Here is a 113,962-nt window from a genome sequence, read left to right as displayed (position 1 = left end):
GCGCTTGCCGCGGCGATGGCGTTGCACGAACGCGGCGATCTTGAGGGCGCGGAGGCCGGCTACCGCAACGTGCTGGCGCTCGACTATCGCGCGACCGACGTGTTGCCGCTGCTCGCCGGCCTGCTCGGTCGCCTCTCCCGCGCCGAAGACGCGCTCGCCGCCTGGGGCGAATTGCTGGCGATCGAACCCGATCATGCCATCGCGCTGCACGAACAGGGCCTGACGCTGCACTGGCTCGGCCGCACCGAAGCGGCGATCGTCGCGCTCGAACGGGCCTGTGCGCTCGACCCCGACAATCCGATCGCCGCCGGCAACCTCGCTGTCGCGCTGGCCGATGCGGGCCGCACGCTCGACGCGATCCGCCAGTTCCGGCGGGCGCTGACGCTTCAGCCCGGCAACCTGCATCTTCAGCATCAGTTGCGGCGGCTCGGCTCGGCCGCGGTGCCCTTCTGGCACATCCCGATGATGAACGACGCGCCGCGCAACGACGCGTTCGAAGCCGCGCTCAAGGCCGCGCTGACGGTGGCCGGCCCGCAAGCCCGCGTCCTCGACATCGGCGCCGGCAGCGGCCTGCTCTCGCTGATGGCCGCGCGGGCCGGGGCGCGCAACGTGGTGGCGTGCGAGATGGAGCCGATGATCGCCGAAATGGCGCAACAGATCGTCGCCCATAACGGCTATGCCGACCGCATTACCGTGCATGCCAAGCCCTCGACCGACCTCGCCGTCGGCGCCGAACTCGATGCCCCGGCCGACATCCTCGTCTCCGAAATCCTGTCGAGCGACCTGCTGACCGAAAAGGTGCTGGACACGTTCGAGGACGCCCATCGCCGCCTCCTCGCCCCCGACGCCGTGGTGATCCCCCGCGCCGCCACCGCCATGGGCTGCCTCGTCGCCAGCGATTCCCTCGCCGACTATGCCTTTGTCGGACAGGTCTCGGGCTTCGACCTGTCGCCCTTCACCAGCTTCGCGCCACAGCGGTTGCCGGTGCATGGCACGATGACCGCCTGGAACCGCCTGTCCGACGATGTCGAACTGGTCCGCCTCGACCTGACGCAGCACAAGCATGACGCGACGCTCGCCCGGCTCCGCATCCCCGTCACCGCCAGCGGCCGCGCCATCGGCATCGTCCAGTGGATGCACATCGATTTGTGGGACGGCATCGCCTTCGAAAACCACCCGGCCAGCACCACCGACGGCGGCTGGCTGCAACTGCTCCACAGCTTCCCGGCGCCGATCGACGTGGTGGCCGGCGAAACGCTCGACATCGCCGTCGGCCACGACCGGATCACGCTGATCCTGATGCCATTGGCGGACTAGCCAGCCCGCCCCATCTTGACTTATGGCAACCCTGCTGCCATATCGCGGCGCAGCGAGGCGTTATGCAGCGTGATCGGGCCGGGGTTCATCCTGCGGCTCCGGCTCCGCCTCGGTTGATTGCTCGGCTTCCCATATCACGCGGGTCGTCATTTTTGGGTCCCATCAAAGTACTACTTTGATGGGTGCCTGTGACCCCGCCTGCGCGCGCGCATTCCGCATGCGCGCTGGCCGTTCTGCAAAGAGAATTCATGACTCAGTTCAATACCCTCGGCCTGTCCGAGACCACCCTCGCTGCGCTGTCGGCAAAGGGTTATACCAACGCGACCCCGATTCAGGCACAGTCGATCCCGGCGTTGCTCGAAGGGCGCGACCTGCTCGGCATCGCCCAGACCGGCACCGGCAAGACCGCCGCGTTCATGCTCCCCTCGATCGAGCGCCTCGTCGCATCGAACAAGCGGGCGCAGCCGCGCGGCTGCCGCATGCTCGTCCTCGCGCCGACCCGCGAACTGGCCAGCCAGATCGCCCAGAGCGCCCGCGACTATAGCAAGGGCACCAAGCTGTCGGTCGCAACCGTGTTCGGCGGCACCTCGATCCACAAGAACAAGACCGATCTGGCGCGCGGCGTCGACATCATCGTCGCAACCCCGGGCCGCCTCGTCGACCTGATCGAACAGAGCTATGCGATCCTGCTCGGGATCGAGATCCTGGTGCTGGACGAGGCCGACCAGATGATGGACCTCGGCTTCATCCACGCGCTGAAGCGCATCGTCCGCGAGCTGCCCAGCAAGCGCCAGACTTTGTTCTTCTCGGCGACCATGCCCAAGTCGATCCGCGACCTCGCGACCCAGTTCATCAAGGACCCGGTCGAAGTGAAGGTGACCCCGGTCGCCACCACCGCCGAGCGCGTCGAGCAGTTCGTGACCTTCGTCAATCAGGCGGAGAAGCAGTCGCTGCTGACCATCGCGCTGCGTGACGAGAGCATCGACCGCGCACTGATCTTCACCCGCACCAAGCACGGCGCCGACCGCGTCGTGAAGCTGCTGGCCGCCAGCGGCGTCGCGTCGAACGCGATCCACGGCAACAAGAGCCAGCCGCAGCGCGAACGTGCGCTGGGTGAGTTCAAGTCGGGCAAGGTCAAGGTGCTGATCGCCACCGACATCGCGGCGCGCGGCATCGATGTCTCGGGCGTCAGCCACGTGTTCAACTTTGAACTCCCCAACGTCCCGGATCAGTATGTCCACCGCATCGGCCGCACCGCGCGCGCCGGCGCGACCGGCATCGCCATCAGCTACTGCGCCGATGACGAGCGGCCGTATCTCCGCGACATCGAAAAGCTGATCCGCCAAAAAGTCGCGATCCAGCCGCTGCCCGAGGATTTCCTCGCCGAATCGGCCCGTATCAAGTCGAGCCGCGGTCCGATCCCGGTCAGCCGTGACGAGATGAACGGCCGCAACGGACGGACGATGGCCGACCGCAACGCCCATCACCGCGCCGGCCAGCGCGCCGATCGCGGCCCGCGCGGTAATCCTGCCGGTGAGCGTCGCGAGACGCTCGGCACCGCCGCCCCGCGCGCTGCTGAAGGTGCCGGTGCAGGCGACAAGCCGCGCTTCTACGGCCCGCGCAAGAAGAAGTTCACCCCGCGTCCTGCTGGCGCCGGTGGTGGCCAGCGCAGCGGCGGCAATGGCGGCCAGGGTCAGCGCCGGGGCTAAGTAACTCTCCCCCTCCCTGCGTGCAGGGGGGGGAGAAGTCGATTACCGCCGCCCCGGCCCGCGCCCGCGCCGTCGTGCGGCCTCATCGTCGCGCCCGTCGATCAGCCGCTGCGCACGCTCCGCACCCGCCGTCGCGTCATTCCCGCCCCGCCCGATCAGCGGCGCCGCGCGGCGATAGAACGTCAGCGCCTTGTCATACTCCCCGGCCGATTCGGCGCACAGGCCAAGGTCGAAGGTGATCGACGGGTGGTTCGGCGCCTCCACGTCCATCGCCGCCCATGCTGCACATGCGGCGCGCAGATCGCGCTGGGTCCGCTTGACGATATCCTTGAACGGCCGCTCCAGCGGCTTGGGCAGGCCGCGCGTGCTCTCACGGAAGCGAATCGAATAATCCTCCACCGACGGCACGATGTCGCGCCGCACATTTTCGGCGATGTCGATGATCATGCCGCGAATCGCCTCTTCGGTGGTGCGCGACGGGTTCTGTCCGCGGCACCAGCTGGTCTCGTCGCGGCGCGGGCGTGACACACTATAAAGGACGCGCCCGTCCGGCCCGGCGAGGCGCAGGTCGGCGTTCACGTTGATCACGCGGCGGGTACAGTCTTTCTCGACCTCTTCTTCCTTCAGGCATTTGCGGTCGCGCTTGCCCCCCTCGCGCTCGACGCACTCCTTTTCCTTGCGCTTGAACTTCGTTTCCTGAACCCCGGTGACGACATTGCCGTTGAGCAGGCCATCGGCATCGCTGCCGCGCCCGCCGACCAGATCGAAATGCGTCCGCCCCTCAATATCCGGCCGCGCCAGCGCGCGCTCGATCGCCAAGCCCAGCTGCATCCCGTCCTCGCCCGCGATCCGGCCGACGCGCAGCGAATCGAGCATCGCGGCGTCGCGATAGGGCGCGGCGAAGCGGCCGGTCATCCGCGCGCTTTCCGCCAAAGCGGTCGGCGCGGTCATGGTCATGGCTGCGAGCAACACAGCGACACGGGTCGGCGTCCATGGCATGGCATTCCCCCTAAATGCATTTGCGGCCGGCGGTTTCGCACCCGTTCCCACTTTGGGCAACCCCGTTGCGCCACCGCCGCGGTCATCACATGGTCACACAGGTTGCATCCTTTGGCCCCCTTTGCTAGGCGCGCGCCAACCCATCGGGGGTGCCGGACGGCATGCCCCCGAATCCCCATGGGGCCATTTCTGCTAGTCCAAGAGGAAACACGCGTCCGTGGATAATTCCGGCGGTATCCAAGCCAGCTTAAGCGGTCGTTATGCGACCGCGCTGTTCGATCTGGCGCGCGAAGGCGGTTCGATCGCAACGGTCGAATCGAGTCTCGCGACGGTCCGCCAAGCGCTGACCGATTCGGCCGACTTTGCGGCGCTGACCAAGAGCCCGCTGCTCGGTCGCGATCAGGCGGCCCGTGGCGTCACCGCCGCTGCCGGTGCGATGAAGCTCGATCCGCTCACCACCCGTTTCCTTGGCGTGCTGGCGCACAACCGCCGCCTGTCGGCGCTGCCCGGCATGATCCGCGACTTCGGCACGCTGGCCGCGCGCCATCGCGGTGAAGTGACCGCAGCGGTCACCTCGGCCCATCCGCTCGACGCCGCACAGGTGGCAGAACTCAAGACGCAGCTGCGCGCCCGCGTTGGCCGCGACGTCACGGTCGACCTGTCGGTCGATCCCTCGCTCCTTGGCGGGCTGGTCGTGAAGATCGGCTCCCAGATGATCGACAGCTCGATCAAGACCCGTCTCAATTCCCTCGCGCACGCGATGAAAGGCTGAAGGCAAACGCAATGGATATCCGCGCCGCAGAAATCTCGAAGGTCATCAAGGACCAGATCGCCAATTTCGGCACCGAAGCAGAGGTCAGCGAGACCGGCCAGGTGTTGAGCGTGGGTGACGGCATCGCGCGCGTCCACGGCCTCGACAATGTCCAGGCGGGCGAAATGGTCGAATTCGCCAATGGCGTTCAGGGCATGGCGCTGAACCTTGAGGCCGATAACGTCGGTATCGTGATCTTCGGCTCGGACTCCGAGATCAAGGAAGGCGACGTCGTCAAGCGGACCGGCACCATCGTCGACGTTCCGGTCGGCAAGGGTCTGCTCGGCCGCGTGGTCGATGGCCTTGGCAACCCGATCGACGGCAAGGGCCCGATCGTCTCCGACCAGCGTTCGCGCGTCGAAGTGAAGGCGCCGGGCATCATCCCGCGCAAGTCGGTGCATGAGCCGGTGCAGACCGGCCTCAAGGCGATCGACGCGCTCGTCCCGGTTGGCCGTGGCCAGCGCGAGCTGATCATCGGCGACCGTCAGACCGGCAAGTCGGCTGTCGCGATCGACACCTTCATCAACCAGAAGACCGTCAACGCCGGCACCGACGAGGGCAAGAAGCTCTATTGCGTGTACGTCGCCGTCGGCCAGAAGCGCTCGACCGTCGCACAGCTCGTCCGCACGCTCGAAGAAAACGGCGCGATGGAATATTCGATCGTGGTCGCCGCGACCGCATCGGACCCCGCCCCGCTCCAGTTCCTCGCACCGTACACCGGCTGCGCGATGGGCGAATATTTCCGCGACAACGGCATGCACGCCGTGATCGTCTATGACGATCTGTCGAAGCAGGCCGTCGCCTATCGCCAGATGTCGCTGCTGCTGCGCCGCCCGCCGGGTCGTGAAGCCTATCCCGGCGACGTCTTCTATCTGCACAGCCGCCTGCTCGAGCGCGCGGCGAAGCTGAACGAAGACAATGGCTCGGGCTCGCTGACCGCGCTTCCGATCATCGAAACGCAGGCAGGCGACGTGTCGGCGTACATCCCGACCAACGTGATCTCGATCACCGACGGCCAGATCTTCCTTGAAACCGACCTGTTCTTCGCGGGCATCCGCCCGGCGATCAACGTCGGCCTGTCGGTGTCGCGCGTGGGTTCGTCGGCACAGACCAAGGCGATGAAGAAGGTGTCGGGCTCGATCAAGCTCGAGCTGGCCCAGTATCGCGAAATGGCCGCGTTCGCGCAGTTCGGTTCGGACCTCGATGCTTCGACGCAAAAGCTGCTCAACCGCGGCGCGCGCCTGACCGAGCTGCTCAAGCAGCCGCAGTTCTCGCCGCTGCCGTTCGAAGAGCAGACCGTGTCGATCTTCGCTGGCACCAACGGCTATATCGATAGCGTCGCAGTGAACGATGTCGTCCGCTACGAGGCCGCGATGCTCGCCGAGATGCGCAGCAAGCACGCCGACATCCTGGCCGCGATCCGCGACAGCAAGGATCTGAGCGACGACACCAAGGCGAAGCTCAAGGACGCGCTCGCCGCATTCGGCAAGACGTTCGCGTAACATGCGTCGCCCCGGCGAAGGCCGGGGCCGCCATGTTGCTCTCACCGAGAGCGGCCCCGGTCATTGCCGGGGCGACCGATAGGAAAGAAGTATGGCCTCTCTCAAGGCACTCAAAGTCCGGATCAACTCGGTCAAGTCGACCCAGAAGATCACCAAGGCGATGAAGATGGTCGCCGCCGCAAAGCTGCGCCGCGCGCAGGAAGCGGCGGAGGCCGGGCGTCCCTATGCGCAGCGGCTCGAAAGCGTCGTCGCCAGCCTCGCGTCGAAGGTCGCGGGCGGCCCCGGCGTGTCGCCGCTGCTCGCGGGCACCGGCAAGGACCAGGTGCATCTGTTCGTCGTCGCGACCAGCGACAAGGGTCTGGCCGGTGCGTTCAACACCAACATCGCCCGCCTTGCCCGCAAGCGCGCCGGCGAGCTGATCGCGCAGGGCAAGACGGTCAAATTCTACACCATCGGCCGCAAGGGCCGCGCGGTGCTGAACCGGCTCTACCCGAACAGCTTCGTCCACTCGATCGAGCCCGGCGACCTCGGCAAGCTCGGCTTTGCCGACGCCCGCGGCTATGCCGACGACCTGATCGCGCGGTTCGAAGCCGGCGAATATGACGTCGCGCACCTGTTCTATTCGAACTTCAAGTCGGTCCTGACGCAGGAGCCGACCGAGCAGCAGCTGATCCCGGTCAAGATCCCGGAAGTCGCCGTGGTCGAGGAAGGCGCTGCCGTCACCGAGTACGAGCCCGACGAGGAATCGATTCTCGCCGACCTGCTGCCGCGCAACGTCGCGATCCAGCTCTTCCGCGCGATGCGTGAGAATGCTGCGTCGGAACAGGGCAGCAAGATGACCGCGATGGACAACGCCACGCGCAACGCGGGCGACCTGATCAAGCGGCTGTCGATCCAGTATAACCGCGCGCGTCAGGCCGCGATCACGACCGAACTGGTCGAGATCATCTCGGGCGCCGAGGCACTGTAATCGTTATGCGCGCCGCACTCCTTCTCCTCTGCGCGACCGCCGCGCTCGCAGGCTGCAACCAGCAGCCTGCCGAGCAGCCGACGCTTGCGCAGAATGAGGCGGCGGCGCGCGACGCGGCGGCGGATCTCAAGGGATGGGACCGCATGTTCGGCTTCCCGACCGAGACGATCGGCCGCCTCAACCAATATGGCTATCGCATCGGCGGCTATGCCGCGGCTGGCGATGGTTTCGCGGCCAAGGGCGCGGACATTACCCTGTCCCAGTCCGACGCGAAGACGCCGAATACGGGCAACGTCGCCGTCACCGGCCCGGATGCGGAGGCGATCGACAGCATCGCCTTCACCCTGTCGCTGACCGACGATGCCAATGCCGAAACCGCCAAAAAGCGGCTGACCGACATCGTCCGCGCCTTCCTGTTCCAATATGGCATCAAGGACGAAGGCGCGCTCGACGCCATCGCCAAGGAAGCCGATGCGGATGGCAAGATCGGCGACGCGCCGGTCGCCATTGCACTGGCCAAGGGCGATGCCGCCCGCACCCTGACCGTGACTTTCCGCCGCCCCTCCGCTACGGCCCCGGCCGAGGCGATGGACGGCAATTCCCAGCAACCCTGATCGCATTCGCCAAGCAAGGACTTGAAGAACATGGCAACCGCAGCCCCCACCGCAGACAAGCCCGCGCGCAAGCCGCGCGCGCCCAAGGCCGCTACCGGCACCACCGCGACGGCACCCGTCGCCGCGTCCGGCACGGGCCGCATCGCGCAGGTGATCGGCGCGGTCGTCGACGTTGCGTTCGACGGAGAACTGCCCGCCATTCTCTCGGCGCTTGAAACGAGCAACAACGGCCAGCGCCTCGTGCTCGAAGTCGCGCAGCATCTGGGTGAAGGCACCGTCCGCACCATCGCAATGGACGCGACCGAGGGTCTGACCCGCGGCCAGGAAGTCACCGCCACCGGCGCGCAGATCCAGGTTCCGGTCGGTCCGGCAACGCTCGGCCGCATCCTTAACGTCATCGGTGAGCCGATCGACGAGCGCGGCCCGGTCGCCACCGACATGCGCGCGCCGATCCATGCCGAAGCGCCGCTGTTCGTCGACCAGTCGACCGAAAGCTCGATCCTCGTCACCGGCATTAAGGTCATCGACCTGCTCGCGCCTTATGCAAAGGGCGGCAAGATCGGCCTGTTCGGCGGCGCCGGCGTCGGCAAGACGGTTCTTATCCAGGAACTGATCAACAACATCGCGAAGGGCCATGGCGGCACCTCGGTCTTCGCGGGCGTCGGTGAGCGCACGCGTGAGGGTAACGATCTCTATCACGAATTCCTCGACGCCGGCGTGATCGCCAAGGACGCCGACGGCAACGCCCAGTCGGAAGGCTCGAAGGTCGCGCTGGTCTATGGCCAGATGAACGAGCCTCCCGGCGCGCGCGCACGCGTCGCACTGTCGGGCCTGACGATCGCCGAATATTTCCGCGACGTCGAAGGCCAGGACGTGCTGTTCTTCGTCGACAACATCTTCCGCTTCACCCAGGCGGGCGCGGAAGTGTCGGCTCTGCTCGGCCGCATCCCGTCGGCGGTGGGCTATCAGCCGACCCTGTCGACCGACATGGGCGCGCTGCAGGAGCGCATCACCTCGACCAACAAGGGCTCGATCACCTCGGTGCAGGCCGTGTACGTGCCCGCGGACGATTTGACCGATCCGGCGCCTGCAACCTCGTTCGCCCACTTGGACGCGACCACGGTTCTCAACCGTGCGATCTCGGAACTCGGCATCTATCCGGCGGTGGATCCGCTCGATTCGACCAGCCGCGTGCTCGAGCCGCGCGTCGTTGGTCAGGAGCATTACGAGACCGCCCGCGCCGTCCAGTCGACGCTGCAGAAGTACAAGTCGCTGCAGGACATCATCGCCATCCTCGGCATGGACGAACTGTCGGAAGAGGATAAGCTGACCGTCACCCGCGCCCGCAAGATCCAGCGCTTCCTCAGCCAGCCGTTCCACGTCGCCGAAGTCTTCACCGGCATCCCCGGCAAGTTCGTCGCGATCGAAGACACGATCAAGTCGTTCAAGGCCGTGGTCAACGGCGAGTATGACCATCTGCCCGAATCGGCCTTCTACATGGTCGGCGGCATCGACGACGTCGTCGCCAAGGCCGCCAAGATGGCCGCCGAGGCGTAAGCCAGTTTCCCCTCCCGCTTGCGGGAGGGGCTAGGGGAGGGCCTGTCCACACGGGCCGTCCTCGATTGTTACAGGCCCTCCCCCGACCCCTCCCGCAAGCGGGAGGGGGGAGAAATTGAAATGCTGCACTTCGAACTCGTGACCCCCGAAAAGCTGCTCCGCTCGGAGGACGTCCACATGGTCGTCGTTCCCGGCACCGAGGGCGATTTCGGCGTGCTGGAGGGCCATGCGCCATTCATGTCGACGATCCGCGACGGCAATATCGAAATCTATCGCACCGCCGCGAACCAGTCGCCGGAACTGATCCGCGTCGAGGGCGGCTTTGCCGAGGTCAATGAAAAGGGCCTGACGGTCCTCGCCGAAAAGGCCGACTGACCCGTCATCCTTTGCCGGAATCGAACAGGCCGCAGGGGCAACCCTGCGGCCTTTTTCGTGCGCCCTGCGCTGCCATCACCCGCGCAGATACTCCATCGCGCTCGCCCAGCCCTTGGCAGTCCCACGCTCGACCTTCAGCGCGTCGCCGGTGCGGGTGAAGCGCAGCCGTGCGGTCCCCGCCTTGGTCGGCATTTCGAAGGTCACGCTCTGCGCATCGCGCGCGACTTCGGTGAAGCGGCTTGGCGGGATCGCCGGGAGGGTGATGTCCAACACCGCCTTCTCGCCCATTGCATCGAACGCCAGCTCCGCCTTCGCGCCCTTCATCGCCTCGCTCGTCCCTTCCTCGCTGCACGACACGCCCTGCTTGGTCGGGTCGCAGCGCATTTCCAGCCCGTTGCCCCGCCAGGTTCCGCCCAGCCAGTCGAGGTGGCGGTTGGTCACCGCCGCATCGGCGACAACCGGCGCAGGGGCAGTAGCGAGCCCGGTGGGCGCGGCGAGCATCGTGAACAGCGAGACGAGGAAAGTGAGCATCAAGAAACCCCTGTGATCGAACATCACAGCCCCAGTCGCATCCCCATCTGCCGCTAGCCACGGTCAGGATCGGTCAGTGCACCCGGTTGAAGGTCCAGCGCATCGCCTTGCTGCCATCGGCCAGCGAGATTTCGGCGGTCAGCGTGTCGCCCGATCGGCGATAATGGATGCGCTGCGGATAATCGTGTGCAGCGTTGACGAAGGTCACCCCCTCCCCGCCCGTCACCGCGCGGAACGGCACCGGCGGTTTGCCCCCCGGCTGCGGCAGATAGACTGCGGTATCGCCATCCAGCGTGATCCGCAGGAATTCGAACGCGACGGTCTTGCCGCCCTTCACCGTCTGCGACGTGCCGAGCATCATCCCGCCCGCTGCCTTCTGCCAGTCCTCACAAGTCTGCCCGCGCGGGCCGTCCGCGCTGCACCAGCATCCCGCGAGCCATTCGGGCAGGACAGCGCCGCCGTCCGATCCCGCCGCCGTCAGCGGCGTCGCCAGCAGCACCAGCGCCAATGAAATCCGGATCATTTCAATCTCCCCACCGTCCTCCGCCGCAATAGCCGCTGTGCGGCCGGCTGGCTTGAACCGATGCGACATGCGAGGTTCCGTCGATGGACTATCGCGAGACCCCGCCCCCGCCCAGTCTCGACGGCTTCGTCGCCGCGATCTGGACGCTGGACGTCGGCGGCGCGCCCGGCGACTCGGTCGAGCATCAGGCAGTCCCCGATGGCTGTATAGAGCTGATCCGTCGCCACACCGGCCGCTCGCTATGGCGCAGCGAACAGCCGTCGCTGTTCGTCACCGGACTCGCACTACGCCCGGCCGCGCTGCGCTTCAGCGGCGATGCGCGCTTCACCGGCATCCGCCTGTGGCCATGGGGCTGGCATGCGCTGGGCGGCGATCGCTGCGCTGATTTCGCCGATGACTGGCGCGCGGTGGCAGAGGACAGCCCGCTCGCCGCGCTGCTGACGGACGACGGCGCGCAGCTTCCCGGCCTGATCGCCGCCTTTTCCGGGCACGCGCAAAGCCCGATCGACGCGATCCGCCATGTCGACAGCGTCGGCGCGCTGGCACTGGGTAGCGGCCTGGCACCGCGTCGGCTCCAGCGTATCTTCGCGCGCGAGACCGGAATGGCACCGCGCAGCTATCTGCGCCTGCTGCGCTTTCGCGAAGCGGTGGCGGGGGTGCAGAGCGACGCGCCCGGACTCGCCGACACGGCCGCCGCATCGGGCTATGCCGATCAGGCGCACATGACCCGCGAGTTCCGCGCGCTGGGCGGCCTTTCCCCCGGCACCGCGCGCCGCCGCGCCGCCGGGCCATTCGTCCCCGCGCCCGACGAACCGCCCCCCGATGGTTAGGAACTTGTAAAACCTTGGCGGCTATCCCGGTGCGGTCAGCGGATAGTGGGGAGCCGAGGTGAGCGCATTTGGACGTCGTAGCGGACCGGGAGCCGGGCCAGGACGCCCCGCCTTCGGCGTTGCACGCCCGATGCAGGGCGGCGGCGCCACGCGTCCGTCCGAACCACTGGGCGGCGAGCAATTCCCGTCCCTCCATGATGTTCCCCTTCCCGGCGCGTCGCAGATGCCGCCCGAGCCCGCCTCTGCTGGCACGATGGGCGCACAATCGACCGGCGAAGCGATGCAGCGCCTCGCCGATCGTCAGGCAGCGACCGGCGAGCCGAGCAGTTCGCGAATCGAAGGGTTCGAGGCTTCGATCCACCGCATCAAGGAACAGGTGCTCCCGCGCCTGCTCGAGCGCGTCGATCCCGAAGCCGCAGCCACACTATCCAAGGACGAGCTGGCCGAAGAATTCCGCCCGATCATCGGCGAGGTCCTTGCCGAGCTCAAGCTGACGCTTAACCGCCGCGAGCAGTTCGCGCTCGAAAAGGTGCTGGTCGACGAGTTGCTCGGCCTTGGCCCGCTCGAAGAATTACTGAGCGACAGCTCGATCAGCGACATCATGGTCAACGGCCCCGAACAGACCTTTGTCGAGCGCAAGGGCAAGCTCGAACTCGCGAACATCCAGTTCCGCGACGAGGAGCATCTGTTCCAGATCGCCCAGCGCATCTGCAACTCGGTCGGCCGTCGTGTCGACCAGACCACCCCGCTCGCCGACGCCCGCCTCAAGGACGGCAGCCGCGTCAACGTGATCGTGCCGCCGCTGTCGTTGCGCGGCACCGCGATCTCGATTCGTAAATTCTCCGACAAGCCGATCACGCTCGACATGATGGCGGGCTTCGGCTCGATGTCGACCAAGATGGCGACGATGCTGAAGATCGCCGGCGCGTGCCGCTTCAACATCGTCATCTCGGGCGGTACCGGCTCGGGTAAAACGACGATGCTCAACGCATTGTCGAAGATGATCGACCCGGGCGAGCGCGTGCTGACGATCGAGGACGCGGCGGAACTTCGCCTGCAGCAGCCGCACTGGCTCCCGCTCGAAACCCGCCCGCCGAACCTTGAGGGTCAGGGCGAGATCACGATCCGCGATCTGGTCAAGAACGCGCTGCGTATGCGCCCGGATCGCATCATCCTGGGCGAAATTCGCGGCCCCGAGTGTTTCGACCTCTTGTCGGCAATGAACACCGGCCATGACGGGTCGATGTGTACGCTCCACTCCAACTCCCCGCGCGAGTGCCTCGGGCGTATGGAGAACATGGTGTTGATGGGCGACATCAAGATCCCGAAGGAGGCGATCAGCCGCCAGATCGCGGATTCGGTCGACCTGATCGTTCAGGTCAAGCGCCTGCGCGACGGTAGCCGCCGCGTCACCAACATCACCGAAGTGATCGGCATGGAAGGCCCCGTCATCGTGACGCAGGAGCTGTTCAAGTTCGAATATCTCGACGAAAGCGCCGACGGCAAGATCATTGGCGAATATCGCTCGATGGGCCTGCGCCCCTACACGCTCGAAAAGGCGCGCTCGTTCGGCTTCGATCATGCGCTGCTGGAAGCGTGCCTGTAAGCGCGGCACGCCGCTCACTCCCTCAACGGGACATTAACCACGACCGCAACTGCTGGCGCCCACGCGCGCCGCGCCTAGCATGGCGTGCATGGAGTTTCGCGCGCCGATGATCCTGCTCGCCGCCCTGATCGGCCTTGCCGCCCCGGCCGAGCGCGTCGCCGCGGCGCCGGCGGTGATGCACCTTTCTGCGGACAGCGAGGCGCGCTGGGTCAGCTTCGAACTGACCGCGGGCAATCAGATCCGCTTCCGCACCCAGCTCAACGGACGCTGGGTCGATGCCCTGCTCGATACCGGCGTCACCGACACCGCCGTCACCACCCGCTTCGCCCGCGCCGCCGGGCTCAAACCGCTGGTCGCGGGCCGCGCCGATGCGATCGGGGGCAGCGTCGCTTTGTCCTGGACCGGCATCGACCGGGTCGAGGTCGGCGGGCTGGTCCGCACCGGCGGACGGGTTGCGATCATCGATGCAGATCCGCGCGTGACCGGCAGCGCGCCGGTCGACCTGTTCGTCGGCTCAGACCTGCTCGCCGGCCATGCGCTGGAGATCGATTACGACGCTCAGCGCTTCCGCCTGTTGCCGAGCGGCCGCTTGCCCTTCCGCGGCGTGACCCTGCCGCTGCGCCTCGCTGACCGTTCTGGCCTCTATGTCAGTGAACTCGATCTTGGCGACCGCAACCTGCGCCCGGTGATCGTCGATACCGGCGATGGCGGCATGGTCAGCCTGACCCGCAGCGTATGGCGGGCAAGCGCGCCCGGCGCTGTTCGCACGACCACTGCCATCGCCTGGGGCCTGGGCGGCGTCGTGGAGAGCGAAGTCGCGATCCTGCCCGCGCTGCGCATCGGTGGCCTCGCCGCCGAGGTCGAATTGCGCGTGGAGGCAGATACCGGCTTTTCGGCCCGCAAGGGTGCGGCGGGACGCATCGGCGGCGGATTGCTGCGCCGCCACCGCGTGCTGCTCGACCCCCGCGCAGGGCGCATGGTGCTGGCGAGCGGCGCGCGCGCCGACTGGCCGGTGACGCGATCGACCAGCGGGCTGATGGTCGCGCAAGAGGCCGACCGGCTGCGTGTGCTGCACGTCATGCGCGGCAGCCCCGCCGCCACGAGCGGATGGCGCGCAGGCACGCTGATCTGTGCGATTGATGGTGCGCCGGTCGCCACCGCCGCGCGCGATTGGGCCACCGGCACCCCCGGCCGCCGCATCCGCCTGACCCTGTGCGACGGCGCCGAACGCACCCTCACCCTCGCCAGCTTCTACTGAACGGAGAACATCCTCCCCCGCCAGGGGAGGTGTCAGCGCAGCTGACGGAAGGGGAGGAAGCACGACGGCAAGAGGCTCAAGCGCACAGACGTCCTCCCCCTCCGTCGCCTTCGGCGCCACCTCCCCCTTGCGGGGGAAGATCAGCTGCGGATCATCACACGCCCTTCAGCGCCAGCGCCGCCCCCACGATGGCGAGCAGCAGCGCCATGATCTGAATGAAGGTCCACGGCACCCAGCCAACCTTTTCCAGATCGTCCCGCTTCCCCCGCCGCCACTCGGCAACGCCGCTGACGCCGACCAGCGCGACCATCGCGCCTACTCCGATCCATAACGGCCCTTGCATCGCCCCGCGCCCCACTCCAAACCACGCCCCAGAACAGAGAGGAGCCTTCCATGCGCTACACCCTGCCCGCCATCGCTCTATCCGCCGTCGCCCTGACCGCAGCCGCCGCCATCGGCGCGCCCCAGATGGGCAAGCCGAGTGCCGATTTGAAGGCCGCAGTCGCCGCGACCACGCGCACGCCTGCCAATGTCGCCCGCGACAAATACCGCAACCCCGCACAGACGCTCGCCTTTTTCGGGGTAAAGCCGTCGCACACGGTGGTCGAACTCTGGCCGGGCGGCGGCTGGTACACCGAAATCCTCGCGCCCTATGTCAAGAAGGGCGGCGGCACGCTCTACGCCGCCGCACCCTGGCCCAATGGCGTCAAGGGCACCCAGACGCTGCAGGCAAAGGACGCCGCCACTTATGGCGCGATTAAGCTCGCCGCCTTCCCGGCTGCTGACGATCAGCCGACCGTCCCCGCCGGTAGCGCCGATGCCGTCCTCACCTTCCGCAACATCCACAATTGGAAGATGGGCACCACCGACCGCAGCGCCGAAGCATTCAAACAGATCTTCGCGATGCTCAAGCCCGGCGGCACGCTCGGCATCGTCGAGCACCGCCTGCCCGAATCGGCGGATGCGGCGCGTGAGAAGACGAGCGGCTATGTGAAGGTCTCGACCGTCCGCAAGCTGGCTGAGGAAGCCGGCTTCAAATATGTCGGTGCGTCCGAAGTGAACGCCAACCCCAAGGACACGGCGGACTGGCCGCAAGGCGTCTGGACGCTCGCGCCCAACTACCGCCTCAAGGACGTCGATCGCGCCAAGTATGAAGCGATCGGCGAGAGCGACCGCATGACGCTCAAATTCCGCAAGCCGAACCCCAGCGTTCGGGGCGGCTGATCCAGGCAGGGGGCGGCGACCACCGCCCCCTGAACCCTCACTGCTTGTGCACCACCCCGGCGCGCATCACGAAGCCCACCGATTTCAGCAACCGCACATCCTTCAACGGGTCGCCGCTAACCGCGATGATGTCGGCGCTCTTGCCCGGTTCGATGCTTCCCACTTCCTTGGCCAGCCCCAGCAGATCGGCGGCGTTGACCGTCGCCGCCGCAATCGCCTGCATCGGCGTCATGCCATGCTTGACCAGCAACTCGAACTCATCGGCGTTGCGGCCGTGCTTGGACACGCCGGCATCGGTGCCGAACGCGATCTTGACGCCCGCCGGCACCGCCCTTTCCAGCGCATTGCCGGTAATCCCGATGCGCCAGTCGATCTTGGCGCGGACCGCGGGCGGATAGGCGTTCGGGTCCTTGGCGATCCGCTCGAGATAGCCGTTCACGGTCGACAGCGTCGGGACGTAATAGGCACCGCTCTTGCGGAACAGCGCGATCGCCTCATCATCCATCAGCGTGCCGTGCTCGACAGAGTCCGCGCCCATCTTCAGCGCCAGCGTAATGCCATCCGCGCCATGCGCATGCACCGCGACCTTCTTGCCATAGAGGCGCGCAGTCTCGACGATCGCGCGGGCCTCATCGTCGAACATCTGCTTGCCAAGGCCAGCGCCGATCCGGCTGTTGACCCCGCCGGTGGTGGCGATCTTGATGACGTCCGCCCCGCGCGCGACCTGGTTGCGCACCGCCTTGCGGCATTCGTCGGCACCATCGCACAGATTTTCGATGTTCATCGCCGGGTGCAGGTCTTCGACCACCCCCAATCGCCGGTCCATATGCCCCGATGTGGTGGAGATCGAGCGCCCGGCGTCGACGATCCGCGGCCCATCGGCCCAGCCGCGCGCAATCGCCTCACGCAGCGCCAGCGTCGCGCCATCGTCGCCCAGATTGCGCACGGTGGTGAAGCCGGCCATCAGCGTCTTGCGCGCATTCCACTGCGCCTCGAACGCGCCCAGCTCCTTGCTCTCGGTAAAGCCGGCCAGCAGCCCTTCCTGGCCGGCGCGGTCGGACCCCAGATGCACATGACTGTCGATCAGCCCGGGCAGCACCGTCTTGTCCTTGAGGTCAATGACCGGCGCATCGCCCAGCGGCATGACATGGCCGTCATAGACGCCGACGATCACCCCGCCGCGCACCGCGATCGTGCTCGCCCCGCGCGGCGCCTGTCCCGGCCGGTCGAGCAGTGACCCAGCGTGGATGTAGCGATCGACCCGCTCCGGCGATTGCGCCAGCGCAGACCCCGCGAGCAGCCCCGCAACGGTGATGACGATCCAGGATTTCACGGCTTTCCCCCTTCAGATACGCGAAGGGGGCGAGGCTATTGCGCTCAGCCGAGCTTGTCGACCTGATCCTTGAGCGCGGACAGCTGCGCCTTGAGCGCCGCAATTTCCTCGTCCTTGCTCTTTTCCGGGGTGGCCGCAGCGGGCTTGGCCGCGCCTGTGGCACCCGCAGCGCCGGGCTTGAACGCCTCGGCCGCCGCTTCGAACATCTGCAGGTTGCGCTTGGCAATCTCGGCAAAGGGCGAGTTGGCGAACGCGCCCTCGACCGCGGACTTGAACTGCTCCTGATTGCGGCGGAAGCTGTCCATCGATGCTTCGAGATAGCCCGGCACCATCGCCTGCATCGAATCGCCATACAGCGCGATCAGCTGGCGCAGGAAGTTGACCGGCAGCAGCGTCTGGCCGCGCGCTTCCTCTTCCATGATGATCTGCGTCAGCACATTGTGCGTGATGTCCTCGTCGGTCTTGGCATCGACGACCTTGAAATCGCGCCCTTCGCGCGTCATCGCGGCGAGATGGTCGAGCGTGATGTAGGACGAGCTTTCGGTATTGTAGAGCCGCCGGTTCGCGTACTTCTTGATAATGACCGGGCCGTCCGTCTGCGCTGTCTTTTTCATGCTCGCCCCCAAGGGTATTTGACATGGCCCTAACATCTTTCATTGCCGCATCGCAACACGGGCCGCGCCCGCTGCCGCTGTTTCTCGATTTGCTGCGCGAACAGACCGCAGCATCGCCCGATCGGCGGGCGGCTGCGCTGGCGGGGCTGGCGGCCTATCAGGCGGCGCGCAGGCCTCGCCCGCGTCGACCAATGCCGGTGGTCGCGCAGGCCGGGCGCGCGACGCTACGCGATTATGGCGGAACGGGGATTCCGGTGGTGTGCGTGCCGTCGCTGATCAATCCGCCGATGATTCTCGACATGCGCTATCGCCGCTCGCTGCTGCGCTGGCTGTCGCGGCAAGGGGTCCGTCCACTGCTGGTCGACTGGGGCACGCCGACGCCCGCCGAGCGCGGTCAGGACGTGGCGCAGCATGTCGAGGAGATGCTGATCCCGCTGCTGCGCAGCATCGGTGAGCCGGTGGCGCTGGCGGGCTATTGCCTCGGCGGCACCATCGCGGCGGCGGCGGCGCAGGCGGTGCCGGTACGCGGCCTCGCGCTGATCGCCGCGCCGTGGCGGTTCGAGCGCTTCGGCCCGCACGCGCTGGGACAGATCGACTCGATTTGGCAAACGGCGCACGACACCTGCGACACGCTCGGCCTTGTCCCGATGGAGGTGCTGCAAGCCGGCTTCTGGCAGCTCGACCCGGCGCGCACGATCGCCAAGTTCGAAAAGTTCGCGCGGCTCGACCATGCCAGCGCGCCGGCGAAGAATTTCGTGGTGCTCGAGGACTGGGCCAATGCCGGCGCCCCGCTGACCTTCGCCGCCGGACGCCAGATGTTCGACGACTTTTTCACCGCCGACCTCCCCGGACGCGGGCGCTGGAACGTGGCAGGGCAGCACGTCGACCCGCTGACCCTGCCCTGCCCGACGGTCGAGTTCGTCTCGCTCACCGACCGCATCGTCCCCGCCGCCAGCGCGGTCGGGTTCGCCGATCAACGCAAGCTGCGGCTCGGCCATGTCGGCATGGTCGTCGGCTCATCCGCGCGACAGTTTCTGTGGCAACCACTCGCAGACTGGCTAACCGGCCTCCCCACCCCTAGATAGCGCGCAACCAATTCAGGAGCCTCTCGATGACCGAAGTCGTGATCACCGCCGCCAAGCGCACCCCTGTCGGCAGTTTCCTCGGCGCCTTCGCCGCCACCCCCGCGCATGAACTCGGCCGCATCGCGATCGAAGCCGCGCTGGCGCAGGCCGGCGTGAAGGGCGAAGAGGTATCTGAGGTGATCCTGGGTCAGGTGCTCACCGCCGCACAGGGCCAGAACCCCGCGCGCCAGGCATCGATGGCGGCCGGCGTGCCCAAGGAAGTGCCGGCATGGGGCCTCAACCAGGTCTGCGGCTCCGGCCTGCGCGCGGTCGCGCTCGCGGCGCAGGCGGTGCAGACCGGCGACGCGACCATCGTCGTTGCGGGCGGTCAGGAATCGATGTCGCTCGCCGCCCACGCCCAGACGCTGCGTTCGGGTGCGAAGATGGGCGATGTCGCTTTGGTCGACACGATGATCAAGGACGGCCTGACCGACGTCTTCAACGGCTATCACATGGGAATCACCGCGGAAAACCTCGCCGAACAATATCAGGTCAGCCGCGCCGAGCAGGATGAATTCGCCGTCCGCTCGCAGAACCTCGCCGAAGCCGCCCGCGCCGGGGGCCGCTTCAAGGACGAGATCGCACCGGTCACGATCAAGGGCCGCAAGGGCGACACGATCGTCGACCAAGACGAATATATCCGCGCCGGCGCCACGCTGGACGGCATTTCGGGCCTGCGCCCGGCGTTCAAGAAGGACGGCACCGTCACCGCCGCCAACGCATCCGGCCTCAACGACGGCGCTGCCGCACTGGTGGTGATGAGCCGCGAAGAAGCCGAAAAGCGCGGCGCACCGATCCTTGCCACGATCAAGAGCTGGGCCACCGCCGGCGTCGATCCGTCGATCATGGGCATCGGCCCCGTCCCGGCGTCGAAAAAGGCGCTGGAAAAGGCCGGCTGGACCGTCGCCGACCTCGACCTGATCGAGGCGAACGAAGCATTCGCGGCGCAGGCGTTGTGCGTCGGCAAGGAACTCGGCTTCGATCCGGCCAAGGTCAACGTCAATGGCGGCGCCATCGCCATCGGCCACCCGATCGGCGCCAGCGGCGCGCGCGTGCTCACGACTCTGATCTACGAAATGGCGCGCCGCGACGCAAAAAAAGGACTCGCGACGCTGTGCATCGGCGGCGGCATGGGGATCGCGATGTGCATCGAACGGAACGGCTGATTCCCTCGGGTTCGATTCACAAACCCGCGCGTTTGAGATCTGTAATTTTGTGTCGCGCCTTCATCGCTGCGTCGCAGCATTGTGGCAATGTTGCAACACGATGACAGAGAATCTGAACGCGCGGGGACGCTTTTGCTTGCGCTAGGCTGAACAAAGCGGTTTCCTCTGCGACGAACCGGCATTCAGCCGGGTCGAAGGGGAATCAAATGAACATTAGTCGTCTTCTGGCGGCGACCGCGCTTGCGAGCGCGAGTTTTGCCGTTCCGCAGATCGCCTATGCACAGGACACGGCTCAGGCCGACACCTCGCAGGAAGAAACCACCGAGGCTGAAGAGGCTCCAGCAGCCGAGGAAGTCACGGTTACCGGTTCGCGCATTCGCCGCGACACCTTTTCGGCCATTGAGCCGATCACGGTCGTAACCAAGCAGGAAATCACTCAGTCCGGCTTCGCCAGCGCGACCGACGCGCTGCAGAGCGCGGAAGTGACCGCCGGCGCGGGTCAGATCAACAACTTCTACGGTGGCTTCGTCACCGCTGGCGGTACCGGTGCCAACACCCTTGGCCTGCGCAACCTGGGCCCGGCACGCACGCTGGTGCTGCTGAACGGCCGCCGCATCGCACCGGCCGGTACGCGCGGCAACGTGCTTGCTGCCGACCTTAACGTTCTGCCGACCTCGATCGTCGAGCGGATCGAAGTGCTGAAGGCTGGCGCTTCGTCGGTCTACGGTTCGGACGCAATCGCAGGCGTCGTGAACATCATCACCGACAGCAAGATCCGTGGCCTGACGCTCGAAGCGCAGGTGAACGTTCCGGAAGTCGGCGCAGGAATCGATCGTCGCGTTTCGGCGACCTTCGGCTTCGAGAGCGGCCCTCTGAACATCATCGGCTCGGTCGAGTATCGCCAGCGTGACGAGATGACGCTCGCCGACCGTGACTTCACCAAGTGCCCGATCCCCGGTTTCCGCACCGGTCCCGACGCGCCGATCGGTTCGGACGATCCGTTCCCGCTGGGCGATCCGCGCAACTGCTTCACCATCGACAATGGCGGCGTGACGATCAACACGCTCGGCCTGCCGAACCGCTTGGCGGTTGGTCGTACCAGTGGCACGGTCGGCACCTTCAACCGCTTCGTCCCGGCTCCTGGCCAGGGCGGCGGCGCAACCCCGGGTTATCTGGGCGTTGGCACCTATGACCGTGACAGCTTCGATCCGCGCAGTCAGGAAGAAGAGCTGATCACCCCGGTCAAGACCTACACCGGCTTCATCGCCGCTACCTATGACCTTGATGGTCTCGGCAACGCCGAGCTCTATGGTGAACTGCTTGCGACCCGTCGCCAGTCGTCGTCGAAGCTGTATCGCCAGCTGTCGATCGACTATCTGCGCGGCAGCCCGCTGCTCCCGGTCGAGTTCCGCAACGGCACGTTCGCCAACGCGACCAACACGACCAGTGGCCAGCCAATCGCGGCACGCGCGTTCGTTGGGTTCGGCCTGACCGACTCGTCGCAGGAAGTCGATTATGTGCGTGCCGGCCTCGGCATTCGCGGCGACTTCTTCCTGAGCGGCTGGCGCTATGACGTCTATGCTGGCAAGTCGTTTACCGATAGCGTCTATGAGATCGACTCGTTCCTGATCGATCGCATGGCAGCCTCGACCAACGTCGTTCAGAATGTCGACGGGTCGTTCAGTTGCGTCTCGGCGGCTACGTTCGCCAACTGCGTTGCCGCTCCGGCGCTCAGCGCGGCGGTGATCGGCGGCAACCTGCCGCAGGCATGGCGCAACTACATCCTGCAGAACACGATCGGCACGACCAAGTTTCGTGAAGCCACCGCGGTCGCAACGATCGACGGTCCGGTGTTCGCGATGCCGGGCGGCGACGTCCAGCTCGCGCTCGGCGTCGAGTATCGTGAACAGGAAATCGACGATACGCCGGATCCCAACTCGATCAGCGGCAACCTGCTCGGCCTGACCGCTGGCACCCCGACCCGCGGCAAGGACAATGTGAAGGAAGCCTTCGCCGAAGTGTTCGTGCCGATCCTGGCCAACACGCCGTTCTTCCACAATCTCAGCCTCAACGCGTCGGCTCGCTTCACCGACTACGCGTCGTACGGTTCGGACGTGACCTACAAGGTCGCGGGCGAGTGGGAGTTCTTTAAGGGCTTCGGGATCCGCGGTAGCTACGGCACGTCCTATCGTGCTCCGGCGCTTGCTGAGCAGTTCCTGGGCTCGACCAGCGGCTTCCTTGGCGCTGCCAACGATCCTTGCGATGCGGACAACTTCCCGCGCGCGGGCGGTCTGCCGGATCCGGGTTCCTACACCCCGTCGCAGCAGACGCGTGCGGCCAATTGCCGCTCGATCGGCATCGACCCCGAGACGTTCCAGCAGAACAACGGCATCACGTCGTTCACCCGTGGCGGTGCGGAAACCGGTCTGTCGGCTGAAACCTCGACCAACTGGTCGGTCGGTGCCGTTGTTCAGCCGCGCATCTCGGCCACCACGACCCTTGCCCTCGCCGTTGACTATTTCAACATCGAGGTGACCAATGGCGTTTCGTCGCTGAGCGGCGCGACGATCCTCGGCCGCTGCTACAACGAAGTCGACTTTGACCCCACGGGTGGCTTCTGCCGCTTCGTGAGCCGCGACCAGAACCAGGCGCTCACGGTCACCAGCGGCTACGTCAACCTCGCGACTGACGTCGTGAAGGGGTATGAGGCATCGGCACGCTTCGCCACCGACCTGTTCGGCGGCCGCCTGCTGATCAACGCTAACGTGACCAAGTACACCGAACAGTCGGACAAGACCTTCGCTGAGGAGATCCTGCTCGACGCCAACGGCACGCTGAACACGCCGGATTGGGTCGGTTCGGGTGACGTCACCTACCGCAACGGTCCCGTGACCCTGCGTTACGGCCTGACCTGGTTCGATGGCTCGAGCGGTACCGCCGAGTACAACCAGACCAGCCGTACGACCGGTCAGGTTAATCAGGCGAACGTCGACACGCTGAACACCTTCTACCAGATCGAAGTACCGTCGTACTTCCTTCACAATGCATCGGTTCAGTTCAACGTGAACAAGAAGTTCGAGCTGACGATGGGCGTGCGGAACCTGTTCGACACCGAGCCGCCGCAGGTTACTGTGTACTACACGACGATCGGCAACGCGCCGCTCTATTCGGGCTATGATTATACCGGTCGCCAGTTCTTCGTGAACACGACCTTCAAGTTCTAATCATATCGCGAATTTGACCTTTCGGGGCTGCCTGTCTTCGGACAGGCGGCCCCTTTCTTTTGCGCATTAAAAAAGGGCCGGCGGATCGCAATCCGCCGGCCCTTTTCTCGCCTCGCTCCGAAGCGGCTTATTTCACCTTGGTGTACGGCACGAAATCGCCCAGCACGACAAAGCCGCTCCACATCCGCGACGAGCGATCGACCAGGTCGATCTTGTCCACATTGCACAACTGGCTGCCATAGATTTGGGTAACCAGAATCTCGTCGTCGCTCAGCTGGTCCGCGCCGCCACGCGGGCGGTTGACGTACAGCTTCGATCCGCTGCGATAGACGATCGCGGTCTTGTCGATCACCGTGCTCTGGCCGAGCGTCGAGCTCGACAGACACTTCACCGGCTTTCCGGCCACACGGCCCTCGAGCATCTTGGCGAGTTCTGCCTCACCCTTGGGATATGGTTTTTCATCGGCCGTTGCGGCGCCCGGCAGGGCCAGGGCGGCAAGGGCGGCGGCGGCAAAAGCAATACGCATGGCTTTCCACTCCTCTGTTACCCAAGATGGTACGCGTCAGCGCCTTTCGCAACGCTGAACCGAAATCGGACTTTTCCCCAAATCCGGTCGAACCGCGCGCCAAGCCCGGTCAGCAGCTCATATTGCGACAGCCCCGACAGCGCGGACGTCGCGGGCAGGTCATAGGCGAACGCGAGCCAGTCGCCCTCGCCCAAGTCCGGCGCGGCGCTGACATCCACTGCGGTCAGATCCATCGACACGCGCCCGATCACCGGGACCGGAATCCCGCCCGCCATCGCCATCCCCTTGCCCGAGAAACAGCGCAGATAACCGTCTGCATAGCCAAGATTGACGATCGCCACCTCAGTGTCCGCAGGCGCGGTCCAGGTCAGGTTATAGCCGACGCCCTCGCCCGCCGGCACCAGCCGCCGCTGCAGGATCTGCGCCTCGGGCATCACCACCTGCCGCATCCGCCCCGCCAGCGCAGGCACCGGTGCCGCGCCATATAGCGCGATGCCTGGGCGGGTCAGATCGAACGCATAGTCCTCGCCCAGCGCGATGCCCGCCGAATTGGCCAGGCTCATCCGCCGCGCCCCGGTCCGCCCGCGCAACGCAGCAAAGGCGTCGCGCTGCTGCCCGTTGAGCGGCACGTCCTCGTCCGCGCTGGCCAGATGACTCATCAGCGTCTCGACCTGCAGCCCGTCGAGCAGACCCGCCGCGACATCCGCAGGCGCGATGCCCAGCCGGTTCATCCCCGTATCGACCATCACGTCGCACGCCCCGCCCCCGGCCTCCCGCCAGCGCCGCACCTGCTGCATGCTGTTCAGCACCGGCCGGGCATGGGACGCCGCCAGCGCCACGGCCATATCGGCGTCGCGCACGCCATGCAGAACCGACACCGCAACCCCGGCATCCGCCAGCACCAGCGCCTCGCCCCAGGTCGCGACAAAGAAATCGCAACACCCGGCCTCCGCCAAGTGCCGGACCACCTCACGCGCCCCCAGCCCATAGCCATTGGCCTTCACCGCCGCACCGCACGCCGCCGCCCCGCTCATCGCGGCAAGCGTCCGCCAATTGGCGACCAGCGCGTCCCGGTCGAGACGCAGGCGAAGCGGGGAAGCGGTCATGGCGCCCGACTAAGCCGGAGTGTCAGTCGCCGCAATCACTCGTGAACCAGATCGCGTTCCTTGAGGAAGAACAACGTCACCACCAGCGCCATCGCAACCACGATCCAGGTGTACCACAGCCCCGAATAGGGATCGCCGCTTTTGGCCACCATATACTGGCTGATCAGCGGCAGGAATCCGCCGAAATAGCCGGTGCCGATATGATAGGGGATCGACATCGAGCTATAGCGGATGCGCGGCGGAAACAGCTCGGTCAGCAACGCGGCGACCGGGCCATAGGTCGCCCCCGACAATGCCGCCAGCGCGACGATCGCGATCAGGATCAGCACCAGATCGACCGTGCCCGGCGTCACCCGCTCAAGCGAATAGCCCGACTCCGACAGCGCCTTGTCGATATCGACCGAGGTGTTGGACACCACCGGGATGCTGCCGATCGCGACCGATGCCGATGGTGTTACCTCCTGCGTATAAGGAATGCCCTTTTTCGACAGATAATCCATCAGCTGGCCGCACGTCGTCGATTGCTGCGCGGCGAACGGATCATAGGCGCAGTCCGGCCCCGACACGACCACCGGCGAGCGCTTCGCCGCCTCCGCCAGCCCCGGATTGGCGGCATGCCCCATCGCCCAGAATAGCGGGAACAGCAGCAACAGGGTGAAACCATAGCCGATGATGATCGGCTTTTTCCGCCCGATCTTGTCGGAGAGCTTTCCAAACAGGATGAACCAGAACAGCCCAGCCGCCGCGCCGCCAGCTGCGAGCAGCTGCGCCACCACCGGCTCGACCCGCATCGGCCCTTGCAGGAAGGACAGGACCGAGAAGGTCGCGGTGTACCAGATCACGGTCAGCCCCGCCGCGATCCCGAACAATGCGACCAGCAACCGCCGCCAATTGCCGGGATAGGTAAAGCTCTCCTTGAGCGGATTGCGCGCAATCTCGCCCGACGCCTTCATCGCCTTGAACACGGGGCTTTCGTTCAATTTCACCCGCATCCACAGGGAGATCGCGAGCAAGGCGATCGAGAAGATGAACGGCAGGCGCCAGCCCCACTCGTCGAAACTGTCCGCCGGCATCGCAAAGCGCGTCGTCAGCACCACCGCCAGGCTCAGGATGAACCCCGCCGACACGCTCGCTTGAATGAAGCTGGTGTGATAGCCGGCGCGGCCCGGCGGCGAATGCTCCGCGACATAGATCGCCGCCCCGCCATATTCGCCGCCCAGCGCAAGGCCCTGCAGAATGCGCAGCCCGATCACGATCATCGGTGCCGCAACGCCGATACTGGCATAGGACGGTACAAGCCCAACGCCCGCGGTCGCGATGCCCATCAGCGTGATGGTGACGAGGAAGGTGTATTTGCGCCCGAGCTTGTCGCCCAGATAGCCGAACAGCACCGCACCCAGCGGGCGGAACCCGAACCCGACCGCAAAGCCGGCCCAGGCATAGAGCGCCTCCAGCACCGGATTGCCGGTCGCGAAGAAGGTCCGCCCGATGATCCCCGACGCGGCGAGCGTGCCGTAGATGAAGAAGTCATACCATTCGAATACGGTGCCCAGCGACGACGCGGTCACCACCTGCCGCATCTCCGCCTTGCTCGGCTCGCGCACCTGCCCCGGTTCGTCCGCTACGCTCGCCATTCGCAATCCCCCACTTCCCTTGGATGAGAGGTTTAACGGGTTGGTAGGGGTCGGCAAGGGGCAAGCCGTCGCTCCCCTCCACCGCAGGGGAGGAATTGGAAACCGCACCATTCCCCTCTAAAGCCCCCTCATGCTCCGTCTCTCCGGCCTCAACCTCCCGCTGAATCATCCGCCCGAAGCCGTTCCCGCCGCGATCTGCGACCGGCTCGGCATCGCCCGCGCCGACCTGATCGGCTGGACCCTGTTCAAGCGCGGCAACGACGCGCGCCGCCGCAACGCGATTCAGCTCGTCTATACCTTCGACCTCGACCTCGCCGACGAAGCGGCGGTGCTCGCCCACTTCCCCGACGACAAGGATGTCCGCCCCACCCCGGACATGGCCTATCGCCCGCCGGTCACCGCGCCCGCAGGCTGGTCCGGCAAGCGCCCGGTGGTCATCGGCGCGGGGCCGTGCGGCATCTTCGCGGGCCTGATCCTCGCACAGATGGGCTTCCGCCCGATCATCCTCGATCGCGGCAAGGTGGTGCGCCAGCGGACCAAGGACACCTGGGGCCTGTGGCGGCGCAGCGAGTTGAACCCCGACAGCAATGTGCAGTTCGGCGAGGGCGGCGCAGGCACCTTTTCCGACGGTAAGCTCTATTGCCGGGTCAAGGACCCCCGCTTCCTCGGCCGCAAGGTGCTGGAGGAGTTCGTCAAGGCCGGCGCGCCCGACGACATCTTGTGGGAGGCGCATCCGCATATCGGCACCTTCCGCCTCGTCACCATGGTCGAAAGCATGCGTGCGGCGATTGAGGAACTGGGCGGCGAATATCGCTGGCAGACGCGGGTCGATGACATCGAACTGGATGCAAACCGCAACATTCGCGGCCTGCATCTGCACGACGGCAGCTTCATCGAAACCGATCAGGTCGTTCTCGCGGTCGGCCACAGCGCGCGTCCGACGTTCGAGATGCTCCACCGCCGCGGCGTGCATGTCGAGGCCAAGCCCTTCGCGATCGGCGTGCGGATCGAACATCCGCAGGCGTGGATCGACACCGCCCGCTTCGGCAATTGTGCCAAGCACCCCGATCTCGGCCCCGCCGCCTATTCGGTGGTGCATCACGCCTCGAACGGGCGCAGCGTCTACAGCTTCTGCATGTGTCCCGGCGGCCGCGTCGTCGCCGCGACCAGCGAAGAGGGCCGCGTCGTCACCAACGGCATGAGCCAATATTCGCGCGCCGAATTCAACGCCAATTCCGGCCTGGTCGTCGCGATCGATCCGGCGCGCGACTATCCCGACGGCCCGCTGGCCGGCCTCGCACTCCAGCGCCACTTCGAGGATCTGGCGTACATCGCCGGCGGCTCCAACTACAACGCCCCGGTCCAGCGCGTCGGCGACCTGCTCGCCGGCCGCGCCTCGACCGCAGTCGGTGAAGTCGTGCCGAGCTACAAGCCCGGCGTGACCCCCACCGACCTGTCCGCCTGCCTGCCGTCGTTCGCGATCGAAGCGTTCCGCGAGGCACTGCCCATCTTCGGCCGCCGCATCGCCAATTACGATCACCCCGATGCGATCATGACCGGCGTCGAAACGCGCACCTCCAGCCCGATCCGCATCACCCGCAACGGCGACCTGCAGAGCCTCAACACCCCCGGCCTGTTCCCCGCCGGCGAAGGTGCAGGCTATGCCGGCGGCATCCTCTCCGCCGCGATCGACGGGATCAAGGTGGCGGAGGCGGTCGCGGGGCGGTTGGTTGGCGCAACCTAAACCCCGCTTATTGCAACTAATTCGCAGACGCAAAGATTTCTTGACGGCGGGCAATTCGTCGGTTGCCCAGCCTCTATAATGCGCCTAAGGCGCCTCCGTCCCTGCGGCCAATAAGTAGGACCGGCCGCCCAACGCATGTTCAGGGAGGCTCATTTGGCCCGCAAGAAAATCGCCCTTATCGGCGCCGGCAATATCGGCGGCACGCTTGCTCACCTCGCCGCCCTGAAGGGTCTTGGCGACATCGTCCTGTTCGACGTGGTCGAGGGCGTTCCGCAGGGCAAGGCGCTCGACCTTTCGCAGTGCGGCCCGGTCGAGGGCTTTGACGCCACCATCACCGGCAGCAACGACTATGCCGACATTGCGGGCGCGGACGTGATCATCGTCACCGCCGGCGTCGCGCGGAAGCCGGGCATGAGCCGCGACGACCTGCTCGGCATCAATTTGAAGGTCATGAAGGCCGTTGGTGAAGGCATTGCCGCCAACGCCCCCGACGCTTTCGTCATCTGCATCACCAACCCGCTCGACGCGATGGTGTGGGCGCTGCGCGAATTCTCAGGCCTGCCGCACAGCAAGGTTGTCGGCATGGCCGGCGTGCTCGACAGCGCGCGCTTCAGCCACTTCCTCGCCGACGAGTTCAAGGTGTCGGTCAAGGAAGTCACCAGCTTCGTGCTCGGCGGCCATGGCGACACCATGGTCCCGGTGGTCGAATATTCGACCGTCGCCGGCATCCCGATCCCCGACCTGATCAAGATGGGCCGCTCGACCAAGGAGCGCATCGACGCGATCGTTGCGCGCACGCGTTCGGGCGGCGGCGAGATCGTCGGCCTGCTCAAGACCGGTTCGGCCTTCTACGCCCCCGCCACCAGCGGCATCGCGATGGCCGAAGCCTATCTCTACGACCAGAAGCGTCTGCTGCCCTGCGCCGCACACCTGACCGGCCAGTATGGCGTCGATGATCTGTATGTCGGCGTTCCGGTGATCATCGGCGCGAATGGCGTCGAGCAGGTGATCGAGATCGACCTGAATGACGAGGCCAAGGCCAATCTTCAGGTCTCGGTCGACGCGGTCAAGGAACTGCTCGTCGCGTGTAAGGCCATCGACAGCTCGCTCGCCTGATGTCGGCGCTCGCCGCCCTTATCGCAGCATTCGGCATGGCGCAGGCGGCACCCGCCCCTGCGCCATCGCCGCTGTTTGTGGCGTTCAAGGCGGCATGCTTCGATCTGAAGGGCGCGGACGGCAAGTCCGCGTTCGATAAGGTTGCGCCCGCCGCCACGGCTGCGGGCTGGACCGAAGTGGCTGAGGCCGAGGCCGACCCGCGTATCGCGCGCATCACGGCAATGGGCCGCAAGGCGGTTCAGGCCGAGGAGCCCGACGGCACTCAGACCGGCCAGATCTTCCGCCACAGCTTTGACGGCCGCACCGTCTGGCTCGTCACCAGCCGCTTCGTCGCGAAGGAAGGCTATTGGGGCGATGGCTGCCGCGCCTATGACCTCGACGCACCCGCCGCACCGTCGCGCGAAGTGATCGACGGCTGGGTCGGCAAGGCTCCGACCGGCGTTCAGGCCAACGGCACCGCCACCAAAAGGCTGTGGGAACCGTGGCAGACTGGCGTCGCACTCGAAATTACCTATGTCCCGCGCGGTCACCCGCTGGGCACGTCTTACGGCATCCAGGGCCTGGTCCTGGTCTCGCAATCTATCGGAGGGTTCTGAATGTCCATTCTCATCGACCGGAATACCAAGGTCATCACGCAGGGTATGACCGGTGAGACCGGCACCTTCCACACCCAGCAGGCGCTGGCATATGGCACCCAGATGGTCGGCGGCGTCACGCCGGGCAAGGGCGGCACCACGCACATCGGCCTGCCGGTGTTCGACACGGTTGCCGAGGCCAAGAGCAAGACCGGCGCTGACGCATCGGTGATCTACGTCCCGCCGCCCTTCGCCGCGGATTCGATCCTTGAGGCGATCGACGCCGAAATCCCGCTGATCGTGTGCATCACCGAAGGCATTCCGGTGCTCGACATGGTCAAGGTGAAGCGCTCGCTGTCGGGCAGCAAGTCGCGCCTGATCGGCCCGAACTGCCCCGGTCTGCTGACGCCTGGCGAGTGCAAGATCGGCATCATGCCGGGCAACATCTTCTCCAAGGGCAGCGTCGGCGTCGTCTCGCGCTCGGGCACGCTGACCTATGAAGCGGTGTTCCAGACGACCAATGCGGGCCTGGGTCAGACCACCGCAGTCGGCATCGGCGGCGATCCGGTCAACGGCACCAACTTCATCGACGTGCTCGAGCTGTTCCTGGCCGATGATGCGACCGAGAGCATCATCATGATCGGCGAAATCGGCGGCGACGCCGAAGAGCAGGCCGCGCAGTTCCTGATCGACGAAGCCAAGCGTGGCCGCAAGAAGCCGATGGCCGGCTTCATCGCGGGCCGCACCGCCCCTCCGGGCCGTCGCATGGGCCATGCCGGCGCGATCGTGTCGGGCGGCAAGGGCGATGCCGAGAGCAAGATCGCGGCGATGGAGGCAGCGGGCATCCGCGTGTCGCAGTCGCCCAGTCTGCTCGGCGAAACGCTGCTTGAAGCGCTGAAGGGCTGACACACCACTCCCGGCCGGGTGCGCGCGGCGCGCGGCCCGGCCATTCCCCGGGGGTAGAAGGAATTTGATGATGGGCGTTGATGGGTTGGATTTCGCGGAGATCGCTGGTGGCGTGAGCCCCGCCTTCGTCGAGACGATGTACGCGAAGTTCAAGGCCGATCCGTCGGCGGTCGAAGCCGGCTGGCGCGTGTGGTTCGAGGGGCTGGAAACCACCGCGAGCGGCCCGAGCTGGGCCAATCCGCGCTGGCCGCTCAAGGACACCGACGCGCTGACCGCCGCGCTCGACCCGACCCAGATGGAGCCCGCGCCCAAGCCCGCGCGCGGCGGCGCCCCTGCCCCGGCGGCGGCCCCGGCCCCCGCTGCGTCAGGCGCCGACATCGCCCGCGCGGCGAATGATTCGATCCGCGCGATGCTGCTGATCCGCACCTATCGCGTGCGCGGCCATCTCGCCGCCAATCTCGACCCGCTCGGCCTCGCCAAGCAGGAGCTGCCGGCCGATCTGACGCCGGAATATCACGGCTTCACCGACGCCGACATGGACCGCCCGATCTTCCTCGGCGGCAATCTCGGCCTCGAAAAGGCGACGATCCGCGAGCTGATCGCGATCCTGCGCCGCAATTACTGCGGCAATGTCGGCCTCGAATACATGCACATCGCCGATGTCGAGGAGCGCCGCTTCCTGCAGGAGCGGCTTGAGGGCCAGGACAAGGCGATCGAATTCTCGCCCAACGGCAAGAAGGCGATCCTGTCCAAGGTGATCGAAGCCGAGCAGTGGGAGAAATTCCTCGGCAAGAAATATGTCGGGACCAAGCGCTTCGGCCTCGACGGCGGTGAATCGATGATCCCCGCGATGGAGGCGATCATCAAGTACGGCGGCCAGTACGGCGTGCGCGAGATCGTGTACGGCATGGCGCATCGCGGCCGCCTCAACATGCTCGCCAACGTGATGGCCAAGCCCTATCGCGTGATCTTCCACGAATTTGCCGGCGGTTCGGCCAACCCCGACGATATCGGCGGTTCGGGCGACGTGAAGTACCACCTCGGCACCAGCACCGACCGCGAGTTCGACGGCATCAGCGTGCATATGTCGCTGGTCGCCAACCCTAGCCACCTCGAGGCGGTCGACCCGGTCGTGCTCGGCAAGGTCCGCGCGCAGCAGACCAACCGCAACGACCTTGAGAACCACGAGCAGGTGCTGCCCGTGCTGCTGCACGGTGACGCGGCGTTCGCTGGTCAGGGCATCGTGTGGGAGTGCCTCGGCTTCTCAGGGATCCGCGGCTACAACACCGGCGGCTGCATCCACTTCATCATCAACAACCAGATCGGCTTCACCACCAGCCCGCAATTCGCGCGCTCCTCGCCCTATCCATCGGACGTGGCGAAGGGCGTGATGGCGCCGATCTTCCACGTCAACGGCGATGATCCCGAGGCAGTGACCTTCGCGTGCAAGATGGCGATCGAATATCGCCAGAAGTTCAAGCGCGACGTCGTCATCGACATGTGGTGCTATCGCCGCTTCGGCCATAACGAAGGCGACGAGCCCTCGTTCACCCAGCCGCTGATGTACGCCAAGATCAAGGGCCATCCTGGCGTCGCCGACCTCTATGCCAAGCGGCTTGAGGGCGAGGGCGTGATCGATGGCGGCTTCGCGGCCAAGCATATCGCCGACTTCACCGCGCATCTCGAAGACGAGTTCAGCGCGGGCGCGACCTACAAGGCGAACAAGGCCGACTGGTTCGGCGGTCGCTGGTCGGGCCTCAGCGCGCCGGTGGAAACCGAAAGTGCGCGCCGCAATGTCGAAACGGGCATCGACAAGAAGCTGTTCGACAGTCTCGGCCGCACGCTGACCAGCGTTCCCGAGGGGCTGACCCCGCACAAGACGCTGCTGCGCGTGCTGGATGCCAAGGCGAACATGTTCAAGTCGGGCGAGAATTTCGACTGGGCGACCGGTGAGGCTTTGGCCTTCGGCGCGCTGCTGTCGGAAGGCTATGGCGTGCGCCTGTCGGGCCAGGATTCGGGCCGCGGCACGTTCAGCCAGCGTCACGCCGTGTGGGTCGACCAGACCGACGAGCGCAAGTACGTGCCGCTCAACGAAATCCCGCACGGTCGGTTCGAGGTGCTCGACAGCCCGCTCTCAGAATATGGCGTGCTCGGTTTCGAGTACGGCTATGCGCTCGCCGACCCCAAGAGCCTGGTGCTGTGGGAGGCGCAGTTCGGCGACTTCGTCAACGGCGCGCAGATCATGATCGACCAGTTCATCGCGTCGGGCGAGTCCAAGTGGCTGCGCGCCAACGGCCTCGTCATGCTGCTCCCGCACGGCTATGAAGGCCAGGGCCCCGAGCATAGCTCGGCGCGTCCCGAGCGCTTCCTCCAGCTGTGCGCGGGCGACAATATGCAGGTCGCGAACGTCACCACCCCGGCGAACTATTTCCACCTGCTGCGCCGCCAGATGCACCGCAGCTTCCGCAAGCCCCTTGTGGTGATGACCCCCAAGTCGCTGCTGCGCCACAAGATGGCAGTCTCCACCGCCGACCAGTTCCAGGGCGATACGCACTTCATGCGCATCCTGTCGGACCCTTCGGCCCCGGCGGACCGCGATGTGAAGCGCGTGGTGCTGTGCACCGGCAAGGTCGCCTACGACCTGATTGAGGCACGCGATGCTGCGGGTGACCAGAACACTGCGATCATCCGCATTGAACAGCTCTACCCCTTCCCCGGCGAACCGTTGGTCGCGCGCCTCGCGCGCATGCCCAATGTCGAAGAAGTGGTGTGGGCGCAGGAAGAGCCACGCAACAATGGCTACTGGTTCTTCGTTGAGCCCTATATCGAGGCATGCATGGTCGAAGCGGGCATCAAGCCGCAGCGTCCGCGCTATGCCGGTCGCGCCCCGGCGGCATCGCCCGCCACCGGCCTGATGAAGCGTCACCAAGCCGAACAGGGCGCGCTCGTTGCCGACGCGCTCGGCCATAATGTGCGCGAGGAAATCCGCCGCGCACGCACGACCGAAGACTCCAAGACCGCCGGCAAGCCCGGCGCGTAAGAATTCCCCAGGAAGGACACAGCGAGATGGCCACCGAAATCCTCGTCCCCGTGCTGGGCGAATCGATCACTGAAGCGACACTGGGCGAATGGCTCAAGCAGCCGGGCGAGGCGGTTGCCGCCGACGAACCGATCGCCAGCCTTGAGACCGACAAGGTCTCGGTCGAAGTCCCCGCCCCCGTCGCAGGCGTGATGGGCGCGCATGCCGTCGCGGTTGGCGACACCGTCAATGTTGGTGCGCTGATCGGCACGATCGAGGCTGGCGCGGGTGCCGCCGCGGCCCCCGCCGCTGCAGCGCCGGCCCCGGCTCCCGCCGCTGCCGCGCAGCAGGCTCCTGCAGCCCCCGCCGCCGAGCCCGCTGGCGAAGCCGCAGCCGCGTTGTCGCCCGCCGTGCGCCGCGCGGTGCTCGAGCATGGCGTCGATCCCGCGACGATCACCGGCACCGGTCGCGATGGCCGCATCACCAAGGAAGACGTGGTTGCCGCCGCGTCGTCGAAGCCTGCGACCGCGCCGGTTGCGGCCCCTGCCCCGGCGCCCGCCGCTGCCGCCACCGCATCGACCGGCGGTCGCAAGGAAGAGCGCGTGCGGATGACGCGCCTGCGCCAGACCGTCGCCCGCCGCCTCAAGGACGCGCAGAACACCGCTGCGCTGCTCACCACCTTCAACGACGTCGACATGACCGCGGTCATCGAAGCGCGCACCAAGTACAAGGATCTGTTCGAGAAGAAGCACGGCGTCCGCTTGGGCTTCATGGGCTTCTTCGTGAAGGCCGCGTGCATGGCGCTCAAGGACATCCCCGCCGTCAACGGCCAGATCGACGGCGATGAGATCGTCTATCACGACTATGCCGACATCTCTGTCGCGGTCAGCGCGCCGCAGGGCCTGGTCGTCCCCGTCATCCGCGACGCCGACCAGATGAGCGTCGCGCAGGTCGAAAAGACCATCGGCGACTTCGGCAAGCGCGCCAAGGACGGCTCGCTCAAGATGGAAGAGATGAAGGGCGGCACCTTCACCATCTCCAACGGCGGCGTGTTCGGGTCGCTGATGTCGACCCCGATCATCAACCCGCCGCAGTCGGCAGTGCTCGGCCTCCACCGCATCGAAGACCGCGCCGTGGTGCGCGACGGCCAGATCGTCATCCGCCCGATGATGTATCTCGCTCTGTCCTACGATCACCGCCTGATCGACGGGCGTGAGGCAGTCACCTTCCTCGCTGCGCTCAAGAACGCGATCGAGGACCCGACCCGCCTGCTGATCGACCTGTAAAGTGGACGAATTCCTTCCGCCTTGGCTCAAGCATCCGGAACTCGGAGCGCGGTCGATGGGCTGGCGGATGGGGTATGGCGAAGATTATATGGAGCAGTTCGACAACTGGTACGCAGCACTCGGGAGCGGTGGCCGCAAGGAATACCGTGATCGATACCCTGAGCCAGATGATTGGAACGAATTTTACGCGCGGCGTCGCGGGAGCAACTGACAATGGCTGAATACGACTTCGACGTCCTCGTGATCGGTGCCGGGCCCGGCGGTTATGTCGCGGCAATCCGCGCGGCGCAGCTTGGCCTGAAAGTGGCCTGCGCCGAGGGGCGTGAGACGTTGGGCGGCACCTGCCTCAATGTCGGGTGCATCCCGTCCAAGGCGCTGTTGCACGCCTCCGAGCTGTACAACGAAGCCGCCAGCGGCGCGCTCGCCAAGCTCGGCGTGAAGCTCGGCAGCGTCGAACTCGACCTCGATGCGATGCACGCGCAGCGGCTCGACGCGGTCAAGGGCCTGACCGGCGGCATCGAATATCTGTTCAAGAAGAACAAGGTCGAATGGCTCAAGGGCTATGCGTCCTTCACCGGCAAGGACTCGGTCCAGATCGGCGACCGTACCGTCCGCGCCAAGAACATCGTCATCGCCACCGGCTCCAGCGTCACCCCGCTGCCCGGCGTCGAGGTCGACCAGAAGATCGTCATCGACTCGACCGGCGCGCTCGAACTGCCCAAGGTGCCCGAGCATCTCGTCGTCATCGGCGGCGGCGTGATCGGGCTTGAGCTGGGCAGCGTGTGGCGCCGCGTCGGCGCGAAGGTGACCGTGGTCGAATATCTCGACCAGATCCTCCCCGGCTTTGACGGCGACGTGCGCAAGGAAGCGCAGAAGCTGTTCAAGAAGCAGGGCATCGAGTTCAAGACCGGGACCAAGGTCACCGGCGTTGCGATCAATGGCGACAAGGCCACCGTCACCATCGAACCCGCCAAGGGTGGCGCGGCGGAAACGATCGAGGCCGACAATGTCCTCGTCGCGATCGGCCGCCGCCCGAACACGAGCGGCCTCAACCTCGAAGCCGCCGGCCTCACCGTCAACGCACGCGGCCAGATCGAGATCGGGCACGAGTTCGAAACGTCGGTCGACGGCATCTGGGCGATCGGTGACGTCGTCCCCGGCCCGATGCTCGCGCACAAGGCCGAGGATGAGGGGATCGCGGTCGCGGAGAATATCGCTGGCCTCACCGGCATCGTGAACCACGACCTGATCCCGTCGGTCGTCTACACCATGCCCGAAATCGCCGGCATCGGCCTGACCGAAGAAGCGGCGAAGGAAAAGGGCGAGATCAAGGTCGGGAAGTTCCCGATGGCCGGCAACAGCCGTGCCAAGACCAACCACGAGCCCGACGGCTTCGTGAAGGTTATCGCCGACGCCAAGACCGATCGCGTGCTCGGCGTGTGGATCATCACCAGCCTCGCCGGCACGATGATCGCCCAGGCGACCCAGGCGATGGAATTCGGCGCGACCAGCGAAGACATTGCCTATACCTGCCACGCCCACCCGACGCACAGCGAGGCGATCAAGGAAGCGGCGATGGCGGTAACCGGCAAGCCGATCCACGTCTGAGGCGATCAGTTCGACGATGATGCGGGGTGCAGCGCGCCCCGCATTAGCTGTGGCTTAACCCGTCCCGTTTAACACGGGACGATGGTCGCCCGCTTTCCTGCACTCCTTCGGGATATGTCGATTGCGACGCGGACGGCGATCACGCTCTCCGCCCTGATCGGGCTGATCTTCATCATATCGGGCGTCGCGTCCTATGACGATAGCAGCCGCCGGTCGCGGGAAAGCGGGCTGGCGACGCTCGATCATTATGCGCGCCAGCTTGCGCAGCAACAGGAAGCGCGCTTCGCCCGCATCCGGTCGACTCATGCCCGTGCGAGCGAATTGCTGCGGGCCGAGCTGGCCGGAAACCCAGCGCTCGACAATGCGGCAGTGTTCGACACGTTGTTTCCCACCGATCCGCGCGGTGGCCGGCGCAGCGCCGATGCGCTGTTCACCGGCGGCAACACGGTGTTTGGCCATGTTCGCGGCGTCGGCGCCTTCATCCCGCGCGAACCCGATCTCGCGGCGCGCCGCCGGCTGATCGCCGCGACCGGCGTCGTCAGCCAGTTGGGCGAGGGTGTCAGGCCGGAGCTGGAAAGCCTCTATTATTTCACACCCGACAATGCGCTGGTGATCTTCGCCGCCGATCGTGCCGACCAGCTGCGCTTCTACCGCAAGGACGCGCCGAGCACGCTGGATTTCCAGCGTCAGGAATTTGCGACGGTCACGACCCGCGCGGCCAATCCCGCGCGCACGATGCGCTGCACCGCGCTGCGTCACATCATGTATGACCGCACCGGTGGCACCTGGACTACCGGCTGCATGACCCCGATCGACCTGGACGGGCGGCATGTCGGCAGCTGGGGCACCAGCGTGCTGCTCGACAGCCTGATCCCGGCGAACGAGTTTGACGACGTACCCGGCACCGGCGTCATCCTGATCTCGCGTGAGGGGCGGCTGATCCATCATCCCGACTATACCCATCAGAAGAAATCCGGGCCTGAATCGATGCTCGACCTGACCGCGACGCGCGACCCGCGGCTGGCGGCGCTGTGGTCCTTCGTGCAGCAGCATCGCGACGGCAACTTCCTGGGCGAGGCCGAGGGGCTGGGCAGCTTTGTCGCGATGCGCCGGATCGAAACGCCGGGCTGGTACGCGCTGGTGGTTCAGGATGCTGCGGTGATGCAGGCAGAATCGAACCGCCTGATCCTGCGGGTCGCGCTGACGGCCGCGATTTGCCTCGTCCTTCAGGCGCTGGCCATCGCGCTGCTGATGCGGCGCCGCGTGGGCGAGCCGCTTGCCCGCCTGATCGAACGCACCCGCGCGCTCACCCGCCGCGTTCCCAGCGCGCGCTTCGTCGATGTCGACCGCGTCGCAACGCGCGACGAGGTGGCCCAGCTGACGCATGATTTCGACATCATGGCCGCGCGGATCGGATCGGCGCAGAGCGAACTCGAACGCAAGGTCGCGGATCGGACCAAGGCGCTGCGGCGGGCCAATCTCGAGCTCAAGCTGATCGCGACCCGCGACCCGCTGACCGGCATTCCCAGCCGCCGCCATCTGGCGAGCGAGATCGACGCCCGGCTCGCGGTGCTGGGCGGTGAGGGCCATTATCTGCTCGCCTTCGACGTCGATCACCTGAAGCGGATCAATGAGGTCCATGGCGAGGAAACCGGCGACCGCGCGCTGATCAACATCGCCAATGGCATCGCCGCATTGCTGCGCGAAGGCGATCTGTGCGGGCGAATCGGTGGCGCGGAGTTCGGCGCCTTTGTCCGCGCGGACTGCCAGGCCGAGGCGATGACCGTCGCCGAACGCGTGCGCACCGGCCTCTACGGCCTCGAAACCCCGGGCCGTTATGGCGAGATGATCCGGGTGACGGTCAGCGCCGGCGTCACCGGCGCGTCGATCGGCGACAGGTTCGACTCATTGCTGCTCCGCGCCGAAGCGGCACTCGAACAGGCCAAGCGCGGTGGCCGTGACCGCGCCGTCTGGCACCGCCCCGCCGGGCGCCGCCAGAACACAACGATGCACTCGGCCTGATCGTCGAGCAGCGCTTGCCTTCCCCCGCCCGACCGTTATAGTCAGGCAACACACAGGGGGATATATTCATGCGCCGCTACGCCGCCATCGCACTTGCCGCGATCGCTCTTACGCCCCTGCCCGCGCTGGCGCAGGACCCCGCGCGCATGGACGCCGTGGTCCGCGACGAAGCAGACAAGGGCGCGTTCATGGGCGCGGTGCTGGTCGCGCGCGATGACGTGGTGCTGTTCGACAAGGGCTATGGATCGGCGAACCTTGAATGGAAGATCGCCAATGACGGCGCCACCAAGTTCCGGCTCGGATCGGTCACCAAACAGTTCACCGGCGTCGCGATCCTTCTGCTGCAGGACCGCGGCAAGCTCACCCTCGACGCGCCGGTCAAGACCTACCTGACCGATGCTCCCGCGGCGTGGGACAAGGTGACCGTGCGCCATCTGCTCACCCACAGCTCGGGCATCCCCAATTTCACCGGCTTCCCGGATTATGGCGCGACCAAGACGCTGCCCGCCACTCATGCCAGCCTGATCGCGCGCTTCCGCGACAAGCCGCTCGACTTCGCACCGGGGGAGAAATTCTCCTATTCCAACTCAGGCTATGTGCTGCTCAGCGCGATCGTCGAGAAATTGAGCGGCCAGAGCTACGCCGCGTTCGTCGCCGAGAATCTGTTCAAGCCGCTCGGCATGGCCGACACCGGCTATGACACGCACGCGATGATCCTGCCACGCCGCGCCTCGGGCTATTCCCCGTCCAAGGACGGCCCGATCAATGCCGACTATGTCAGCATGACCATCCCGCAGGGCGCCGGCGCGCTCTATTCCACCACGCGCGACCTGCTGAAATGGCAGCGCGGCCTGTACGGCGGCAAGCTGCTCAAGCCCGCCTCGCTCACCGCCTTCCGCACGCCGTACAAGGACGGTTACGCGCTCGGCATCGGCGTCCTGAGCGCGGGCGGCGTCACCACGATCGAGCATGGCGGCGGGATCGAGGGGTTCAACACCTCGCTCGCCTATGACCCCGACCGCAAGATCACCGTGGTCGTGCTCGGCAACCTCAACGGCCCTGCGCCGGGCAAGCTGTCCACGTCGCTGATGACGCTCGCGCGTGGCGGTGCGGTGGTGCTGCCCGGCGAACGCCAGACCGCAACGGTCGCGCCCGATCAGCTCGCGCAATATGAAGGCGTGTACGAACTCACCCCGACCTTCGCGATCACGATGCGGGTCAAGGACGGCAAGCTGATGACCCAAGCGACCGGGCAGCAGGAATTCGAGCTGTTCCCCGAAAGCAAGGACCGCTTCTTCCTCAAGGTCGTCGACGCTCAGGTCGAATTCACCCGCGACGCCAACGGCAAGGTGACCGGGATCATCCTCCACCAGGGCGGCCGCGCGACCCCCGCCCCGAAGAAGTAGCGTCAGGTCCGCCGCGTCGATCCTCCCCCTTCCGGGGGAGGACAAGGCCGCTACACCCGCTCCCCCACCTTCGCCGCGAACCGGTCGATCGCCGCCAGTTCCTCCGCGCTGAAGTCCAGCGCCTTCACCGCGTCCAGCGAATTGTCGAGCTGCTCCACCGTCCGCGCGCCGATCAGTGCGGAGGTCATGCGCGGGTCGCGCAGCACCCAGGCGATCGCTATCTGCGCCAGGCTCTGCCCGCGCGCTGCGGCAATGTCGTTCAGCCCGCGCAGCCGCGCCACCATCGCCGCATCCACCCGCTCACGCCGCAGCGAGAAGTCCTTCGCCGCGCGCCCATCCTCCGGCACCCCGTTCAGATAGCGCCCACCAAGCAGCCCCTGCGCGAGCGGCGAAAAGGCGATGCACCCCGCCCCCGCTTCCTCCAGCGCGTCGAGCAGCCCATCCTCGATCCAGCGGCTCAGCATCGAATAATCGGGCTGGTGGATCAGCAGCGGGACGCCCTCCGCCTTCAAAATCTCCGCCGCGCGCCGCGTCGCCTCCGGCGTGTAGCTCGAAATCCCGACATAGAGCGCCTTGCCCTGCCGGTGCAGTTGCACCAGCGCGCCCATCGTCTCCTCGATCGGCGTGTCGGGATCCATGCGGTGCGAGTAGAAGATGTCGACATAGTCGAGCCCCATGCGGTGCAGCGACTGGTCGAGGCTGGCGATCAGATACTTCCGGCTCCCGCCATCGCCATAGGGTCCGGGCCACATGTCCCACCCCGCCTTGGTCGAGATGATCAGCTCGTCGCGATGCGGCTTGAGATCGCTTGCCAGCACCCGCCCGAACGTCTCCTCGGCCGAGCCATAGGGGGGCCCGTAATTGTTCGCGAGGTCGAAATGGGTGACCCCGCGATCGAACGCGCGCAACAGCATCGCGCGGCCGGTCTCATAGACATCGACCCCGCCGAAATTCTGCCACAGCCCGAGCGAGATGGCGGGCAGCACGATCCCGCTACGCCCGCACCGGCGATAGGGCATTCCACCGGCATAGCGGTCGGCGGCGGGGACATAGGTCATCGGGTGGCTCCTCGGGTCAATCCTGCCGCGACCAGCGTCAACCCGCCTGCCGCCAGTGCGGCGATCCATAGCGCCGCATCCGCCGCCGCCAAGCCCACCTTCGCTCCCAGAACCACGCCGACCGCAAAGCCCAGCCACAGCGCGAGGTGCGGCACGAATGCCCAGCGCTCGGGATCACCCATCAGCGCGCCCGCCAGCCGCTGCGCCATCCGCACCAGCGATCCGGTCATGTAGGAAACGCCGATCGCCACCTCGCCATCGCGCGCGAACACGCCATTCTCCATCCCCATCGCCGCCGCGACCAGCAGCAGCGGGAGCGGCCCCGGCACCAGCATCCACAGCGCCGCCGCCAGCGCCAACGTGACCGTCACCGCGCTCAGCACCGCAACCTTGCGCCGCGCCGCAAAGTGCCGTGCGATGATCGTCGCCACCATCACCCCGGCGACGAATGCCAGGATCAGCGCCGCCGCCAATAATGCCGTCCCGTCCGCCAGCCCGATCCCGACGCCCAGCCGGGTCGAATTGCCGCTCATGAACGACACGAAATAGCCGCCGAGCCGGGTGAAGGCGATCGCATCGACGAACCCGGCGAGCGCGGCCAGCGCGACGGCGAGCGCGATGAAGCGGGGGGCATAATCCTTCATGGCGCCCATTCTCCACAGCGACACCGCCACGCCAAGCGGGAAATCGCATCGCCGATTGAACCGAATGTCATTCCGGGCGCACCTTGTCCGCATGAACGGGGAAACACAGCAGGCCGAGCGCGCCGCCGATGCCTGGCTGGTGGTCGCGGCGCAGGCGGGGGACCGGCGCGCGATCGAGCGGCTGGTCGCACGCTGGCATCGTCGGCTGGTCGCGCATGGCTGGCGGCTGACCGGCGACCGCGCGATGGCCGAGGAAGCGGTGCAGGCCGCGTGGATCGACATCATGCGCGGCATCGGCGCCCTGCGCGATGAACGCGCCTTCCCCGCCTGGGCCTATCGCATCGTCACGCGCAAGACCGCCGCCGCGATTGGCGACCGGGTCGCGGGCCGCGCGCTCGCGACCGCATTGGAGGACGCCCCCGTCCCCGCACCGCCGACCCCGGAGGATGCCGCCGATGGCACCACCCTGCGCCGCGCCGTCGCCGCGCTGCCCCCCGGCCATCGCGCCGCGGTCGCGCTGCATTATTTCGAGGGGCTGAGCATCGCCGAAACTGCGGTCGCGCTCGGCATTCCCGCCGGAACCGTCAAGACCCGCCTGATGCACGCCCGCGCCAGGCTCAGAACCCAATTGGAAGGAGAGTCCCATGCGTGACCATGACATCGACGCCGCCATCGCGGCGGAAGAACGCGAGTTGATGCGCCAGATCGGCGAAGAACCCGGCTATCTCACTCAGGTCGGCTCGCTGTTCGGCGGCAGCCTTGGCTGGACCAGCGCAGTGGTGCTCATCGCCCAGACGCTGATGTTCTTCGCCGGGGCCTATGCCGCCTGGCGCTTCTTCGCCGCAACCGAGACGCTCGACGCACTGCGCTGGGGCTTCCCCGCGATGACGCTGATCATCGTCGCGACGATCTTCAAGGCGGCGATGCTGCCCGTGCTGCATATCCAGCGCGTGCTGCGCACCCTCGCCCGGCTTGGAGTCGGCCCGGCGCGTTGACCGCGAGCGAGCGGGGTGAGACAGGGTGGCCCATGTCCCCCACCCCGCTCCCGCTCGGCACCGTGCTGCCCTGGCTCGACCTGTTCGGCATCGCGGTGTTCGCCGCAACCGGCGCACTGGCGGCGGCCGGGCGCGGGCAGACCTTCGTCACCGCCGCCTTTTTCGCGCTGATTACCGGAGTCGGCGGGGGCACGATCCGCGATCTGCTGATCGACGCGCCGGTGTGGTGGGTCCACCACCCGTTCGTCGCGGCCCTGTGCCTCGGCGTCGCCGGGCTGATCTGGGTCACGCCGCAACGCTGGTGGCAGGGGCAGGGATTCGACTGGCTCGATGCTGCGGGGCTCGCCGCCTATGCCGTGTTCGGCGCGGCCAAGGCGTTGAGCTTTGGCATCCCGCCGGTCCCGGCAATGCTGATGGGCGTGCTCACCGCTTGTGCCGGCGGCATCATCCGCGACGTGCTGGCGGGGGAGCCTTCGATCCTGATGCGCCCCGAACTCTACGTCACCGCCGCCGCGCTCGCCTCCGGGCTGCATGTCGGCCTGACGCTTGCGGGACTGCCGCTCTACGCCGCCAGCCTCATCGCCGCGAGCGCCGGCTTCGCGCTACGCGCCGCCGCGATCCGGTGGAAGCTCGCGTTACCCGCCTATCGCGGCGGGGTTTAGGGCATATCGAAGTTGAACGCATCTCCCCTCCCTGAAAGGGAGGGGGCGGGGGTGGGTGCGCGCGTCTGCGCGCTCAAAACACCCAATCCGACCGCCCGACAAAAAAGCGGCAAGCGAGGCATCGAGCCTCGCTTGCCGCTAAACCCACCCCTTTACCCCTCCCTTTCAGGGAGGGGAGTTAAAGGTCGATAGTTCAGGGCTCCATCAGCCAGGCAATCGCCGCCTCGCGCGAATCGAACACGCCGATGTCCTTGCGCACCTGCTGCACCCGCCGCGCCTGCATCCGCGCCGTCGCAGTGGTGACGACGAAGGCGATTTTCCGCGCCCAGATTTCCCGCACCGCCGGATGGTCCAGCGTTTGCAGCGTCTGATCGATCGTCGCGGTTGGCATGCTCGGCACCGCGCTCAGATCGTACAGCGTGACATGCTGGCCGATGTCCGGCCCGAAGGTCTGGATCGCGGCGCGCAGTTCCTCGCCCGCCCAGGACGCATCTTCCGGCCCGAGCATCGCCAGCATGGTCAGGATCGCCAGCTTGCGCTCACGGTCGATCTCGACTCGATGGGTGGGCGCAACCTGCATGAGCGCATTTTAGGAAAGAATGGCGGCCAAGTCATTCGCCGCCGACTAAAAATTGTGCGGCGGGTCAGCCCCGGACGACACCAACCTCGCTGAACGGCTTCGGCTCAACCGGCGGGATCGCGCTGTCATTCAGCACGCATTGCCAGATGCCGATATCGACCCAGCGACCTTCCTTGAACCCGATCTCGCGCAACTGTCCGGCGCGGCGAAAGCCGACCTGCTCATGCGTCTTGATCGACTGATCGTTGGGCAATGAGATCACCCCGACTGCCTGGGTGAAGCCCTGCGCGCGCAGCGTGTCGATCAGCGCCTTATACAACAGCCGCCCGACGCCCTGTCCCTGCACCGCGCCCGCGACATAGACCGATGTTTCGACGACATAGCGGTACGCCGCACGCTCGCGGAACTTGGTGGCATAGGCATAGCCCAGCACCCCGCGTCCCTCGGCATTGGTCGCGACGATCCACGGGAACAGCCCGTCCGACGCCTCCATCCGCCCGCGCATCGCGCGCGCGTCGGGAGGATCGAACTCGAAGCTCACCGTGCCAGTCAGCACGTACGGCGCATAGATGGCCGCGATCGCCGCAGCGTCTCCCGGCTCTGCGGCGCGCAGCTGGATCTGTATCACCAGCCCAGCTTCGCCATCACCAGATCGATCAGCCGCGCGTCCGCCTGCGCCTGCGGCCCCGTCATCGGGCCATAAGACGCGCACTCAAGGCAGCGTGCCTGCATCGACGACGCACCCGCCAGCCGCTTGGCATCGCCCAGCGCCTGCGCCAGCACCGCGCGACGATCGCCGGCGATACGGGCATAGAGGTCGCCGCCGCTCTCCGGCGCAGCCTCTTCCTCATCGCTGTCGCCGCCCGACATCAGCCCACCGATCAGCGCGCTGAACCAGTCGGGCTCCTTCTCAAGGAACACCGCATGGGTCTTGGCCGGGTCGAGCTTGGCTCGCTTCGCCGCCTCGGCAATCGCGGCGTCGAGATTGCCGAACCGGTCGACCAGCCCCAGCTGACGCGCGGTGCCGCCATCCCACACGCGGCCCTGACCGATTTCATCCACCCGCCCCGGGGTCATCTTGCGCGACCCGGCGACCAGGCCGATGAAGCGGCGATAGCCCTGCTCGATCCCCGACTGCAGCACGCGGTCCACTTCGGCATTGGTGCCGGCATAGACGTCGGGCTGGCCGGTCAGCGGCGTGGTCTTCACCCCGTCCGACGTCACGCCGATCTTGGCGAGCGTATTCTCGAACGTCGGCAGGATGCCGAAAATGCCGATCGACCCGGTGATCGTGTTCGGTTCGGCAAAGATCACGTCGCCCGGCGTCGCAACCCAGTAACCGCCACTCGCGGCGAGGCTGCCCATCGAGACGACGACCGGCAGTTTCTGTTCCTTCGCCACCAGGATCGCCTGACGGATACGCTCGGACGCCAGCGCCGACCCGCCCGGCGAATCGACGCGCACGACCAGCGCCTTCAGTTTCTTGTCGGCCAGACCCTTGAGCAGCAGATTGGCGATCGTATCGCCCGCCGCCACGCCCGGTCCCGCCTTGCCATCGACGATCTCGCCCGCAACCGTGATCACGCCGATCGCTTCGCCGGTTTTCTCGACCGGATTGGCCTCCAGCCAGTTGGCGAGCTTGATCGTCTTGTAGCTGCCCGCCGGCTTTTTCGCGTCGACGCCCGCGATTTCCGCCACGCGCTTGCCGAACGCGAGCCGGTCACCGAGCTTGTCGACCATGCCGAGCTGCTGGTTCATCTTGGCGAAGTCGCCATTCGCGGCGGCGACAGCATCGGCCGGATTGGTCAGCAGCGGTTCGATCCGCGCCTTGGGCCGCGCCTTCTTCACCGCTTCCTGCCACTGGCCAAAGATCGCGCCGTACAGCGCCTCATTGGCCTGCTTCGCCTCGGGCGACTGCTGGGTCAGGATATAGGGTTCGACCGCCGACTTGAACTTGCCGACCTTATAAACGTGCGTGGTCACGCCGAGCTTGTCGATCAGGCCCTTGTAATAAAGCCGCGATCCGCCCGGGCCGCTGAAGATCGTGCCGCCCATCGGGTCGACCCAGATTTCGCTGGCATTGGCGGCGAGCAGATAGCTCGCGTCGCTATAGCCGGTGGCATAGGCCAGGACGGGTTTCTTCGCCTCGCGCACGCGGCGGATCGCCTCGCCCACTTCGGCCACCGCAGCGGGATAGCCGCCGCCGAACCGGTCGAGGTCGAGCACGACCACCTTGACCCGTGCATCATCCTTGGCCGCATCAAGCGCACGGACCAGATCGCGCATGCGATGTTCACGCGGCGCCTGCCCGCCGCCAAGGCCACCGAACGGATCGGCCTCGGCCGGCTGTTCGACGATGGTGCCGTCGATCGCCAGCAGCAGCGCGCCGTCCTTGACCGCACCCGGATTGGGCCGCGCCGACAGCAATGCGAACAGCGCCCCGAAGAAAAACAGCATGAACAGCAGGACCAAGGCGTCCTTGATGCCGACGAGCAGCTTCCATGCGCCGCGTACCAGTTTCACGTCATATTCTCCGAGATGCCCCGCGCAATTGACACACAGGTAAGGCTTGCGCGCAAGCGAGTAAAGCCGCTGTGTTAACGAGGTGATACAGGCGGCATCCTCACCTCACCGACAAATTGCGTTAACCCGCCGCCGACCCGTTGACGCTCCCCGACACCGCGCCCATATGACCGCTGCTGGCACTCACCGGGGGTGAGTGCCAACAATGCTATTCAACCACGTTCAGGAGAGCTCCATGAACTTTCGTCCGCTGCACGACCGCGTGCTGGTCCGCCGCGTTGAGGCCGAGGCCAAGACCGCCGGTGGCATCATCATCCCCGACACCGCCCAGGAAAAGCCGCAGGAAGGCGAAGTCGTCGCCGCTGGTTCGGGCGCCAAGAACGAAAAGGGTGAAGTCACCCCGCTCGACGTCAAGGCCGGCGACCGCATCCTGTTCGGCAAGTGGTCGGGCACCGAGGTCAAGGTGAACGGCGAAGACCTGCTGATCATGAAGGAAAGCGACATCCTCGGGATCGTCGGCTGACCCTTCTCTAGCTCACCTTTGTCACTTTCCACATTATTGAAAGGGTTTCCATCATGGCAGCCAAGGACGTAAAATTCAGCCGCGACGCGCGTGAGCGCATCCTGCGCGGCGTCGACATCCTCGCCGACGCGGTGAAGGTCACGCTGGGGCCGAAGGGCCGCAACGTCGTGATCGACAAGAGCTTCGGCGCACCGCGCATCACCAAGGACGGCGTCACCGTCGCCAAGGAGATCGAGCTCAAGGACAAGTTCGAGAACATGGGCGCACAGATGGTGCGCGAAGTGGCCTCGAAGACCAACGACATCGCCGGCGACGGCACCACCACCGCGACCGTTCTCGCTCAGGCGATCGTGCGTGAGGGCATGAAGTCGGTTGCGGCCGGCATGAACCCGATGGACCTCAAGCGCGGCATCGATCTCGCCGTGATCAAGGTCGTCGAGGACGTGAAGTCGCGCTCGAAGCCCGTGTCGGGCTCGGCCGAAATCGCTCAGGTCGGGATCATCTCGGCCAATGGCGACCGTGAAGTCGGCGAAAAGATCGCCGAAGCCATGGAAAAGGTCGGCAAGGAAGGCGTGATCACCGTCGAGGAAGCCAAGGGTCTCGAGTTCGAACTCGATGTCGTCGAAGGCATGCAGTTCGACCGCGGCTACCTCTCGCCCTACTTCATCACCAACCCGGAGAAGATGGCGGTCGAGCTGAACGATCCGTACATCCTGATCCATGAGAAGAAGCTGTCGAACCTGCAGGCGATGCTCCCGATCCTGGAAGCCGTCGTTCAGTCGGGTCGTCCGCTGCTGATCATCGCAGAAGACATCGAGGGTGAGGCTCTGGCCACGCTCGTCGTCAACAAGCTGCGCGGCGGCCTCAAGGTTGCAGCGGTCAAGGCACCGGGCTTCGGCGATCGTCGCAAGGCGATGCTGGAAGACATCGCCGTCCTCACCAAGGGCGAAGTGATCAGCGAAGACCTCGGCATCAAGCTCGAGTCGGTGACGCTTGGCATGCTCGGCACCGCCAAGCGCGTGACCATCGACAAGGACAACACCGTCATCGTCGACGGTGCCGGTGAAGCCGATGCGATCAAGGGCCGCACCGACGCGATCCGTCAGCAGATCGAAATCACGACCAGCGACTATGACCGCGAGAAGCTGCAGGAGCGTCTGGCGAAGCTCGCTGGCGGCGTGGCGGTGATCAAGGTCGGCGGCGCTTCGGAAGTCGAAGTCAAGGAGCGCAAGGACCGCGTCGACGACGCGCTGCACGCAACCCGCGCAGCCGTTGAAGAAGGCATCGTCCCCGGTGGCGGCACGGCGCTGCTGTACGCGACCAAGGCGCTCGACGGCCTCAAGGGCGTCAACGAAGACCAGACCCGCGGTATCGACATCGTCCGCAAGTCGCTGACGGCACTGGTTCGCCAGATCGCTACCAACGCAGGTCAGGACGGCGCGGTTGTCTCGGGCAAGCTGCTCGACCAAGACGACACCTCGTTCGGCTTCAACGCGTCGACCGACGTCTATGAGAACCTCGTCGCTGCCGGCGTGATCGACCCGACCAAGGTCGTCCGCACCGCGCTGCAGAACGCGGCTTCGGTCGCCGGCCTGCTGATCACCACCGAAGCGGCGATCAGCGAAATGCCGGAAGACAAGCCCGCCATGCCCATGGGCGGCGGCGGCATGGGCGGCATGGGCGGCATGGATTTCTGACCTAGAGGTGCCTGAGTTAGCCACGCTAACTCAGGACTCCTCAGGTCCGGACGGCGGGTCGGCGGCCAGTCCGCCGAACCCGTCCGACGCCCCGGCTTTGCCGGGGCGGGATCCAAGACTATCCAGCCATCCAGCTGAGACCAAAAAAAGGGCCGGGGAGTCGCCTCCCCGGCCCTTTTTCCATACGCCACGCTTACACCTACACTCACCGCATTCCGAGCAACCGGAACGCCGCAATCGCCTGATCCATCGCCTCGCGCTCGCCGGGGATTTCGTCGGCACGCGGCGGCGGGCTCAGCATGACACTTCCGACACTCGCGCGTGGCAGCTTCGCCCGTTTGTCGCGCGCCATGTTCGCCGCCACCGGCAATCGCCGTCCGAAATCGCTCGGCACGGCATGGCGATGATAGCCGCTCCGCCACACCACCCGATATTTGCTCGGCACCGTCCGCCACGGTCCGTCGGCGCGCATCATGTCGCGGCCACAACGAGCGCAGCGGGTGAAAAAATACCCCTCGTTCCAGATCTCGTCGCCCGGCTGATGGCCGGTCAGGTGACAGCGTCCCATGTCCCGCCCCCGCTCACTGGAGCTTCGTCGCCGAGTGGACCAGCGCGACGAGGTTGGGATCGTCCGACTTCATCGCATCCTCGATCGACCAGACCTCGAAGGTCTCGCCGGTCCCGACGAACAGCGCCGCATTGGCGATGCCCGCGACCGCGCGCGCCCAGCTGGGCAGCTTCACAAACTCGTTCGGCCGCCAGAATTCCTCGCAAAAGCCGAACAGCCGGCGCGACGGCGCGGGCGGCGGCGGAATGTCACGGCGCGGTGCGGCACCGGCCCCCTCGAAGCGATGGCCGTCGCAGTTCATCGTCAACTGCTGCCACCACTGCACGCTCGATCCGACCAGGCAGTTCTGCGAGCCATGCAGGCCGAGGAAGATGCTTGGCCCGTCGCTGTTCACATTACGACGCACGAAGGACGGGAGGCGCACCAGCCCATTGGTCTTGACCGGGACGATGCAGTGACCGGCATAGGGCACGAAGCCGCCCAGCGGCCATGACCGCGACGGACCAGCCGATTGTGCCGGTGCAAACCGCCCATCGCTGGGCGCAAACAGGCTACGGGCACTTGCGCCGCCGGTGGCGGGCCAGGGTGCCGTACGCCCCCCGACTGAGGCCGTCTGGACGCTTTCCGAAGCTACGCTACGCATGACCATTCTCCGAACCCGACTCACCGTCTCAACAAGCACTTTTTCTCTCGATTCGTGGTTAATCTGCGATATCGGGATTCTACGATCCGAGAATCTACAACTCGCAAAACCACAACCCTCTTCGTACACGTTTATGTATTGATGGATCTAGATGCACCTATTCTACGTCAATCTGACATCAATGATCGGAATTTATTAATAGTAGCTATTTCGATATTTTTGACCTTTATTTGTCATCATCGCGGAAGTTACGGATATTTACATTTACTGAGACCGCGGCCCCATTCGCGAATCAATCTTAACTTGCTCCGGAGCATGTGTGACGATTGCCTTGATTCCGCGAGTCGCGGGGGATCGACCCCGGAAAATTACGGGTCACTGACCCGAGACCCCCGCGTGGCAGCGATACCGAAAACTCGAAGTAATCGACGCGGCTCAATGACACCGCTCCCCCGACCGCGACGCATCATTGTGCGAGCTGGACAAGACCTGCGCAGGCTTGGGGAAATTTAACGCTTCGCGGTTAGGCCATGCGCGTGATCCAGACTCATCAGGAGCAGCGATGAACGCGGTGACGGCCATCGACACGAGCGGCGCACATGCCCTTGCGCCCGATGCGCCGCGCCTTGCGGCGACCGGGACGCAGGTCGAGGTCACCGCGCTGGCCGCGCCCGACACCGCGTTCGCGCGCGAGTGGGACACGCTCGCCGCCGACGCCGCCGAGTCCGATGTCTTTGCCGAACGCTGGTTCGACGACGCGAGCCGCCACCTCGCTCCGCCCGGAGTGCGTCAGTTAGTAGTCCGCCGTGACGGTCGCCTGATCGGCCTGATGCCGATCGTCCCTGCCGCCCGCTATGGCCGCATCCCACTACGCCACAGCGAGAATTGGGCGCACTATCACCGCTTCCTCGGCGCACCCCTGCTCCGTCGCGGGCATGAGGTCGCGGCGTGGACCGCAATCCTCACCGCGCTCGACTCCGATCGCGACGCCGGCGCGCTGCTCCATATCAGCGGGCTGGTCGAGCATGGCCCAGTGCATCGCGCGCTGGTCGAGGCCGCACACGCGCTCGGTCGCCCGTGTGACACCGTCCACCGGATCGAACGCGCGATGCTGGCCACCACCCTGTCGCCCGACGATTATTACGCCGCCACCGTGCGCAAGAAAAAGCGCAAGGAACTCGGCCGCCTGCGCACGCGCCTGCTTGAGCAGGGTGTCGTCGAGACCCGCCGCCTCAGCGCCGACGAGTCCGTACAGGACTGGATCGACGCCTTCCTCGCGCTCGAACGTGCCGGATGGAAGGGCGCGGCCGGCTCCGCACTCGCCTGCACCCCGCAAACCAGCGCCTTCTTCCGCGACGTCGTGCTTGGCGCGCACGCGGCGGGCAAGCTCGACATGATCCGCATCGACCTCGACGGCGCGGCGATCGCACTGCTGGTCAATCTGCTCGCCCCGCCCGGCGCCTTCTCGTTCAAGACCGCATTCGATGAACGGCTGTCGCGCTTTTCACCCGGCGTACTGCTGCAGATCGACAATCTTCAGCTGCTCGCGCGCGGCGATATCGGCTGGATGGACAGCTGCGCAGTCGAAAATCATCCGATGATCAACAGCCTGTGGGGCGAACGTCGTGCGATTGTACGCGTCTCGGTCCCGCTAGCCGGAACGCTGCGCCGCACGCAGTTCGCGGCAGCCCGCGCCCTCGAACGCGCCGCCGCCGCGATCCGCGCGCGGCGCACCCGCCCCGCCCCTGCCGTGGAAAATGACGCATGACCCAGATCTTCACCGCCGACGCGCGCACCGCGTTTTCCGCGCTCTACCCTGAGCGCCCCGGCGTGTTCGGCCATCAGCTGTGCGGCCACACACTGTTCGAACTCGACGCGCTGGTCGCGCTGTCGCAACGCATCCGGCCGGTCGACGTCGAACAGAATCTCGCCCACATCCCGGTCGGGATCGATCCCGACGAGATCCGCCACAATGGCCTCTCGGTCGAAGACTCGATCCGCTCGATCGAGGAAAACGGATCGTGGATGGTGCTCAAATTCGTCGATCAGGATCCGCTCTACCGCGCGCTGCTCGACACCGTGCTGGATGAGATCGAGCCGCTGGTCGCGCGCAGCACCGGTGCGATGCTCAAGCGGGAGGCGTTCATCTTCGTCTCCTCGCCCGGCGCGGTCACGCCGTTCCACATCGATCCTGAGCACAACATCCTGATGCAGCTGCGCGGGGAGAAGGTGATGACCGTCTTCCCCGCCGCCGATCCCGAACTGGTGCCCGGCGCGCTGCAGGAGGCGTTCCACGATGGCAGCCACCGCAACCTGCCCTTCCACGACCATTTCGCCGCCAAGGGTACCCCGCTGCGCCTGACGCCGGGCGACGCGCTCTACGTCCCGGTCAAGGCGCCGCACTGGGTCCAGAATGGCGACGCGATGTCGATCTCGCTGTCGGTCACCTGGCGCTCCGAATGGAGCTATCGCGAGGCGGACGCGCACGCGCTCAACCGGCTGCTGCGCAAAGCCGGCCTCGACCCCGCCATGCCTGCGCGCTTCCCCAGCCAGAACCATCTCAAGTCATTCGCCTGGCGCGGGATCCAGAAGGCGCGGCGCATGACCGGCCACGCCGAATGACCGCGCATTTCCCACTGATCCAGGCTGCGGCAACGCCCGGCGCGCGGATGATCGAGTCGATCGACTCGTTCGCTCGCGACGCGGCGGGGATGCTCGACCGCCCGTTTCAGCGCGGACAATATGACCGGATCGACTGGCTCGCGCTGACCGCACGCCACCTGTGGCCCGACGCGCCGGTCGCGATCGCATCGGCACGGATAGGGCCGCACGCGCTGTGGCTGCCGCTGCGCGATGGCGGCGCGGGTCGGGCGCGCAGCCTTGCCAGCTGGTACACGCTCGCCTTCGCGCCGATCGCGACGCCGGGCTGCCCGGCGGACGTGCGCGAAACGCTCCTCGTTGCCATCGCGGGACAGGTCGGCAAGCGCTTCGGCGCGCTGGCGCTGTGGCCACTGGAGCCCGAAGTCTCCGCCGAATTGCAGATCGCATTTCGCGCCAGGGGCTGGATCGCGATCGAACGGGTCGAGGCGGCACATTGGGTCGCGCATACCGCCGGGCTCGATTTCGACGCCTATTGGGCACAGCGCGGGTCAAAGCTGCGCAACACCGTCCGCCGCCGCGCCAAGAGCAGCCCGGTCGAAACGCAGATCTTCGACCGCTTCGATGCCGACGCCTGGGCAGCCTATGAAACGGTCTATGCCGGAAGCTGGAAGCCGAACGAGGGCTCACCCGCCTTCGTCCGCGCCTTTGCCGAGCAGGAAGGTGCGGCCGGCACGCTGCGGCTGGGCATCGCATTGCGCGATGGCCGCCCGGTCGCCGCGCAATTCTGGACCGTCGAGAACCGCGTCGCGACGATCCACAAGCTCGCCCATCTGGAGAGCGAACGCGCCAACTCGCCGGGGACATTGCTATCCTATGCGATGTTCCGCCACGTCCTCGATCACGACCGCCCCGACCTGATCGACTATGGCAATGGCGATGAGGGCTATAAGGCCGAATGGATGGACGAACGCCGCGCGCGCCATCGCTTGCGGCTGTTCAACCCGTACAGCCTGAGCGGTCTTACCGCCGGAGCCGCGACCGCCGCGCAAGCGCTGCTGCGTCGCTTCGCCCGCTGATACTGGCCGAGCGGACCCGCGCGACCTATAGCCTGCCCATGCGCGCCGCCGATCACCGCCCGCCCCTGATCCTGTTGCCGCTCGCGCTGTTCGGCATCTTCTTCCACTGGCAGATCCTCGACATCGGCAATGTCGGCTGGCTGCTGCGCGGCACCGACAATGGCGAGAATGCACTGGGCCTGCACGCCTGGCTGCACGATCCCGCGCCGGGCTTTCTGCGCACCACCCTGCTCGGCGCGCCCGAAGGAACCCCGTTGCTGTTCACCGACAGCAACCCGCTGCTGTCCGCGATCGGTTTCCTGCTGCAATGGGCGCTGCCCGCCGATGCGCAGCTGATCGGCTGGTGGCTGCTCGCCTGCCTGTTCCTGCAAGTGTTGTTCGCATGGCTGCTGCTGCGCCGCTACGCGCCGGGCCCGGTCGCCCTGTGGTGCGGCGTGATCCTGCTCGCCGCACTGCCGACCCTGTTCAACCGTGTCGTCCATGTGAATTTGATGGCGCATTGGCTGATCCTGTGGGCGCTGTGGCGCTTCGACGATCCACAGCGGTCGGCCTCCAATCGCGGTTGGGCAGTGCTGATCGCGCTGACGACGCTGGTGCACAGCTACCTGCTGGTGATGGTCGGCGCGATTTGGGCGAGTGCAATGCTCGAGCGGCTGGGCAAGGACCGCAGCGCGCTGCCGCGTCTGCTCGGCGAGGGCGCGGCGATGGTGGCGATGGTGCTCGCCATCGCCTGGAGCCTCGGCGTGTTCGGCGACTTCCAGTCCTCGGGCAATTACGGCGCCTTCGCGATGCCGCTCGACGCGTTGTGGAACCCCGGAGTCGACACCTATTCGACCTTCCTCCCCGCAATTGAGCAACGTCCGGGACGCGCGTTCGAGGGGTTTCAGTATCTCGGCCTCGGCCTGCTTCTCCTGCTGCCCGCTGCCGCGATCCTCGCCCGCCGCCTGCCGCGCCCCTCCCCTGACGCGCCCGACAGCCTGTCGCGCTACCGCTGGCTGGTCCCGGCGCTGATCGTCCTCACCCTGCTCGCGTTCAGCACCTATCCCGACATCGCTGGGTACATGCTCCCACGCCTGCACCTGCCGACCAATCTCGCCAATGCGCTCGATGCGGTGCGGGCATCCGGGCGGCTGTTCTGGCCGGTCGCCTATGTGCTGGTGTTCGTCGCGCTGCGCATCATCTACCGCCTGCCCGATCGCACCGCCCGGCTCGCGCTGATCGCCGCAGTCGTCGTACAAGTCGCCGACCTTGTGCCCATGTCCGTCGCGATCCGCGCGCAATCCGCCGAAGCGCGCCGCCAGCCTCTATATGTCCGCACCCTCTCGCCCGAATGGGACCAACTGATCGCGCAGGCCGACGATATCGCCTTCGTCCCCGGCGACGTGACCATGGGGCTCGGCCATTTTCAGGAGATCGCCTGGCGCGCCGCCAAGGCCGGGGTGCCGGTGCGCAGCGTCTATGTCGCCCGTATCTCACGCAGCAGCGCCGCGCGGCAGGAGGCCGAAACCGACCGCTTCCGCGCCGGCGAGGTCGTTCCGGGCCGGCTCTACGTCCTGATCGGCGGCGAGCGCGTACCGTCGCCGCTGATCTTTCAGGCCCGCCCGCTCGACGGCGTCGCGATCGTGTTCGTGCCCAAGCGCTAAGCGCCGTCTTCCTTCATCGCCGCCAGCACGCGCTTGACCTCCTGGCTGCGTCCACGCGGCAGGATCAGCACGTCGTCGCCATCGACCACCACGATCAGGTCCGACACGCCGACCAGCGCCACCTTCTTGCCATCGCCCGCGCGGACCAGGCAATTGGCCGTGTCGATCGCCACGACGTCGCCACGGCAGGCATTGTTGTTCGCATCGCTATCACTGATCGCATGCAGTGCGTCCCAGCTGCCGACGTCCGACCAGCCCATGCGCACCGGCACGACCACGACCTTCGACGCCTTCTCCATCACCGCATAGTCGATTGAATCCGACGGCGATTTGGCGAACTCGATCGCGTCGGGAAGGATGCGGTTCCCCTCGCGCATTGCGCGGTCCATCGACGCCTGCGCCGCCGCCAGCATCTCCGGCGCGAACTCCGCCAGCGCTTCGAGGAAGACGTCCGCGCGAAACAGGAAGATTCCACCGTTCCACACATGGTCCCCGCTCGCGACCATCGCCTCTGCGGCTTCGCGCTCGGGCTTTTCGACGAAGCGGGCAACGCGGTGGATGCCCTCCCCGATCGCCTCGCCGACGCGGATATAGCCATAGCCGGTCTCTGGATGATCGGGGCTGATCCCAAATGTCGCCATCCACCCGTCGCGCACGGCAGGAAGCGCCGCCTCGATCGCGGCATGGAATGCCGGAATGTCGGCGATGACATGATCGGATGGCATCACCAGCAGCGGCGCGGAGCCACCGACTGCCAATGCGGCCAGCGCAATCGCTGGCGCAGTGTTGCGCCCCACCGGCTCCAGGATCATCGCGCGGATGCGCTCGGCACCGCCCAATTGCTGCTCGATCATGTCGGCGTGCAGCGCATTGGCGACCACGATCGGCGCACCAAAGCCCGCTTCGACCGGCGCGCGCTGCGCGGTCAGCTGAAGCATCGTTTCCTCAGCGGTCAGCGCCAGCATCTGCTTGGGCCGTTCGGGGCGCGACATCGGCCATAGCCGGGTCCCCGCACCGCCCGACAGGATCACCGGGACGATCGCTTCATTGTCACTCATCTGCTGCCCTTCCGAACCCGCCCGCCACAATCCCATAGGCGGCGACGGCCTCCCCCGACAAACACATATATCAACCCGGGTTTCCGCCCGTTCAGCATTTCTTCGTCAATTTCGCCGACATCGGGGGCCGGTGTCGGATTTGTTTACACTCGCGCATTAGGCTCCCAACGCATGATCCGCTTGTTCAAACACTATATTCCAAATGCGGTGCTGTTGCTGGCGCTGTTCGACGTCGTGCTGCTGTTCGCATCGGCCGAATTCGGCTGGATCTACCGCGCGCAGCAGATCGGCATGGACGTCGATCCGATCGTCACGCGCATCCCCCAGATGTTGAGCTTCGTCGCCAGCCTCGAACTCGCGATGATCGCGGTCGGGGTCTATGGCGCGGACTCGCTTCAGTCGAACCGCGTCGCCACCGCGCGGCTGCTGGTCGCGGTGTCGCTCGGCACGATCTTCCTGTCGGTGATCTTCTTCCTGGTTCCGGCGCTGACCTTCTGGCGCTCGAACCTGCTCTACGCGATGCTCGCCGCGTTCGTCGCCCTGTTCGCGCTGCGCATCCTGCTCGGCAAGACCTTGGGCAGCCAGGTATTCAAGCGCCGCGTCGTGGTGCTGGGTGCCGGCCCGCGCGCCGAACGGCTCAAGGTGCTGTCCAAGAAGCCCGGATCGGGCTTCGTCGTCGTCGGCTATGTCTCGATGAGCGAGGCGAACCGCGTGATCCCCGAAGCCATCGCGCGCGACGCGATCTACAACCTCGCCGACCATGTTGTGCTGCTCAACGCCAGCGAAGTGGTGCTCGCGCTCGAGGAACGCCGCAACGCGCTCCCGCTCAAGGATCTGTTGCGGATCAAGACCACCGGCGTGCACGTCAACGAAATCTCGACCTTCCTCGAACGCGAAACCGGCCGCGTCGACCTCCAGTCAGTCAATCCCAGCTGGCTGATCTTCTCCGACGGCTTCTCCTCCGGGCGGATGCTGTCGAGCATGTTCAAGCGCCTGTTCGACATCGCCGCCAGCGTGATCCTGCTCGCGCTGACCCTGCCCGTGATCCTGCTCGGCGCGCTCGCGGTGAAGCTGGAGAGCAAGGGCCCCGCCTTCTACCGCCAGCGTCGCGTCGGCCTCTACGGCCAGGGCTTCGACATCATCAAACTCCGCTCGATGCGGCAGGATGCCGAGGTCGCGGGCAAGGCGGTCTGGGCCGCCAAGGACGATCCGCGCATCACCCGCGTCGGCAACTTCATCCGCAAGGTCCGCATCGACGAACTGCCGCAATGCTGGAGCGTGCTGAAGGGCGAAATGAGCTTCGTCGGCCCGCGCCCCGAACGCCCCCAGTTCGTCGAGGATCTCGAACAGCAGCTGCCCTATTATGCCGAACGCCACATGGTGAAGCCGGGGATCACCGGCTGGGCGCAGATCAACTACCCCTATGGCGCGTCGATCGAGGACAGCCGGCAGAAGCTGGAATATGACCTGTATTACGCCAAGAACTACTCGCCCTTCCTCGACCTGCTGATCCTGCTCCAGACGCTGCGCGTGGTGCTGTTCCCCGACGGGGCGCGTTAACTTCATGCTGGCGACGCTGATCCTCTGGGGCCACGCGCTCGCTGCCTTGTTGTTCGGCGCACTCGGCCTGTGGGCGCTGCGCAGCGACGGGGCGGCGATGCCGCGCATCCCGCTGATCGCGGCGCTGGCGATGACCGCGCTATGGGCGCTCGCAGTCGCCGGGATCGGTGAGAGCGATCTGATGACCCAGATCGCCGGCGCCGCACGCACGCTCGCCTGGTTCGGTTTCATGGTCGCGCTCTACCGCAGCGGCGCGATCGAGCGGCCACCCGCCGCGATCGGCACGGTGTTCGGCGTCGTTGCCGTCGTGATCCTGATGGCCACGACGCTCGACGTGCTGAACAGCGCCGCCAGCGACCTTCCGCGCCCGGTGCTCGACGCGGCATTGTTGCTCAAGATGCTGGCGACGGTCGCCGCCTTGCTGCTGGTGCAGGGCCAGCACAGCGCACTCGCGCCGCGCCAGAGCCACGCGGTGCGCCCTGTCATCCTCGCGCTCGGCGCAATGTGGCTGGTCGACATCAACCTGCTCGCCGTCGCCTGGCTGGTCGAACGCTGGCCGCTTCAGCTGGTTGCGGTGCGCGGCTTCGCGCTGGCGTTGATCGCGATGGCGATTGCCGCCGGGCTTCAGCGTCGCGGCGAGCGACCGGTCGAGATGTCGCGCACCGTCATCTACCAGACGCTCTCGCTCGTCGCGATCGGGGTCTATGTCGCGCTGCTTGCCGCGGCCACCAGCGCGCTCGCGGCGATCGGTGGCCCCAACGCCCGGCTGCTCCAGACCGCCTTCGTCTTCGGATCGACCGCCGCGATCCTGACGCTCGTGTCCAGCTCGTGGTTGCGCGCGTGGATCAAGGTCAAGCTCGCCAAGCATTTCTTCCGCCACCGCTACGACTATCGCGCCGAATGGATGCGCTTCACCGAAACGCTGGGCGAGCCCGACGGCGCGGCCTCGCTCGACGAACGTATCGTCAAGGCGCTGGCGGACCTTACCGATTCCCCCGCCGGCGTGCTGCTGCTGCCGCAGGGCAACTGCCTGACCGTCGGCGCAGGATGGAACGTCGCGCGCGCTGACCTGCCCGCCGCCTATGGCGAAAGCTGGCAGCTCGACCGGGTCGATCCGGGTCATGTCATCGAACTCGACACCGGCGAAGGCGCCGATGCGGTGCCGCCATCGATCCGCGCGTGGGATCAGGCGTGGGTCGTCGTGCCGCTGCCGCACCAGCAGCGCCTCGCCGGGGCGATCGTACTCGCCCGTCCGCCGGTCCCGCGCGCGCTCGACTGGGAGGATTTCGACCTGCTCAAGGCTGCCGGCCGCCAGGTCGCCAGCCACATCGCCGAGGAACGCGCGCAGGAAGCGCTGGCCGAGGCCGAGCGCTTCGACGAGTTCAACCGCCGCTTCGCCTTCATCATGCACGACATCAAGAATCTGGTGAGCCAGCTCACCCTCGTCGCGCGCAACGCCGAACGCCATGCCGACAATCCCGAATTCCGCGCCGACATGGTCGCGACGCTGCAGGATTCGTCGGGCCGCATGAACGACCTGCTCGCGCGCCTGTCGCAGCATCACCGCGCGCGCACCGACCCGCCCGTCGCGATGCCGCTCGCCCCGCTGCTCCGCCGCCTCGCCCGCAGCCGTGAGGCGAGCCACCCGATCGAAGTGGTCAGCAAAGGCGACCCAATCGCCATCGCCGATCCCGCCCGCCTCGAAACCCTGCTCGGCCATCTCGTCCAGAACGCGATCGATGCCAGCGCCCCCGATTTGCGCGTCACCCTCGCCATCGCCGAGCTGGGCGATGCGGTCGCGATCGATGTGATCGACCGCGGCTGCGGCATGTCGCCCGCCTTCATCCGCGAAAAGCTGTTCCGCCCGTTCGTCTCGTCCAAGCCCGGCGGCTTCGGCATCGGCGCGTTCGAGGCGCGCAAGCTGACCGAAGAGATGGGCGGGCGCCTCGACGTATCGAGCGCGGAGGGGCGCGGCAGCCGCTTCCGCGTGACCCTGCGCGCCGCCCGCGCCGACACCAATGCCCTTGGAAACGCCGCATGACCGACAAGCCCGCCCCGCTCCCCAAATTGCTGATCGTGGAGGACGACCCCGGCCTCCAGCGCCAGCTGCGCTGGGCCTATGAGGGCTATCAGATCCTGCCCGCCGGCGACCGCGAAAGCGCCATCGCGCTGCTCCGCGCCGAGGAACCCGCGGTGGTCACGCTCGACCTCGGCCTGCCGCCCGATCCCGACGGCACCAGCGAGGGGTTCGCGGTGCTCGAAGCGATCCTCGCGCTCAAGCCCGATACCAAGGTGATCGTCGCGTCCGGCCATGGCGCGCATGAATCGATGCTGCGCGCCATCGCGATGGGGGCGTGGGACTTCTACCAGAAGCCGATCGACATCGATGCGCTCGGCCTGATCGTCGCGCGCGCCTTTCACGTCCATGCGCTCGAAGCCGAAAACCGCCGCCTCGCCGCGCGCGCCGAGAACGGCAATGCGCTGGGCGGGATCATCACCGGCGCGCCCGAGATGCTCAAGGTCACCCGCACGATCGAGCGCGTCGCCCCCGCCGATGTCTCGGTCATGCTGCTCGGCGCGAGCGGCACCGGCAAGGAACTGCTCGCGCGCGGTCTGCACGACGCGAGCGGGCGCAAGGGCGCGTTCGTCGCGATCAACTGCGCCGCGATCCCCGAAACCCTGCTCGAATCCGAACTGTTCGGCCATGAGAAGGGCGCGTTCACCGGTGCGGTCAAGACGACCGAGGGCAAGATCGAACAGGCGCAGGGCGGCACCCTGTTCCTCGACGAAATCGGCGACGTGCCGCTCCCGCTCCAGGTCAAGCTGCTCCGCTTTCTGCAGGAGCGCGTGATCGAGCGCATCGGCGGACGCAAACCGATCCCGGTCGACACCCGAGTCGTCTGCGCGACCCATCAGGACGTGGACGGTATGGTCGCCGCGAACAGCTTCCGCGAGGATCTCTATTACCGCCTCGCCGAGATCGTCGTGCGCATCCCCAGCCTTGCCGAGCGCCCCGGCGATGCCGGCCTGCTCGCGCGCCATCTGCTGCACAAGCATGCAACCGCGATGAAGCTGCCCGCGAAAAGCTTCGCCCCCGATGCGCTCGACGCGATCGACGCCTGGCACTGGCCGGGCAACGTCCGCGAACTGGAAAACCGCGTGAAGCGCGCGACGATCATGGCCGATGGCAAGCTCGTCACCGCAGCCGATCTCGACCTGGCGCCCGCCGCGGTAGCGGAACCGATCAACCTCAAGGCGATCCGCGAAGCCGCCGATCGCCGCGCCATCGCTCATGCGCTGGCCCGAGCCGAAGGCAATATCTCCGGCACCGCGCGCCTGCTCGGGATCAGCCGCCCCACCCTCTATGACCTGATGAAGGCCTATGACCTCCAGCCCTGAACCCCGCCGCCGCCGCCGATCGAGCGAAGCCCGCGCACGCCGCAGCATCACGCTGCGCCGCGCCGTCGTCTTCGGTCTGTGCCTTGCCGCCTTCGCCGTCGCGATCTTCGCGTTCAAATCGGTCGTCACCGACGGCCCCGACCCCGCCGCCGCGCGGGAGGCACTGGCGCGCAGCGAAGCCTATCTCAAGGCCAGCAACGCTTCGGCCGCGCGCAGTCAGGCATTCAGTGCGGTCCGCGCCGACCCGGCTTGGGGCGAGGCGCATCTGGCGCTCGCCCGCGCCAACCTCGCGCTCGACGAGGGCGTCGCCGCCGAAGCCTCGCTCCGCCGTGCGCTCGACAGCGGCATCCAGCCCGCCCGCACCCATGCGCTGATGGCGCACGCGATCCTGCTGCAGGGCGACCCGCGCCGTGCTTTGATCGAAAGCCGCAAGGCGCCGCAGGCCGACCGCCTCTACGCCTTGCGCGTCCAGACCCGCGCCTATGTCGCGGGCGGCAACCTCGCTGCGGCACAGGATTCGGCGATGGCCGCGATCCGCCTCGCCCCGCAAAGCGCCGACGCCTGGACCGAACTCGGCCGCTTCCGCTTCAACGCCGGCGACGTGGTCGGCGCGATCGAGGCGGGCGCGAAGGCGGTCGATCTCGACAAGGGCAATACCGACGCGCTGCTGCTGCGCGGCGAGCTGGTCCGCACTCAATATGGCCTCGTCGCATCACTCCCCTGGTTCGATCGCGCGTTGCAGCGCGATCCCTATCGCCACGCAACCCTGATCCAGTATGCCGCGACGCTCGGCGATGCCGGCCAGACGCGCGCGATGCTCGACCTCACCCGCCGCGCGATGGAGGTCCGCCCGCGCAGCCCGCAGGCGCTGTATCTTCAGGCCGTGCTCGCCGCCCGTGCCCAGCGCTTCGACCTCGCCCGCCAGCTGCTGACCCGCGCCGGCGGCGGTGTCGGCCAGCTGCCCGGCGGCCTGCTGCTCGGCGGTGCGCTCGATCTGGAAGAGGGCGCCTATGCCCGCGCGATCGAGAAACTCCGCACCCTGATCACCCTGCAACCGATGAACATCGGCGCGCGCAAATTGCTCGCGACCGCGTTGCTCCGCGCGGACGCATCCAAGAACGGCATCGACGTGCTGCGCCCGGTCGTCGCGCGCGGCGACGCCGACACCTATGCGCTCACCCTTGTCGCGCGCGGCTATGAGCGGATCGGCGAGCGCGCCGAAGCGGCGCGCTATTTCGACCGGGCGGCCCTTCCCGTACGCGACAATCCCGACTGGTTCAGCTCGGACGATTCGCTCCCGATCCTCGCCGCCGCAGCAGGCAAAGCCGGCGGCGACGATCCGAAAACGCTGCTCCCGCTGCTGCGCGGACTGATCGAGCAAGGACGCGGCGCCGAAGCGCTCGCCCGCGCCGAGGCCGTCGCCCGCCGCAACCCCGGCGCCCCCGCATCGGCCAGTCTGGTCGGCGACGTGCTGATGCTGCTCAAACGCCCAGCCGACGCGGTGCCATGGTACAAGACCGCCGCCGGCATCCGCTTCGACGAACCGGCAATGCTGCGGCTGGTCGAAGCACTCGACCGCTCGGGCCAGCGCCAGACGGCGTCCACGACGCTCGCGCTGTTCCTGTCGCAAAACCCGTTCAACCTGTCGGCGCTGCGCCTGTCCGCGCACTGGCAGGCGGCGGCGGGCGATTTCGACGCGGCGATCGATTCGCTCGAAGCGATCCGTCTGCGTATCGGCAATCGCGACGCGGCACTGCTGGCCGAACTCGCCTTCGCCTATGGCGGCGCGGGCGAGCCCGACCGCGCCGCGCGCTATGCCGAAGCGGCCTATCTCATCGCCCCGAGCAACCCCGCAGTCGCGGGTGCCATGGGATGGGCGCTGGCGCAGGGCGGCGATGACAAGGGCGGGATCGAGCTGTTGCGCAAGGCCGTAACCCTCGCCCCGCGCCACCCGATGCTGCGCTGGCAACTGGCGCAGGCCTATGCCGATGCCGGCCGCAAGGCCGAGGCCGTGACCGAAACCCGCGCCGCACTCGCCATCCCCGGTTTCACCGACAAGGGCGCGGCAGAGGCGCTGCTGGCGAAGCTGGCCTGACCCAATTCCTCCCCAGCTCGCTGGGGGAGGGGGACCGCCGCGAAGCGGTGGTGGAGGGGTCGCCGTCGCCAGACGGCGGAATTTTGCCGAGATGTTCCCGGCTGTCTGCGCAGCCGCCCCTCCACCACCGGCTTCGCCGGCGGTCCCCCTCCCCTGAGCCAGCTCAGGGGAGGAATGAGCATTGCCTTCCCCCGCCCCACCCCCTAGCCCTCGGGCCGATGACCGACCCGCTGGACCGCATCGCCGCCGCGCTCGAACGGCTGGCGCCGCCACCGCCGCCCGCGCCGGACCTGACCGCGCATCCCGCCTATGTCTGGCACCGGAATTTCCTCCAGCCCGCCCGCGCCTTCGCGCCGCTGCCGCTGTCCGAACTGGTCGGGATCGACGCGCAAAAGGCGACGCTGGTCGAAAATGTCCGCCGCCTCGCCGCCGGTCTTCCCGCCCATGACGCACTGCTGTGGGGCGCACGCGGCACCGGCAAATCGGCGCTGAGCAAGGCCGCTATCGCCGCCGTTCAGGCCGAAGGCGGAAGCGTCGCGCTGGTCGAGGCACAGGCCGACGCGCTCGACACCCTCCCCACCCTGTTCGCCCTGCTCGCCGAAGCACAGCGCGCGTTCGTCATCTTCCTCGACGATCTCGGTTTCGACGCAGCATCGGACGGCCGCGCGCTGCGCTCGCTGCTCGAGGGAGGGGCCGAGGCACGCCCCGCCAACGCCCGCCTGTTCGTTACCTCCAACCGCCGGCACCTGATCCCCCGCAACCTCGAGGAACAGTCGAGCGCGATCAACCCGCGCGACAGCATCGACGACAGCCTTGCGCTCGCCGACCGCTTCGGCCTCAGCCTCGGCTTCCACGCGATCGATCAGGACACCTATGTCGCGATCGTCCAGACCTATGCCGCCGACCACGGCCTGCCCTTCGACGCGGCGGAGGCGATCAACTGGGCGACCCGGCGCGGCAGCCGCTCGGGCCGCGTCGCGTGGCAATATGTCGTCGATCTCGCCGGGCGACACGGCAAGCGCCTGTGAGGGGGCAGCTCGCCATCCAGCATGTCCATATCCATTGGGACAAGGCGACACGCGGCATGCCCGGGTCGGGCATCCGCAACGCCCTGCCCCGCGAACTGCCCTTCGACCCGCCCGGCGAACGTGAACGGGGCTGGTATCAACGAATCGACTATCAGGCGCGCGACCGCTTTGTGCCAGCCACCAGCTATGGCGCTTTGGGCGAGATCGAGGACTGGCGCGTCCCGCTCGCCACGCGGATGGAGGGCAGCGATCATCTCTGGTTGCGCTTCAACGCGGCCAACCGCGCACCGCATCGACCCCATCTCGACGGATGGATCGTGCGCCTGCCCTTCGGCCAGCGGGTTACGTTGCGCTGCAATTCCAAATCGGACGGCGACCATGACCGCTGGTATTTCGAGGACGTCGTCCATGTCGGCTGGGCCGACACCGCCACGCTCGACCTGCCGGTGTTCCGGGAGATTGACGAACGTGTGCTGCTTTACTGATCGGGCGATGGACCTTCCCAGCCCCCACGCAGTTATTGCGCGATGACAACGACCCTGCCCGTCCCGCGCGAAGCCGTGCTGATCGTCAACGCCAAGTCACGGCGCGGCGAAGCCCTGTTCGAGTCTGCGCGGCAAAAGATCGAAGCGGCCGGCATCCGCCTGATCGCCGCGCATCCGGTGAAGGACCCCGATCTGCTCGACGACACCGTCCGCGACGCGATCCGCAGCGGCGCGCCAATGGTCATCGTCGGCGGCGGCGACGGGTCGCTGTCGGGCGTGGTCGATGATGTCGTTGGCAAGGATGTCGTGTTCGCCGTACTGCCGCTTGGCACCGCCAACAGCTTCGCGCGCACGCTCGGCATTCCGCTCGACCTCGACGGCGCGATCTCCACTATTGCGACCGGCAAGCGCCGGCGCGTTGATCTCGGCATGATCGACGGCGACTATTTTGCCAACGCCGCCGCGATGGGCCTGTCGCCGATGATCGGCAGGACGGTGCCGCATAACCTCAAGAAATATCTGGGCCGCGTCGGCTATCTCGCCTGGGCACTGTGGTGCTTCGCCCGCTTCCGCCCGTTCCGCGTCACCGTCACCGACGCGCGCGGGCCGCACCGCATGTGGGCGAGCGAGGTCCGCATCCTCAACGGCAAATTCCACGGCGGCGTGGTGATGAGCGACGAGGCCAGCGTCGAAAGCGGCGAGATGATGATTCAGGTCGTCACCGGCCGCAACCGCTGGCGACTGGCGTGGGACTGGTATGCCCGCTTCTTCCGCCTGCGCGGCCGCGAGAAACTGGTCGAAGAGTTTCGCGGTGCCGAGCTGAAACTGGACGCCCGCCCACGCCGCAGCATCTCGATCGACGGCGAAGTGCTCGCGCGCGTGCCGGTGACGGTGCGTGTGGCCGAACGCGCAATCGACGTGGTGGTGCCGGTTTAAATCCTCCCCGGAACGGGGAGGTGGCAGCGCGCAGCGCTGACGGAGGGGGCCCTCCGCGAACCGACTCGCTTGCCTCGGGCCCCCTCCACCATCCTTCGGATGGTCCCCCTCCCCGTTCCGGGGAGGATTTTTAACTCACCCCAACCCCTCAACCATCTCCGCCAGCTCCAGCCAGCGCAATTCCGCCGCATCCTTCTCGTCGCGCGCCTTGGCAATCGCCGCCATCAGCGCATCGAATTTCTTCGGGTTCTTCGCATACAGCTCCGGATCGGCCAGCGCCGCTTCATCGCGCGCTATCCCAGCGTCCAGCTCCTCGATCCGCTTGGGCAGCAGGTCGTAATCACGCTGGTCCTTATAGGTCAGCTTGGTCCGCGCCTTGGGCGTTTCCGCCACTGGCGCAGTCTTGAGCGCAGCCTTTTTCGACTCGGTCCGAACCTTCCGCTTGGCTTCCCAATCGGCATAGCCGCCGACCACCATGTCAACCGTGCCCGACCCGTCGAGCCCGATCGTCATCGTCACCGTGCGGTCGAGAAAGTCGCGGTCGTGGCTGACGATCAGCACCGTGCCGTCATAATCCGCGATCACTTCCTGCAGCAGGTCGAGCGTCTCAAGGTCGAGGTCGTTGGTCGGCTCGTCCAGCACCATCAGGTTCGACGGCCGCGCAAATTCCCGCGCCAGCAACAGCCGCGAGCGCTCGCCACCCGACAGCGTCCCCACCTTCGCCTCGACCATCTCGGGCGCGAACAGGAACTCCTTGAGATAGCCGTGGATATGCTTGCGCACGCCGAGCACATCGACCCACTCGCCGCCATCGGCGACGACTTCGCGCACCGTCTTGTCGGGCTGCATCCGGCTGCGCTGCTGGTCGATGATCACCGCGTCGAGCGTCTTGGCGCGCTTCACGCTTCCCGTATCGGGCTCGATCTCGCCGGTCAGCAGCTTGAGCAAGGTCGACTTGCCCGCGCCATTCTTGCCGACGATGCCGATGCGGTCGCCGCGCGTGATGCGCAGCGTCAGGTCGCGGATGATCGGGCGGTCGCCATAGGATTTGGACGCTCCCTTGGCGTCGATCACCACCTTGGTCTTTGAATCGTCCGATGCGGTGGTCAGGTTCGCCGCGCCCGCCGGCCCGGTCATCGCCGCGCGTTCGGCACGCATCTCATACAGCTTGGTCAGCCGCCCCTGGTTGCGCTTGCGCCGCCCGGTGACCCCGCGCTGCAGCCAATGCTCCTCCAGCTTCAGCCGCGCGTCGAGCTTCTCGGCCGCGCGCTGCTCCTCGGCATAGACCTGATCGGTCCACGCCTCGAACCCGCCAAAGCCGACTTCCGCGCGCCGCATCGACCCGCGGTCGAGCCACAGGGTCTGCCGCGTCAGACGGGTTAGAAACGTACGGTCATGGCTGATCACTACAAACGCGCCGCGATAGCGGGTCAGCCATTCTTCCAGCCATTCGATCGCATGAATGTCGAGATGGTTGGTCGGCTCGTCGAGCAGCAGCACGTCGGGATCCTGCGCCAGCGCGCGCGCGATGCCCGCCCGCCGCCGCTCGCCGCCCGACGCAGTCGCCGCCTCGCGCGACAGGTCGATGCCGAGCTGATCCGCAATCGCCTCGGCCTCATGCCGCACCGGCGCGTCGTCGCCCGACAGGACATAGTCCATCAGCGTAACACAGCCCGCCATGCGCGGCTCCTGCTCCAGCATCACGACGCGCGTGCCCGGCTGAATCGTCCGCCGCCCCTCGTCCGCATCGACCTGGCCCGCGATCAGCTTGAGCAAGGTCGTCTTGCCCGCGCCGTTGCGCCCGATCAGCGCCAGCCGGTCGCGCGCGCCGATATGGATGTCGAGTTCGCGAAACAACCAGCCCGATCCCTGGATCAGGCCGAGCTTTTCATAGGATAATACAGGTGCAGCCATGGCGGGGGCAGGTAGGGCCACGCAGCCCATCGGGCAAGCCGCGCGCGCAGCCCGATGCTTTCAGCCGCCTTTCGGCCGCATTCACGGGCTGTTCAACGCGGCGGGGCTATGCCATCCAAGTCATGAAGATGTTTGGTGTCCTTTGTCTCGGCGCGTTTCTCGCCGCCGCTGCCCCGGTTCACGCTACGCCGCAGGATCGGCGCAGCGACCAGGAGGCTGCGCGTGCGGGCCGCGTTCAGGGCAAGCTGTTGCCGCTACGCGCGATCGAAGCGCGGGTGGTGCCACAGATGGAGCGTCAGGGCGCCCGCTATCTCGGCTTCGACTTCGATTCGGGAACCGGCATTTACACGCTGAAGTTCCTGCGCAATGGAAACGTCATCTGGGTCGATGTCGACGGCCGCACCGGTCAGGTGATGAGCCGTTCCGGCGGCTGAACCGGCGATAAAGAGGGAAACACGATGCGCGTTCTGATCGTCGAGGACGAACCCAATCTCCGCAACCAGCTCCAGTCCACGCTCGAAGGCGCGGGCTATGCCGTCGACACCGCGAGCGATGGCGAGGAAGGCCATTTCCTCGGCTCGACCGAAAATTACGACGCGATCGTCCTCGACCTCGGCCTGCCCGAAGTGGACGGACTGACCGTGCTCGACCGCTGGCGCAAGGAAGGCAAGACCACCCCGGTGCTCGTGCTCACCGCGCGCGACAGCTGGTCGGACAAGGTTGCCGGGCTCGACGCCGGCGCCGACGATTATGTCGCCAAGCCGTTCCAGTCGGAGGAGCTGATCGCCCGCCTCCGCGCGCTGATCCGCCGCGCATCGGGCAATGCCAGCGCCGAACTGATCGCGGGCGACATCCGCCTCGACACGCGCTCGGGCAAGGTGACCAAGGCCGGCGACCCGGTGAAGCTGACCGCGCAGGAATATAAGCTGCTGTCCTATCTGCTCCATCACAAGGGCAAGGTGGTCAGCCGCACCGAGTTGATCGAACATATCTACGATCAGGATTTCGACCGCGATTCGAACACGATCGAGGTGTTCGTGACGCGCATCCGCAAGAAACTGGGCGCCGACGTCATCACTACGATCCGTGGCCTTGGCTACAGCCTCGAGGAACCGGCGGAGGCCGGTGCTTAAGCGACCTCTTCTCCCCTCCCGCTTGCGATTACCGGGTCGGCCATGCCCCCGGCATGGCCTGAACAGCGCGGGGCGCTGTTCACCCGGTAATGGGTCGGGGGAGGGCCTGTCACATCAGGCCGTGCTCCGTTTGGACAGGCCCTCCCCTAACCCCTCCCGCAAGCGGGAGGGGGATTGATGCTCGATCGCGTGAAATTCTTGCTGCGCCGCGCGCCGGCGCAGGACGTGGCAGCGCCGATCGAAACGCGTCCCGGCGACCCCGCTCCCCGCACCTACACGCCCAGCACCGGATCGCTCAGCCGCCGCATGATCCTGATCGCGGCGGCGTGGATCTCGTTGCTCCTCGTTGGCGGTGGCTTCGCGCTCGATCGCGTGTTGACCGGAGCGGTCACGCGCAATTTCGACGACGGGCTCGAATATCTGCTCGACGCGCTGATCGTCTCGGCCGAACTCGATGCCGAGGGCAAGGTCGCGTTCAACCGTCAGCTGTCCGACCAACGCTTCCTCGAACCCTATTCGGGCCTGTACTGGCAGGTGTCTGGGCCGGGCTATGAGCCGTTCCCCTCACGCTCGCTGTGGGACCGCCGTCTCGATGCCGGGCAGGCGCATGACGACCTCGACCTGCATTCATATGATTCGACGCAGATGGACCAGAAGCTGCGCGTGGTGGAGCGCGACGTGCGCCTGCCCGGATCGCCGGTGCGCTGGCGCTTTCAGGTCGCCCAGACGCGCGAAGTGCTCGACGCGCAGATCGCCGCGCTACGCAAGACGCTGGTACGCAGCTTCCTGCTCCTCGCCGCCGGGCTGATCGCGATGGCCGCGCTGCAGACCTGGTACGGCCTGCTCCCGCTGCGCAAGCTGCGCATCGCGATCCAGAAACTCCGCACCGGCGAGACGCCCCGGATCGAAGGGGCGATGCCCGCCGAAGTCGCGCCATTGGTCGAAGAACTGAACGGCCTTGTCGCCCATAACGACCGCCAGGCCGAGGAAGCACGCCGCCACGCCGGCAACCTCGCCCATGCGCTCAAGACCCCGCTGACCGTCATCATGAACGCCGCGACTGCCCAGTCCGACGACCTGCCGACCACGGTAGTGCGTGAGGCGCGGACGATGCGCCGTCAGGTCGACCACCATCTCGCCCGCGCCCGCGCAGTCGGTCGTCGCGGCAGCGCGCACAGCCGCGCGCCCGTCTGGCCCAGCGTCGAATCGGTCGAGCGCGCGGTCGCCCGCCTCTACCCCCATGTCCGCATCGACACCGACGGACCAAAGGATTTGGTCGCACATATCGAGCGTCAGGATCTTGACGAGATCATGGGCAACCTCGTCGAAAACGCCGCCAAATATGGCGGGGGCAGCGTGTTCGTGACCGTGCGGATCGAGGCTGGCTTTGTCGAAATCCTGATCGAGGATGACGGCACCGGCATCCCCGAACCCGACCGCATCCGCATCTTCGACCGCGGCGTGCGGCTCGACACCGGCAAGCCCGGCACCGGCCTCGGCCTCGCCATCGTCCGCGACGTCGCGGAGATATACGACGGCACCGTCACGCTCGAGGAAAGCGAAGATCTCGGCGGGTTGATGGTGCGCCTGCGACTTCCGGCGGCGGCGGCAGGCTGAAAATTCGCTCTAGGAACCGACCTTCAATTCCCCTCCTGAAAGGGAGGGGGGTCGATGGCGGAATAGCGAGCCGCGCTAGCCCATTACTCCAGAAAACCGCCACCGCCCCGTCACCGGGCTCAACACCAAATCGCACCCGCAATCACGGCACTGGGTCTCGAACTCGCCCCGGCCGGGACGGTCGCGGCGGCGCGGGCGGTGGATGCCGAGATGGCACCGTATGGCTGGCTTGGATGCGGACACGTGCCGGCAACTCCTTCGTTCAGCCCCCTGAACAGCCCCCGCTCGTCGTGGTGGCGACCAATTCAGGCGGGATTCAGGCGGCCAGATGGCGCATCGCGGCGGCGGCGATCGCGATGCTTTTCTTGCGCGCCTCAGGGTCAAAGATCGAACTGGTCAGCATCACCTCATCCACCCCGGTCCGCGCGATAAAGCCCTTCAGCCCCGCGCGGATCGCATCCGGCCCGCCGATCGCGGTGCATTCCAGCACATGGTCGAGCATCGCCCGCGCCTGTGGCGGCAGGCTGTCGCGATAGCCCGGCACCGGCGGCGGCAACGGCACCCCGGTCCCGGTAGTGCGCAGTGCGACAAACGCCTGCTGCATCGAACTGGCGAGCAGCTCCGCCTCCGCATCCGTATCGGCAGCGAACACGTTGAACCCGGCCATCGCATAGGGCTGGTCAAGCACTGCCGACGGGCGGAACTGGCGGCGATACACCTCCAGCGCCTCATCCAGCGCCCCCGGCGCGAAATGCGACGCGAACGCATAGGGCAGCCCCAGCGCCGCGGCGAGCTGCGCGCCATACAGGCTCGAGCCCAAAATCCACAATTCGGGCTTGGCACCACCACCCGGCACCGCGCGAATGCCGGTCTGGCCGTCATCGGCGAAATAGCTTTGCAGCTCCATCACATCGCGCGGGAAGCCGTCCGGGCTGCTCTCCAGCGTCCGGCGCAGCGCCCGCGCCACGGTCATGTCGCTCCCCGGCGCACGCCCCAACCCCAGATCGATCCGCCCGGGAAACAGCGCGTCGAGCGTGCCGAACTGTTCGGCAATCACCAGCGGCGCATGATTGGGCAACATGATCCCGCCCGCGCCCACGCGAATGGTCGATGTCGCCGCCCCGACATGCGCAATCACCACCGCCGTCGCCGCGCTCGCAATCCCGGCCATGCCGTGGTGCTCGGCCACCCAATAGCGGGAGAAGCCCTCCGCCTCCGCATGCCGTGCCAGATCGGCGGCGGCGGCAAAGGACTGGCTGGCGGTGCCACCCTGAAGGATCGGGACGAGGTCGAGCAGGGAATAGGCTGTCATAACCACAGAGATGGGAAGGCCAGTTGCGTTTTGCCACTCAAGATGGGCTACCCGTCCGCCAACAATTCCTCCCCTGCGCAGCAGGGGAGGGGGACCGCTCGCGAAGCGAGTGGTGGAGGGGCGGCTGCGCAGACAGCCGTAAGCAGCTCGGCAAAATTCCGCCCTCTGCGGGGCGGCCCCTCCGTCATCGCTGCGCGATGCCACCTCCCCCAGCGAGCTGGGGGAGGAATAGAGCGCACACCCTTCGTGGCTTCGTGCCTTTGTGCGAGCCCAACTTTCTCCTTCTTCCCCTCCGCCCCCATCCCCCCTAAACGCCCCGCCATGCGCCCCGACCTCGCCCATATCGACGCCTGGTTGTTCGACCTCGACAACACGCTCTATCCGGGCAGCGCCGACCTGTTTCCGCAGATGAATGCGCGCATCGGCGCCTATGTCGCGCGGCTGCTGAACCTCGATCCGGACGCCGCGCACCGCGTGCAAAAGGACTATTTCATCAGCCACGGCACCACGCTCGCCGGGCTGATGGCCGATCATGGCGTCGATCCGTACGAATATCTCGCCGACGTCCATGACATCGAGATCGACATCCTCGAACACAACGCCCCGCTCGCCGCCGCAATCGCCAAGCTGCCGGGGCGCAAGCTGGTCTTCACCAACGCCGACGCGCCCTATGCGCAAAAGGTGCTCGACCGCCTCGGCATCCGTGAGCATTTCGAGGCGATCCACGACGTCCACGCCAGCAGCTACCACCCCAAGCCGCACCCGCACGCCTACGCCAGCGTCTGCGAAGCCTATCGCATCGACCCGAAGCGCGCGCTGTTCGTCGAGGATATGGCGCGCAACCTCGCCCCGGCCAAGGCGATCGGTATGACCACCGTCTGGGTCGACAATGGCTCGGAACAGGCGCCTGACGCCGACCGCAGCTTCATCGACCATATCACCCACGACATTTGCCACTGGCTCGAAACCATTCAGGAGCATCCATGACCGACCTCGCCGCCACGATCGACGCCGCCTGGGAAGACCGCGCCAACATCTCGCTCGCCACCACCGGCGCGGTGCGTGAGGCTGTGGCCGAGGCGCTGAACCTGCTCGACAGCGGTGCCGCACGCGTCGCCGAGCCGGTCAACGGCGGCTGGCAGGTCAATCAGTGGCTCAAGAAAGCCGTGCTCCTCTCGTTCCGCCTCAACGACAATGCGGTCGGCCATGGCGGCTTCGACAAGGTGCCGCTCAAGACCGCCGGCTGGGACGATGCCGCCTTCCGCGCTGCCGGCTTCCGCCAGGTGCCGGGCAGCGTCGTGCGCCACGGCGCGCATATCGGCCGCAATGTCGTGCTGATGCCCAGCTTCGTGAACATCGGCGCGTTCGTCGGTGAAGGCACGATGGTCGACACCTGGGCAACCGTCGGCAGCTGCGCGCAGATCGGCAAGAACGTCCACCTCTCCGGCGGCGTCGGCATCGGCGGCGTGCTCGAACCGCTTCAGGCCGATCCGGTGATCATCGGCGACGGCGCGTTCATCGGCGCCCGCGCCGAAGTGGCCGAAGGCGTCCGCGTCGGCGAGGGCGCGGTCCTGTCGATGGGCGTCTATTTGGGCGCGAGCACCAAGATCGTCGACCGCGCCACCGGCCACATCTATCGCGGCGAAGTGCCCCCCTACGCCGTGGTCGTCCCCGGCACCCTCCCCGGCAAGGACGGCGGCCCGGGCCTCTACTGCGCCGTGATCGTCAAGACCGTCGACGCCCAGACCCGCAGCAAGACCGGGATCAACGAACTGCTGCGGGATTGATCGGCGCGCGGGGCGCAGAAACGGTTTTCCTACAGGGCATGTGATGCGCTAACCCGTATCGCATGCGACCAACCCCTGCCCCCGCCCCGGCTGACACCGCCCGTACACACGCATTTTTTGTCAGCATTGTCGTCAGTTTTGCCGCAGGAGCACCGGCATGACCGAACCGATGACTTACGGGCGCTACCTCGCGCTCGACCAGCTGCTCACCGCGCAGCATCCGATTTCGGACGAGCATGACGAGCTGCTGTTCATCGTCATCCATCAGACCAAGGAACTCTGGCTCAAACAGATGATCGCCGAGCTGGAGGTCGCACTCCACCTCGTTCGCGGTGATCGGCTGGTTGAGGCGTATAAGGGCCTTGCCCGCGTCAGCCGGATTCAGGCGGTGATGACCTTGTCGTGGGAAATCCTGACCACGATGACGCCGAGCGATTACACCCGCTTCCGCGACGTGCTGGGGTCGAGCAGCGGGTTCCAGTCGGACCAGTTTCGCGCCGTCGAAACGATGCTGGGGCTGCGCGGCGGCGGGGTGCCGGGGCCGCTGACCGAGCGTTATGGCGCAAACCCAAGCCTGTGGGACGAAGCCAATGCCGCGCTCGCCCGCGCGGGGTTCGACCTGCCCGAAGCCGCGCTGAACCGCGACTGGGCCAAACCTTACGAGGCCAATCCACAGGTCGAGGCCGCATGGGCCAAGGTCTATCGCGAGCCGGGAACGCATTGGGAGCTGTACCAGCTCGCCGAAAAGCTGGTCGATATCGACGACGCGCTGGCGACCTGGCGGCACAAGCATGTGCTGACCGTCACCCGCGTCATCGGCATGAAGCCCGGCACGGGCGGCACCCCCGGCGCGTCCTATCTCCAGTCCACCCTGACCAAGCGCGCTTTCCCCGAACTCTGGACGCTGAGAACGCTGCTGTGACCTCTTACAAGCATCTCTTTCAGCGTTCGCTCGCCGCAGCGCCCGACCGGCTGCACTTCGCCGCGCACAGCCATCACCTCTGGCCCGACGCCTCGTTCGTCGGACATCAGGCCGCCTGGCAGGACGCCGCCCGCCTCGCCGACCGCAAATGGGACCGGGTGATGGGCGAGATCTGGCCCGCCGCGCAGGCCCATGTCGCCGCCGAACTCAGCCTGCCCGACCCGTCGTCGGTAATCTTCGCTGGCAATACCCACGACCTGATCCTGCGTGTCGTCTCCGCACGCGCCGAACGTCCGCTGCGGGTCCTCGCCAGCGATGGCGAGTTTCACAGCTTCCGCCGTCAGGCCCAGCGCTGGATCGAAAGCGGCCGCATCACGCTAGAAACGGTGGCACGCGGTGGAGACTTCGGAGCCCGCTTCCTCGCCGCCGCACGCAGCGGGACCCACGACCTGATCTTCGTCAGCCACGTGATGTTTGAAACCGGCGCGGTGTTCGGGGCCATCGCCGACCTCGCCACGCTCGCCCGGCCCGACGGTCCATGGGTAGTCGTCGACGGCTATCACGGCTTCATGGCGATGAAGACCGACCTGTCGACGGTCGCCGACCGCATCTTCTACACTGCCGGCGGCTATAAATACGCGATGGCCGGCGAAGGCGTCGCCTTTCTCCACTGCCCGCCCGGCTTCGGACCGCGCCCCGAAATCACCGGCTGGTACGCCGAATTCGCCGATCTCGAAGCCCCGCCGCCCGGCCGGATCGGTTACGCCGCCGATGCCATGCGCTTCATGGGATCGACCTTCGACCCCAGCGGTATCTACCGCTTCGTCGCCATCCGCGACATGCTGGCCGAAGAAGTACTGACGACCACAGCGATCAACGCGCACATCACGCCGCTACGCGAACAGCTCCTCGCCAGCTTGCCCGGAACGCCACTCGCCGACGCCGAATTGCTTAACCCCGGCAGCGACCCCCGCGCCCGTTTCCTCGCGCTGCGTTCAACCGATGCCCCAGCCTGGAAAGCGGCGCTGATGGAGCAGGACATCATCACCGACGTGCGCGGCGATGTGCTGCGAATCGGCTTCGGCCTCTACCACGACGCCCGCGACGTCGAGCGGCTAGTTGCCACCCTGCGCGATCTCGGCGACGCCTAGCCGCGGAATCTCGATCGCCGGGCACCGGTCCATCACAACCTTCAACCCCGCCGCCTCGGCCCGCGCGGCGGCTTCTTCGTTGATCACGCCAAGCTGCATCCACACCGCCTTGGCCCCCACCGCAATCGCCTCATCCACCGCCTCGCCAGCAGCAATCGGCCGCCGGAAGATGTCGACAATGTCGATCGGCTCGCCGATCTGGGCGAGCTCCCGGAAGACGAATTCGCCGTGCAGATGCTCGCCAGTAATCTGCGGATTGACCGGGATGACGCGATAGCCGTGCTCCTGCAGCATCGCCATCACCCGATAGCTCGGCCGATCCGGCCGGTCGCTCGCCCCGACCAACGCAATGGTCCGCGCGCCCTCCAGCAGCGCCTTGATGTCGGCATCGTCGGTCATCGGCATGGTTCAGCCTTTCTGGGTGTCCAGCCAGGCATTCACCTTCCCGGCCACCTCAGCAAACGCCGCGCCCTCGACCCCGTTCCCGGCAGCGGGGGGCGTGCCTGCGTCCGAAGCCGTGCGAATCGCGATATCGAGCGGGATGCGCCCAAGGAATGGCACGCCCAGCCGCTCAGCCGCCGCCTCTGCCCCGCCGCGCCCGAACGGGTCCGACACCTCGCCGCAATGCGGGCAGGCATAGCCCGCCATATTCTCGACGATCCCGATCACCGGAATGCCCGCCTTGGCGAACAGGTCGATCGCCCGAGTCGCGTCGATCAGCGCCAGATCCTGCGGGGTCGAGACGATCACCGCGCCGGTCGGGCGATGCTTCTGGATCATCGTCAGCTGCACGTCGCCAGTGCCGGGCGGCAGGTCGAGCACCAACGTATCCGCCGCGCCCCAGTTCGCATCGACCAGCTGGGTCAGCGCGCCCGCCGCCATCGGCCCGCGCCAGGCAATCGCCTGCCCCTCCTCGACCAGCCCGCCCATCGACAGCATCGGCACGCCATAAGCGGTGGCGAGCGGGACCAGCTTCTTGTCATGCGCGACCGGCTTGCGCCCTTCGACGCCCATCAGCTTGGGCTGCGACGGGCCATAGATATCGGCATCGACCAGCCCGACCTTCCGCCCCGCCCGCGCCAGCGCGATGGCGAGATTGGCCGAGACGGTGGACTTGCCCACCCCGCCCTTCCCGCTTGCCACCGCGATCAGCCGGCGGGTCACCCGCTGCGCCGTCCGTGCGATTCGCACCTCGTCGATTCCCGGCACGCTGGCCGCTGCACGCAAATCGGCCTCCAGCGCATCCTGCGCGCCTTCGGGGAGTCCGGTCACGTCGAGGATGATGCTGGCACGCGCGCCCTCCACCCGCACGCTGGCGCGTCCGGCGGCGATGGGGGCGAGGATGGCCTGAAGTTCGGTCTGATCGGTCATGGCGCGCGACATAGGACGGCTTTCGATCGCTGCCACTGTAAATCCGCCGCGCGGTCCCTATAAAGACAGACATGGCGAGACTGAATGGCTGGATCGCGCGCGCTACCGGATTTGGCGGCGCGCTGTGGAACGAGAACAAGGGCCCCTGGGGCGGCGGCAGCGGCGACAAAAGCGGCGGCGACGGCTCAGGGGGTGATAGCGGCGGGCCGCGCAACCCCTGGGCGTTTCCGCCCGAGGGCAAACGCGGCGGCAAATCGAACGTCAGCAGCCTCGACGATTTCCTCAAGCGCGCCCGCAAGGGCGGCGGCGGAAGCGGCGGCGGCGGTCGCGGCGGGCTGCCCACCGGCATGCCCAGCCGCCCGGTCGTGCTGGTCGCGATCGGCCTGCTCGTGCTCGCCTGGATCGCCTTTACCAGCGTCCATGTCATCACCCCCGAACAGCGTGGCGTGGTCAAGCTGCTCGGCCGCTATGCCTACACCATGGAGCCGGGCATTGGCATGACCCTGCCCGCCCCGATCGCGACGGTTGAGAAGGTCAACGTCCAGAAGATCACCAACGAGGATTTCCCGCAGGGTAGCGGCGAGAATCTGATGCTGACCCAGGATCAGAACATCGTCGATCTCGCCTACGCAGTCCGTTGGGACATCGCCAATCCGGAGGACTTCGTCTTCCAGATCGCCGAGCCGACCACGACGGTGCGCGCGACAGCGGAAAGCGCGATGCGGGCCGCGGTCGCAGGCGTCACGCTCAACGACGCGATCGGCCCCGGCCGCACCGTGATCGAGGCGCGCGTGCAGCAGACGATGCAGGCGATCCTCGACGAATATAATTCGGGCGTGCGCGTGCGCGGCGTGTCGATCAAGAACGCATCGGCCCCGGCCGCCGTGGACGAAGCCTTCAAGCAGGTTACGGCCGCGCAACAGGCGGCAGAGGGCGACCGCAACCAGGCGCGCGCCTATGCCCAGCAGGTGCTCGCCGGCGCACAGGGTGCGGCGACCGAGTTCGACAAGATCTATGAACAGTACCGGCTCGCCCCCGAAGTGACCCGCCGCCGTCTCTATTACGAGACCATGGAAGCGGTGCTGGCCAAGTCGAACAAGACCGTGGTCGAGACGCGCGGCGTGACGCCCTATCTTCCGCTCCCGGCGGCGCGCGGTGCCCCCGTGCAACCGCAGGTCCAGCAAGGTCAGGCGGCGCAACCGGCCCAGCCGGCGCAGCAGCAGGGAGGCGCACAGTGAACACCATCCTCAACCGCCCCGTCCTGTTCGGCGGGCTCGCCCTCGCCTTGCTGTTCGTCCTGTTCAACACGGTCTTCATCGTTGACGAGACCAAGCAGGCCGTGATCCTGCAGCTCGAACAGCCGGTGCGCACGATCAACAAATACCAGCCGGGCGAACAATTCGGCCGCAACACCGGCGCCGGGATTCAGGTTAAGGTACCGTTCCTCCAGCGCGTGGTGTGGGTGGACAAGCGCGTGCTCGACATCGAGCTTGAGAACCAGCCGGTGCTTTCGACCGATCAGCTGCGCCTCGAAGTCGACGCCTTTGCCCGCTTCCGCGTCGTCGATCCGCTGCGCATGGTGGTGACGGCGGGGACCGAACGCCGCGTCGCCGACCAGCTTCAGCCGCTGTTCGGTTCGGCCCTGCGTGCCGAACTCGGCAAGCGCACCTTCGCGTCGCTGCTCAGCCCCGAGCGGACGGCGGTGATGGACAATATCCAGGCCGGTCTCCAGCGCTATGCCAGCCAGTATGGCGTCGAGATCGTCGATGTCCGGATCAAGCAGGCCAACCTGCCGGAGGGCAGCCCGCTGCAGTCGGCACTCAACCGCATGGCCACCGCGCGGCAGCAGGAAGCGACGACGATCCGCGCCAACGGTCAGAAGGACGCCACGATCATCCGCGCAGAAGCCGATGCGAAGGCAGCGGAAATCTATGCGGCGGCGTTCAACAAGGACCCGCAATTCTACGATTTCTGGCGCGCGATGCAGTCCTATCGCACCACCTTTATCGGCAATGGCCGCGACCCGATGGGCGAAACGTCGATCATCCTGTCGCCGGACAATGACTATCTGCGCGAATTCCGGGGTCAGGGCCGTTAAGGTCCTGGCTTCGGCGTCAGGAATGATCCGGACCCCAACGGCTGTCGGTTCGTTCATATTCAATCGCCGTTCAGCTATTTGAGGCGAGTAATACACCCATGACCGAACCAACGCCCGGAATGGGCCGCAACTCCAAGGGCCAGATGACCAAAGGAACCACTCCCGTGCGCTATGCCTATGCGATCACTTCCGCGCTCCTGATTGGCGGCGCGAGCGCGGCGCTTGTGCTTCAGAACCCGGCCGGCGCGCAGACCGCGCAGAACGAACCCGGCGCGATCCAGGCTGCCGTCCCGCGCGCCGGCGCGCCGATGAGCTTTGCCGACATGGTCGCCAAGCTCCAGCCTGCCGTCGTCAACATCTCGACCACCCAGCGGGTGCAGGTCCAGACCAACCCGTTTGCGGGCACGCCGTTCGGCGACCTGTTCGGCGGACAGCAGGGCGGCAGCGGTGGCCGTCCCGTCACCCGCCAGGCCGAATCGCTCGGCTCGGGCTTCCTGATCTCGGCCGATGGCTATGTCGTCACGAACAACCATGTGATTTCGGCGGGTCAGCGCGGCGCGGTGGTCGAATCGATCAAGGTGACGCTGGCTGATCGCCGCGAATATACTGCCAAGCTGGTTGGACGCGATCCTGCCACCGATCTTGCGGTGCTCAAGATCGAAGGGGCCAACCTGCCCTTCGTTCGCCTCGGCGACTCGAACCAGTCGCGCGTTGGCGACTGGGTCGTCGCAATCGGCAACCCGTTCGGCCTTGGCGGATCGGTGACTGCGGGCATCATCTCGGCAGTGCATCGCGCGACCGGACAGCCGGGGCCGTTGGATCGGTTCATCCAGACTGACGCTTCGATCAACCGTGGAAATTCGGGTGGTCCGCTGTTCGACCTGAACGGCAGTGTGATCGGCATCAATTCACAGATTCTCTCGCCGACCGGCGGCAATGTCGGCATTGGCTTCGCCATCCCCGCGAGTGAAGCCCGACCGATCATCGAAACCTTGATGAAGGGCAGCACGGTCGAGCGTGGCTATCTCGGCGTCGGCATCCAGCCGCTGACCGACGACCTCGCCAAGTCGTTCGGCGTACCCAAGGGCAAGGGCGAGCTGATCAGCCGGGTCGAGCCGGGCGAGGCCGCAGCCAAGGCCGGGATCAAGCAGGGCGACGTCATCGTCAAGATCGACGGCAAGGACGTGACCCCCGATCAGACGCTCTCCTACCTGGCCGCACGCGTGAACCCGGGCACACGGATCCCGGTCGAGCTGATCCGCGACGGCAAGCCGGTGACGGTCCAGGTCACGGTCGGCAAGCGTCCGCCCGAGGAGCAGCTGGGCGGCTTCGACCCCGACGCCGATGAAGGTGCACCCGGCGGCGACGACGCGACTCAGGCCGGCCCCGCCTCGCTTGGCATCAGCGTCACCGCGCTGACGCCTCAGATCGCGCGCACCATCGGCGTCGATCCGGCGACCAAGGGCGTTGTCGTTGTCGGCGTCGATCCGGCGAGCGATGCGGCGCAGAAGCAGCTGACCCGCGGCCTCGTCATCACCTCGGTCAACCGCCAGCCGATCGAAACGCCGGCGGACTTCGCCCGCCTGGTCAACGCGGCCAAGGCATCGGGTGCAGAATCGGTCGTGCTCTACATCATGGCGCGCGGCGGCGTCGGCACCTTCCGCGCGGTCGATTTCGCCCGCTGATAGGGGCTGGCCTCCGACCATATTCTCCCTAATGCTGCGCTCCTGACTATCGGGAGCGCAGCATGTCGGGTGAAGGCGAACTGTTCATTGGCCTTGGCGGGGGCGAGCCTCAGTCGCTCGTCCTGAAACGTGCCAATCGGCACGGTCTGGTCGCGGGCGCAACCGGCACCGGCAAGACCGTGACCCTGCAGGGTCTCGCCGAAAGTTTCAGCCGCGCAGGCGTGCCCGTGTTCGCCGCCGATGTGAAGGGCGACCTGTCGGGCATGGCGATGGCCGGATCGCCGACCGCCAAGACCCACGAACCCTTCAGCAAGCGCGCCGCCGAGATTGGCTACACCGACTGGCACTATGCTGCCGCCCCGGTGCAGTTCTGGGACCTGTTCGGCGAGCAGGGCCACCCGGTACGCACCACCGTCTCGGAAATGGGACCGCTGCTGCTCGCCCGGCTGATGGGACTCAACGACACGCAGGAAGGCGTGCTGACCATCGCCTTCCACGTCGCCGACGATGACGGCCTGCTGCTGCTCGACCTCGACGACCTTCAGGCAATGCTCGCCGCGTGCAGCGAGCGCGCCGACGAGCTGAGCGCCCGCTACGGCAATGTCGCCAAGACCAGCGTCGGCGCGATCCAGCGGCAATTGCTCCAGCTGCGCAGCCAAGGCGGCGAACATTTCTTCGGCGAACCGGCGCTGTCGATTCAGGATTTCATCAAGACCGACGACAACGGCCATGGCGTGGTCAACATCCTCGCCGCGGACAAGCTCATGGCCTCGCCCCGGCTCTACGCCACCTTCCTGCTGTGGCTGTTGTCAGAGCTGTTCGAATCGCTCCCCGAAGTCGGCGATCCGGACAAGCCCAGGCTCGTCTTCTTCTTCGACGAAGCACATCTGCTGTTCGAGGAAGCACCCAAGGCGCTGCTCGACAAGGTCGAACAGGTCGTCCGCCTGATCCGCTCAAAGGGCGTCGGCGTCTATTTCGTGACTCAGAACCCGATCGACATCCCCGAGGATGTCGCTGGCCAGCTCGGCAACCGCGTCCAGCACGCGCTGCGCGCCTTCACCCCGCGTGAGCAGAGGGCAATCAAGGCAGCGGCGGAAACCTTCCGCGCCAACCCCGATCTGAATGTCGAAACCGCGATCACCGAGCTGAAGGTGGGCGAGGCGTTGGTGTCGGTGCTGATGGCCGATGGCGCGCCCTCGCCGGTGCAGCGGACGCTGGTCAAGCCGCCGCGCGGGCGCGTCGGGCCGGTGACGCCCGAGGAGCGCAAGATCCTGATCGAAACCGATCTGGTCGGCGCGAAATACGACACCCGCGTCGACCGCGAATCAGCCGAAGAACTGCTCTCGGCCAAGGCAACCGAAGCTTCCGCCGCCGCTGCGGAAGCCAAGGCGCAGGACGAAGCCGAAAAGGCCGCGCTCGCCCAGGCCAAGGACGACGCCCGCGCCGCCAAGGAAGCCGAGCGCCAGCGCCTCGCGGAGCAGCGCGAAGCCGACCGTCAGGCGCGGCTGGAAGAAGCCTCCCGCCGCAAGGCCGAGCGCGAGGCCGCGAACAACCCATGGAACCGCGCAGTCAAGTCCGCGACGCAATCCGCCTCCTCCGCCGCCGGTCGCGCGGTCGCGGGTGAGGTGTCCAAGGCGATCTTCGGCAAAAAGTCGGGCGTCGGCGCCAGCGTCGTCGGCGGCATCGTTCGCGGCATTTTGGGCGGATTGTTCAAGGGGCGCTAACCGGCGCCCGCAAACAACGCTGCCCACCACGGAGGTGAGAAATATGGTCGATCGCAGGGCTATGTTGCGAGGAGTCGCCACCGGCGTGATTTTGGCATCAAGCCAGGCCGCCACCGGCTGTAGCCTCGCGGAGTTCACGGACGATGCATGGGGCGAGAAGCTGATCCGGTATCTGCGCACGGGCGATGAAACGGTTATGCGCGGCATGTTTCGGGCCGACAGCAGCCTGGTCGCCTATGGCGGCGAGCTGATCGGCGGGATGGATGCCCTGTCTTACAGGGGGGCGGAAGCGGTGCGAACTGCGTTGTCCGCCTTTCGCGCCGCGCACACTGCCATAGGCGCTGGCGACACCCCGCGCCTTCTGAAGCGGGCCGCAATCGTCGGAAGCGGACAACAGGGCCGCATGAACAAGATCGAGCTGACCTTTTCCGAAGAGAGGGCAGTCGACACCTCATGTGGCCCGACCACCAGCGAGATGGACGCAGACCTGTTCTTTGAGGCCAGTGCCGAGCCGGTCGATGCGAACGACTCCGAATGGTTCATCGCGCGGATCGCACTCATGCCGCGCCTTGAGCTGGCAAGGGCCGGGATCGAACAGGATCGATAGCAGTCCGATACGTCGCCGCTAGGCTGTTACATCACCGCCAGCAGCGACTTGATCGTCACGAACGCAAACGCCACCGAGCTATCCGCGACGCCATAGGGGATGAAGATCGACTCCCCGTGGCGCAGCGCGCCGCACGAATAGACGACATTGGGGACATAGCCCTCGCGATCCTCGCTCGCCGCCGTCAGGATCGGCTCGCTGGTGCGGCCGATCACCTTTGACGGATCGTCCTTGTCGAGCAGCGCCGCGCCGATCGAATATTTGCGCATCGCGCCAACGCCATGGGTCAGCATCAGCCAGCCTTCGTCGAGCTCGATCGGAGGGCCGCAATTGCCCATCTGGACCAGCTCCCACGGGAATTTCGGGGTGATCAGCTTCACCCCCTCGTCCCAATGGGTCAGGCGGTCGGATTCGATCAGGAAGATATTCTCCCCGTCCTGCCGCCCGATCATCATGTACTTGCCGTTCACCTTGCGCGGGAACAGGCCCATGCCCTTGTTGCGCGCGGCGCTGCCGGTCATCGGGACCAGGTCGAACTCGCGCCAGTCGCGGGTGCGCAGCATCTCCGACTGGATCTGCGACCCGTTATAGGCGGTGTAGGTGCCGAGCCATTCGTCGCTGCCATCGTCGTGCGTGAAGCGCGTCAGCCGCATGTCCTCCAGCCCGTTGGACTGGGCACGCGTGATCGGGAACAGCAGCGTGCCCGACAGCGTCGAGTCGCGGTGCCGATGCACCTTGACCGCACCCTCGGGCGCACGCTCCTCATCGCCCTGCGCGTCAGCCGACGTGGCGAAGGGTGGCTCGGGTGCCAGCATCATCTCATTCTGATCGGTGATGATCCCCTCACGGAACGCCACCGACGAAATATGCCCCTCCCCCACCGCGCGCAGGCTCATCAGGATGCGCAGTGACCCCTTGGGCATGCCAGTCTGGTCGTGATGCGGTACCGCGCTGGGGTTCATCAGCGCGGCGGCGGCATAGCTGTACTCGTGGCAGAAATAGGCACCGATCAACTGGCGCTTCTCATCCCCGATCGTCGCGCCATCCAGGCCCAGCTGCGCCTCGATCTCGTCATAGCGGGTCATGAACACGCGCCGCGTCTGCCAGTGCCGCGCCTCGAAATCCTTGAGCACCGTCGCCAGCTGCGCCCGCGCCTCGCCCGGCGACATATCGAGTACCGCGCGCACCAGCCGTTCGGTGCGCGAAGGCGCGCCATTGGTCGATTGCCAGCCGATATGGAACGGGCGCACCACAACGCGTGACGGGTCGGCGCGAAGCCGAAGCGGGTGATGATACAGGTCGAGCATGCGTCCCCCCGGACTCTTCAATACCGTGTGCATGCTTATGCGACGGCTTTTCCCGGGTCTGCCACGATTTGCGCGCGCCGCGAAAGGGCGGAAATCGCGCAGCCGGCAAGTTGCAGTGCCAGAATCGACTCAGCACCCTGATTGCGGTTGAGCCCATAAGGCGTGAGCCCGTCGAAACAGCCGCCATCAGACGTGCTCGCGAGCGGCAGGTCGAGGTCGTTCTGGCCGAGATACCAGCGATAGGCACGGTGCGCACACTCCACCCAATGCGTGTCGCCGGTTGCGTCGAACGCCGCAGCACAGGCATCGATGGTCGCCTGCGCCTCAAGCGGCTGCTGGTCGAACGGCAGGGGCGCGGCATAGGGACGCCCGAAACTTTCGCTCCCGACAGCGCGAAACCGTCCGTCAGGCGAAGTCTGCTGTTCGACAATCCACGCCAGCGTCGACAGGCCGCATGCGGTGAACTCGGGCCGCCCGAGCGCCTCACCAGCGCGAATCAGCGCCTCGGGCAGCCGGGCATTGTCATAGGCGAGCACGATCTCGAACCATTCCCATTGCGGACGGCGCGCGATGTCGAGCAGCGCGATGAGTTCGTCACCAAAGCGCTCCAGCAATGCGCGCGACAGCGCGTGCCCTGGGTGCGCGTCGAGCATCGCTGCGGCGCCCAGCATCGCAAAAGCGCGCGCGCGCGGGCTGTCGAACTCCAGCGCGATCGATGCGGTCTGGTCGAACAGGATCCGTGCCCAGTCGCGGTATTTCGGCGCCCGCGCCTCGGCGGCACTGACTCCGAGCGACCACAACGCGCGGCCGTTCGAATCCTCCGAACCCTTGTCCTCGCACCATTGCCGGTCGAAGCTCATGAAGTTGCGGAAGCGCCGCAGGTCGGGATTCCACGCATATTGGACGAATGCGGCGAACACGCTCGTCCACCGGTCGCGCGCACTCTCGTCGAGCGGGTCAATCCGATGCATCAGGATCAGCGCGCGGGCATTGTCATCGATGCAATAGCCATGACGCCGGTCGGGCACCGCATAGATCGAATGCTGAAGCATGCCCGTCGAATCACTCATCCGCTCGACCGCGCGGAAATCGCCGGGCAGCACGGTCGTCCGTGCTGAAGGGTGGGCGCGGATGCGCGGCGGGCGCGTGTCGCGCACCGCGTCGAGCAGATCCGCCACCGCCTCGGCAATACGCGGCCAGATCATCGTGCGGCCACGGTCATGCGCGCGCCGCGCCATGGCCACGCGGGCCTTGTCGTCGTCGAGCAGCGCGCTGATCGCGTCGGCAAAGGCGCCGCTATCGCCGAACGGCACCAGCACGCCATGATTGTTGGCGAGGATCTCGGTCGCATGGACATAGGGCGTCGACACGACCGGCTTCCCGGATGCAACGGCGTAGGACAGCGTCCCCGATGTGATTTGCACGGGGTTGAGATAGGGCGTCGCGTAGATGTCCGCCGCCTGCAGATAGTCGAGCAACTCGTCCTGCTCGACAAAGGCGTTGACGAACGCGATGTTCCGCTGGACCCCGAGCGTCGCAGCGAGCGCGTGGAGACGGTCACGATACGCCTCGCCCTCATGCGCCACCAGATTGGGATGCGTCGCGCCCAAGATCACATACAGCGCATCAGGATGCCCGGCGACGATCGCCGGAAGCGCCTCGATCACCGTCTCGATCCCCTTGCTCGGGGCGAGCAGGCCGAACGTCAGGATGACCTGCCGCCCCTGCCAGCCAAAGCGTGGCTTGATCGTGTCGGGATCGACCAGCGCGCGGTCGGGCACGCCATGCGGGACGACCACGACCTTGCGCGGATCGACGCCATGCGCGCGGCGCAGGATATCGCGGCCCTTCTCGGCCATGACGATCACCCGCGCGGCGCGGCGCAGCAGCGCTTCCATCACCCGCCGCTCATCCGGGTTCGGCGCCTCGAGCACGGTGTGCAGCGTCGCGATGACCGGAAGGCCGCTGCGATCGAGCAGCGCGATCAGATGCTCGCCAGCCGGGCCGCCATAGATGCCATATTCATGCTGGACCCAGATCGCCTGCGCCCCCGAAGCATCGATCGCACGCGCGGCATCGAGATAGGCGACCCGATCGTCCTGCGGGATCGTGGCGGTCACTGCGGGCGGGAAGTCGTAGCTCCCCGGCCGGTCGTCCATCGCATAGACATCGACCCGCATTTCGGGAAAGCGCGCACGCATCGCTTCGAAGCAATCCGTGGTGAAGGTCGCCAGGCCGCATTTGCGTGGCAGGAAATTACCGATCAGCGCAATGTGATCGACCCGGTCAGGCAGCAGAGACCCTCGCGTCATTCCTAATTCCTTCGCATCGGCAACATGGGTCATCCCGAAGTTCGGGCGAGCAATCTCCAAACGTTACAATGACACTATGGTTGCATTGATGCTGCAATGCAACATCGCAAAGGTTCAGCCGCGGCCGCGATAGCCCGGCACATCCTGCGCGGGGATCCACACGCCTGCAGGCTGCTCCCCCGACTGCCAGAATACGTCGATCGGAATGCCGCCGCGCGGATACCAATATCCGCCGATGCGCAGCCATTTCGGCTTCATCTCGTCGAACAGGCGCTGACCGATGCCGACCGTGCAATCTTCATGGTACGCGCCATGGTTGCGAAAGCTGCCGAGAAAGAGTTTGAGCGATTTGGATTCGACGATCGTGTCGCCCGGCACATAATCGATCACCAGATGCGCGAAATCCGGCGCCGCGGTGATCGGGCAGAGCGATGTGAACTCCGGCGATACGAACCGGACCAGATAATCGCTTCCCGGACGCGGGTTGGGAACATAATCGAGCACCGCCTCTTCGGGCGATGCGGGGAGCGCGCTGGTCTGGCCTAGGAACTTGGGTGTCATGGCGCGCGATGTAGGAAAGGCGTTGCGGAAATGAAACGGGGGATCGACACGCTGATACCGCTATTGGGCGACCAGCTCTCGCCCGGCGTGTCGGCGCTGCGCGATGCCGACCCGACAACCAGCGTAATCCTGATGATGGAGGTCGAGGAGGAAGCGACCTATGTCCGCCATCACAAGAAGAAGATCGCGTTGCTGTTCTCCGCGATGCGCCACCATGCTCAGGCGTTGCGCGACGCCGGGTGGCAGGTCGATTATGTCCGCCTGGATGATCCCGACAACAGCGGCAGCCTGACCGGCGAACTCGCCCGCGCGGTCGAACGGCACCGCCCCACGCGCATCGTCGCCACTGAAGCCGGCGAGTGGCGCGTCCGCCATGCCATGGAGCTTTGGGCGGACAAGTTCGACGCACCCGTGGAAATCCGCGAGGACGACCGCTTCATCGCCAGCCATGCCGAGTTCGACGCCTGGGCCGATGGCCGCAAGCAGCTGCGCATGGAATTCTTCTACCGCGAGATGCGGCGCAAGACCGGCCTGCTGCTGACCGAGCGCGGCGAGCCGGAGGGCGGCCAATGGAATTTCGACAAGGAAAACCGCAAGCCCGCCGCACGCGACCTGACCATGCCGCAACCGCTGTCCTTCGCGCCAGACGCGTTGACGCAGGAGGTGATCGCGCTGGTCGCAGAGCACTTCGCCGATCATCCCGGCACGCTCGACGGATTCGATTTCGCGGTCACGGCAGCGGATGCCGAGCGTCAGCGCGCGCATTTCCTGCGCTACGCCCTGCCGCAGTTCGGCGATTATCAGGATGCGATGCTGACCGATGTGCCATTCCTGTGGCACTCGCTCCTCTCGCCCTACATTAATTGCGGGCTGCTCGATCCGCTCGACCTGTGCCGTCGGGTCGAGGCATCGTACCGCGCCGGCCACACCCCGCTCAACGCCGCCGAGGGCTTTATCCGCCAGATCATCGGCTGGCGCGAATATGTACGCGGCATCTATTGGCGCGAGGGGCCGGACTATACCTCGCGCAACTTCCTGGAAGCAAAGCGCCCGCTCCCCGGCTTCTACTGGACCGGCCAGACCGACATGCACTGCATGGCGCAGGCGATCGGCCAGACGCTGCAGAACGCCTACGCCCACCATATTCAGCGGCTGATGGTGACCGGCAATTTCGCGCTGCTGATCGGTGCAGATCCCGCCGACGTCCAGCGCTGGTATCTCGAAGTCTATGCCGATGCCTATGAATGGGTCGAGGCACCGAACACGCTGGGGATGAGCCAGTTCGGCGATGGCGGGCTGCTGGGGTCGAAGCCCTATGCCTCGTCCGGCGCCTATATCGACCGCATGTCGGATTATTGCGGGCATTGCCGCTACGACGTGAAGGAGCGCACCGGCCCGAAAGCGTGCCCGTTCAACGCGCTCTATTGGGACTTTCTCGTCCGCAACCGTGAGAAACTGGGGAGCAACCAGCGGCTCGCCATGCCGTACCGCAACTGGGACCGGATGGACGCGGACACGCAACGCGCGCTGCAGACACAGGCGAAAGCGTTTCTCGCCGGGCTCGATGGCGACTAGAGTCTGGCGATGGACTCACTCGTTTCGACGCAATGGCTTGCCGATCATCTCGGCGACGCGGACCTCCGCATCCTCGACGCCACCTGGTTCCTGCCGGGCGAGCCGCGCGACGCCGTGGCGGAGTTCGCAGGCGCGCACATCTCCGGCGCGGCGTTCTTCGACATCAACGCCATCGCCGACCGCGCCAGCCCGCTGCCGACGATGTTGCCATCGGCCGAGCAATTCGCCGCGCAGGTCGGCGCGCTGGGCGTGGGCGATGGCGACCGCATCATCCTCTACGACAATGCCCCGCACCACACGGCGGCGCGCGCCTGGTGGATGTTCCGCAGCTTCGGCATTTCGGTTGCCCTGCTCGACGGCGGCTTCGCCAAATGGCGGGCCGAGGGGCATGTCCTCCAAACCGGCACTGCCGCCCCCGCGCCACGCACCCTGACCGCAAGCCTCGACCCCGCCGGGGTCCGCAGCATCGATCAGGTCCGCGCCAACCTCGACAGCCACGCCGAGCAGCTGGTCGACGCCCGCTCCGCCACGCGCTTTGCCGGGAGCGAGCCCGAACCCCGCCCCGGCGTCGAGCCGGGCCATATCCCCGGCAGCGCCAACCTGCCCTATTCCGAATTCTTCAACGCCGACGGGACGTGGAAGCACGTCGCCACGCTGCGCGCGCTGTTCGAGGCGGAGGGGGTCGAGGTCGAGCGCCCGGTGATCACCACCTGCGGCTCCGGGATCACGGCGGCGGTACCGGCGTTTGCGCTGCATCTGCTGGGACATCGCGCCGCGCTCTATGACGGAAGCTGGAGCGAATGGGGCGCAGACCCCGCTACGCCCAAGGCAAAGGGAGCTGCATGAGCGGCACGGACGATACCAAGGGTGACGGGACGAAGGTCGTCGGCGCGGGACGCCGACCCGAATGGACGCAGGGGATCGTCAGCCCGCCAGTGTGGCGCGCCTCGACCATCCTCTATGACAGTGTCGCGAAGATGCGTGCGGCGGGCGGGCGCGACACGCACCACCGGCTGTTCTACGGCCGTCGCGGCACACCCACCCAGTGGAGCCTTGCCGATGCGCTGACCAGCCTCGAGCCGGGCGCAGAGGCGACCTTCCTCTACCCCTCCGGCGTCGCCGCAGTCTCCGCCGCGCTGCTCAGCGTGCTGTCGCCGGGCGACGAGCTGTTGCTGGCGGACAGCGTCTACGACCCGACGCGCAGCTTTGCGACCGGATTTCTCGCGCGGTTCGGAGTCACGACGCGCTTCTACGATCCGATGATCGGCGGCGGCATCGCCGATCTGATCGGCGAGCGCACCCGCGCGATCTTCATGGAAAGCCCCGGCAGCCTGACCTTCGAGGTGCAGGACGTCCCCGCGATCGTCGCCGCCACCAAGGCGCGCGGGGTGACGACGCTGATCGACAATACCTGGGCGACGCCCTTGCTGTTCCCGGTCATCGAACTCGGCGTCGACCTGTCGATCCTCGCCTGCACCAAATATGTCGTCGGCCATAGCGACGTGATGCTCGGCAGCGTCACCGCCGCGCCGTCGCACTGGACCAAGCTGCGCGACACCAGCTTCGCGCTCGGCCAGACCGCCAGTCCAGACGATGCCTGGCTCGGCTCGCGCGGGCTGCGCACCATGGCAGTGCGGCTGAAGCATCATGGCGCCGCTGCCTTGGAAATCGCGCGCTGGCTGGAAACGCGGCCGGAGATTGCGCGCGTGCTTCACCCCGCCCTCCCGTCCTGCCCCGGCCACGACCTGTTCGTGCGCGACTTCAAGGGCGCAACGGGACTGTTCTCCTTCGTGCTCAAGGGCGGGACCGAGGCATCGCGCGCCGCGCTGATCGACGGGCTTGAGCTGTTCGGCATCGGTTATAGCTGGGGCGGGTTCGAGAGCCTCGCGATCCCGATCGACCCGCAGCGCCATCGAAGCGTCACCCAATGGGAGGCCGAGGGGCTGGCGGTGCGGCTGCAGATCGGGCTGGAGGATTCCGCCGACCTGATCGCCGATCTCGCCGCCGGACTCGACCGGTTCCGGGCCGCGTCGTGACCCTTCCCAACCTCATCCCGCCCGCGCTGGCGCAGTGGCTCACCGCCAACGGCATCCACGCCCCCACCCCGCCACAGCTGGTCGAGGGCGCGATTGCAGGGAGCCTCGCGCTCATCGCGCTGGCGATCGGCTGGCTTGCGGGGCGCAAGCTGGGGCCGATTTTGACCGCATTCTGGGAGCGGCGCGTCGGCAATCATGTCGAGGGTCTGGCGCCGCGCATGCACAATGTCGTGCGACACGGCAGCGCGGCACTGTTGCTGGCGATCATCGCCAATGCCTGGCCGTGGACGACGCTGGCCGCAATGCTGCTGGGCATCGCGCTCGGCGCGGCGACCGCGATGACGGTGATGACGATCATGCGCGGGCTGCACATGCCACGCTGGAGCGCATGGACCGTATCCGCGATCGTCTTCGTCGCGATCCTGAGCCATGCGATCGGCGGGTTCAACGTCATCACCGACACGCTCGACCGGATCGGCGTCGATGTCGGCTCGCGCCGCCTGTCGCTGCTCGCCGCTGTCACGGTACTCGTCACCGCCGTTGCGCTCTATGCCGGGGCGCGGCTGGTCAACCGGGTGATCGCCCATTCGATCCGCGAAGCGCGCGGGTTCGATGCGACTCAAAAGCTGCTAATCCAGAAGCTCGCCAGCATCGCAGTGATCGTCGTCGTCTTCCTCTTCGGGATCGACCTGCTCGGCATCGACCTGACCAGCCTTGCCGTCTTCTCCGGCGCGATGGGTCTCGCCGTCGGCTTTGGCCTGCAAAAGACGGTCGGCAATCTGATCGCCGGAATCATCCTGTTGATGGACCGATCGATCAAGCCGGGCGACGTGATCGTGGTCGGCGACAGCTTTGGCTGGGTCAACAAGATCGGCGTGCGCGCGGTCAGCGTCATCACGCGCGACGGCAAGGAACATCTGATTCCGAACGAGAATCTGATGACTCAGGAGGTGGAGAACTGGTCTTTTTCCGACCGCAATGTCCGCGTCCGCATCCCGGTCGGCATCGCCTATGAATCCGACGTCAAGCTGGCGCAGAAGCTGATGCTCGACGCCGCGCTGGAAAGCCCGCGCGTGCTCGATTCGCCGCGGCCCAATGTCTGGCTCACCTCATTCGGCGACTATGCGCTCGAGCATGAGATCCTCGCCTGGATCAGCGATCCCGAAGGCGGCGTCGGCAATGTGAAGTCGGACGTGCTCAACCGGCTATGGGTCAAGTTCCAGGAACACGGCATCGAAATCCCGTTCCCGCAACAGGTGCTCCACTTCCGCAGCAGCAAGGGCGACCGCATCGGCAGCGTCGCGGGCGTGCGCAGCGATACGCCGGTTGGCGGACTCGAAGACGCTCCCTAGATACAGCGCGTGCCCGAACCCATTTCAGCCCGCATCGCCGAAGGAGTCGCGTCAATCCCGGCGGCGCAGTGGGATGCGTGCGCGGGCGACGGCAATCCGTTCCTGAGCCACGCCTTTCTCTCCGCGCTGGAAGCATCGGGGTCGGTCGGACCGGCAACCGGCTGGCAATCGCTGCCGATCGTGATCGAAGACGAAAACGGCATCCCCTCCGCGATCGCCCCGGCCTATGCCAAGAGCCACAGCCAGGGCGAATATGTGTTCGATCACGCCTGGGCCGACGCGTTCGAGCATGCCGGCGGCCGCTATTACCCCAAGATTCAGGTCGCGGCCCCCTTCACCCCCGTCCCCGGCCCACGCCTGCTGCTGCGCGATCCGGCGCTGGCGCCGGCGCTGATCGCGGGTATTGAGGCGCTGACGGACAACAACCGGCTTTCGTCGGCGCACGTCACCTTTGTCGACGAAGACCAGTTGCCGCTGTTCGAGGAGGCCGGCTGGCTGGTCCGCGCGGGAACGCAATTCCACTGGCATAATCGCGGCTATGCCGATTTCGACGCCTTCCTTGCCGACCTGTCCTCCCGCAAGCGCAAGGCGATCCGCAAGGAACGCGAGCGCGCGGTCGAGGGGCTGACGATCCGGCATCTGAGCGGCGCGGAGATCACCGAGGCGCATTGGGACGCGTTCTGGGTGTTCTACCAGGATACCGGCAGCCGCAAATGGGGCCGCCCCTACCTCACCCGCCCCTTCTTCTCGCTGCTCGGCGAAGCGATGGGCGATCGGCTGCTGCTGATGTTCGCCGAGCGCGACGGGCAGCCGATCGCAGGGGCGCTCAACCTGATCGGCGGCGATGCGCTGTACGGCCGCTATTGGGGATGCGTCGAGGACGTCCCCTTCCTCCATTTCGAACTCTGCTATTATCAGGCGATCGAGGCGGCGATCGCGCGCGGACTCCCGCGGGTCGAGGCCGGCGCGCAGGGCGAACACAAGCTGGCGCGCGGCTATGTCCCCGTCACCACCTGGTCGGCACACTACATCCCCGATCCCGGCTTCCGCCGCGCGATCGAGGAGTATCTGGCGCGTGAACGCGACGCGGTGGCGCAGGAACAGGAATTTCTGGGCGAACTGACGCCGTTCAGACGGGGCGGTTAGGATCGTTTTCAGTTTGGCGGCACCGGCCCGCTCCCCCACCCGGCCACCCAACGACAGTGTATTCTATGGGTGGCCGGGTGGGGGAGCGGGCCGGTGCCGATTCAGCTTTGCTGAAAACAACTCTAAGCCTCCTTCTTGGCGCGCTCCCACGCTTCCATCTGCTTCTTCTTGTCGCGCTCCAGAAACTCGCGGATGTTCTGGATCTGCTTGCGATAGGGGCCGAGATCGTCGGCGTTCAGCTCCGCCGCCGGCTGGCCATGGTCGATCTTGAACAGCGCGCTGCGGCCATCGCGCCACACCGGGATCAGCCCAGCCTCAAGCCTTTTGTCGTAAGGCGGCGGGCTGATCACCCACAGATAGTCATAGGCATGGCGCGGGAAGCGGGCGAGGCTGACCGCCACCGGCCGCCACCATTCGCGCGGGCATTTGGTGTCGGTGACGATCTGCGACGGATCATGGCTGAACCCGCGCGCCTGCTTGTAACGGACGGTGAGCAACTGCCCGCCCGCCATCGACCATTGGTCGTTGGTGTAGGCCAGCTTCCGCACCATCGCCATGCCGGGCAGGTGCTGCAGCCGCGTCATCGTCCATTCGTTGTAACAGGTCTCACCAACGAAGCTCAGCAGCCGCGCCCCCTCCGGCACATGCTCCAACGCTGCGAGTTCGCGGTCATAGGATTTGTCGTAGAGATAGTTGCTGTACGTCGTCGTCCCCATGCGAACGAGGAAGAAGGCAAGCCCCGCCATCGCCAGCACGCTCGCGCCGCGGATCGTCATGCCCGGCTTTGGGCGCAGGGAGATCACGGCAATCGCGATCATGTACGGGGCGAGCCGCATATCGGCATAGGCCGACCCGAACACCACGCGCGGCAGCAGGATGAACACCACGATCAGGAACAGCGCCGAAATGCCCAGGTGGCGCGAATATTCGATATTGGGATCGCGCAGCCCCTTGAGCAGCACGAGGAACAGCACGCCAAGGCAGGCGATGTCGAACAGCTGCCACCGGTCGCGCAGGACCATCAGCACCCACCAGATCTTCGCGCGCCAATTGAACCAGTCGCCGGTGACCCCGCTGACATCGCCCGCGCTGCGCCACATCAGCATCAGTACGGCGGCGGGGACCAGCGACAGGCAGTGGATGCCCGCCATAAACCACGGCACGACCCACCTTTGCACGAAATTCTCATGCCACGGGCCGGTGCGCGGCCCGCGCATGTCATGCTGGCGGATCAGCTCGGCGGCGAAACAGAGGATGCCGAGCGTGCCCCAGCCAAAGGTGTGGGTGACCCAGATCAGCATGCCGATCGGCACGAACAGCACCGCGCGCAACCGCACCTTGCCCATCCGCGCCAGCCGCAGCCACAGCGCAAAGGCGTTGAGCGCCAGCGCCATCGAAAGCGCGAAATTAACAAAGCCGAAATGGAAAGCGTAATTATAGGCGAGTGGCAGCGCGAACAGCGCGGTCGCCGGGATGCGGCCATGCACCTCGCGCGCGATCCACAGCAAGCCGGTGACCGTCAGCACCGGGATGGTGATCACGATCAGCTTGACCGCCAGCTCAAGCCCGAAAATCGGCTCCAGCGGAATGATCAGCAGGTCGAGCCCGAGATTGCCGATCAGGCTCCACTCGAACTTGTACCAGTCGTTGAGCCACGGCACCTCGGCATGGCTCAACTGGACGCGATACCGCGCCATATGCCCAGGCAGGTCGACCTGCGGGGGGATATCCGGCCACAACAATGGGATCGCCGCCGCCAGTGCCGCGAACAGCACGAACCAGCGCGTCTGCCACCAGTGCAGCGTTTCGGTCTGAATTCCCCCTTGCATCCCACCGCCTTTACTGTGCGGCTGTCGCATCCGGCAAGCGGCGTTCGACCTTTGATATCGCGCTTTTTCGATGAGCTGAACGCGCCGCCTCGGCTGCTGTCGTTTCGACACGGAACAACATGTCGCTGCCGTTGCTCCAGATCAGCGACAGGCCCTGTGTCCGCGCAAGGTCAAGCCGCCGAGGCGCGATCAGCCAGACGTAATCGAATCGATCACGAGGGAAACGGGCCAGCGCGTCGTCAAGGGTGCGGAATTCCGGGCTAGCGGGGCACGGGCGATCGACGACGATCTGGGACGGGTCCACGTCAAATCCGCTTATCCCCGGCGCGACCACGCGGAGCAGGGCTGTGCTTCCCAGGTTGAACTGGTCGTTGGTAAAGGCGCCCCTTCGTACGATCGCCATTGATGGAAGGTGGGCGAGCCGCTGCATATGCCACGGCTGTTCGCACGCGCTGGTTACAAAGCTCGCTACCCGCGCACCACGCGGCAAATGCTCGATCGCTTCCAGATGCCGGGACCAGTCGCGGCTTTCGATCCACAAACTTGCTGCCCCAGCCCCGATGCGCACGATGATGAACAAAAGCCCGATGCTTGCGATCACCGTCTGCTCACGCATGCTGTACGTCTCGCTGCGCATCGCAAGCAGCGCCAGCATGATGACATAGGGCGCGAGCCGCATATCGGCATAGGCAGACAAAAACGGCATTGCGATGAACATCGTGAACAGCAACGTCGCCGCGATTGCGACTTCTACGCTGAATTTTCGCTGGGGCGACCGGACCGAGCGGTACAGCATCAGTGCCACCAGAATCACCGAGCCCACATCGAACCAGCGCCAGCGGTCCCGCAGCGCCATCGCGATCCAGCCCGGCTTGAACTTCAGACTGGCGATCCAATCGCTTCCCCCACCTCCCACATCGGGGCGCCAGCCAAGAAACATGAGGCCGGGGAGTGCCAAGGGTAAACAGCCCACCGCCCCAAAGAACGCCGCCGCAAGCCAAGACCGATTTCTGCGCCGTTCGGCGGCAAGCTCTGCCGCGAACACCAGCACCCCAAGCACCAGCCATCCCGACACATGCGCTGCCCATATGGCGCAGGCGATCGGAACAAACACCAAGGCGCGAAGCCGAGTGCGGCTCAATCGCCCCAGCCTCAGCCACAACGCCCACGCATTGAGCGCGAGTGCCATCGCCAGCGTGTAGTTTATAAAGCCATATTGCAGCGCGAGATGATACGCGAACGGCAGCGCGAACAACGCAAGCGGTTGAACTCTGCCATGCGCTTCGACCGAAATCCACATCACGCCCGCGACGGTCAGCACCGGAATCGCCAGCAAAATGAGCTTCACCGCTGGTTCGAGCCCGATCAGCGGTGCGAGCGCGGCGGCGAGCGCATCGCCCCCCAAATAGCCGATCAATCTCCACTCGAACCGATACCAGTTGGAAAGATGCGGGTCATCGCCCAGCATGACATGGTAACGCCCCATATTCGCAGGGACGTCGGTAAATGGCGGGATGGGCGGCCATAATAGCGGCACCGTCGCCAACGCTAGCATTGCAAATACGAACCAGCGCGTATCCCACCAACGGCTCGTCATTTCTCAGCCTCCACGCGATACAGCGCTGCTTCGGATGTCATTGGGACGAGCCAGGCGGGCGCATTTCCCGTACGCAGCGCCTCCAGCAGTGATCCCGGCGGGGGCGTTCCCAACTCATCCCACGCCCCGCCGCAATTGGCGAGATAGGTGATCTCCAGCCGATCGGCTTCGGCACGCGCCTCGGCGACCGGCAGCCATACCAGGCGATAAACGGCCAGATTTCCGACGCCATTGCGATGATAGGGCGCGGCAAGGACGCGGTGACGCGTCTCGGCCAGCGCATAGGCGCCCAGGTCGATCGGCGCGGCAACCGTCCCGGCGGGCTGAGCGGCGAGCTGCGCCAGCACGGCCCCGCCATCGCAGGTCGCGGCGGGCGGCGGCGGCGCGGCAAAGCTCCCCAGCGCCGGATAGAGGAACCCCGCCGACGTGACCCACGCCGCCGCCAGCGCCATCGGCCCGCGCTCCCGCGCATAAGCGATCAGCGCCGCCAATCCCGGCGCGGCGAGCATTGTCCCGGCATAAATGCCGCGCAACTGCACCAGCGCAAGCGCAAGTGCGGCGAGCTGAAACCCGGCGAGCACCGCCCAGCCCGTGTCGCGCGTCCGCCGCCACTGCCACAGTGTCGCGGCCAGCCCTGCGAGCGCCAACCCAACATAGCCGATCGCATGATCCAGCGGCGCGGCGAACAGCGGCTGCGCCTCCGCCACCCGCGCCAGCCACAGCCGCTCGAGCAAAGGATCGACTCCGCCATAAGGCGACAGGCACGCGGGCGAGAGGGTCAGCGCAACAGCCAGCGCCGCACCGCCCAGCGCGACTGCAGCAACCAGCCTTGTCCGGGGCGCGTCAAACCAGCGTCCGGCAAGCGCAAGTCCAACCGGAGCGAGCGCGCCCACCTGCGCGGCGCGCCACAACGGCGCGGCAAAGGCGTCGCAAGTCGCTGCGTCCCAGCCGCTCGTCCGAAACAGGATCGCCGCAAGCCCGAAGCCAAGGACCAGCGACGCGCCATAGCCCAGCAACCGGGGTCGCTCGCCCTGCCCCGCCACCACCCAGCGCATGACCAGCACTCCACCGCCCAGCGCGAGGAACGGCGCAGTTTCCATGCCGACGACTAGCGACGCGACACTCGCCACCCCCGCCGCGACGCCGCAACGCCATCCACCGCAACCGATCACGGCGCGAACGAGCACCAACAGCAGCACCAGCTGCAAACCATGATGGTCGATCCGGCCGGGCAGAAACAGCGCACTCGCCGGATAGGCCAGCGCGGTGATCACCACTGCAACCAGTGCCGACACCGCAACCCGCCGCGCAATCGCCGCGACCAGCATCAACGCGACCGCGAGCAGCAACAAGGGCCAGAGAATCACCGCGGCCAGTTCCGCCGCGTACGCCCCCGTCACCGGAGTCAGCAGCGCAATGATCGCGCCGGGCACCAGATCGGGCAGCCGCGACCAGTGCATCTCCAGCCCAGCCACCCCAAGCCGATGCTGCGCCAGATCGCTAAACCCCTGGCCACCCAGCCAGTCGCGCATTTGCTGCAACCGCATTACATCGTCGGTGTCGGGCAACCGCAACGCCGACAGCGCCGCCCAGTCCCGCCACGCCCAGACAACGGCGAGCAGCAACGCAAGCCCCGCCGCCACCGCGTTATCGCGCCAGACCGTAGATCGCGCAGCCCCCATGCGACTTCGCTATCCCATTCTGGTTAACGTTCGTCGAGCGCCATTGCGGACCCGATAGCGCCCGCTAGGCTGCACCGATGAAACGCATCCTCCTGATCGGCCTTTGCCTCGCGCTCGCCTTTGCGGGCTATGGCTATTGGGGTGCCCTCCGCGACCCGATCGTTCGACGGGCGACAATCGAGATGGCGGATTGGCCGAAAGGGAAGGCGCCGCTCCGTGTCGTGCTGCTCAGCGATCTTCACGTCGCCGGTCCCGACATGCCACCCGCACGGCTGGCGCGCATCGTCGCGCGGGTGAACAAGCTGAAGCCGCATCTGGTGCTGATCGCTGGCGATCTTGTGAGTGATAAACGCGTCTCGACGCACCGCTATACCGAGGACGAAGCGGTCGCGCCGCTCCGCGGGCTTCGCGCTCCGTTCGGAGTCGTCGCGGTACTCGGCAACCACGATCACTGGCGCGACACCGCCGGAATGCGCCGCGCGCTGGAGGCGAACCGAGTCACGGTTCTCAGCAACAGCGTCATCCGTCGCGCGGGACTGATCCTCGCCGGAGCTGATGACGACTTCACAGGCCGTGCCGATCCTGCCGCGCTCGCCCGCGCCGTCGAAGCACTGGCGGGGCCGGTCGTCGCGCTCAGCCATTCGCCAGACATCGTGCCCGCGCTACCGTCACGCTTCGGCTTGATCCTCGCCGGGCACACGCATTGCGGGCAAATTAAGCTCCCGCTGATCGGGCGGCCCGCCACCATGTCGCGCCACGGCGACCGCTTCGCCTGCGGCCTGATCCGCGAGGGCGACCGGACCATTGTGGTCAGTGCGGGGCTTGGGACCAGCCTGCTGCCAGTCCGCATCGGCGCCCCGCCCGACCTGTGGCTGCTGGAGCTTACGCCCCCCGCCGCCCCAACAACCGCAACCGCAGCGCGTTGAGCTTGATGAACCCCGCCGCGTCGCGCTGGTCATATGCGCCCTGATCGTCCTCGAACGTCACGACCTTTTCGCTGTACAGCGAATAGGGCGACTTGCGCCCGACCACATAAACGCCGCCCTTGTAGAGCTTGAGCCGCACGGTCCCGGCGACCTTTTGCTGCGAATAGTCGATGGCGGCCTGCATCATCTCGCGCTCCGGCGCGAACCAGAAGCCGTTATAGACCATCTCGGCATAGCGCGGCGCCCATTCGTCCTTCAGATGCGCGGCGCCGCGGTCGAGCGTGATGCTCTCGATCCCGCGATGCGCGAGGTGATAGATGGTGCCGCCCGGCGTCTCGTACATGCCGCGCGACTTCATCCCGACGAAGCGGTTCTCGACCAGATCGAGCCGGCCGATGCCATGCTTGCGGCCAAGCTCATTGAGCGCCGCCAGCAGCGTCGCGGGCGACATCGCCACGCCATTCACCGCGACGCCGTCGCCCTTTTCGAAATCGATCGTGATATATTCGGGCGTGTCCGGCGCGTCCTCCGGGTTCACCGTGCGCGAATAGACGTAATCGGGGGTTTCATCCCACGGATCCTCGAGCACTTTCCCTTCCGACGAGGTGTGCAGCAGGTTCGCGTCGGTCGAGAACGGCGATTCGCCGCGCTTGTCCTTGGTCACCTGGATCTGGTGCTGCTCGGCGAATTCGATTAGCTTGGTACGGCTGGTCAGATCCCATTCGCGCCACGGTGCAATCACCTTGATGTCCGGGTTCAGCGCATAGGCCGACAGTTCGAAGCGGACCTGATCATTGCCCTTGCCGGTCGCGCCATGGCTGACCGCGTCGGCATTCACTTCCTTGGCGATCTCGATCAGCCGCTTGGAAATCAGCGGGCGCGCGATCGAGGTGCCGAGCAGATACAGCCCCTCATACAGCGCATTGGCGCGCATCATCGGGAACACGAAATCGCGGACGAACTCTTCCTTGAGGTCGTCGATGAAGATGTGCTCGGGCTTCACGCCTGCATCCAGCGCCTTCTTGCGCGCTGGCTCCAGCTCTTCGCCCTGCCCCAGATCGGCGGTGAAGGTCACGACCTCGCACTGATATTCCTGCTGGAGCCATTTCAGGATCACGCTGGTGTCGAGACCACCCGAATAGGCAAGCACCACGCGATTGATCTTGTCGGCCATGTCGAACGCTCCAGAAAAAGGACGGCTGCGCCTCTAGGACCGTGGCGGCGCTTCCGCAACCGTAGCGAACAGTCGGGGCAAATGGATGGCGAGCAGCCCGGCGCGGAAACCATAGCTCGCCAGCAGCGCCAGCCACAGCCCGGTAGCACCAAGCGGCCGCAGCAACAGGTCGGTCGCGATGTACAGCGCCGTCGCCAGAATCGCGGCATTGCGCAGCGCCCGCCCCTGCGTCGCGCCGATGAACACGCCGTCGAGCAGCCAGGCCGGAACCCCGACGATCGCGGCCAGTGCGGCGAGCGGCAGCACCGCCCGCGCCGCCTGTCGCACTGCTTCGTTGGTCGTGAGCAGGTCGATCAGCGCGCCGCCGAACACCAATGCTGCAAGCGTCGCGAGCAGCCCAAAGCCGAGCGAGAACTCGCCGGTCAGCCGGATCGCGCGCTTGAGCTCGCCCCGCGATCCGCGTCCCACCGCCTGCCCCACGCGCGACTCGGCGGTGAAGGCGAAGCCGTCGAGGACGAAGGCAAAGATGCTGACCAGCTGCATCAGCACATGGTTCGCGGCGAGCTGCACCGTCCCCAGCCGCGCCCCGGCATTGGCTAGCCACAGAAACAGCGTCAACAGCGCGATCGTGCGCACCATGATGTCGGCATTGACCGCAAACAGCAGCCGCCACGCCGCGCCGTTCAAGAACCCGGCGCGCTGCCCCAGCAAGGCGCGCGGCCCCGCGATCCGCACGACCAGCACGATCCCCGCGATCAGCCCGACCCATTCGGCAATCGCGGTGCCAAGTCCCACGCCGCGCGCACCCATGCCGAACTGCCACACGAACACCAGGTCGAGCACGGCGTTGACGAGGTTGACCAGGATCTGCAGCGCCAGCGTCTCACGCGTGCGGCCAAGGCCGAACAGCCAGCCATTGATCGCGTAAAACCCCAGCGCGGCGGGCGCGCCCAGAAATCGCGCCGTCACGAACTCCCGCGCCGCCGCATCGAGCGCGCCGCCACCCGCAAGCAAGGCGAAGGCAGCAGGTACGAGGATAATCTGCAGCGCCACCAGCACCACGCCAATCCCCAGCCCCGCAGCGACCCCGCGCACCAACAACCCGTGCACCTCGTCCCGCGCGCCGCGCCCATGCGCCTGCGCGGTTAGCCCGGTCATCCCCATGCGCAGGAACCCGAACGCCCAGAAGATGAAACTGATGATCGCCGTCCCCAGCGCGACCCCGGCCAGCGCCGCAGCGTCCCCGGTCCACCCGATCACGGCGGTATCGACCAGCCCGACCAGCGGCACCGTCGTCTGGCCGAGCATGATCGGCCAGGCCTGCGCCAGGATCGAGCGGCGGGTGGGCGGGGCCGATTGCATCGCCGCCCCTTGCGGCTAGACTGGCCGAAAATCCAGCGAGGTCATGCCGTGGCCGATGTGAAGACCAAGCCCACGCCCGCCGATGTCGCCGCCTTTATCGACGCGGTCGAAAATCCCGTCCGCCGCGTGGATGCACAGACGGTCTGCGCCATGCTCGAGCGCGTCACCGGCGAATCGCCAAGGATGTGGGGCGCGTCGATCATCGGTTTTGGCAGCTATCATTACCGCTATGACAGCGGGCACGAAGGCGACATGTGCCGCCTCGGCTTTTCGCCGCGCAAGGCGCAACTGGTCCTCTATGTGTTGAGCGACACGCCCGAGGAAGCGGAGAAACTCGCACGGCTGGGCAAGCACAAGACGGGCAAATCCTGCCTTTACATCAACAAGCTGGCCGATGTGGACATGGCCGTGCTCGAGGAAATCGCCCGCGACGCGCTGGCCGATATGAACACCAGATACCCGCCGGCCTGAGCCGTACGGGCCCCCCGGTCCGGCGCGCCCTTACATCACCTCGTCAATTCACAGCATTGCCCCCGGTCCCCGCATGGAGGATAGGGAACTATGACAGATCTAAGACAGGAGCCCCCCGCGCTCGACCGGATTCAGCAGAATTGGCTGGCAGCCGGTGAACGGCGCATCCTGAACTGGCTTTGCGCGCACATGCCGGCCGCGATCACGCCGGATGTGCTGACGCTGACCGGAATGGTCGGCGCGGTGATGGTGTTCGCAGGCTATGTCGCGAGCAATTGGGGCATCAACTGGCTTGCGCTGACGCTGGCGGGCTATGCGGTGCAATGGTTCGGCGACTCGCTCGACGGCAGCCTCGCGCGCTGGCGGCGGATCGAGCGACCGTCTTATGGCTATTTCATCGACCATAGCTGTGACGGGTTGGCGAACCTGCTGATCGTCGCGGGCATCGGGCTCAGCCCGTTCGTGACGATGGACGTCGCGATGATCGCGCTGGCAGGCTATCTGCTCATGTCGATCCACACCTTCCTCTCCGCACGCGTGGTGGGCGAATTGCGCCTGTCCTATCTCGCCGCCGGGCCGACCGAGCTGCGGCTGATGCTGATGGGCATGACGGTAATGATGTGGGTGCTGGGGCCGGATCGCGGGCTGTTCGGCTTCATCTCCGGCTTCGATCTGTTCGTTGGCGGGATCGGCGCGATTCTGATCCTGCTGTTCCTCGGCCAGACGATCGCGACCGGGCGTCGCCTCGCGGCGCTTGAGCGGCGGACCGGGCCGCGTCCATGATTGCCGCCCTCGCGCTGCTCATGCTTCAGGCGCAGCCGGTGCATGTAGCGCCCGGCCCGCTGCCCAAGGCGGAGGCCGAACGCCGCGCCGCCGAGCGCTTCGCCGACCTCGACCTCAACGAAGACGGCTCGATCGAGCGCGATGAGGTGCGGGCGCGCTTCGATTTCGAGGCAAGCGCGGAGGCGACCTATGCCGCATCGCGCCAGTCGAAAAAGGCAAGCGCGCCGCGTCCCGCAGTGCGCGCACCGCGGACCGACTGGGCGAGGGCCGATACGTGGTTCGCTGCGGCGGACAAGGATGGCGACGGCAGGGTGACGCCAGCGGAACTGGACCGCCATCTGGGTACCGCGCCGGATCCGGCCGGCGGCGAATAAGGACGACGCCACAACGAATTGCTTGCCATCGGTGACCTTTCTATAGCGTCCATCGACTGGCGGGGGATGAAATGGTCGGGCGCGTTAAACTTGAGTCTCTGACCAGCCTGCGCTTCGTCGCCGCTTTCTGGGTCGTGCTCTATCATACGATGCCACAGGCCGGACGCACCGGGTTCGCAATCGACCTCACCAAGCTTGGCTACAGCGCGGTGACGCTGTTCTTCATGCTGTCGGGCTTCATCCTGATGTTCGTCTACCGGCGGTTTGACAGTCGCGCGGCGATCACCCGCTTCCTGGTCGCCCGCATTGCCCGCATCTACCCGATGTTCGCGCTCTCGCTGTTGATCGACCTGCCCCGCCTCGCGCTGTTCCGCATCGCCAAATACGGGCTGGTCGTCGGTGCCGGCTATTCGGGCGTCACCCTCGCCGCGCAATTGTCGCTGCTCCAGTCCTGGTATCCGCCGATCGGCGCGCTCAACTATCCCAGCTGGTCGGTATCGACCGAATTGTTCTTCTATCTCGGCTTCCCGCTGCTGCTGCCGCTGGTTGCGCGGGTGCGCGCGATTGGCGCAATCGTGGCGGCAATGGTCGCGCTATGGGGCGTGCTGGTCGCCACCGGGATCCTGCTGGACGACCACACCCCCTACGGCGTTGGCGATCTGTGGCGCAATCCGGCATTGCGGCTGCCCGAATTCATGCTCGGCATGTTCCTGACCCAGCTGATCGTTCGCGACGGCCGGCTGGTCACGACGCCCGCGCTACTGGCGCTGCCCGCGCTCGTCAGCATCGGCGCGGTTGCGCTGTCGATCCACGATCTTGACGGCCGGATCGCGGAGGTGCTGCTGCTCCCCGGCTTTGCCCTGCTGATCGCGGTGCTCGCCAGCGCGTCAGGGCCGCTCGCGCGGTTTACGCAGCATCGCACTGCGGTTCTGCTCGGCGAGGCCAGCTATGCCCTCTACCTGCTCCACGCCCCCTTTTCGATCTTCTACGACGCGCTGGGCGTCTCCGGTCTGCCCGGCGCTTATTTCGGCTATCTTGCGGTCACCATCGCGGCGAGCATTGCGGCGCATCTTTGGTTCGAACGGCCGATGCGCGTGCGGATCGTGACTTGGTGGGACCAGCGGAGCGCCGCCCGGCGGTCATCGCCGCTGGCACCGGCGTCGCAACCGGCGGGCTGAACGTCGCACCGATCAGCCGCGCAGCCGCGCCTCATCCACCGCCATATAATCCCGCGTGATCGGCAGCGCCGTGCGCGATCGGCTATACTGGAGCTGGTAATTGACCAGCCCGCCATTCTCGAAACTCACCAGCGACCCGGCGAGATAATAGGTCCACATTGCGAAGAACCGCTCGTCATAGAGCGCGACGATCTGTTGACGCGCCGCCATCGCGCGGTCGTACCAATGCTGAAGCGTGTGGCCGTAATGCAGCCGCAGCACCTCGACATCGGTGAGAAAGAAGCGCAGCTCCTCATGCCCGCGCAGAATCTCCGACAGCGCCGGGATATAGCCGCCGGGGAAGATATACTTGGCGGTAAACGCATCGGTCACCCCCGGCCCGCCCGCACGGCCGATCGTGTGGAGCAGCATCACCCCCTCGGGCGTCAGCAGTTCGCGGCACTTGGCAAAGAAGGTGCGGTAATGCGCCGGGCCGACATGCTCGAACATGCCGACCGACACGATCCGGTCGAACTGACCGGTGACATGGCGATAATCGATCAGCTCGAACCGCACCTTGCCCGCCACGCCCGCCGCCTCGGCCCGCGCCCGCGCGATCTTGAGCTGCTCCTCGCTCAGCGTCACGCCAAGCACCTCGGCTCCGGTCGTTTCGTGCAGATACAGCGCCATCCCGCCCCAGCCACAGCCGATATCAAGCACCGTCATCCCGGGCTTCAGCGCCAGCTTGGCGGCGATATGCGCCTTCTTGTCCGCCTGCGCCTGCTCGAGGCCATTCGCCGGATCGGTGAAATAGGCCATCGAATATTGCCGGTCGGCGTCCAGAAACAGGTCGTAGAGCTTCGCCGACAGGTCGTAATGATGCGCGACGTTGCGCTTGGACCGCCGCGCCATGTTGATGCGGTCGAGCCGGAAGCGGACATTGTCGAACCCACGCTTCACCGGACCGATATCGAGATTGCCGGTCTTGTCCTCCCACCGGTTATTCGCGGTGACGAGGCGCAGCAGCGCCAGAATATCGCCGGTCTCGATCACCAGCCGCCCGTCCATGAAACACTCCGCCGCGCCGAGCGCCGGATCGGTCAGGATGCGCCGCGCAACCGACGGGTCGGTGAAGCGGATCGTCACAGGAGCAAGGCTGGGATCGGCCGCCCCGAAACTGCGCGCACTGCCGTCCGCATGGATAACGGTGAGTTCGCCGCGCTTCACGGCGCGGGTGAAGAAATGATCGATCAGCGCCATGCGCGGCAAGCTAGCGGCTGGACTTTGTTTCGCAAGTGCGAAGGCGGCAGAAAACCGCGCTAAATCCCCGCATACCATTCGTAATCGGCGACATCTTCCCAATAACCGCCCTTGCCGCGCCCGATCCCGTCGAGCGAGGCGACCGCCTCGACCCGCATGACATATTTGGCATGCTTGTAGCCAAGCTGCCGCTCGACCCGCAGCCGCACCGGCGCGCCATGCGCGATCGGCAGGATGCGGTCGTTCATCGCCCAGGCCATGATCGTCTGCGGATGAAAGGCATCGATCAGATCAACCGATTCATAATAGGCACCTCCGCGCAAACTGTCGGCGCAATGGAAGACCAGATAGCGCGCACTGTCGCGCAGCCCGGCGGCATCAAGGATCGCCGACAGCTTCGGCCCCTGCCACTTGCCGATCGCGCTCCACCCTTCGACGCAATCATGGCGCGTGATCTGCGCCCGCTGCGGCATCGCACGCAGATCGGCGAGCGACAGGCTGAGCGGGCGCGCGACCAGCCCGTCGACGCGCAGCCGCCAGTCGGCGAAGCGGTTCTCCGCAAGTGCGCGATAGGCATCGGTATTCGGGTTGCGCGTGCCGTTCGACCGGAAACGCGGCGACATGTCCTCGGGCGAGAACTCGCGGGCCAGCGCATTGCGGTTCGTAATGACGCGCTGCAGGCTGCGATGCACCGCCTCCGCCTTGAACAAAATGTCGCGCCCGGCCTCACTTTTGCCGACGCTGTCGCATCCGGCGAGCAGCCCGCCCGCGCCCGCGACGATCAGATTGCGGCGGGTGATCAGCGTCATGCGTCCTCCTCGCGCGGCACGCGCCATTTACCGGTCAGCATCGAGCGTACTTCGTCCAACGGCCCGGCCAGGATCACCAGCGCGAGATGGACGATGATGAACAGCACCAGCAGCATCGTGACGATGAAATGGATCGACCGCGCGCTCTGCCGCCCGCCAAAGATGTCGAGCAGCCACGGCCACGCCGCATTCATCCCCGGCGACATGGCAAGCCCGGTGAAGATCACCAGCGGCAGCAGCACGAAGATCACGCCCGCGTAACTGAGCTTCTGGAAGATATTATACGCGCGCGGATTCTCGGGATCGTGGAACCGCAGCGCGAGGTGCGACTTGAAATCGGCGATCAAATGCCCGCGCGACAATTCGCTTCGCGCGATACGCAGGTCGCGCTGAAAATGCCGGTTGAGCAGGCTGACGATCATGTACGCCAGCAGCGCAAAGGCCAGCACCAGCGCGAAAAACAGATGCCACCGCCGCGCCATCGCAAGGTTGTAGGTCGACGGGATAGTCAGCCACCCCGGAACACGCGCGGTGTCGAAGAACCAGATCAGCTTGAACCAGGGCTGGTCGTAATTGGCGCCATATTCGCCCCAATAGAGCTGGCCGTGCGCGTTGAGGATCATCAGCCCGCTGCCGAGCAGGATGATGACGCTGACCGCGGTCACCCAATGCCACAGCCGCGTCGACAGCGAGTGGCGGCGAATCACCTCCGGGGGCGCGGGATCATCCATAGGCACGGACGAAGAATATCACCGTCGTTGCCGCCGTCACCAGCAATGTCCACGCGCGCACGACGCCCGGCGACAACCGCTTGCCGATCGCTGCGCCGCCGAAGCCACCCAGGATCGCACCCGCCAGCATCGGCAGGCATGCGCGCCACTCGACCATCGCGAACCCGATGAACACGAACGCCGCGGCAAGGTTGGCGACCGCGAGCATCAGCGTGCGGATCGCGAACAGCGCGCGCGGCTCGATATTGGCGAGCAGGCCATAGGTCGCGGTGGTCATCAGCCCCACGCCACCGCCGAAATAGCCACCGTAAATGCCGAGCAACCCCTGCGCGCCGATCAGCGTGCGCCGCCCGATCGTCACCCGCGCATGCAGCCAGTCGGCTGCGCTCCGCCCGAACGCCATCACGACAAAGGCGAACAACAACAGCCACGGGATCACGACATCGAACGTGTCGCTGGGCGTCAGCACCAGCAACAGGCTGCCGCCGAGCCCCGCGAAAAACGTGATGAGTGCGAGCAGCAGCACCGACAGCCCGGCCACCGGCCCCAATTCGTCGCGAAACCCCCATGCGCTCGCCGCCGCGCCGGGCAGCAGCGCGACGTTGGAGGTCGCATTGGCGATATTGGCGGGCAGGCCGAGCGCAATCAATGCGGGCAGCGTCGCGAAGGTCCCTCCGCCCGCCAGCCCGTTCATCACGCCGCCAATGACCCCGGCTCCGGCGGCGATAAGAAGTGCGGCGATGTCCATCTCCTCCCCTTGCGTCACCCTAAACGATGCCACAAGTCCCGTGCGGAAATCGGGAGAGACGAACATGAAGCTGGATCTGGTCGATGTCTTCGGCGCGGATGCCAACACCGGCAATCCGCTGGCGGTGGTGCATGATGCGGCGGCGATGGATGCCGATGCGATGCTCGCGCTCACCCGCTGGCTCGGCTTTTCGGAAACGACCTTCCTGATCCCCGCGACCGATCCGGCGGCGGATTATCAGGTGCGTATCTTCTACCCGGCGGGCGAACTGCCCTTTGCCGGGCACCCGACGCTCGGCACCTGCCATGCCTGGCTTGAGGCCGGCGGCGTGCCGCGAGATCCCGGCCGGATCGTCCAGCAATGTGGTGTCGGACTGGTCCCGATCGCGCGGACAAGCGACATGCTGTCCTTCCGCGCGCCGCCGCTGGCCCGCTCCGGACCGTTGAGCGACGCCGAACGCGCCGAAGCCGCGCGGCTTGCCAATGTGCCCGCCGACGCGATCGTCGATGCGGTGCACGCCGATAACGGGCCGGGATGGCAGCTGCTGCGGCTGCGCTCGGCGGCAGATGTGCTCGCAGTCGACCCGCCCGCGCGTGCGCCGGCGGGCACCGATATCGGGCTGGTCGGCCCGCATCCTGAGGGGAGCGAAACCCCGTTCGAGCTGCGCGCCTTCTTCACCGACGGCAATGGTCGGCTGGTCGAGGACCCGGTGACCGGCAGCCTCAACGCCGCGACCGCGCAATATCTGTTCGGTGCGGGGCTGGCGACGGGCAGCTACACCGCTGCGCAGGGCCGCATGACCGGATGCGACGGACGCGTCGAAGCGCGGATCGACTCCGACGGTCATGTCTGGATCGGTGGGCGCACCGCGACCGTGGCGCGCGGCGCGGAACTCGAGTGAAACAAAAAGGGCGGACCTTTCGGCCCGCCCTTTCCGATTGTCGTTCCGATCGAAGCGATCAGAAGCGCAGGCCGACGCCGACGCCCGCGAAGTTCACGTCCGGACCTTCGACCAGGGTGCGGCGATACTCGACCTTGGCGTAGACCTTCTCGCCCAGGTTGTGCTGGTAGCCGGCACCGGCGAACGCGCCGTCGTCGCCGTCGGCGAAGCCGTACCCGCCGAGCACATAGGCGCGGCCAGCGTCGCCAACCTTGGCGCCAACGCGACCACCGATGGTCCAGAACACGTCGGTATCTTCAGCAAGGACCTTGTCGGCCGCAGCTTCGACGCCGATGAACGCGGTGTCGCCCAGGTCGAAGTCATAGCCGACTGCGACGCCAGCAAATGCTTCTTCAGCGCCTTCGGCCCATGCGATGCCGCCACGGACTTCGACGCGGGCTTCGCCCGGTGCAGCGTCCTGAGCGAACGCGGGCGCGGCGACGGTGGCGGCAGCAAGCGCCGCAAGAATAGCAATCTTACGCATACAAAATTCCCCAAGCAGGATGTTGTTTTTGGTTCCGCAACACGATGTTGCGACACCGTAACTAGGGATGCAGTGCGTGAGTTACAAGAGTAACACGGTTCATTTTTGCAACGACATGATCAACCTGTTGCACATCAGCAACAGCTGCATAAATGACTAACCCAGCGCGGCTTGTTTCTCGTCCGCCAGCCGGTCGAGCTCGGCGCGGCTCTTCTTCTCGCTCGCGGTCTTGAGCTGGCCGCACGCCGCGTCGATATCGCGCCCGCGCGGGGTGCGCGCCGGGGCAGAGATGCCCGCACCGAACACGATCTCCTGAAACGCGCGGATCCGCTCGGGCGTCGAGCATTCATAAGGCGCGCCGGGCCACGGGTTGAACGGGATCAAATTGACCTTGGCGGGCAGCTTATAGTGCTTGATCAGCCGCACCAGTTCGCGCGCATCGGCGTCGCTGTCGTTCTTGTCCTTCAGCATCACATATTCGAACGTGATGCGGCGGGCATTGTTCGCGCCGGGATAGTCGGCGCACGCCTGCAACAGTTCCTCGATCCCGAACTTGCGGTTGAGCGGCACGATTTCGTCGCGCACTTCCTTGGTCACCGCGTGGAGCGAGACGGCGAGGTTGACCCCGATCTCCTCACCGGCCCGCGCCATCATCGGCACAACGCCGCTGGTCGACAGGGTGATGCGGCGCTTGCTCAACGCGATACCGTCGCCGTCCATCACGATCTTCAGCGAATCGCGCACATTGTCGAAATTATAGAGCGGCTCGCCCATCCCCATCATCACGATGTTGGTCAGCATCCGCCCCTCGGGCTGGCTCGGCCATTCGCCCAGCGCGTCACGCGCCAGCATCACCTGTCCGACGATCTCGCCGGGCTCGAGGTTGCGGACGAGGCGCATCGTGCCCGTGTGGCAGAAACGGCAATTGAGCGTGCAGCCGACCTGGCTCGACACGCATAACGTTCCCCGATCCGCGTCGGGGATGAACACCATCTCGTAATCCTGCCCGTCATCCGACCGCAGCAGCCATTTGCGCGTGCCGTCGGTCGACACCTGTGCCTCGATCACCGCCGGGCGCGAAATAACGAAGCGCTGCGCCAGCCAGGGCTGCATCGTCTTCGAGATGTCGGTCATCAGGCTGAAGTCGGTAACACCGCGATTATAAATCCAGTGCCACAGCTGCTTTGCGCGCAACTTGGCCTGTTTCGGCTCGAGCTGTGACGTCTCCAGCGCCATGCGCAGGTCCGCCTTGGACAGGCCGAGCAGGTCGATGCGGCCATCGGCGCGCGGCTTCAGACTGCGCGGAACGGGCACGGGATCGATGTGCCCGGCGATGGACATCAGGGGAGTCGAGACTGATTGCATTGCGCGCATATAGCGAAAGCGAGGGCGCATTTCCATGCCCCGCCCATCCCGGGGCAGCAACGGCTTACCGAGGAAGGGTTGCGATTGCGGTCTCCCGTCGGGAACCTTGGCGCGTGCGCGTCCTTTGACGCCTTTGAATGCAACCAATTGGAGCAGTAACTTGATCACCCTGACCCATGCAGCGCTAGCCGCCGGCGTTCTGTTCGGCACCCCCGCCATCGCGCAGACGACGCCGCCGGCTGCCCCCGCCCCCCAGGCCCAGACCGCAGCCCCGGCGCCAGTGACCGACGAGGAAGTGACCAAATTCGCCCGGGCAGCGCTCGCCGCTGATGCAGTGACCAAGGACGCGTCGATTCCCGCCGCCGACAAGACCGCAAAGATGACGGAGGCAGTTACCGGCGCTGGCCTCGACACCGGTCGCTTCAACCAGATCGCGACGCTGGCTCAAACCGACCCGGCGGTGAAGGACAAGGTTCAGGCCGCAATCATCGCAGTGCGCGATGGGCCGCAGGCAGCCGTCCCCGCACCGGCCGCCAGCCCAACTCCCGGCGGGCAGCAGTAAAATGGCAGCGGCTGCGCCCGGTTAACGCCGCGCGCAGCCCATTGCCGCCGCGTCGATCGCGGTTGCCGCGCCCTTGAGCGCATAGACATCGGCAAAGGCGCCGCCGCCGCGCGCGACGCTCTCGACACTCATCGAACGGCTCGACCGAATCGCCGCGACGATCGCCCGGTCGGTGCGAGCATCCGGCGCCCACGCGTCGCTCGCCCCGGCGATCAGCTCGAACCGGCGCTCGCCAATTGCCAGCGTCACCTTGGCGCGCGGGTCACGCGCGCGGCTAAGCCGGACATGGACCTGGTTGCGCGCCTGCGAACGGGGCCAGTTGGCGATGCTGGCAAACGCACCTGCCCCGCCGCGCACCGGCTGCCCGATTGCGTAGCAGCGGGCGGGCGCAGCGTCACGAAACGCTCCCCAGCTATCGAACACGCCCAGCGACTCGCGCCCTTGCCCCTGCGCAACAAGGGCCGTGGCGAGAAGGAGCGCGATCATGTCGGCGCCCGTCCGCTGCCCAGGTGGACCACCGTCTCTTCGCCGCCCTCGATCATGACCACCGATCCTTGCGGCAGTCCGAGCGAGATCGGCGCCGCGAACTCGGGATGCACGTCCCGTCCCGTCATCACGCCGCGCAGCACGCGGCTGGAGATGCCATGCATGATGATCAGCCGGTCGCCCGGATCGTCATGCGTGTCGGCGAGCCAGGCAGAAACGCGCGCGGCGATCTCCGGATAGGTTTCACCGCCGGGCGCCGGATGGAGCAGGCCGGTCGCGGCAATGACCGGCAGCTCACCCGCGACCAGCTCGGCATAATAGCGCCCGCCCCAGCTGCCCATGCCGATCTCCGTCAGCCGCGGATCATGCCGCGCTGCGTGCCAGTCGAGTTCCAGATGTTCGGCGATCACCGCCAGCGTCTGCAGCGCACGCCCGGTATCGGATGCCCACAGCGTCAGCGCCGGCGCCCGACCGAGCAGCGCCGCCAGCGCCTGCCCCATCTCGTCCGCCTGCGCGAAGCCGGCGCGGGTCAGCGGCGTGTGCAAATGTTCGCCCTGCAACCGGCGTGCGGCGTTGAACACCGTCTCGCCATGTCGCGCGATGAAATCCCGTCCCTTGCGCATCGCCAGACTGATTGAGTGCCCTGTGGCACAAAAGCAACGGTTTTCCGTGTTTATCCAGCGTTCATGCAACTTGTGCGGCGCAGCGTCATTAGAGCCCCCGACCCGTGAATGGGTTGAGTTAAGGAGTTTCAGTATGCGTATCGCAATTGCAGCCGCGCTGGCCGCATCGACCATGATCGCCACCCCGGCCTTCGCCCAGGACACCGATCCGACCTTCACCGGCTTCCGCGCCGGCGTCGTCGGCGGCTACGACATCCTGCGCCCGGGCAGCAGCGAAGACAGCGACATCGATGGCGACGACCAGAATGTCGACGGCTTCCTCTATGGCGTCGAGCTGGGTTACGACATCGGCGTCGGCGGCGCAGTGGTCGGCGTTGAGGCCGAGCTGTCGGATTCGACCGGCAAGGTCGAGTCGCGTTCGACCGATCCCAACTTCTTCGGCTTTGGTGAAGTCGGTGCCGGCCGTGACATCTATGTCGGCGTGCGCGCCGGTGTCCTCGCTTCGCCGACCACGCTGGTCTACGCCAAGGGCGGCTATAGCAATGCCCGCCTGAACGTGCTCGCGACCGACGGCACGACCGAACTGCGCGAAAATTTCGAGCTGGACGGCTGGCGCATCGGTGCAGGCGTTGAGAAGGCGATCGGCACCAACAGCTACGCCAAGCTCGAGTATCGCTACTCGAACTATTCCAACGCGAATTTCGAGTATCGCAACGGCGCGATCACCGAGGATTTCGACATCGACACGGACCGTCATCAGGTCGCAGTTGGCGTCGGCTTCCGCTTCTGAGCGGACTGCCGTCCACAAATGAATGCGGGGAAGGGCTGGAGCGGCTTGCTCCAGCCCTTTTTCACGTTAAGGATATCTCGAACTTCCGACGGCAATTCGGGCGCCGTCAGTTGATTATGGGCGTCCGCCCGGGGGTTTGGAATACACATGAAAGCGACGATCGAACGCGCCACGCTCCTTCGGGGCCTCA

General features: G+C 66.4%; 103 protein-coding genes (2 of these 103 cut by a window edge). 66 read left to right on the top strand and 37 right to left on the bottom strand.

Annotation, left to right across the window (positions count from 1 at the left end; all coding sequences use genetic code 11):
• A protein-coding gene (locus VGN66_RS11340; protein WP_327518923.1) for a tetratricopeptide repeat protein crosses the window boundary here: on the top strand, positions 1-1,317 show its 3' portion. 99 nt of this gene lie to the left of the window's left edge; the window shows 1,317 of its 1,416 coding nt (coding positions 100-1,416); the start codon falls outside the window, past its left edge; it ends in the stop codon at positions 1,315-1,317.
• A gap of 248 nt (positions 1,318-1,565) precedes the next feature.
• On the top strand, positions 1,566-3,026 hold the full coding sequence (locus VGN66_RS11335; protein ID WP_327518922.1) for a DEAD/DEAH box helicase: 1,461 nt from the start codon (positions 1,566-1,568) through the stop codon (positions 3,024-3,026).
• Positions 3,027-3,068: 42 nt separating this feature from the next.
• On the opposite strand, the gene VGN66_RS11330 is transcribed toward VGN66_RS11335, so the two are convergent.
• Entirely contained in the window at positions 3,069-3,983 is a 915-nt protein-coding gene (locus tag VGN66_RS11330) for a hypothetical protein (protein WP_327518921.1), read from the bottom strand.
• 259 nt (positions 3,984-4,242) lie between these two features.
• On the opposite strand from VGN66_RS11330, the gene VGN66_RS11325 reads away from it, so the two are divergent.
• The 6 genes from VGN66_RS11325 (at position 4,243) to VGN66_RS11300 (ending at position 9,854) form a co-directional block, all read left to right on the top strand.
• Positions 4,243-4,797 (top strand): F0F1 ATP synthase subunit delta, encoded by a 555-nt coding sequence (locus tag VGN66_RS11325; RefSeq protein ID WP_327518920.1) that lies wholly within the window; start codon positions 4,243-4,245, stop codon positions 4,795-4,797.
• An 11-nt stretch (positions 4,798-4,808) separates the two neighbouring features.
• Positions 4,809-6,338: a F0F1 ATP synthase subunit alpha gene (gene atpA / locus VGN66_RS11320; protein WP_327518919.1), complete on the top strand. Its 1,530-nt coding sequence runs from the start codon at positions 4,809-4,811 to the stop codon at positions 6,336-6,338.
• A 91-nt stretch (positions 6,339-6,429) separates the two neighbouring features.
• A complete protein-coding gene (locus tag VGN66_RS11315; RefSeq protein ID WP_327518918.1) occupies positions 6,430-7,308 on the top strand; it encodes a F0F1 ATP synthase subunit gamma in 879 nt (292 codons plus the stop codon).
• 5 nt (positions 7,309-7,313) lie between these two features.
• On the top strand, positions 7,314-7,922 hold the full coding sequence (locus VGN66_RS11310) for a hypothetical protein (RefSeq protein ID WP_327518917.1): 609 nt from the start codon (positions 7,314-7,316) through the stop codon (positions 7,920-7,922).
• 30 nt (positions 7,923-7,952) lie between these two features.
• Positions 7,953-9,479 (top strand): F0F1 ATP synthase subunit beta, encoded by a 1,527-nt coding sequence (gene atpD, locus VGN66_RS11305; RefSeq protein ID WP_224923565.1) that lies wholly within the window; start codon positions 7,953-7,955, stop codon positions 9,477-9,479.
• A gap of 120 nt (positions 9,480-9,599) precedes the next feature.
• Entirely contained in the window at positions 9,600-9,854 is a 255-nt protein-coding gene (locus VGN66_RS11300) for an ATP synthase F1 subunit epsilon (protein WP_327518916.1), read from the top strand.
• A 75-nt stretch (positions 9,855-9,929) separates the two neighbouring features.
• Here VGN66_RS11300 and VGN66_RS11295 read toward each other — a convergent pair whose 3' ends face one another.
• The gene (locus VGN66_RS11295) at positions 9,930-10,385 is read right to left on the bottom strand and encodes a hypothetical protein (RefSeq protein WP_327518915.1); all 456 of its coding nucleotides are present in this window, start codon (positions 10,383-10,385) and stop codon (positions 9,930-9,932) included.
• A gap of 73 nt (positions 10,386-10,458) precedes the next feature.
• Positions 10,459-10,908, bottom strand: coding sequence for a DUF6265 family protein (locus tag VGN66_RS11290; protein WP_327518914.1), 450 nt, complete (start codon positions 10,906-10,908; stop codon positions 10,459-10,461).
• An 83-nt stretch (positions 10,909-10,991) separates the two neighbouring features.
• On the opposite strand from VGN66_RS11290, the gene VGN66_RS11285 reads away from it, so the two are divergent.
• The 3 genes from VGN66_RS11285 (at position 10,992) to VGN66_RS11275 (ending at position 14,602) form a co-directional block, all read left to right on the top strand.
• Complete coding sequence (locus VGN66_RS11285) at positions 10,992-11,738, top strand: helix-turn-helix domain-containing protein (RefSeq protein ID WP_327518913.1); 747 nt, start codon at positions 10,992-10,994, stop codon at positions 11,736-11,738.
• Positions 11,739-11,796: 58 nt separating this feature from the next.
• Positions 11,797-13,344 (top strand): CpaF family protein, encoded by a 1,548-nt coding sequence (locus VGN66_RS11280; RefSeq protein WP_327518912.1) that lies wholly within the window; start codon positions 11,797-11,799, stop codon positions 13,342-13,344.
• An 88-nt stretch (positions 13,345-13,432) separates the two neighbouring features.
• Complete coding sequence (locus tag VGN66_RS11275) at positions 13,433-14,602, top strand: aspartyl protease family protein (protein ID WP_327518911.1); 1,170 nt, start codon at positions 13,433-13,435, stop codon at positions 14,600-14,602.
• A gap of 154 nt (positions 14,603-14,756) precedes the next feature.
• On the opposite strand, the gene VGN66_RS11270 is transcribed toward VGN66_RS11275, so the two are convergent.
• Positions 14,757-14,912, bottom strand: a complete 156-nt coding sequence (locus tag VGN66_RS11270; RefSeq protein ID WP_327518910.1) for a hypothetical protein — start codon at positions 14,910-14,912, stop codon at positions 14,757-14,759.
• Between the two features lie 83 nt (positions 14,913-14,995).
• Here VGN66_RS11270 and VGN66_RS11265 point away from each other — a divergent pair, with 83 nt between their 5' ends.
• On the top strand, positions 14,996-15,826 hold the full coding sequence (locus VGN66_RS11265) for a class I SAM-dependent methyltransferase (RefSeq protein WP_327518909.1): 831 nt from the start codon (positions 14,996-14,998) through the stop codon (positions 15,824-15,826).
• Positions 15,827-15,863: 37 nt separating this feature from the next.
• On the opposite strand, the gene VGN66_RS11260 is transcribed toward VGN66_RS11265, so the two are convergent.
• Entirely contained in the window at positions 15,864-17,159 is a 1,296-nt protein-coding gene (locus tag VGN66_RS11260; protein ID WP_327518908.1) for an amidohydrolase family protein, read from the bottom strand.
• Between the two features lie 44 nt (positions 17,160-17,203).
• The gene (gene phaR / locus VGN66_RS11255; protein ID WP_327518907.1) at positions 17,204-17,773 is read right to left on the bottom strand and encodes a polyhydroxyalkanoate synthesis repressor PhaR; all 570 of its coding nucleotides are present in this window, start codon (positions 17,771-17,773) and stop codon (positions 17,204-17,206) included.
• A gap of 23 nt (positions 17,774-17,796) precedes the next feature.
• Here phaR and VGN66_RS11250 point away from each other — a divergent pair, with 23 nt between their 5' ends.
• From VGN66_RS11250 to VGN66_RS11240, 3 genes are all read left to right on the top strand, one after another.
• Positions 17,797-18,858 (top strand): alpha/beta fold hydrolase, encoded by a 1,062-nt coding sequence (locus VGN66_RS11250; RefSeq protein WP_327518906.1) that lies wholly within the window; start codon positions 17,797-17,799, stop codon positions 18,856-18,858.
• A gap of 26 nt (positions 18,859-18,884) precedes the next feature.
• Positions 18,885-20,063: an acetyl-CoA C-acetyltransferase gene (locus VGN66_RS11245; protein WP_327518905.1), complete on the top strand. Its 1,179-nt coding sequence runs from the start codon at positions 18,885-18,887 to the stop codon at positions 20,061-20,063.
• Between the two features lie 206 nt (positions 20,064-20,269).
• Positions 20,270-23,287 carry a TonB-dependent receptor domain-containing protein gene (locus VGN66_RS11240; RefSeq protein WP_327518904.1) on the top strand — a complete coding sequence of 1,006 codons (3,018 nt, stop codon included), beginning with the start codon at positions 20,270-20,272 and terminating at the stop codon, positions 23,285-23,287.
• A 127-nt stretch (positions 23,288-23,414) separates the two neighbouring features.
• Here the strand turns inward: VGN66_RS11240 and VGN66_RS11235 are convergent, their stop codons facing one another.
• Genes VGN66_RS11235 through VGN66_RS11225 form a run of 3 tightly spaced genes read right to left on the bottom strand, consistent with a single transcriptional unit; the run spans position 23,415 to position 26,553 of the window.
• Positions 23,415-23,813, bottom strand: a complete 399-nt coding sequence (locus tag VGN66_RS11235; RefSeq protein WP_327518903.1) for a hypothetical protein — start codon at positions 23,811-23,813, stop codon at positions 23,415-23,417.
• 17 nt (positions 23,814-23,830) lie between these two features.
• Complete coding sequence (gene alr, locus VGN66_RS11230; protein WP_327518902.1) at positions 23,831-24,919, bottom strand: alanine racemase; 1,089 nt, start codon at positions 24,917-24,919, stop codon at positions 23,831-23,833.
• 35 nt (positions 24,920-24,954) lie between these two features.
• On the bottom strand, positions 24,955-26,553 hold the full coding sequence (locus tag VGN66_RS11225; RefSeq protein WP_327518901.1) for an MFS transporter: 1,599 nt from the start codon (positions 26,551-26,553) through the stop codon (positions 24,955-24,957).
• 130 nt (positions 26,554-26,683) lie between these two features.
• Here VGN66_RS11225 and VGN66_RS11220 point away from each other — a divergent pair, with 130 nt between their 5' ends.
• The 9 genes from VGN66_RS11220 to VGN66_RS11180 all read left to right on the top strand — a co-directional run bounded on the left by VGN66_RS11220 (position 26,684) and on the right by VGN66_RS11180 (position 40,235).
• On the top strand, positions 26,684-28,297 hold the full coding sequence (locus VGN66_RS11220) for an NAD(P)/FAD-dependent oxidoreductase (RefSeq protein ID WP_327518900.1): 1,614 nt from the start codon (positions 26,684-26,686) through the stop codon (positions 28,295-28,297).
• Positions 28,298-28,450: 153 nt separating this feature from the next.
• Complete coding sequence (mdh, locus tag VGN66_RS11215) at positions 28,451-29,413, top strand: malate dehydrogenase (RefSeq protein WP_327518899.1); 963 nt, start codon at positions 28,451-28,453, stop codon at positions 29,411-29,413.
• Entirely contained in the window at positions 29,413-30,009 is a 597-nt protein-coding gene (locus tag VGN66_RS11210) for a hypothetical protein (RefSeq protein WP_327518898.1), read from the top strand. The genes mdh and VGN66_RS11210 overlap by 1 nt, the downstream gene beginning before the upstream one ends.
• Positions 30,010-30,894, top strand: a complete 885-nt coding sequence (gene sucD, locus VGN66_RS11205) for a succinate--CoA ligase subunit alpha (protein WP_066659385.1) — start codon at positions 30,010-30,012, stop codon at positions 30,892-30,894.
• Positions 30,895-30,964: 70 nt separating this feature from the next.
• Positions 30,965-33,934, top strand: a complete 2,970-nt coding sequence (locus tag VGN66_RS11200; protein ID WP_327518896.1) for a 2-oxoglutarate dehydrogenase E1 component — start codon at positions 30,965-30,967, stop codon at positions 33,932-33,934.
• Positions 33,935-33,960: 26 nt separating this feature from the next.
• Entirely contained in the window at positions 33,961-35,199 is a 1,239-nt protein-coding gene (gene odhB, locus VGN66_RS11195) for a 2-oxoglutarate dehydrogenase complex dihydrolipoyllysine-residue succinyltransferase (RefSeq protein WP_327518895.1), read from the top strand.
• A gap of 213 nt (positions 35,200-35,412) precedes the next feature.
• Positions 35,413-36,807 carry a dihydrolipoyl dehydrogenase gene (gene lpdA, locus VGN66_RS11190; protein ID WP_327518894.1) on the top strand — a complete coding sequence of 465 codons (1,395 nt, stop codon included), beginning with the start codon at positions 35,413-35,415 and terminating at the stop codon, positions 36,805-36,807.
• 114 nt (positions 36,808-36,921) lie between these two features.
• Positions 36,922-38,829 (top strand): diguanylate cyclase domain-containing protein, encoded by a 1,908-nt coding sequence (locus VGN66_RS11185; RefSeq protein ID WP_327518893.1) that lies wholly within the window; start codon positions 36,922-36,924, stop codon positions 38,827-38,829.
• Positions 38,830-38,897: 68 nt separating this feature from the next.
• Positions 38,898-40,235: a serine hydrolase gene (locus tag VGN66_RS11180; protein ID WP_327518892.1), complete on the top strand. Its 1,338-nt coding sequence runs from the start codon at positions 38,898-38,900 to the stop codon at positions 40,233-40,235.
• Positions 40,236-40,285: 50 nt separating this feature from the next.
• Here VGN66_RS11180 and mgrA read toward each other — a convergent pair whose 3' ends face one another.
• Together mgrA and VGN66_RS11170 are read right to left on the bottom strand one after the other, a co-directional pair.
• Entirely contained in the window at positions 40,286-41,293 is a 1,008-nt protein-coding gene (mgrA, locus tag VGN66_RS11175; RefSeq protein WP_327518891.1) for an L-glyceraldehyde 3-phosphate reductase, read from the bottom strand.
• Positions 41,290-41,937 (bottom strand): YoaK family protein, encoded by a 648-nt coding sequence (locus tag VGN66_RS11170; RefSeq protein WP_327518890.1) that lies wholly within the window; start codon positions 41,935-41,937, stop codon positions 41,290-41,292. Before VGN66_RS11170 ends, mgrA begins: the two co-directional genes overlap by 4 nt.
• Positions 41,938-42,028: 91 nt before the next feature.
• Between VGN66_RS11170 and VGN66_RS11165 the strand changes: the two genes are divergently transcribed.
• Genes VGN66_RS11165 through VGN66_RS11155 form a run of 3 tightly spaced genes read left to right on the top strand, consistent with a single transcriptional unit; the run spans position 42,029 to position 43,594 of the window.
• Positions 42,029-42,589, top strand: a complete 561-nt coding sequence (locus VGN66_RS11165) for an RNA polymerase sigma factor (protein WP_327518889.1) — start codon at positions 42,029-42,031, stop codon at positions 42,587-42,589.
• Positions 42,582-42,932: a DUF6768 family protein gene (locus VGN66_RS11160; RefSeq protein WP_327518888.1), complete on the top strand. Its 351-nt coding sequence runs from the start codon at positions 42,582-42,584 to the stop codon at positions 42,930-42,932. Before VGN66_RS11165 ends, VGN66_RS11160 begins: the two co-directional genes overlap by 8 nt.
• 32 nt (positions 42,933-42,964) lie before the next feature.
• A complete protein-coding gene (locus tag VGN66_RS11155; RefSeq protein WP_327518887.1) occupies positions 42,965-43,594 on the top strand; it encodes a trimeric intracellular cation channel family protein in 630 nt (209 codons plus the stop codon).
• 193 nt (positions 43,595-43,787) lie between these two features.
• Here the strand turns inward: VGN66_RS11155 and VGN66_RS11150 are convergent, their stop codons facing one another.
• From VGN66_RS11150 to sppA, 3 genes are all read right to left on the bottom strand, one after another.
• Entirely contained in the window at positions 43,788-44,174 is a 387-nt protein-coding gene (locus VGN66_RS11150; protein WP_327518886.1) for a hypothetical protein, read from the bottom strand.
• A gap of 64 nt (positions 44,175-44,238) precedes the next feature.
• Positions 44,239-44,802, bottom strand: a complete 564-nt coding sequence (locus VGN66_RS11145; protein WP_414713206.1) for a GNAT family N-acetyltransferase — start codon at positions 44,800-44,802, stop codon at positions 44,239-44,241.
• Positions 44,799-46,697 carry a signal peptide peptidase SppA gene (sppA, locus tag VGN66_RS11140; protein WP_327518885.1) on the bottom strand — a complete coding sequence of 633 codons (1,899 nt, stop codon included), beginning with the start codon at positions 46,695-46,697 and terminating at the stop codon, positions 44,799-44,801. Before sppA ends, VGN66_RS11145 begins: the two co-directional genes overlap by 4 nt.
• Positions 46,698-46,932: 235 nt before the next feature.
• On the opposite strand from sppA, the gene groES reads away from it, so the two are divergent.
• Together groES and groL are read left to right on the top strand one after the other, a co-directional pair.
• Complete coding sequence (groES, locus tag VGN66_RS11135) at positions 46,933-47,220, top strand: co-chaperone GroES (protein WP_066660780.1); 288 nt, start codon at positions 46,933-46,935, stop codon at positions 47,218-47,220.
• 53 nt (positions 47,221-47,273) lie between these two features.
• The gene (gene groL / locus VGN66_RS11130) at positions 47,274-48,917 is read left to right on the top strand and encodes a chaperonin GroEL (protein ID WP_224923531.1); all 1,644 of its coding nucleotides are present in this window, start codon (positions 47,274-47,276) and stop codon (positions 48,915-48,917) included.
• A 205-nt stretch (positions 48,918-49,122) separates the two neighbouring features.
• On the opposite strand, the gene VGN66_RS11125 is transcribed toward groL, so the two are convergent.
• Together VGN66_RS11125 and VGN66_RS11120 are read right to left on the bottom strand one after the other, a co-directional pair.
• Positions 49,123-49,485: a hypothetical protein gene (locus VGN66_RS11125; protein WP_327518884.1), complete on the bottom strand. Its 363-nt coding sequence runs from the start codon at positions 49,483-49,485 to the stop codon at positions 49,123-49,125.
• 13 nt (positions 49,486-49,498) lie between these two features.
• Entirely contained in the window at positions 49,499-50,128 is a 630-nt protein-coding gene (locus VGN66_RS11120; RefSeq protein WP_327518883.1) for a hypothetical protein, read from the bottom strand.
• A gap of 562 nt (positions 50,129-50,690) precedes the next feature.
• Between VGN66_RS11120 and VGN66_RS11115 the strand changes: the two genes are divergently transcribed.
• The 4 genes from VGN66_RS11115 to VGN66_RS11100 are packed head-to-tail and all read left to right on the top strand — an operon-like array spanning position 50,691 to position 55,448.
• Positions 50,691-51,896 (top strand): GNAT family N-acetyltransferase, encoded by a 1,206-nt coding sequence (locus VGN66_RS11115; protein WP_327518882.1) that lies wholly within the window; start codon positions 50,691-50,693, stop codon positions 51,894-51,896.
• Complete coding sequence (locus VGN66_RS11110) at positions 51,893-52,750, top strand: cupin-like domain-containing protein (protein ID WP_327518881.1); 858 nt, start codon at positions 51,893-51,895, stop codon at positions 52,748-52,750. Before VGN66_RS11115 ends, VGN66_RS11110 begins: the two co-directional genes overlap by 4 nt.
• Positions 52,747-53,805, top strand: coding sequence for a GNAT family N-acetyltransferase (locus VGN66_RS11105; RefSeq protein ID WP_327518880.1), 1,059 nt, complete (start codon positions 52,747-52,749; stop codon positions 53,803-53,805). Before VGN66_RS11110 ends, VGN66_RS11105 begins: the two co-directional genes overlap by 4 nt.
• A gap of 38 nt (positions 53,806-53,843) precedes the next feature.
• Positions 53,844-55,448, top strand: coding sequence for a DUF6311 domain-containing protein (locus tag VGN66_RS11100; protein WP_327518879.1), 1,605 nt, complete (start codon positions 53,844-53,846; stop codon positions 55,446-55,448).
• Here the strand turns inward: VGN66_RS11100 and VGN66_RS11095 are convergent.
• Positions 55,445-56,506, bottom strand: coding sequence for a mannose-1-phosphate guanylyltransferase/mannose-6-phosphate isomerase (locus VGN66_RS11095; RefSeq protein ID WP_327518878.1), 1,062 nt, complete (start codon positions 56,504-56,506; stop codon positions 55,445-55,447). The two genes, VGN66_RS11100 and VGN66_RS11095, sit on opposite strands and share 4 nt — an antisense overlap.
• Positions 56,507-56,677: 171 nt before the next feature.
• Between VGN66_RS11095 and VGN66_RS11090 the strand changes: the two genes are divergently transcribed.
• The 7 genes from VGN66_RS11090 to VGN66_RS11060 all read left to right on the top strand — a co-directional run bounded on the left by VGN66_RS11090 (position 56,678) and on the right by VGN66_RS11060 (position 66,009).
• A complete protein-coding gene (locus VGN66_RS11090; protein ID WP_327518877.1) occupies positions 56,678-58,066 on the top strand; it encodes a TIGR03013 family XrtA/PEP-CTERM system glycosyltransferase in 1,389 nt (462 codons plus the stop codon).
• A gap of 4 nt (positions 58,067-58,070) precedes the next feature.
• On the top strand, positions 58,071-60,107 hold the full coding sequence (prsK, locus tag VGN66_RS11085; protein ID WP_327518876.1) for an XrtA/PEP-CTERM system histidine kinase PrsK: 2,037 nt from the start codon (positions 58,071-58,073) through the stop codon (positions 60,105-60,107).
• Positions 60,104-61,465, top strand: a complete 1,362-nt coding sequence (gene prsR / locus VGN66_RS11080) for a PEP-CTERM-box response regulator transcription factor (protein WP_327518875.1) — start codon at positions 60,104-60,106, stop codon at positions 61,463-61,465. Before prsK ends, prsR begins: the two co-directional genes overlap by 4 nt.
• Positions 61,449-63,560 (top strand): tetratricopeptide repeat protein, encoded by a 2,112-nt coding sequence (locus VGN66_RS11075; RefSeq protein WP_327518874.1) that lies wholly within the window; start codon positions 61,449-61,451, stop codon positions 63,558-63,560. Before prsR ends, VGN66_RS11075 begins: the two co-directional genes overlap by 17 nt.
• A 218-nt stretch (positions 63,561-63,778) precedes the next feature.
• Complete coding sequence (locus VGN66_RS11070; RefSeq protein WP_327518873.1) at positions 63,779-64,588, top strand: ATP-binding protein; 810 nt, start codon at positions 63,779-63,781, stop codon at positions 64,586-64,588.
• Positions 64,585-65,073, top strand: a complete 489-nt coding sequence (locus VGN66_RS11065; protein ID WP_327518872.1) for a hypothetical protein — start codon at positions 64,585-64,587, stop codon at positions 65,071-65,073. Before VGN66_RS11070 ends, VGN66_RS11065 begins: the two co-directional genes overlap by 4 nt.
• Before the next feature lie 42 nt (positions 65,074-65,115).
• A complete protein-coding gene (locus tag VGN66_RS11060; RefSeq protein WP_327518871.1) occupies positions 65,116-66,009 on the top strand; it encodes a diacylglycerol/lipid kinase family protein in 894 nt (297 codons plus the stop codon).
• Between the two features lie 135 nt (positions 66,010-66,144).
• Here the strand turns inward: VGN66_RS11060 and VGN66_RS11055 are convergent, their stop codons facing one another.
• On the bottom strand, positions 66,145-67,923 hold the full coding sequence (locus VGN66_RS11055) for an ABC-F family ATP-binding cassette domain-containing protein (RefSeq protein ID WP_327518870.1): 1,779 nt from the start codon (positions 67,921-67,923) through the stop codon (positions 66,145-66,147).
• 128 nt (positions 67,924-68,051) lie between these two features.
• Here VGN66_RS11055 and VGN66_RS11050 point away from each other — a divergent pair, with 128 nt between their 5' ends.
• The 3 genes from VGN66_RS11050 to VGN66_RS11040 all read left to right on the top strand — a co-directional run bounded on the left by VGN66_RS11050 (position 68,052) and on the right by VGN66_RS11040 (position 70,673).
• A complete protein-coding gene (locus VGN66_RS11050; RefSeq protein WP_414713205.1) occupies positions 68,052-68,357 on the top strand; it encodes a hypothetical protein in 306 nt (101 codons plus the stop codon).
• A gap of 24 nt (positions 68,358-68,381) precedes the next feature.
• Positions 68,382-69,056 (top strand): response regulator transcription factor, encoded by a 675-nt coding sequence (locus VGN66_RS11045; protein WP_224921079.1) that lies wholly within the window; start codon positions 68,382-68,384, stop codon positions 69,054-69,056.
• 177 nt (positions 69,057-69,233) lie between these two features.
• Positions 69,234-70,673, top strand: coding sequence for an ATP-binding protein (locus VGN66_RS11040; protein ID WP_414713204.1), 1,440 nt, complete (start codon positions 69,234-69,236; stop codon positions 70,671-70,673).
• Positions 70,674-70,989: 316 nt separating this feature from the next.
• Here VGN66_RS11040 and VGN66_RS11035 read toward each other — a convergent pair whose 3' ends face one another.
• On the bottom strand, positions 70,990-71,985 hold the full coding sequence (locus tag VGN66_RS11035) for an LLM class flavin-dependent oxidoreductase (RefSeq protein ID WP_327518868.1): 996 nt from the start codon (positions 71,983-71,985) through the stop codon (positions 70,990-70,992).
• A gap of 321 nt (positions 71,986-72,306) precedes the next feature.
• On the opposite strand from VGN66_RS11035, the gene VGN66_RS11030 reads away from it, so the two are divergent.
• From VGN66_RS11030 to VGN66_RS11015, 4 genes are all read left to right on the top strand, one after another.
• Positions 72,307-72,972, top strand: coding sequence for a pyrimidine 5'-nucleotidase (locus VGN66_RS11030; RefSeq protein WP_327518867.1), 666 nt, complete (start codon positions 72,307-72,309; stop codon positions 72,970-72,972).
• On the top strand, positions 72,969-73,772 hold the full coding sequence (gene dapD, locus VGN66_RS11025; protein ID WP_327518866.1) for a 2,3,4,5-tetrahydropyridine-2,6-dicarboxylate N-succinyltransferase: 804 nt from the start codon (positions 72,969-72,971) through the stop codon (positions 73,770-73,772). The genes VGN66_RS11030 and dapD overlap by 4 nt, the downstream gene beginning before the upstream one ends.
• A 157-nt stretch (positions 73,773-73,929) precedes the next feature.
• Entirely contained in the window at positions 73,930-74,694 is a 765-nt protein-coding gene (locus VGN66_RS11020) for a tryptophan 2,3-dioxygenase (RefSeq protein ID WP_327518865.1), read from the top strand.
• Positions 74,691-75,845, top strand: a complete 1,155-nt coding sequence (locus tag VGN66_RS11015; RefSeq protein WP_327518864.1) for an aminotransferase class V-fold PLP-dependent enzyme — start codon at positions 74,691-74,693, stop codon at positions 75,843-75,845. Before VGN66_RS11020 ends, VGN66_RS11015 begins: the two co-directional genes overlap by 4 nt.
• Here VGN66_RS11015 and VGN66_RS11010 read toward each other — a convergent pair.
• A complete protein-coding gene (locus VGN66_RS11010; protein WP_327518863.1) occupies positions 75,810-76,250 on the bottom strand; it encodes a CoA-binding protein in 441 nt (146 codons plus the stop codon). The two genes, VGN66_RS11015 and VGN66_RS11010, sit on opposite strands and share 36 nt — an antisense overlap.
• A gap of 3 nt (positions 76,251-76,253) precedes the next feature.
• Entirely contained in the window at positions 76,254-77,216 is a 963-nt protein-coding gene (locus VGN66_RS11005) for a P-loop NTPase (protein WP_327518862.1), read from the bottom strand.
• A gap of 71 nt (positions 77,217-77,287) precedes the next feature.
• Between VGN66_RS11005 and VGN66_RS11000 the strand changes: the two genes are divergently transcribed.
• The 5 genes from VGN66_RS11000 to VGN66_RS10980 all read left to right on the top strand — a co-directional run bounded on the left by VGN66_RS11000 (position 77,288) and on the right by VGN66_RS10980 (position 83,330).
• Positions 77,288-78,454, top strand: a complete 1,167-nt coding sequence (locus VGN66_RS11000) for a protease modulator HflK (RefSeq protein WP_327518861.1) — start codon at positions 77,288-77,290, stop codon at positions 78,452-78,454.
• Positions 78,451-79,314, top strand: a complete 864-nt coding sequence (locus tag VGN66_RS10995; protein WP_327518860.1) for a protease modulator HflC — start codon at positions 78,451-78,453, stop codon at positions 79,312-79,314. Before VGN66_RS11000 ends, VGN66_RS10995 begins: the two co-directional genes overlap by 4 nt.
• A 143-nt stretch (positions 79,315-79,457) precedes the next feature.
• Positions 79,458-80,999: a Do family serine endopeptidase gene (locus tag VGN66_RS10990; RefSeq protein WP_414713214.1), complete on the top strand. Its 1,542-nt coding sequence runs from the start codon at positions 79,458-79,460 to the stop codon at positions 80,997-80,999.
• 62 nt (positions 81,000-81,061) lie between these two features.
• A complete protein-coding gene (locus VGN66_RS10985; protein WP_327518859.1) occupies positions 81,062-82,723 on the top strand; it encodes a helicase HerA-like domain-containing protein in 1,662 nt (553 codons plus the stop codon).
• 43 nt (positions 82,724-82,766) lie between these two features.
• Positions 82,767-83,330 (top strand): hypothetical protein, encoded by a 564-nt coding sequence (locus VGN66_RS10980; protein ID WP_327518858.1) that lies wholly within the window; start codon positions 82,767-82,769, stop codon positions 83,328-83,330.
• 26 nt (positions 83,331-83,356) lie between these two features.
• On the opposite strand, the gene VGN66_RS10975 is transcribed toward VGN66_RS10980, so the two are convergent.
• The 3 genes from VGN66_RS10975 to queF form a co-directional block, all read right to left on the bottom strand.
• Positions 83,357-84,637, bottom strand: a complete 1,281-nt coding sequence (locus tag VGN66_RS10975; RefSeq protein ID WP_327518857.1) for a glycoside hydrolase family 130 protein — start codon at positions 84,635-84,637, stop codon at positions 83,357-83,359.
• A gap of 35 nt (positions 84,638-84,672) precedes the next feature.
• Positions 84,673-86,949, bottom strand: coding sequence for a glycosyltransferase family 4 protein (locus VGN66_RS10970; protein WP_327518856.1), 2,277 nt, complete (start codon positions 86,947-86,949; stop codon positions 84,673-84,675).
• A 114-nt stretch (positions 86,950-87,063) separates the two neighbouring features.
• Positions 87,064-87,510, bottom strand: coding sequence for a preQ(1) synthase (gene queF, locus VGN66_RS10965; RefSeq protein WP_066661776.1), 447 nt, complete (start codon positions 87,508-87,510; stop codon positions 87,064-87,066).
• A gap of 30 nt (positions 87,511-87,540) precedes the next feature.
• Between queF and VGN66_RS10960 the strand changes: the two genes are divergently transcribed.
• The 5 genes from VGN66_RS10960 to VGN66_RS10940 are packed head-to-tail and all read left to right on the top strand — an operon-like array spanning position 87,541 to position 93,619.
• Complete coding sequence (locus VGN66_RS10960; RefSeq protein WP_327518855.1) at positions 87,541-89,085, top strand: cryptochrome/photolyase family protein; 1,545 nt, start codon at positions 87,541-87,543, stop codon at positions 89,083-89,085.
• Between the two features lie 9 nt (positions 89,086-89,094).
• On the top strand, positions 89,095-89,931 hold the full coding sequence (sseA, locus tag VGN66_RS10955) for a 3-mercaptopyruvate sulfurtransferase (RefSeq protein ID WP_327518854.1): 837 nt from the start codon (positions 89,095-89,097) through the stop codon (positions 89,929-89,931).
• Positions 89,928-91,121, top strand: a complete 1,194-nt coding sequence (gene metC, locus VGN66_RS10950) for a cystathionine beta-lyase (RefSeq protein WP_327518853.1) — start codon at positions 89,928-89,930, stop codon at positions 91,119-91,121. Before sseA ends, metC begins: the two co-directional genes overlap by 4 nt.
• Positions 91,118-92,473: a mechanosensitive ion channel family protein gene (locus VGN66_RS10945; RefSeq protein ID WP_327518852.1), complete on the top strand. Its 1,356-nt coding sequence runs from the start codon at positions 91,118-91,120 to the stop codon at positions 92,471-92,473. Before metC ends, VGN66_RS10945 begins: the two co-directional genes overlap by 4 nt.
• A gap of 9 nt (positions 92,474-92,482) precedes the next feature.
• Positions 92,483-93,619, top strand: coding sequence for a GNAT family N-acetyltransferase (locus tag VGN66_RS10940; protein ID WP_327518851.1), 1,137 nt, complete (start codon positions 92,483-92,485; stop codon positions 93,617-93,619).
• Positions 93,620-93,741: 122 nt separating this feature from the next.
• Here the strand turns inward: VGN66_RS10940 and VGN66_RS10935 are convergent, their stop codons facing one another.
• Genes VGN66_RS10935 through VGN66_RS10925 form a run of 3 tightly spaced genes read right to left on the bottom strand, consistent with a single transcriptional unit; the run spans position 93,742 to position 98,727 of the window.
• Entirely contained in the window at positions 93,742-95,448 is a 1,707-nt protein-coding gene (locus VGN66_RS10935) for a hypothetical protein (protein ID WP_327518850.1), read from the bottom strand.
• Between the two features lie 10 nt (positions 95,449-95,458).
• The gene (locus VGN66_RS10930) at positions 95,459-97,045 is read right to left on the bottom strand and encodes a hypothetical protein (protein ID WP_327518849.1); all 1,587 of its coding nucleotides are present in this window, start codon (positions 97,043-97,045) and stop codon (positions 95,459-95,461) included.
• Positions 97,042-98,727: a hypothetical protein gene (locus VGN66_RS10925; RefSeq protein WP_327518848.1), complete on the bottom strand. Its 1,686-nt coding sequence runs from the start codon at positions 98,725-98,727 to the stop codon at positions 97,042-97,044. Before VGN66_RS10925 ends, VGN66_RS10930 begins: the two co-directional genes overlap by 4 nt.
• Positions 98,728-98,804: 77 nt before the next feature.
• Here VGN66_RS10925 and VGN66_RS10920 point away from each other — a divergent pair, with 77 nt between their 5' ends.
• Positions 98,805-99,653 carry a metallophosphoesterase gene (locus VGN66_RS10920; protein WP_327518847.1) on the top strand — a complete coding sequence of 283 codons (849 nt, stop codon included), beginning with the start codon at positions 98,805-98,807 and terminating at the stop codon, positions 99,651-99,653.
• Here VGN66_RS10920 and VGN66_RS10915 read toward each other — a convergent pair.
• Positions 99,610-100,827 (bottom strand): argininosuccinate synthase, encoded by a 1,218-nt coding sequence (locus VGN66_RS10915; RefSeq protein ID WP_327518846.1) that lies wholly within the window; start codon positions 100,825-100,827, stop codon positions 99,610-99,612. The genes VGN66_RS10920 and VGN66_RS10915 overlap by 44 nt on opposite strands.
• Positions 100,828-100,860: 33 nt before the next feature.
• Positions 100,861-102,189 (bottom strand): MATE family efflux transporter, encoded by a 1,329-nt coding sequence (locus VGN66_RS10910; protein WP_327518844.1) that lies wholly within the window; start codon positions 102,187-102,189, stop codon positions 100,861-100,863.
• Positions 102,190-102,246: 57 nt separating this feature from the next.
• Between VGN66_RS10910 and VGN66_RS10905 the strand changes: the two genes are divergently transcribed.
• The 4 genes from VGN66_RS10905 (at position 102,247) to VGN66_RS10890 (ending at position 104,995) form a co-directional block, all read left to right on the top strand.
• Positions 102,247-102,660 (top strand): DUF1801 domain-containing protein, encoded by a 414-nt coding sequence (locus VGN66_RS10905; RefSeq protein WP_327518843.1) that lies wholly within the window; start codon positions 102,247-102,249, stop codon positions 102,658-102,660.
• 90 nt (positions 102,661-102,750) lie between these two features.
• Positions 102,751-103,443, top strand: coding sequence for a CDP-alcohol phosphatidyltransferase family protein (locus tag VGN66_RS10900; protein ID WP_327518842.1), 693 nt, complete (start codon positions 102,751-102,753; stop codon positions 103,441-103,443).
• On the top strand, positions 103,440-103,817 hold the full coding sequence (locus VGN66_RS10895; RefSeq protein WP_327518841.1) for a hypothetical protein: 378 nt from the start codon (positions 103,440-103,442) through the stop codon (positions 103,815-103,817). Before VGN66_RS10900 ends, VGN66_RS10895 begins: the two co-directional genes overlap by 4 nt.
• Before the next feature lie 71 nt (positions 103,818-103,888).
• A complete protein-coding gene (locus VGN66_RS10890; protein ID WP_327518840.1) occupies positions 103,889-104,995 on the top strand; it encodes an acyltransferase in 1,107 nt (368 codons plus the stop codon).
• 12 nt (positions 104,996-105,007) lie between these two features.
• On the opposite strand, the gene VGN66_RS10885 is transcribed toward VGN66_RS10890, so the two are convergent.
• Genes VGN66_RS10885 through VGN66_RS10870 form a run of 4 tightly spaced genes read right to left on the bottom strand, consistent with a single transcriptional unit; the run spans position 105,008 to position 108,522 of the window.
• Positions 105,008-106,234, bottom strand: coding sequence for a cyclopropane-fatty-acyl-phospholipid synthase family protein (locus VGN66_RS10885; RefSeq protein ID WP_327518839.1), 1,227 nt, complete (start codon positions 106,232-106,234; stop codon positions 105,008-105,010).
• A 59-nt stretch (positions 106,235-106,293) separates the two neighbouring features.
• Entirely contained in the window at positions 106,294-107,043 is a 750-nt protein-coding gene (locus VGN66_RS10880) for a molybdopterin-binding protein (RefSeq protein ID WP_327518838.1), read from the bottom strand.
• Positions 107,040-107,774, bottom strand: a complete 735-nt coding sequence (locus tag VGN66_RS10875; protein ID WP_327518837.1) for a cytochrome b/b6 domain-containing protein — start codon at positions 107,772-107,774, stop codon at positions 107,040-107,042. Before VGN66_RS10875 ends, VGN66_RS10880 begins: the two co-directional genes overlap by 4 nt.
• Positions 107,767-108,522 (bottom strand): sulfite exporter TauE/SafE family protein, encoded by a 756-nt coding sequence (locus VGN66_RS10870; protein ID WP_327518836.1) that lies wholly within the window; start codon positions 108,520-108,522, stop codon positions 107,767-107,769. The genes VGN66_RS10875 and VGN66_RS10870 overlap by 8 nt, the downstream gene beginning before the upstream one ends.
• A 64-nt stretch (positions 108,523-108,586) precedes the next feature.
• Here VGN66_RS10870 and VGN66_RS10865 point away from each other — a divergent pair, with 64 nt between their 5' ends.
• Positions 108,587-109,423, top strand: a complete 837-nt coding sequence (locus tag VGN66_RS10865; protein ID WP_327518834.1) for a PhzF family phenazine biosynthesis protein — start codon at positions 108,587-108,589, stop codon at positions 109,421-109,423.
• A 58-nt stretch (positions 109,424-109,481) separates the two neighbouring features.
• Here VGN66_RS10865 and VGN66_RS10860 read toward each other — a convergent pair whose 3' ends face one another.
• Both VGN66_RS10860 and rlmN read right to left on the bottom strand, forming a co-directional pair.
• Positions 109,482-109,946, bottom strand: a complete 465-nt coding sequence (locus VGN66_RS10860) for an outer membrane protein (RefSeq protein ID WP_327518833.1) — start codon at positions 109,944-109,946, stop codon at positions 109,482-109,484.
• Between the two features lie 156 nt (positions 109,947-110,102).
• A complete protein-coding gene (gene rlmN / locus VGN66_RS10855; protein ID WP_327518832.1) occupies positions 110,103-111,287 on the bottom strand; it encodes a 23S rRNA (adenine(2503)-C(2))-methyltransferase RlmN in 1,185 nt (394 codons plus the stop codon).
• Between the two features lie 184 nt (positions 111,288-111,471).
• On the opposite strand from rlmN, the gene VGN66_RS10850 reads away from it, so the two are divergent.
• Positions 111,472-111,873, top strand: a complete 402-nt coding sequence (locus tag VGN66_RS10850) for a DUF4168 domain-containing protein (RefSeq protein WP_327518831.1) — start codon at positions 111,472-111,474, stop codon at positions 111,871-111,873.
• Positions 111,874-111,894: 21 nt separating this feature from the next.
• Here the strand turns inward: VGN66_RS10850 and VGN66_RS10845 are convergent, their stop codons facing one another.
• Positions 111,895-112,359 (bottom strand): hypothetical protein, encoded by a 465-nt coding sequence (locus tag VGN66_RS10845; RefSeq protein WP_327518830.1) that lies wholly within the window; start codon positions 112,357-112,359, stop codon positions 111,895-111,897.
• Entirely contained in the window at positions 112,356-112,982 is a 627-nt protein-coding gene (locus VGN66_RS10840; protein WP_327518829.1) for a histidine phosphatase family protein, read from the bottom strand. Before VGN66_RS10840 ends, VGN66_RS10845 begins: the two co-directional genes overlap by 4 nt.
• A gap of 133 nt (positions 112,983-113,115) precedes the next feature.
• On the opposite strand from VGN66_RS10840, the gene VGN66_RS10835 reads away from it, so the two are divergent.
• Both VGN66_RS10835 and dnaN read left to right on the top strand, forming a co-directional pair.
• Positions 113,116-113,772, top strand: a complete 657-nt coding sequence (locus VGN66_RS10835) for an outer membrane protein (RefSeq protein ID WP_327518828.1) — start codon at positions 113,116-113,118, stop codon at positions 113,770-113,772.
• A 147-nt stretch (positions 113,773-113,919) separates the two neighbouring features.
• Positions 113,920-113,962: the 5' portion of a DNA polymerase III subunit beta gene (dnaN, locus tag VGN66_RS10830; RefSeq protein ID WP_327518827.1), read on the top strand. The gene runs 1,061 nt beyond the window's last position; 43 of the gene's 1,104 nt are visible here — the first part of the coding sequence; the start codon lies at positions 113,920-113,922; its stop codon lies beyond the right edge, outside the window.

It is taken from the genome of Sphingomonas sp. (assembly GCF_035998645.1).
Lineage (GTDB): Bacteria > Pseudomonadota > Alphaproteobacteria > Sphingomonadales > Sphingomonadaceae > Sphingomonas.
The sequence above is the reverse complement of the archived record's forward strand: the minus strand, read 5'-3'. Positions and strand labels throughout refer to the sequence as shown.

What these genes read in the sequence shown, in the direction of transcription:
- VGN66_RS11105 (WP_327518880.1), top strand. Translation starts at nt 52,747, where the DNA reads ATGACCGCGCATTTCCCACTGATCCAGGCTGCGGCAACGCCCGGCGCG.
- VGN66_RS11165 (WP_327518889.1), top strand. Translation starts at nt 42,029, where the DNA reads ATGAACGGGGAAACACAGCAGGCCGAGCGCGCCGCCGATGCCTGGCTG.
- VGN66_RS11100 (WP_327518879.1), top strand. Translation starts at nt 53,844, where the DNA reads ATGCGCGCCGCCGATCACCGCCCGCCCCTGATCCTGTTGCCGCTCGCG.
- VGN66_RS11115 (WP_327518882.1), top strand. Translation starts at nt 50,691, where the DNA reads ATGAACGCGGTGACGGCCATCGACACGAGCGGCGCACATGCCCTTGCG.
- dapD (WP_327518866.1), top strand. Translation starts at nt 72,969, where the DNA reads ATGACCGACCTCGCCGCCACGATCGACGCCGCCTGGGAAGACCGCGCC.
- VGN66_RS10865 (WP_327518834.1), top strand. Translation starts at nt 108,587, where the DNA reads ATGAAGCTGGATCTGGTCGATGTCTTCGGCGCGGATGCCAACACCGGC.
- VGN66_RS11055 (WP_327518870.1), bottom strand. Translation starts at nt 67,923, where the DNA reads ATGGCTGCACCTGTATTATCCTATGAAAAGCTCGGCCTGATCCAGGGA.
- atpD (WP_224923565.1), top strand. Translation starts at nt 7,953, where the DNA reads ATGGCAACCGCAGCCCCCACCGCAGACAAGCCCGCGCGCAAGCCGCGC.
- mgrA (WP_327518891.1), bottom strand. Translation starts at nt 41,293, where the DNA reads ATGACCTATGTCCCCGCCGCCGACCGCTATGCCGGTGGAATGCCCTAT.
- atpA (WP_327518919.1), top strand. Translation starts at nt 4,809, where the DNA reads ATGGATATCCGCGCCGCAGAAATCTCGAAGGTCATCAAGGACCAGATC.
- prsK (WP_327518876.1), top strand. Translation starts at nt 58,071, where the DNA reads ATGCTGGCGACGCTGATCCTCTGGGGCCACGCGCTCGCTGCCTTGTTG.
- VGN66_RS11045 (WP_224921079.1), top strand. Translation starts at nt 68,382, where the DNA reads ATGCGCGTTCTGATCGTCGAGGACGAACCCAATCTCCGCAACCAGCTC.
- VGN66_RS11075 (WP_327518874.1), top strand. Translation starts at nt 61,449, where the DNA reads ATGACCTCCAGCCCTGAACCCCGCCGCCGCCGCCGATCGAGCGAAGCC.
- VGN66_RS11210 (WP_327518898.1), top strand. Translation starts at nt 29,413, where the DNA reads ATGTCGGCGCTCGCCGCCCTTATCGCAGCATTCGGCATGGCGCAGGCG.
- VGN66_RS10935 (WP_327518850.1), bottom strand. Translation starts at nt 95,448, where the DNA reads ATGCAAGGGGGAATTCAGACCGAAACGCTGCACTGGTGGCAGACGCGC.
- odhB (WP_327518895.1), top strand. Translation starts at nt 33,961, where the DNA reads ATGGCCACCGAAATCCTCGTCCCCGTGCTGGGCGAATCGATCACTGAA.
- VGN66_RS11150 (WP_327518886.1), bottom strand. Translation starts at nt 44,174, where the DNA reads ATGCAGGTTGCGCCCACCCATCGAGTCGAGATCGACCGTGAGCGCAAG.
- VGN66_RS10985 (WP_327518859.1), top strand. Translation starts at nt 81,062, where the DNA reads ATGTCGGGTGAAGGCGAACTGTTCATTGGCCTTGGCGGGGGCGAGCCT.
- VGN66_RS11160 (WP_327518888.1), top strand. Translation starts at nt 42,582, where the DNA reads ATGCGTGACCATGACATCGACGCCGCCATCGCGGCGGAAGAACGCGAG.
- rlmN (WP_327518832.1), bottom strand. Translation starts at nt 111,287, where the DNA reads ATGTCCATCGCCGGGCACATCGATCCCGTGCCCGTTCCGCGCAGTCTG.
- VGN66_RS10980 (WP_327518858.1), top strand. Translation starts at nt 82,767, where the DNA reads ATGGTCGATCGCAGGGCTATGTTGCGAGGAGTCGCCACCGGCGTGATT.
- VGN66_RS11290 (WP_327518914.1), bottom strand. Translation starts at nt 10,908, where the DNA reads ATGATCCGGATTTCATTGGCGCTGGTGCTGCTGGCGACGCCGCTGACG.
- VGN66_RS11125 (WP_327518884.1), bottom strand. Translation starts at nt 49,485, where the DNA reads ATGGGACGCTGTCACCTGACCGGCCATCAGCCGGGCGACGAGATCTGG.
- VGN66_RS11240 (WP_327518904.1), top strand. Translation starts at nt 20,270, where the DNA reads ATGAACATTAGTCGTCTTCTGGCGGCGACCGCGCTTGCGAGCGCGAGT.
- VGN66_RS10960 (WP_327518855.1), top strand. Translation starts at nt 87,541, where the DNA reads ATGAAACGGGGGATCGACACGCTGATACCGCTATTGGGCGACCAGCTC.
- VGN66_RS11245 (WP_327518905.1), top strand. Translation starts at nt 18,885, where the DNA reads ATGACCGAAGTCGTGATCACCGCCGCCAAGCGCACCCCTGTCGGCAGT.
- VGN66_RS11285 (WP_327518913.1), top strand. Translation starts at nt 10,992, where the DNA reads ATGGACTATCGCGAGACCCCGCCCCCGCCCAGTCTCGACGGCTTCGTC.
- VGN66_RS10860 (WP_327518833.1), bottom strand. Translation starts at nt 109,946, where the DNA reads ATGCGTAAGATTGCTATTCTTGCGGCGCTTGCTGCCGCCACCGTCGCC.
- sucD (WP_066659385.1), top strand. Translation starts at nt 30,010, where the DNA reads ATGTCCATTCTCATCGACCGGAATACCAAGGTCATCACGCAGGGTATG.
- VGN66_RS11295 (WP_327518915.1), bottom strand. Translation starts at nt 10,385, where the DNA reads ATGCTCACTTTCCTCGTCTCGCTGTTCACGATGCTCGCCGCGCCCACC.
- VGN66_RS11040 (WP_414713204.1), top strand. Translation starts at nt 69,234, where the DNA reads ATGCTCGATCGCGTGAAATTCTTGCTGCGCCGCGCGCCGGCGCAGGAC.
- VGN66_RS11200 (WP_327518896.1), top strand. Translation starts at nt 30,965, where the DNA reads ATGGGCGTTGATGGGTTGGATTTCGCGGAGATCGCTGGTGGCGTGAGC.
- VGN66_RS10890 (WP_327518840.1), top strand. Translation starts at nt 103,889, where the DNA reads ATGGTCGGGCGCGTTAAACTTGAGTCTCTGACCAGCCTGCGCTTCGTC.
- VGN66_RS10835 (WP_327518828.1), top strand. Translation starts at nt 113,116, where the DNA reads ATGCGTATCGCAATTGCAGCCGCGCTGGCCGCATCGACCATGATCGCC.
- VGN66_RS11300 (WP_327518916.1), top strand. Translation starts at nt 9,600, where the DNA reads ATGCTGCACTTCGAACTCGTGACCCCCGAAAAGCTGCTCCGCTCGGAG.
- VGN66_RS10885 (WP_327518839.1), bottom strand. Translation starts at nt 106,234, where the DNA reads ATGGCGCTGATCGATCATTTCTTCACCCGCGCCGTGAAGCGCGGCGAA.
- VGN66_RS10895 (WP_327518841.1), top strand. Translation starts at nt 103,440, where the DNA reads ATGATTGCCGCCCTCGCGCTGCTCATGCTTCAGGCGCAGCCGGTGCAT.
- VGN66_RS10925 (WP_327518848.1), bottom strand. Translation starts at nt 98,727, where the DNA reads ATGGGGGCTGCGCGATCTACGGTCTGGCGCGATAACGCGGTGGCGGCG.
- VGN66_RS11120 (WP_327518883.1), bottom strand. Translation starts at nt 50,128, where the DNA reads ATGCGTAGCGTAGCTTCGGAAAGCGTCCAGACGGCCTCAGTCGGGGGG.
- VGN66_RS11090 (WP_327518877.1), top strand. Translation starts at nt 56,678, where the DNA reads ATGATCCGCTTGTTCAAACACTATATTCCAAATGCGGTGCTGTTGCTG.
- VGN66_RS10880 (WP_327518838.1), bottom strand. Translation starts at nt 107,043, where the DNA reads ATGACGCTGATCACCCGCCGCAATCTGATCGTCGCGGGCGCGGGCGGG.
- VGN66_RS11335 (WP_327518922.1), top strand. Translation starts at nt 1,566, where the DNA reads ATGACTCAGTTCAATACCCTCGGCCTGTCCGAGACCACCCTCGCTGCG.
- VGN66_RS11315 (WP_327518918.1), top strand. Translation starts at nt 6,430, where the DNA reads ATGGCCTCTCTCAAGGCACTCAAAGTCCGGATCAACTCGGTCAAGTCG.
- groL (WP_224923531.1), top strand. Translation starts at nt 47,274, where the DNA reads ATGGCAGCCAAGGACGTAAAATTCAGCCGCGACGCGCGTGAGCGCATC.
- VGN66_RS11035 (WP_327518868.1), bottom strand. Translation starts at nt 71,985, where the DNA reads ATGACAGCCTATTCCCTGCTCGACCTCGTCCCGATCCTTCAGGGTGGC.
- VGN66_RS11180 (WP_327518892.1), top strand. Translation starts at nt 38,898, where the DNA reads ATGCGCCGCTACGCCGCCATCGCACTTGCCGCGATCGCTCTTACGCCC.
- VGN66_RS10875 (WP_327518837.1), bottom strand. Translation starts at nt 107,774, where the DNA reads ATGGATGATCCCGCGCCCCCGGAGGTGATTCGCCGCCACTCGCTGTCG.
- VGN66_RS10975 (WP_327518857.1), bottom strand. Translation starts at nt 84,637, where the DNA reads ATGCTCGACCTGTATCATCACCCGCTTCGGCTTCGCGCCGACCCGTCA.
- alr (WP_327518902.1), bottom strand. Translation starts at nt 24,919, where the DNA reads ATGACCGCTTCCCCGCTTCGCCTGCGTCTCGACCGGGACGCGCTGGTC.
- VGN66_RS11005 (WP_327518862.1), bottom strand. Translation starts at nt 77,216, where the DNA reads ATGACCGATCAGACCGAACTTCAGGCCATCCTCGCCCCCATCGCCGCC.
- VGN66_RS11185 (WP_327518893.1), top strand. Translation starts at nt 36,922, where the DNA reads ATGTCGATTGCGACGCGGACGGCGATCACGCTCTCCGCCCTGATCGGG.
- groES (WP_066660780.1), top strand. Translation starts at nt 46,933, where the DNA reads ATGAACTTTCGTCCGCTGCACGACCGCGTGCTGGTCCGCCGCGTTGAG.
- sseA (WP_327518854.1), top strand. Translation starts at nt 89,095, where the DNA reads ATGGACTCACTCGTTTCGACGCAATGGCTTGCCGATCATCTCGGCGAC.
- VGN66_RS10900 (WP_327518842.1), top strand. Translation starts at nt 102,751, where the DNA reads ATGACAGATCTAAGACAGGAGCCCCCCGCGCTCGACCGGATTCAGCAG.
- VGN66_RS10915 (WP_327518846.1), bottom strand. Translation starts at nt 100,827, where the DNA reads ATGGCCGACAAGATCAATCGCGTGGTGCTTGCCTATTCGGGTGGTCTC.
- VGN66_RS11270 (WP_327518910.1), bottom strand. Translation starts at nt 14,912, where the DNA reads ATGGTCGCGCTGGTCGGCGTCAGCGGCGTTGCCGAGTGGCGGCGGGGG.
- VGN66_RS11110 (WP_327518881.1), top strand. Translation starts at nt 51,893, where the DNA reads ATGACCCAGATCTTCACCGCCGACGCGCGCACCGCGTTTTCCGCGCTC.
- VGN66_RS11275 (WP_327518911.1), top strand. Translation starts at nt 13,433, where the DNA reads ATGGAGTTTCGCGCGCCGATGATCCTGCTCGCCGCCCTGATCGGCCTT.
- VGN66_RS11010 (WP_327518863.1), bottom strand. Translation starts at nt 76,250, where the DNA reads ATGCCGATGACCGACGATGCCGACATCAAGGCGCTGCTGGAGGGCGCG.
- VGN66_RS11050 (WP_414713205.1), top strand. Translation starts at nt 68,052, where the DNA reads ATGTTTGGTGTCCTTTGTCTCGGCGCGTTTCTCGCCGCCGCTGCCCCG.
- VGN66_RS11220 (WP_327518900.1), top strand. Translation starts at nt 26,684, where the DNA reads ATGCTCCGTCTCTCCGGCCTCAACCTCCCGCTGAATCATCCGCCCGAA.
- VGN66_RS11030 (WP_327518867.1), top strand. Translation starts at nt 72,307, where the DNA reads ATGCGCCCCGACCTCGCCCATATCGACGCCTGGTTGTTCGACCTCGAC.
- VGN66_RS10990 (WP_414713214.1), top strand. Translation starts at nt 79,458, where the DNA reads ATGACCAAAGGAACCACTCCCGTGCGCTATGCCTATGCGATCACTTCC.
- VGN66_RS11265 (WP_327518909.1), top strand. Translation starts at nt 14,996, where the DNA reads ATGCGCTACACCCTGCCCGCCATCGCTCTATCCGCCGTCGCCCTGACC.
- VGN66_RS11170 (WP_327518890.1), bottom strand. Translation starts at nt 41,937, where the DNA reads ATGAAGGATTATGCCCCCCGCTTCATCGCGCTCGCCGTCGCGCTGGCC.
- queF (WP_066661776.1), bottom strand. Translation starts at nt 87,510, where the DNA reads ATGACACCCAAGTTCCTAGGCCAGACCAGCGCGCTCCCCGCATCGCCC.
- VGN66_RS11225 (WP_327518901.1), bottom strand. Translation starts at nt 26,553, where the DNA reads ATGGCGAGCGTAGCGGACGAACCGGGGCAGGTGCGCGAGCCGAGCAAG.
- lpdA (WP_327518894.1), top strand. Translation starts at nt 35,413, where the DNA reads ATGGCTGAATACGACTTCGACGTCCTCGTGATCGGTGCCGGGCCCGGC.
- VGN66_RS10910 (WP_327518844.1), bottom strand. Translation starts at nt 102,189, where the DNA reads ATGCAATCGGCCCCGCCCACCCGCCGCTCGATCCTGGCGCAGGCCTGG.
- VGN66_RS10920 (WP_327518847.1), top strand. Translation starts at nt 98,805, where the DNA reads ATGAAACGCATCCTCCTGATCGGCCTTTGCCTCGCGCTCGCCTTTGCG.
- VGN66_RS11250 (WP_327518906.1), top strand. Translation starts at nt 17,797, where the DNA reads ATGGCCCTAACATCTTTCATTGCCGCATCGCAACACGGGCCGCGCCCG.
- VGN66_RS11330 (WP_327518921.1), bottom strand. Translation starts at nt 3,983, where the DNA reads ATGACCATGACCGCGCCGACCGCTTTGGCGGAAAGCGCGCGGATGACC.
- VGN66_RS11310 (WP_327518917.1), top strand. Translation starts at nt 7,314, where the DNA reads ATGCGCGCCGCACTCCTTCTCCTCTGCGCGACCGCCGCGCTCGCAGGC.
- VGN66_RS11070 (WP_327518873.1), top strand. Translation starts at nt 63,779, where the DNA reads ATGACCGACCCGCTGGACCGCATCGCCGCCGCGCTCGAACGGCTGGCG.
- VGN66_RS10870 (WP_327518836.1), bottom strand. Translation starts at nt 108,522, where the DNA reads ATGGACATCGCCGCACTTCTTATCGCCGCCGGAGCCGGGGTCATTGGC.
- VGN66_RS11235 (WP_327518903.1), bottom strand. Translation starts at nt 23,813, where the DNA reads ATGCGTATTGCTTTTGCCGCCGCCGCCCTTGCCGCCCTGGCCCTGCCG.
- VGN66_RS11155 (WP_327518887.1), top strand. Translation starts at nt 42,965, where the DNA reads ATGTCCCCCACCCCGCTCCCGCTCGGCACCGTGCTGCCCTGGCTCGAC.
- VGN66_RS11095 (WP_327518878.1), bottom strand. Translation starts at nt 56,506, where the DNA reads ATGAGTGACAATGAAGCGATCGTCCCGGTGATCCTGTCGGGCGGTGCG.
- VGN66_RS10970 (WP_327518856.1), bottom strand. Translation starts at nt 86,949, where the DNA reads ATGACGCGAGGGTCTCTGCTGCCTGACCGGGTCGATCACATTGCGCTG.
- metC (WP_327518853.1), top strand. Translation starts at nt 89,928, where the DNA reads ATGAGCGGCACGGACGATACCAAGGGTGACGGGACGAAGGTCGTCGGC.
- VGN66_RS10845 (WP_327518830.1), bottom strand. Translation starts at nt 112,359, where the DNA reads ATGATCGCGCTCCTTCTCGCCACGGCCCTTGTTGCGCAGGGGCAAGGG.
- VGN66_RS11060 (WP_327518871.1), top strand. Translation starts at nt 65,116, where the DNA reads ATGACAACGACCCTGCCCGTCCCGCGCGAAGCCGTGCTGATCGTCAAC.
- VGN66_RS11000 (WP_327518861.1), top strand. Translation starts at nt 77,288, where the DNA reads ATGGCGAGACTGAATGGCTGGATCGCGCGCGCTACCGGATTTGGCGGC.
- phaR (WP_327518907.1), bottom strand. Translation starts at nt 17,773, where the DNA reads ATGAAAAAGACAGCGCAGACGGACGGCCCGGTCATTATCAAGAAGTAC.
- VGN66_RS10930 (WP_327518849.1), bottom strand. Translation starts at nt 97,045, where the DNA reads ATGACGAGCCGTTGGTGGGATACGCGCTGGTTCGTATTTGCAATGCTA.
- VGN66_RS10840 (WP_327518829.1), bottom strand. Translation starts at nt 112,982, where the DNA reads ATGCGCAAGGGACGGGATTTCATCGCGCGACATGGCGAGACGGTGTTC.
- VGN66_RS11020 (WP_327518865.1), top strand. Translation starts at nt 73,930, where the DNA reads ATGACCGAACCGATGACTTACGGGCGCTACCTCGCGCTCGACCAGCTG.
- prsR (WP_327518875.1), top strand. Translation starts at nt 60,104, where the DNA reads ATGACCGACAAGCCCGCCCCGCTCCCCAAATTGCTGATCGTGGAGGAC.